Here is a 115,343-nt window from a genome sequence, read left to right as displayed (position 1 = left end):
CCGATCTCGGCGTTCTTGGCCGACTCGTTGGCCTTCGCGCGCTGGACGTCGTCCCACGAGGGGTAGTTGGCGGCGTAGGCGGCAGGGATGCGTGGGGCGGCAGCGACGCCGGCAGCGGCGACGCCGATGATGCCGAGGGCGATGGCGCCGCGTCGGCTGACCATGTTCGGCCAGAGGGCGCGGCGTTCACGCTCCGTGGGAGCGCAGTCGCACTCCTCTTCCGGAGCGCGGGTCTCCTGGTCGATCACCCGGCCTCCTCTCACGCCATCGGGGCGAATTCGTCGGGTTCGGTCATCGGGGTGCGGCGTCGTGTCGGCGGGCACAACTCGTTCCACACTAACAACATCGTTCACAGATGCAACATGTCTGCTCCGCTGGCGTCCGAGAAGCCGTACCATTCTGCGACCGCCGGCGTCGCCGCACGGTGAGCGCGCGGGCGGGTCGCGACATCCGTCGTGCGCGCGATTAGGAGTTCGGCGTCGAATCTCTTATGCTTGAGCGTCGGCAAGCGTGAGCACCGAGTCCGTCAGGATGAGGTTCACCCCGGCCCCATCGTTTAGCGGCCTAGGACGCCGCCCTTTCACGGCGGTAGCACGGGTTCGAATCCCGTTGGGGTCACACTTTCCGATACAATTTCACAAGCATGGCCCTGTAGCGCAGCTGGTTAGCGTGCCGCCCTGTCACGGCGGAGGTCGCGGGTTCAAGTCCCGTCAGGGTCGCTCCAAGCGACGGGCCCTTTCCGAAGGGCCCTTCGTGTCGGACGCGGCAAATGCTTCGGCTGGCCGCGCGGCTCTGTAGCTCAGTTGGTAGAGCGCACGACTGAAAATCGTGAGGTCACGGGATCGACGCCCGTCGGAGCCACTGAAACCCTCGCGTGGCTTCTACACGCGGGGGTTTCTTCGTCTCTGGTCCACCCGCCGGCGCAGGATCTGTCGAGAAGCGCCACGTCTAACGGCCGGTGACCGTGATCGTCCCACCGTCGAGCGTGCCGGCGAAGCGGTAGTCGCCCCAGCGGATCGACTGCGACTGCTCGTGGGCCACCGCATCCCAGTCCCACCCGACGACGGGACGCGGATCGCCGCACTGCGGCGGGTACGAGTCCATCACGGTCGTGCAGAACGCAGTGCCGTGTCCGTCGTCGAGCACCATTCCCTCGAACGTGCGCGGTACCGGGCCGATGAGCGCGATGAAGAACGCCAGCACGGCGAGGACGACCGCGAGCGGCGTCATCGTGAACCGCTCCCGCCTCGAGCGCGACATCCCATTCGTCACGACGCTGAGCGCGAGGAGGCCGAAGACGACCCACATCGCCGCGGCCGAAACGGCACCCGGCAGGAGGTCGATCATGCCGCTCCGATCGAGCGCGACGAGCGCCATGACGGCGTACACGAGAATCGACACCGCCGAGCCGATTCGGTAGCGGGTCGGCAGCGTTCCGGGATGCTGGCCGCCCCACGCGAAGCTCCCCCACGGCGCACCGAGTGCGAGCGCGAACTGGAAGACGGCGAGCGCGCCGAGGAGCACGACGAACACGATCGCAAGGGCCACGATCCGGAGCCTATCCAGTTCCGGCGTCAGCTCCCGGCCAGCTGCGCCACCATCGGCAGGTCGGGCTCGGCCCACTCCAGCGCATGCAATTCGGTCAGGCGCACCCATTCGAGCCGGTCGTGATCGGTGCTCGTAGTCGGTCGCGGACCGATGACCGTCGCTCGGAGGCAGGTGAGACGGACGCCGCGACCCCGTACCTCGGTCGTGTCGGTGCGCAGCTCACGGTCGATACGGATGCCGATGCCCAGCTCCTCGTGGATCTCGCGCACGAGCGCCTCGGCCGGCGACTCCCCCGGCTCGACCTTTCCGCCGGGGAACTCCCATCGGCCGGCGTCGGCCTTCCCCTCGCGGCGGCGGCACGCGAGCACCCGGTCACCGTCGACGATGACCGCCGCGACGACGTCGAGTGGGTCCATGGGGGCATGGTGTCACACGTATCACCGCGGCGACGTCACACTCTTCCCCACAGATGCGGAAGCATGTAGAGTGACACGCACGAGGCGGTGGGACGTCTCACGGACCCGTGGGGGCACGGGTTCGATTCTGGGGAAAGAACGGGGCGACTGCGACGTCGCCCGGACATTGCTGGGGAGATAATGTCTGCTGGGGACGTGCTTGAGCACGTGCGCGTTTGCGCGTGCATCCGATGACGGCGATCGACGTCGGGCCAACGCCCGTCACGCTGCCGCGCATCCGCCCCGCGTCGACGCTCGACGACGGCCTGCAGGCTGCGGCGGCCCCGCGGCTGCAGCCGTCGTTGGAGCGGCGGCACCTCTGGGAACGCGCCTATCGCCGCCGTCTTCGCACGACTGACGCCCTTTCGGTGCTCGCCGCGACTGGAGTCGCAGCGTTGGCAGAAGTCGCCTTCGACATGCCGTCGGCGAGTGAACCGTGGGCGCTCGTGCGCTCCTCGCTTCTCACTGTCGGCACTTGGCTCGCGTTGCTGGCGCTTTTCAGCACACGCTCGACGAACATCCTCGGTTCGGGTGCAACCGAGTACAAGCGGGTCGCGCACGCCACGGGGCTCGCCTTCGGCATCGTCGCGATGACGTTCATCCTGTTCCAGTGGCACGGCGTGCGTATGCAGCTCCTCGTCGCACTCCCCCTCGGACTTTTCGTCATGCTCTTGGGACGTTGCATTTGGCGTCGCTGGCTCATCAACCAGCGAGCTCTGGGCCGCTACGCCGCGCGGACGATCGTCACAGGCACACGTGCAGACGTCGAGTACGTCATCCGTCAGCTCCTGCAAGACGCACACCATGCCTTCTCTATCGTCGGAGCGACCGTCACCGACAGCGCACGAGGCGGGATCGTCGTCGACGGCCGCGTCTACCCCGTTGTCGGCACGCCCGATGACGTCGCCACCCGCGCCCGCGAGCTCGGCGCCGATTCGGTCGTCGTCGCCAGCCAGCTCGACGGCGAGCCGCAGTATGTCAAGCGCCTCAGCTGGCAGCTGGAAGGCACTGCTTCGGAGCTCATTCTGTCGAGCCGGCTCGCCGACGTCGCGGGCCCGCGGATCTCTCTCCGCCCGATCGACGGGATGCCTCTCATCCACGTGAAGATTCCGGAGTTCGAAGGCGGCAAGCACCTCCTCAAGCGCACGATGGACATCGCCGTCGCCGCCCTCGCTCTGGTCCCGATCTTCCTGGTGGGGCTGCCCATCGCGCTTCTGATCAAGCTCGAAGATCGCGGTCCGGTCTTCTTCCGTCAGACCCGTGTCGGTCGCGACGGTGCCCAGTTCGAGATCCTGAAGTTCCGCACCATGGTGGTCGACGCGGAGGCACGGTTGGCGGCTTTGCAGACCGAGAACGAGGGCGCTGGGCCGCTGTTCAAGCTCAAGCGTGACCCACGAGTGACCCGCATCGGGACTGTGCTGCGCAAGTTCTCACTCGATGAGCTGCCCCAATTCTGGAACGTTCTCGTCGGCGATATGAGCGTCGTCGGCCCGCGACCGCCCCTGCCGAACGAGGTCACGGCGTACGACGGCACGGTGTTCCGCCGTCTCTACATCAAGCCCGGTATCACCGGTCTCTGGCAGGTGAGTGGACGCAGCGACTTGTCGTGGGACGAAAGTGTGCGCCTCGACCTGCGATACGTCGAGAACTGGTCGGTCATGTCGGATCTCATGATCATGTGGCGCACCGCGCGCGTCATGGTCGACCCGAAAGGGGCGTACTGAGCGGCGGGCCCGATGTGGTCTCCCGTAGCGATGTTCATCAGACCTCGGAGAGTGGGGACTCTCCGTAGAGGCCGGATCCGCGGTCGCACTCCCCAAACCAGCACGTTTCTGCCCGCTGTGGGGCCGTGCCGATGTCGCGACCGCGGGTCCTTAGGCCTGCAGACCGCACCTGTGATCCAGCAGAACGCAATATATTCATCCCAGGCGCGTCCGCTAGCTAGCGATGAGCCGGACTTCGGAGGGGGCGAAGTGGCGTGACGACCGTACGGATTCTGGGAACCCACGGCGTGCCTGCGGCATACGGCGGGTTCGAGACGGCTGCCGAGAACGTGGCACGGTATCTGCGCGACCGCGGTTGGCGGGTCGTGGTCTACTGTCAGCTCGAAGGGGAGGGCCCGATCGAGACTGACGAATGGCGGGGACTCGAGCGGGTGCTGATCCGTGAACCGAAGGAAGGGTGGCGAGGGACCGCTGCCTTCGATCTCGCCTCCATCCGCCACGCCATGGCACAGCACGAGGAGGGCGACGTCTGGCTCACCTTCGGCTACAACACCGGGGTCTACAACGTCGTCCCACGTCTGCGCGGCATCCCGAACGTCATCAACATGGACGGCATGGAGTGGACCCGGCGCCGCTGGGGCGTCGTGAAGCAAGGCATTCTCCTCGCGAATGAGAGGCTCGCCGGGATGGTCGGAAACGTGCTCATCGCCGACCACCCCGTGATCGCCACCTACCTCCGTCGCCACTTCGGCCGCCACCGTGTTCAGACGATCACCTACGGAGCGCACGAGGTCGGCGACGTGCCGACCTCCGCCATCGAGCAGTTGGGGCTCGAGCCGCACCGCTACGGCATCGTGGTGTGCCGGCCGATCCCCGAGAACTCCGTGCTCGAGATCGTCCGCGCCTGGAGCGCACGCCGACGCGGGATGCCGCTGGTGGTCGTCGGTCCCTTCGGAACCGACGACGAGTACCACCGGCAGGTACGGGCAGCAGCATCCGACGAAGTCATCTTTCCCGGTGCGATCTTCGAACCCGAGCGCATCCAGGCGCTGCGCCGTCACAGCGGGATCTATCTGCACGGACACACGGTGGGCGGGACGAACCCGTCATTGGTCGAAGCGATGGCCGCCGGCAATCCCGTGGTCGCCCACGACAACGCGTACAACACCTGGGTCGCCGGCCCGGAGAACGCCTACTTCTCGGACGCGTCGGACCTGTCCGACCTCCTCGACGACCTCCTCGATGACGCCGATCGCCGATCACGGATGGGAAACGCATCTCTCGCGCGCTTCCGTGAGGAGTTTACGTGGGAGAAGATCGGTCGCGAGTACGAGATCGCACTGCTGACCGCGCTGTCGCGCACGAATGCCGAATCTGTCATGGGGGAGACCAGATGATTGACGTCGCCGTTGTGGGCCTGGGCAAGATGGGGCTGTCCCATCTCTCGATGATCAACGCGCATCCGGATGTGCGCTTGGTCGGAGTGTGCGATTCCACGGGCTATCTGCTCGACGTGCTGGCAAAGTACACCGGAATGCGCACGTACAAGGACCTCGGGAAGATGCTGGATGAGGCGAAGCCGCAGGCCGTCATCATCGCCACTCCGACCCACCTTCACGCCGGCATGATCCGCCAGGCGCTCGAGCGAGGGGTGAGCGTGTTCTGCGAGAAGCCTCTCGTGATCGATCCGGCGGAGGGGACCGAGCTCACCGAGCTGGCCGCCGCCCGCGGAGCAGTGACTCAGGTGGGGTACCACAACCGATTCGTCGGCGCGTTCCAGGAGGCGAAGCGGCTCCTCGACGCAGGCGCAATCGGCACCGTCGCGACCGCCCTCGCCGAGGCCTACGGCCCGGTCGTCCTCAAGCCGTCCGGCCACACGTGGCGCAGCCAGCGTGCCACCGGCGGAGGCTGTCTCTACGACTACGCCGCGCATCCGCTGAACCTGCTGACGTGGTACCTCGGGGCGCCCACCTCGGTCAGCGGCAGTCAGCTCACGAGCATCTTCTCGGCTCAGATCGATGACGCCGTCGCCTCGACGCTGCACTACCCCAGCGGCACCGCGCAGATCGTGGCGAACTGGTCGGACGAATCCCAGCGAAAGATGACCACGAAGATCTCCCTTTGGGGCGAGCACGGCAAGATCTACGCCGACCGTCAGGAGATCCAGGTCTACCTGCGCGACACCGCGCCTCTCCCATCCGGCTACCGTGCGGGATGGAACGTCCGGTACACGACCGAGCTTACGGAGGCCCCGTGGTTCTATCTGCGCGGGGAGGAGTACAGCGCTCAGCTCGACGCGTTCGTGAAGCGCGTGGCGGCCGGCGAGAGCGAAGGGCAGAACGACTTCCGCTCCGCGTCCGCCACCGACCAGGTGATCGCCATGATCAGCAAGGACGCGGCACGCGAGGAATCCCGACTGCGGAGCCCGGAGGCCGACTCTGCCCCCGTTCCGGCAATGGCCCAGCCGACGCGGCGGTTCGGCATCCGCCGTCTGATGAAGGGGGGTGTGCGATGAGCGACGTTGCGACGACGAAGATGGACCGGCTTCTCTTCGGAGACAACCAGTTCTTCGGCGTGAATCACATGTCGGAGGAGAAGGCGCGCGCTCAGCAGATGCGCTTCCAGGACCTCGACGCCATCATGCAGGTGCTCGATGACGCGTACGAGGCAGGCGTCACGACGTTCATGTGCACCACACACGACCGCATCGCGCAGGTCGTCGACCGCGTCCGCACGGACCCTGAGAGGACCGAGAGGATGTCTTTCTTCCCCTGCATGCCGTACGCGCACAAGTACGCGAACGCCATCACCGACGACGGTTTCCTGGGTGCGATCCGCCGGTTCCTGCCCGAGGAAGGGCTCCTCGACAGCATCGCCCGCGGGACGAGCTCCCTCGCCCGCAAGGACATCGAGGGGGTGTCGACGCTGCTCATCGACGCGGAGATGAAGATGTTCGCGGGCGTACAGACGCCGGTGATCTGGCTGCAGAACGTCGTCGTCGATCTGCTCTCGGGGCTCGGCTTCACCGACGCCTTCCGCATCTTCGCCGACCACGTCCGCAATCGCTACCAGGCCGAACCGGGCTTCATCACGATGAACCTTCCCCGCACCCTCGACGACCTCGACCGTGCCGGCATCGAGAACCCTATCGTCTGCTCGAACATCAACAAGCTCGGCTTCCGGATGTCGGGCGGAATCGACGGGTACCGCGCCGCAATGGACAAACGACCGTTCCGGGCGGTGGCAATGTCGGTGCTCGCCAGCGGCGCGATTCCGGCGCGGGAGGCCATCGAGTGGGTCTGCGGCCTACCGAATCTCGAGTCCATCGTGTTCGGCGCATCCAGCCGCGCGAACATCCAGTCGACAGTGCGTCTGGTGGACGAGTACTGGCAGGGCGACTGACGTGCGGCGTCGGAGCAGGCGTGACCCCAACACGGTGCTCGTCGTCAACCCCGGGGCGGATCTCTACGGTTCCGACCGGATGGCGGTTGAGACGGTACGTGCACTGGTGGCGGGCGGCCGAAGAGTCATCGTGGCGGTCCCCGCAGACGGCCCGCTCGTCCCACTCCTCGAAGCGGCGGGTGCGCAGGTCGTCATGTGCCCGACACCCATTGTGCGCAAGGGTCTCCTCAGTCTCAGAGGCCTACTAGGGCTCTTCGCGGCCACCATCACCGCCATCGGACCTAATCTCGGTGTGCTTCGGCGTTCGGCTGCAACGACCGTTGTCGTGAACACGCTGACCCCACCTCTCTGGCTGCCGCTCAGCCGGCTCACCGGTCACACGACGATCTGTCACGTGCACGAAGGCGAGGCGTCGGTCTCCGGTCTGCTCCGGCGCGCGCTCTATCTGCCGCTCCTCTTCAGCAATCGCATCATCATCAACAGCCGCTTCAGCCTGGGCGTGCTCCGGTCAGCGGCGCCCTGGCTCGTCAAGCGCACAATTGTCATCTACAACGCCGTTGCCGCGCCCACCTCTGTCGTCCCACCTCGGTCAGAACTCCACGGCACCGCGCGTCTCCTCTTCGTGGGGCGACTGTCGCATCGCAAGGGTCCCCACGTCGCGCTCGAAGCGCTGCGCCTGCTGCTCGACCGCGGGCACGACGTCAGCCTCGCTCTTCTCGGGGCCGTCTTTCCCGGCAATGAGGAATACGCCGAGTACCTGGAACACCTCGTGGCGTCGAGCGGGCTGAAGTCGCACACTCAGTTCCTCGGGTTCCGCCCATCGGTCTGGGAGGACCTCTCCCGCAGCGATATCGTCCTCATCCCGTCGACCGTGGACGAGCCTTTCGGAAACACCGCGGTCGAGGCGGCCCTGGCGGCGCGTCCCTCAGTCGTCAGTGCGGTCGGCGGTCTTCCGGAAGCGTGCGAGCACTCAACGAGCAGCATTCTGGTTCCTCCCGGCGATGCGTCCGCGCTCGCCGACGCGGTCCAAACAATCGTCGCGGACTGGTCCGGCTACACCGCACGGGCTGTCTCTGATTCGAAGAGCGTGGCCGCCGCCTTCTCGCCCGTCCGTTACGGCGACGAGATGCTCGACGCAATGCGTCCGGCCCGGTTCCCGCACGCCTGACGGCCTCAGCCGAGGACCTCTGCAACCCCGGAGACCATCAATCCCCGAGCTCCGCGACTCACCGCGGTGGCCCGCGCGGTCTTTGTGCTCAGGACATGTGCGACGACCGGTCTGCCGTCTTCCACGAACGCCGCCCAGTGTTCGGGGGAGGCCTTCCAGTCAAGACCGAGCATGGTCCAGTACCCCTGCGTTCGGCTGAAGAGGTCCGGGGTCGCATCGAGATCGCGGCCGAAATAGAAGCCCCACGACTGCATGCCATGCTTCCGAGCGAGCTTCGCCCACGCCAGATTGGTCGCGTCGCTCTTCGCAACGAACACGTCAGCGACGGCTGACACACGTCCCGACATCGTCGACATGAGCTCACCGTAGTAGCGCGGGTTCACCGCCTTAGGGTCAACCCAGAGCGCGTGCGATGAGGCGTAGCGATCGATCAGATCGATGAGACGCCAGTACGGGCGCGCCGGCTGATCCGGGTGACCTTGTGGGGGCGAAATGCGGTACTGCTTCACCTCATTCCAGGTGTGTTCGGCCACAACGAATCCCGTCGTCGCGGACGTTCGATCAAGCGTCTTGTCGTGGACACCACACCACACCCCGTCCGCAGTGCGGGCGACGGACATCTCGAGCGCATCGACTCCGACCTCGGTTGCCCTCTCATAGGCGTATGCCGACATTTCGGGCCAGTCTGCAGAGCCACCGCGATGGGCGACAGTGAAGGGCGTGCTCGACAACATCGCCTCGACCTTGGATGGCCGTGGCCACAACCAGCCGGCGAGGGGAACACCGACTGCGATCGCCGCCGCTGCTGCCCCTCCTGAGGCGAGCAGGGTGCGCCGCGAGAAGCGTCGCTCGCCGTGCTTCTCCGCAGCGTGATCTTCGTCCGACATGGTCACGGCCTCCCTTCGGGATTATGCAGGCTTTGCCGGAGAGCTGACCCTGCGAGGCCCGCCCGGGCGGACGAGGTCTCCTCACCCGTTCCCGTCGGGCCGGGCATCGGCGGGGAGTCGGCTCCGTACGACTCGCGCCGGACTTCCAACTGCGATGCTGAAGTCGGGGATGTCCTTCGTCACGACGCTCCCGGCGCCGACGACGACGCCCTTGCCGATCGTCACACCGGAGGCGATGATCGTGCCGCTGCCGATCCAGCAGTCGTCACCGATACGAACGATTCCGCGGGCGACTCCCTGTGACTTGATAGTGGCGTCGGTCGCCGCGAACACGTGATTCTCGGAGTAGATCTTCACACCCGGACCGCACAAGACATCGGCTCCGATGCTGATCTCCCCCGAGCACCCGATGAAGCATCCCGTCGCGAAGCTGGAGCGATCTCCGACACTCAACCCGATGCCCACTTCTCCGCCGTAGTAGGACGACGGACGGATACACGTTCCGGGCCCGATGGAGACATCGGAACCGAACCGGATCCCGTCTCGCGAGAGCCCTTGCAACTCGACGCCGTCCTCGAGGACGAGACGTCCGGCGTGGGAGATCCACTTCGCATTGGTGATCCGCACCCGGCGTCCGATGAAGAGCATGCCGCCGGAACGACGGAAGAACGGCTTCCGGAGGAGCCCACGGAGGCCCATCGGCGCGACCCGCAGGAGAAGCCCGACTTGCGCCCTGAGCGAGTCGCGATCACTGAGACCGGTGAAGCTACGCATGTGCCTCTCCTTCTCCCCGGAGAGACCCGTACCAACGAATGAGGGATGCGCCCAAGAGCAGAGCGTTGACCGCGAACAGGATGGTGTAGAGCCACATGAATCCGGCGTGCCACCACAGTGTCAGGAGGACCAGCATCAGCAGACCATAGTCAGCGGGAAGGACGGCGAGCGAGTAAAAGGGCGACATCCGAGCCGCACTCTCCCGTTGCGACCACTGGCGCGGTCCGGCGCCGTCACTACGGCGAACGAGGTCGGTGAGGATGACACCGAAGAAGAAGATCGTCGAGACGAATCCGAAGCCCAGCGGCACGAGGAGCCACGGAGCCGAGACATCGTAGAAGCGTGCCCAGCAGATTGCGACAGCCAGGTGGATGCTTGACATCTTCATCGCATCCACCATGTGGTCGAGCCACTCGCCGCGCGGACTTCCACCCCCGCGGAGTCGCGCGAGTTGGCCATCTGCAGAATCGAGGGCGTAGCCGAGGACCAGAAGTCCAACGACGAGCACGGCGCTCCCCGCACTCGGCGGCACGAGGGCGACGCAAGCGATCGCCGTGAATGTGCACAGCGCACTGATCGACGTGACCCCGTTCGGTGTCATGTGAAGCTCATGGGCCGCAGCAGCAAAGATGCGGCCCAGTGGTCGGTTCACGAAACGGGAGTACGCCGGCGCGCCTGACGAGGACTTCTGCGCGGACCGCAGGGCGACGATCGATTCACGGTAGGTCATCGGAGACCGGCTTTCGAGTTGAGACCAGAGGATTCGATGGCAGCGCGGAAGACGGCCACGTGCGCCGCGGCGGCGGCGGGCCACGTGCGAAGCGAGAGATCTGGCGGAATGGCGGGGACTCCGCTCTCCAGAGCTGCCGTGAGCGCCGCCGGGTCAAGATCGCCTCTGTATCTCCGGATCCATTCGGGCCCGACTTCCCGCGCGATCGCATTGGTGATGTCGTTGCTCGGAGCGAGGACGGGACGCCCGAGGGAGAGCGCGAGCAGCAGGGCACCGGAGTTGTGCATGCGCGGGTAGGGAAGGACGACGAGGCTCGCGCTCGTGACGAGCTCGACGAGGCGTTGATCGGCAACGTAGCCCAGCTCGAGTCGCACCCGAGGATCGCGTGCCGCCGCAGCCGAGAGGCGCGCGCGGAGCCCGGCGTCGGGGGCTGCACCCGCCACGGTCAGGCGGGCATCGGAGCGAGGCACCTCGGTGAAAACATCGATGAGGCCCTCAATGCCCTTGTACGGTCGCACCTGCCCGACCACGACAGCCTGGAGAGGCGTGGGCGTCGACGGGGGGAATCGCCGGTAGACATCGATGTAGTGTCCGTGAGGAATCTCCACGGCCGTGGCCCCGTCCGGTACGGGAGTCTGCGGGTTGAGCGTCACCCAGACCGTGGTCAGACGGTCCCACCGCCGCAGAAGACGGCGTTCAATCCAGCCGCCGCGTTCATGAGGCTCCACGTTGTGGGCCGTGCGGACCACCGGGATCCGTGCCAGCCGCAATCGCATCTGGAACGCCCACGTTGCAAGCCGTTTGCCGGCGGTCTTGAGCGGGGAGGAGCCGCGGGAGAGCAGCTCGGGCCAGTGGACGTGAAACACGTCGTAGCGACCCATGAGCGCTAGCCGCCAGCTGAAGAGCTCGACCTGCACGTGAGGGCGTAGCGAGTCGACGAGCTGCAGCAGATAAGGATTCGTCGTCGGACGCAATTGCGGGAGGGACTCCATCACGACGATGGAGCCGCCGTCGTGCGCGCGCGCCGCTCCGCTCATTGCCGGTGCATCGCCCATGTCCCCCACGACCCCGCTCCGTTGAGAGTGTTCCCGCCGCCCCTGAGGCGCCCCGAACCAGCCTATCGCGCGGCTCCGGCGCACGTCTGGAAGGATGAACGCATGGGGCAGGATTCTGGGGCCGGCTCCGCGGCGACGCGGATGCTCGGGATTGTCATCGTCAATTACGGGTCGAGCGCTCTGATCGCCGACAACCTGACCGTGCTTTCTGCACTGCGGCGGCCTCACATCATCGTGATCGTCGACAACTTCTCCACCCTGGACGAGCGACAGCGCATCGCTGCGCTGACCTCGATGCAAGGCTGGGAACTGCTCACCCCTGAAGCCAACCTTGGCTTCGGTGCAGGTGCCAACCTCGGGGCCGAAGCCGCACGCCGGAGGGGATCGCGCGACCTGCTGATTCTCAATCCCGACGCGACCATCGATGAGGCGAACCTCGAGCGTCTCGCTTCGGCAGCGGAAGCTGATCGCTTGGCGGCATACGCGCCGACCATCCGGCGTCCCGACGGCCGCGTGTGGTTCGAGGGGATGTGGCTCGATGACACCGACGGCACTATGCGCCGTGCTGCCACTCCCCCGGAATCCGGTCACGTGTGGCTCACCGGCGCCTGTCTCTGGGTTCCCGTCGAGGCCTGGGATCGCGTCGACGGCTTCGACGAGTCGTACTTCCTGTACTGGGAGGACGTCGACTTCTCCCGACGCCTGCTGGACGCGGGCTGTGCGCTTCATGTCGTCACCGAGGCGACGGCTGTCCATGATGTCGGTGGCACCCAGAGCTCGCACGGAGGCGCGAAGTCAGCCACGTATTACTTCTATTCGATCCGGAACCGCTCGCTGTACGCGGCGCAACATCTGAGCGTCGCAGACGTTCGTCGATGGCGTCGCAACGATCTTCGTGTGGCGTGGCAGATCGTGATGCGGGGTGGGCGTCGGCAATTCCTTCGGCCGTTCGCTCCTCTCGCGGCGTATGTGCGAGGCTTGCGCGCGGCACGGCGCATCTCGTCCGAGAGTCTCGCCAAGCGCACGGTGCGGGTTTATGTCAGCGCACGCACCGCACACCTGGAACGGGACGCCGACCGTCCCGACGTCACGCTCCTCTACGGACAACGCCGGTACGACTTCGTCGCCGGGGCAGGGGGCAATCTCGACGTCCGCGCCGTTTCGGCATTCGGAGTGTTCTCGCACCTCGTCCGAACGCCAGCCGCGGTCGTGGAGATCAACGAGCCGCTCTTCCTGCGTGCGGTCGTCCGCTCTGTCGCTGCCACGCTGGCGGTCGGTGTGCGGCGACTTTTCGGAGGCGGCCGGACGACCGTCGTCTCATACGCCATCGAGAACCTCGACCCGCGCGCGTCTGGCCGACGGATGTCTCTCTTGAGCCGTGTGAAGACCTGGCTCCGGCTCATGCTCGCCCACGTGGTCTGGCGACGCATCGACCGGCTCGCATTCGGGACTCCGGGAGCCGAGGACCTCTACACAAGGGTGTTCGGACCTCCTCGGACGCAGGTCACCGCGCTCATCCCCGCGCTGCCACGTGGCACAGGCTCGCCCGCACCGCGCTCGACCACCCCAACGGTCGTCTTCCTCGGCGCCTTCATTGAACGTAAGGGTTATCGCGACGTCCTCGAAGCCTGGCCGCTCGTCAGCGCGTCGGTCCCCACAGCCAGGCTCATCATGATGGGGAAGGGGCCCGGTGAGCAGGAGGTCGTCGCCGCCGCATCCGAATCCCTCGAGGTCACCGTCGATCCCTCTCGCGAGCGGATCTTCTCCGAGTTGTCGGCCGCAACCGTGCTCGTCCTCCCCTCTCGTCGTCAAGGCACGTGGCGCGAGCAGGTGGGGTTGCCCATCGTCGAGGGCTTAGAAGCCGGCTGCGAGATCGTCACCACGACCGAGACCGGCCTAGCGGCGTGGCTCATCGAACATGGGCACCGTGTAGTGGCGTCAAGCAGCTCGGCGGCGGAATTGGCCGATGCGATCACGGGTGCTCTCGTCAACGCTCGTCCCCAGGAGGAGATCTTGGCCGACCTCCCCGATGAGGACGGGCGCCTGCACGCCGAGCGGTGGCTCGCGGAAACCGGGCGTCAGCCCGCTGAGCGGCGACGGCGAAGGTCTCGGATCACGTAGATGTAATACGGGATCACCTGGCAGATGACGACCGCGACAACGGTGCCGGCGACAGTACCGGCGGCGCCCCAAATCGGTATCCACCAAACGGAGAGCCCCACGGACACGGGGATCATCAATACGGTTGGAATCACCTGGAACTTGAGGCCGCGCTCGTCCGTCATGTACATCCCGGCCGGGTATTTCGCTGCCTGAGCAGCGACGAAGACCGTGAAGGCGACGATGAGGCCGAGCGGAAGCACGATCGCCCCATTTGAGACGAACTGGGTGAGCACCGGGCTCGCCACCGCAACGACCCCCGCGATCGCGAGCCCACCCAGTAGGAACCACACGGTTGCACGGTGCGGGGCGACGATCTCCCCATCGGTCCGGGCGCGCGCGAAGATCGGCCATAGAGCAACGCCCGCTGCGGACACCGTCTGCAAGGCGATCGCAAACAGCTGTGACGCCAGGTTGTACTGCGCTAGATCTTGGCTGCTCGCCAGTTGGCTCACCAGGATCCGGTCGGTCTGCATAGCGATGGGTAGCGCGACCATCTGCACGAGCATGGGCCACGCCAGATTTAGCACGCGCACGTTGGGGGCGCGGCGAAGCCGGGGGACGTCCCGGATCGCGGTGCGAAGATTCGGGGACAGCCCGCGCGCAGACAGAGCGAGGCAGAGAATCGAGACGAGGGCACTCGCAAGGTACGAGAAGATCGCGATGTAGTCGCCCACCGGGAGGCTGAAGACGACGCACGCCCCGACGGTGAGGAACATGAATGGGGCCGCGGCAGCCTGCGTCGCGACCTGTGTCGATGCCTTGCCCAGGCCGACCAGAATGCGCTGCCCGACGGAAAGCGGGATGGCGAGTCCGAAGATCACGAGGCACAGAGTGGCGGCGAGCTCCCCCGGTCCGGGCGTCAGCGAGTCGCCGAGGATCAGCCGCCAGGCGCCGAACACGTAGAGGAGGATGCCGACAAGGCCGATCACAGCACCCGAAACCAGAAGGATTCGGAATGCGCTCGCGATTGCGCGGGCGACGTATGGGTCGCGACGCGGGTCTTTCGACTGCGCAACGGCGTTGATGACCACAGCGGCGAGGCCGAGGTCCGCGAACGGCAGCAGATTGGGGAGCGTCGTGAGGAGCCCATACTGCGCGAATGCGTCGACACCGAAATGCGTGACGATGAGGCGGCTGGTGACGATACCGATGAGGCCGGAGACGCCCATCACGACGATCTTCATCGCGGCGGTGGAGCCCACGGAGCGCCATGGCCGCCCCGCCCTCACCATGCACGCCCGCCGACCGCGGAAGCATGAGCTGAGGACGGATTACCAGGATCTCGGCGTGCCGCGATCTCCGGGAGGAGGAGTGCAACGCAGAGGGCGACCGTGAAGAACGTGGTTCCGAGTGGGCTGAAGAACGTGTCCCAGACTGTGCGTACACCAAGGAACAGTGCGACGCCAACCGCGGTGCCGGAGGCGACGGAAGACGCCATCCCATAGACGGCATAGCACACAATGGCGACTGCCAAGAGGCCACCGAGAACTCCGCCGAGCAGCCACAGGTCGCCGATCACCGAGTGGACCTCGAACTTGCTCCCGAACATGTACCGGTCGACATAGCCATTATGCTCCGGGTTGTATCCCAGCGCGGCCATGCCCTCCTTGGCCGTGAAGATATCGCTGTACGAAGGCAACGTCCCCGTGCCGAAACCCCACGGGTTGGACCGCAAGAGCGCGACCGTTGCCCCGAGCTCCGGGCGCCCGCCAGTGATCACGCTTCCAGAGGTCTCGATCTGCACCTGAGTGCGTGCCTGGATCTCTTCGCCGAGGATGCCCTCGAGAATGGCGCCCTGCAGGGCGAAGAACCCTCCCACCGCGATCGCTGCGATCTGGATGATCACCATTCCCGCCTTCGTCCTCCGGCTGCGACCGGGTTGGCGCCGAGTGAGCAGGAGTGCCGTGGCAATGAGCAGCGTGGCCGCGAGCGAGCGAGAATCAGCGATACCAGAACATGCGGCGAGCAACAGCATCGCGGCGAACTGCCGTGGCACGCTGCGAGTGACGAAGGGGACGCTCAGTGCGATCAGGATGATCGGCACTGAGAGCGAGAATTTCCAAGGATTCGCCGGGTTGATGCCGACCACGGCAAGGCTCGCGAGACCGCCGACGCCGTAGCTGAGCGCCACCTTGGACAGGCCGATGACGGTCCGCGCCCAGAGAAGTGTGACGATGCAGAGGCCGATCCCCAGAATCCGGAACGACTCCTGGATCATCGTCGTGTTGCTGATCGTGTGGTCGCCGATGCTTGCCTGCGTGAGGAGTCCACCCGCGACTGCCGCCGCAACTGCGAGGGAGAACAGAAGGACGCCGCCTCGGTATCGCCGGAGCACAGGAAGCGTGATCGGGAGGAAGAGGAGGGCGACAAGGGAGCCGAGGTGGTAATCGTCGTTCACGAAGTAGCGCACAGCCAGCAGCGCGCTGAGTCCGTAAGCCAAGGCTTCTTCGGTTCCGCGGCCCGCTCGCTCGCGCCGTCGCAAGGCCGAGGCGAGCTCCCCACCACCCGGCAGCAGGGTCATTTCGCGGAGGTGGTCTTGCTGTCGGCACCGGACGTCGCGTCGCTGTCCGTCGACTCAGTGCCGTGAGCCTCTCCGTCGGAGGTGGAGTCGGTGTCGGTCACCGAATCATGTCGGTCCGGCGTCGATTCGATGTCTCGCCGCTCGTCCTCGTTCATCGGCTCACCGGCGCGACTCTCAGTCTCCATACCACCGGCGTCCCCGGCCAGGAACGGATCCTCAGCGTTGGCTGCATGCCGCCTCGATCTGCGTCCCGATCTGAGACCGTTGGACCGCTGGCCGGAGCGCGGAGAAGCGGCTGTGTACTCATAACGCGTGGCACCGCGCCGCGGGCGCCGGTTCAGGACAACACCGAGCACCTGCGGACCCGACCGCTCCAGAGCTGAAAGGGCACGAGCGAAGTGCCGGCGGCTGGTGCGGCCCCAGCGAGCGACCAGAAGAGCACCGCTCGCCGCATGGGAAAGCCAGATCGAGTCCGAAACGCTGAGGACCGGGCCGGTGTCGATGATGACGAGGTCGAACTCGCCTTCACTCGTCGAAATCAGGGACTGCATCGCTTCGCTGCTGAGCAATTGTGACGGGTTGGGCGGGATGGGGCCCGATGGCAGCACCGCAAGACCGGGAACACCCCATGGCTCGATCGCATCGGACCGCTCGACGTCGCCGAGAAGGACCCCCGTCAGACCGATCGCGTCCTCGAGGCCCGTGTACCGGGCGATGGATGGGCGCCGCAGGTCCGCGTCAATCAATAGAACCCGCTTGCCTGACTCTGCTACGACGACGGCAAGTGCAAGTGCCAGCGAGCTCTTGCCCTCGCGTTGGTCCGGCGACGTGACGACCACCGAACGCAGGCCCCCGTCGATTCGCAAGAAATTCAGGTTGGCGGCCAGCGCCCGCACCGACTCGGCCTCCACGCTCAAAGGGTCCCGCAACAGGGATTGGACGAGCAGTGTCGACCGCCTGCTCTCGAGCACCTGGCCGAGCAGGGGGGCCTCGGTCAGCTGGGCGACGTCACGTGGCCCGCTCACGTGATCGCCGAACAACCGACGGGCGACAGCGTACAGAGCACCAACTACCAGACCGGCGAGGATGCCGAGCGCAATCGAGAGTCGCGTGTTGGGCGCGAAAGGCGAGCCCGGTAGACTCGCCCCCTGAATCGTCGTGACCGTCACGGCGGGCTTGCCGTCTGCGCTGTGCGGGGAGACCTTCGGGATCTCCGTAGCGAGGCTGTCCATCACGGCATCTGTGATCTCCTTGGCCGTCTGGGGGTCACCTCGCACGACAGAGACCTGGATAATCGCCGTGGCCAGCGGGCTCGACGCTTCCACGATCCCACTCATCTGTGACGGCGTCGTATCGAGCCCCAGCTCGTCGATGACGGGCTGGAGAACGACCTCCGAGGTCGCCAAGACGACGTACGACGGAATCGTGGCCTGAATGAATGTGGACCCCTGGGTCAATTCGGAAGTCGAATCGCCTCGATCGCTGGTCACAAGCACGCTCCCCGTGGAGCGGTACTGCTCCGGCGAGAAGTGCGCCACCATGAACCCCGCGATCCCGCCGACGACCGCCAACACGACGATCGTGATCCAGCGCCGCCGTAGCGCGTAGGCGTATTCGATGAGCGTCATTCGTGTCCCCCAGTGCCTTCTCGGCACCCACGATCGTCGTGGTACTGGTACAGTCTAGACGTCGCGGGGGAGGACACCACGTGATCTCTGGGGAACCTGCATACAGCGTACTTGTGCTCTGTCATGCGAACATTTGCCGCTCGCCGCTAGCGGCGTACTTCCTGTCGAAGCGTCTCGCACCGTTGGGCTGGCACGTGGAGAGCCGCGGCATCCATGCACGGGATGGCATGCCGATGTGCCGGCGTTCCGCCCGCAGTGTTCTCCTCGACGGTGGCAGCGAGTATGTGGAACAGTTCTCTTCGCGCCGCATCGAACCAGGCGAGCTCGACGCTGCACTTCTGCTCACAGCATCCGGTGCCGAGAAGTCCGAACTTGCGCTCATCCACCCGGCCACCCGACGCAAGGCGTTCACACTCGGTGAGGCAGCTTATCTCGCGGAGATCGCTCGTTCCTCCGGGAGCGCACGAGAGCTCGCCGAGGAGTGGGATGAGCTGCGCCGCGGCGGTGCGATGACAGGAGCTTCCGCCCTCGCTCTCAATATCGGAGACGCACACCTCCGGCGCAGGACCCGACATTCACCCGTCGTCACAGCGGTCCTTGACTGGACCGCACGAATCGCGGCCTCCGTAGACGCCACACGAATGGTCTGATCGACCGGCTTCCGGCATCGCACAAGGCGGTGCCGGAAGCCTTGGCGTTGAGCTGTCGCGCAGCTCTCAGCGACTCAAATCGTTGGATCCACAACGACGAAGTCGTCGTACAGGATCGCAAAGGGCACGTTCGAGACGCTGCCGCCGAGATACGACGACACACCGACTGCGCCAGCCGTCTGTAATGCCGCCGTAGAATCCGAGGTCGTCAGTTGCCATGCGCTCGGTTCGGTGGAGCCTGCCTTCCAGACCTTCGCCTTCAGCGCCGTCGAATTGCTGCCGACAGCCTGAATGCGAACGACGACCGAGTCACCGGCTGTGACCGTGAGACCGGAGACGTTGACGGCGACCAGCGTCGTCGACGTGCGCTGGATCTGCAGTTGAACGCTTCCGCTCGTAGAGACGACGATTCGAGCGCGATAGTCGGCACTTCCGACTCGCCGCGCGACGATCGAGGCGTATGCGCTCGAACCAGTGGGGAGCTCCGGGAGTGTCACCGTGCTCTGGACGTCGGTGTCCGCCAGCGACAGCGAGGAAAGGAACGCGGAACGAGTCGCGCCGGCCGTCATGCTCATCACGCCGTTATCGCCATCCGCCGAGAAGAACGCGGCACCCCCGGTTCCGGAAACGGTCCACGCACCACCAACCTCGGCGGTGCCCCAGCCGTTGCTCACCGTGCGGGCGAAGTCGTCGGACGCGAGCTTGCCATCAGCGGGCGGCGTCGTTGGATCGGTGACTGTCACGCTGTGGGTAATCGTGTCGGTGAGGTTGCCGTCATCCGTGACGGTGAGCCTCACTGTGTATGTCCCCGCCGCGGTATATGCATGCGACGTAGTCTTCCCGCTGCCGGTCTTTCCATCTCCGAAGTCCCACGCGTAGTCGACGATCGTCCCATCCGAGTCCGTCGACGTGCCGCCGTTCACATCCACCGTCAGGTCCGACACCGATGAGGTGAAAGCGGCTGTCGGTGCCACGTTCGCCGGCGGCGGCGTCGAGCCGCCGGTTGAACGGGCGGTGAAGTTATCGAATGCCACGACGTATGGAGCGTTCGATACCGCACTCGAGACCAGTCCGCTGAGCCCCGGATATCCCTTGTCCTGCAGGCCCGTGGTGGAGTCCGTTCGGGTCACCAGCCACGCGCTCGGCTCCGCTTGTCCCTTCAGCCACGCCTTGGCGTTCAGCGTGGTGGGCGACGTCCCCACCGCCTCGACCCGGACGATCAGCGTTTCCCCACCGCTGATGACGATATCCGGGTTGCCAGTCACCAGGTTCGCGCTCGACGTGCGCAGTTGGAGCGAGACCACCCCAGAGGAGTTGATCACGACCTGTGCGCGATAATCGAGCGACCCGATCCGGCGGGCGATCAGCGATGTGTATGCGCTGCCACCCACGGGCCGTTGCGCGAACGTCATCTCGGCTTGGACGTCGATGTCATCGGTGGTGACTCCGCCGAGGTATGCGTTGCGCGTTGCTCCAGCTGGCTCGCTCATTCGCGCCTGGGAACCGTTCACCGAGTAGTCGCTGGCCGGACCGCTCACGCTCCACGCGCCGCCCTTGTCTGCCGTTCCGAATCCTCCCGACACGGTGCGCTGGAATGCGTCGGACCCGTACACGGTGCCGGCCGCCGGCGCTGTCACCGTCACCTGGTGCTCAGCAACGTCTGTTGCCCCCTGGTCGTCCGTGACTGTCAGAGTCACGGTGTAGGTACCAGCCGAAGCGTAAGAGTGGCTTGTCGTCACGCCAGTGCCGTGAGCGGAGTTATCTCCCCAGTTCCAGTCATACGAGCTGATGGTGCCATCCGCATCACCGGATGCCCCAGCGTCGACGGAGGCTTTCAGGTCAGTGTTCGACACCGTGAAGGACGCCGTCGGCGGCTGGTTCACGGGGACTGCCGGAATGGTGATCGTGTGCTCGACGGAGTCCGTCGCCCCGTCATCGTCTGTGACCGTGAGACGCACCGTGTAGTCGCCGGCAGCGGCGTAGGTGTGCGTCGCCGTCACACCGCTCCCGTCTGCAGTCTGATCACCCCAGGACCAGGCATAGCTGTCCACCGTTCCGTCGGGGTCGGCGGAAGCAGCGCCGTCGACCGAGACCTTCAGCGGTGTCGTGGTCGAGGTGAACGAGGCGGTCGGCGCCACGTTGGCGACCGTGGTCACCGTCGAACTGCTTGTGCCGGTTCCATTGCGGTTGTCCGTGACAGTGAGCGTGATCGTGTGGTCACCGCCCGTCGCATACGAGTGGGTCGCGGTGACGCCCGAGCCGTGCGCCGTGCCGTCGCCCCAGTTCCAGTCGTAGCTGGCGATCGAGCCGTCCGAATCGGCCGATGCCGACGCGTCCACGTTCACCTTCAGCTTGCTGACGGTCGAGGTGAACGATGCGTTGGGAAGCTGGTTCGGGGCCTGACCGGTCGAGCCGAGGCTGTAGTGGTTGGCGACCGTCGACGCCGTCAACTCGACGGGATACACCGCGACCTCGTCGATCACGCCGTCGAACTCGTAGCTGCTCGCGCCGCCCCATGTGACGTCACCGCCGACATGCCAGTAACCGCTGTAGTTCTGGGCGCCGCTCTGTGTGCTGCTGCCCACCAGCTCTCCGTCGACGTACAGCCGCTGGCCGTCCGCCGCCTGAGAGGCTACGACCTGATGCCACTGACCGTCGTTGAACGACGAGGTCGTCGTCACCGTTGCCTCAGATCCGACCCATGTCCCGAAGACGAGCGTCCCATCATCGCGCATGTAGATGTGCCGGTCGTAGCTCGTCGAGTTCCCATTCGGGCTGTTGCCGAAGCCGATGATCTTGCCACCGTTGGTACTCGTCGTGTTGAACCACGCCTCGAGCGTGTACGTCGTCGGATTGGTCACCGACTCCTGACTAATGACCTGGCCGCCCGAGAATGCCGCTGCAGTGTCCGAGACGCCCTCGAGAGCGCCGGGTGCCCCCTTCGTGATGGACCCGAAGTACTTGCCGGGGAACTCCGAACCCGAGGAGTCTGCAGCCGTGTTCCCTGTCGTGTCGCCGAGTCGCCAGTACAACGACGGCTCATCTGCGTACACAGCGGCGCCGTACGAGTCCGCCGGCGGCGTCGCCCCCGTGAATGTGCGACCCGATGCCACGTAGTGGGCCACGACCTGCTGCCTCGTCAGCGGCGCGGCGTACACAGCAGGCTCATCGATGTCACCCGCGAACCAGTTGCTGCCGTTCCACGAGCTGTCTCCGCCGATGCGCCAGTATCCGTTGTAGGACTGAGCCGACGTCACGTCGGTGCGCTGTGCCACGCGCTGCCCGTCGATGTACAGGATCATGCCGGCGGAGCTCAGACCCGCCGCCATCTGGTGCCACTGACCGTCGTTGTAGGTCTTCGCGGAGGTGACGATCTGCGACGATCCCGGGTACACGCCGAACGAGATCGTTCCGTTCGGGTTCATGTACACGTGGCGGTCGTAGTTGTTCGACGTTCCGGACGAGGCGTTTCCGAACCCGATGATCTTGCCGCCCGAAGTCGACGTGGTGCGGAACCAGGCCTCGAGACCAAACGTTTGCGGGCCCTGGATCAACCGTGTCGTGGAGGCGAACCCACTCGAGGTGCCGTTGAACGTCGAGGCAGCTGCGCCGACACCGACAAGCGCGCCAGCCGTGCCACGGGTCACTCCGGAGTTCAGGGTGAGGTCGGACGCGCCAGCCCAGTCGTAGCTCACGGTCGCGCCGCTGTCATTCAGAGGCCAGTAATCGAGAGGCTGGTCTTCGAGGATCGTGTTCGAGTAGTCGGTCACGACCCCGGTCCCATCAGCGGTGGCTGTGATGGTGTTGCTCCATGCCACGTTGCCGTTCGGGTCGTTCACACGCACCCGGTACGTGTGCGTCGATCCTACGTCGAGGCCAGAGTCAGTGAAGCTCAGACCAGGCAGCCCCCAGTCAGGCGACTTCGAGATCGCCGTGACGGTGTAGATCGGCGCACTGTTCTTGCCGTCGCGAATCAACTGGTACGTGAGGTTCTCGTTGTCCCTGTCGTAATTGAGCGGCCAGCTCACACGGATCTTGCCAGCTGCAATCGCGACAGCGGACGGCACATATGAGCCACCGGACATCCTGGGACCGTCGGTTCCCGGAGCGATCGACGACACCGCAAACCGCGCGAGTCCGCCCTGGATCTTGTTGTTGACACGGTGGAACTCACCACCATAGACGACGTACTGGCTGTTGCCGGCCACGCTCCAGGTCGCCTGTCCAGCGCCGCTCACCGTGCCCGTGTCGAAGTCGGGGAACCAGTGAGTGAGCCGCGGAGCGGGATTTCCACCCCAGTCGTAGTAGCCGAGGTTGAGGCCGTACGGCGTGATCCGTTCGACGGACTTCGTGAACGCCATGGCGTGGCGCACAGTCCAAGGGTCACTCTGCGGGAAGCCGCCCACGATGCTGCCGCAGTAGTGAGCATGACCAGCCTCGTAGACGAGGTCTCCGACCGGCGCCACGCTGTAGGTGTCGCCGTGGCAGTCCTCGACCCAGGTCAGGTTCCCGGTTGCCCAGTCGGCACGGAAAACGCCCTCGAGGTTTCCGCCCGATCCGAAGACATAACCCGAGCCGTACACCGAGTCGCCGTCGCCACTGAGGGCAAGAATCGCGGCTTGGGAGCCGCCATTGCGAACGATTCCGTTCGCCGCGAACGGAAGCAGCGAGCCGTCGGCTGCACTGACCATGCCCATGCCGTAGCCGGGATTGCTGGACCCGTTCAGCGTGGTGAATGCGCCTCCGATCACGACTTTCGTTCCGTCCGGCGACGCCTTGACGGCCTGGCCGCTGCCGTTGCCCAGCACCGGCGCCCAACTGAGGAGTGTCCCATTGGGCTCTGCAGCGGCGGCGCCCGTGCGCACATTGCCGTTGACCCTTCCAAAGGCTCCGACGAAGAAGACAGCGGTGTTGGTGACGGAGATGCCGCGTACTGCCGCGTTCACGTCCGGTGCGAAGTTCGTCAGTGCGCCGCTCGCGATGTCGAAGGATGCGATGCGGTTCCGGGTTTGCCCGTTGACCGATGTGAACTCACCGCCGATATAGAGCGTCTTTCCGTCCGGCGAGCCGACGACGGCGCGAATCTGGCCGTTGATGGAAGGGGCGAAGGACGTCATGACGCCCGTCGTGACGTTGTAGGCGATCAGATTCGTACGAGTGACCTGCTGGGTGCCCTCGGCAGCTCCAGCGGGTCGCGCCGTCGAGAACGAGCCACCGGCGTAGACGGTGTTGCCGATGATCGTCTGCTGCCAGACGATCCCATCAATCTGCGCGGTCGGGAGTGAGTCGCTCGTCACGGTGGCGGGAGTGCCGTTTGTGGGCGACGTATCGGCCTGGGCCGCAGTTGGCATAGCGATCACCAAGATGGCCGCAGCCAGCGTCGCCAAGGCGGTGATGATCTTTCCCTTGGTTGCGGCGGTGCGCGAACCGAATGTGTGATCGACCACAGAGACTCCCCAGTATCTCTTCGACGAGAGGCCCCTTAGCCTCCGCCGCTTTCCCCAGTTAGGTCACTTCTTCGGCACGTCTCCCACGAACACGATCGCTGGCTTTCCCGTCACCAGATCGAGTCCGACGTGTACCGAACCGTCGCTGCCATCGGGTATCGAGAAGGCAGCGACGGCTTGTACCGTTTCCCCAGGCTGAATGCTAGCAGGAAACTCGCGCGTTCCGTTACCACTTAATTCCGCACCTGGTGCTCTCGACTTTCCGAACGCCGCACTGAGCCGCGCTCCATCGATCCGGGCGACCTTGTCGGTGGTGTTCGTGACCTTCACGGTCACCCGGATCGCCGGGCCGCCGGCCTCACCCGGAAGGCTGCTCGCTTTCGCTTCGAACCGTGCGAGGGAAGTGACCTTCGTCTCAAGGCCCGAGAGGTTGACCGCATCATCGATGGGTGCCCTAGTCGGGGTGACCTTAGGCATAGCCGCGGTAGAGCCAGGCGTGGGCGTGGGCCACACCGATGGCGTCGCCGGTACCGGAGTGCGTGTCGGAACACCCACAGCCGAGTCGGCGCTCGGTCGGTAACCGAACACCAGCCAGACCACCGCGACGACGATCACCGCGAATGCGATCACCACGGTCCAGACGATGCGCGACCTTTGACGCGCCACGGAATCGCCCACGAGATCCCTCCCCTATCAGCGGCGGTGCGGGTCCCCTCCGCACCCGCCGATGAGGAGAGTCTACTTCCCGCGGGTGACGGCGACGGAAGCCCCAGTCGACTCCCAGACATTTGAAGTCATCTGGGGAACGCTGTTAAGCGAAGCGACCACCGCGCACTTCTTCACACGCTGGTTCGAACCGAACTTGTTGTCGCGTACGACCGACTCCTTGATTCCCGTCGATCCCGGAGCTGCGTAGATGTTGACGGTGCACCCACCGCCATCGAGGCGGTTGTTCGCAATCGTCAGACGCGACACCTTGCCGAGACCTTCCGTCACCTGAACGGCGGCATTGAAGGCACCGCTGATCCGGTTACCGGTGATCCGGATGTCGCTTCCACCTTGGATCTGGATCGAGTCGTCGTGGCTGGGCGTGTTTCCCTGGGTCGGGTCGACGAGGTAATGCAGGTTCTTCTCCAGCACCGACCCGGTGACGCTCACGTTGCTGCCTGTGATGCGAATCGCGTCGACTACGTTGTGCACGTGCACCCGGGTGGCGGTGAAGTGATCGCCCATAATGCCGTTGAGGTAGGGACTCGCCGAGCGAGCGTAGATCTCGGAGTCACGGATGGTGAATGGGTTGTGGTTGTTGAAATTGCTCACGATGGCCACCGCTGACTTCGTTGCGCGACCAGTGATGACGGAGTTCTCGATGACGACGCCGGGAGCGTTGACGCGGACGAACCCTCGGATGTCGAGACCACTGACGACGGTATTCGGCTTGTTGATGACCAGGTCGCCCTCGTGGACCTTCAGCTTGGTGCCCGCCGGCACGCCGACCGAACCAGTGGTCGACGGCGGCGCCGTGACGGCGGCAGTCGGCTTGGTGACGGAGACCTTGGCCGATGACGTGCTCTTGCCGCTCGCATACACCCACGCGTCGGCGACGGCGGCCTTGGTGAGCCGTGCCGACGAGGAATCGGTGGCCGAGATGGCGTACTGCTTGCCAGCCGCGTTACGAATCACGCCTTTCAGGCTCACCGTCGAAGACCCGGAAACGGTCAGGTCCGCAACGAGAGGCGATGCCGCTGCCGCAGTGAATCCGACCGTCTTGGGGCCGACGAGGTTGATGATGGCGCCCGAGTTCGACCGACGCTTGATGGTGGCAGTGATCGCACCGGTGGACAACACGTTGGCCTGCAGGAGGTAGTACCCGGAGCCTGCGACACGAGCGCGCACTCCGACATAGGTGCTGCCGGGGGACTTCGGCATTGCCGCGAGCGAGAACGCGGCAGCGGGGTGGTCGCTGACCGCGCCGCCCAAGCTCACCGGTTTGCCCTGGCCCGGTGCAACGGACACCGTGGTCGAGGCAGCGGCGGCGACGGGCGTCACCGAAGAGGCGAGGCCGACGGCCGCTGTGAGAGCGGAGATGGCTGCTGCTGTGGAGAGAAGGAGGATGGGTCGACGAAAGAAGCGACGTGAATTCATAGGGCTGGTAAGGTCCGATTCATACTGGGGGCACGCGGCGGCTCATGGGATCGATCGGGTAATCGAGGCGCGCTCGCAACTGGTCAGTCCATCTTGCATGGCGCTTCGACCTCTCTGCCGGGTCAAGCACAGAGAATGAGTGAAGAATAATGTCGCCGCGAAGAATGAGGAAGCGATAATGTCGGGCCTCGTGGAGCGGATCTCACTGGCGGTCGCCATCCCGACCTTTCGGCGCACGGAGCGACTGAGCCGATTACTCCCCCTCGTCGCCGACCACATCCGTGGGGTGGAGGAGGCGAAGCTCGTCGCGAGCGGACGCATCATCGTGGTCGACAACGACCCGGAACGCAGCGCGGAGCCGATCGTGGGTCAGTTCACGGTGGGCGTGCCGGTCGTATACGTATCCCAGACGGTGCCTGGAATCCCGGCAGTTCGGAACGCTGCGCTTGATGCGGCAGCCGACGCACGTCTGCTCGTCTTCATCGATGATGACGAAACGCCACGCGACGGATGGCTCCGTCACCTGATCGCCACCTGGTCGGGACACGGCCGCCCCACGGGGGTCTCGGGGTTGGTCGTTTCACATTTCCCCGATGACGTGGACCCGTGGATCCTCGCGAGTGGCGTGTTCCGACGCCCCGAACGACCCACGGGCACCCGGATGGACGTGGTGGCGACTGGCAACCTCCTCCTCGACCTTGAGGCCGTGCGGCGCTTCGGCACTCGATTCGATGAGTCGATCGGGCTTGGGGGAGGGTCCGATACGAAATTCAGCACGGAGCTCTCCCGGGAGGGGGGGACGTTCGTTTGGTGTAACGAATCCGTCGCCGACGATCCGGTGGAATCCAGCCGCCTCACTCGGGAATGGGTCCTGCGACGGGCGTACAGTCATGGAAACGTGGCCATTCGCGTCCATGTGGCTGAGGGACGTACCACTGTCGCTCGGCTTCTTCGTCGGGTTCGAGGGATAGTCGCGGGTGTCGGCCGCGCCGTTGTAGGGGCCGCATGGGCGGCGTGGGGCAGGGGAACCCACCAGCTCAGGTGGGCGGCCCGCGGGGACCGTATGATGCGTCGCGGAACCGGAATGGTCAGCGGCGCGTTCGGTCGTGAGTTCCATGCGTACGCGCACGATAGGACCAGCGCAGCGAGACCAGCGAGCGCAGGCGAGGCTCGATAGATGAAGGAACTGGGGGAGCTCATGGGTGAGGATTCACGGCAGCACGTCGTCGTCGTCGGACAGGGTTATGTCGGACTGCCCGTCGCGATGCGCGCGGCGGAGGTGGGATACCGTGTGGTGGGAATCGACTTGGATGGCCGCCGCGTGAGCGCGCTGAGCGCGGGCGTGTCGCATGTCGAAGACATCGGCGACGAACGACTTAGGGCCGTGCTCGAAGACGGCCGCTACACCGTGACGAGCGATTACGCCCTCGCCGATGGGTTCGACATCGCAGTCGTGTCGGTTCCGACACCGCTCAGAGAGACCCTTCCAGACCTTTCCTTCATCGAGAGCGCAGCCGAATCGCTTGGCGCTCACCTGAAGAGGGGCGCGCTCGTCATCCTCGAGTCGACGACGTATCCGGGCACGACCGAGGAGTTGTTCGTCCCCATCCTCGAAGCGCACTCGGGACTCGAAGCGGGTACAGACTTCTTCGTCGGCTACAGTCCGGAGCGAATCGACCCAGGCAACCCCCACTGGAACCTGCAGACGACACCCAAGGTCGTCTCTGGCATCGACGAGGAGTCACTACGGCGCGTGAGCGACTTCTTCTCGGCACTCGTGGACACCGTCGTCCCGGTCTCTTCCCCGAAAGAGGCCGAGATGACGAAGCTTCTCGAGAACACGTTCCGACATGTGAACATCGCTCTTGTCAACGAGCTTGCAGTCTTCGCCCACCAGCTTGGAGTGAACATCTGGGAGTCGATCGACGCGGCCGCTACCAAGCCGTTCGGCTTCATGAGGTTCACGCCCGGTCCCGGCGTCGGCGGGCACTGTCTTCCGGTCGACCCAAGCTATCTGTCCTGGCAGGTGCGGCGGCAGCTGGGGAAGACGTTCCGCTTCGTCGAGCTCGCCAACGACGTGAACGAGAACATGCCGTTCTACGTGCTCCAGCGACTTCAAGACATGCTGAACGGCGCGTCGAAGGCCCTGCGCGGAAGCCACATTCTGCTTCTGGGGCTGTCGTACAAGCGGGACACAGGAGACGTGCGGGAGAGCCCGTCACTCCATCTCGCCGAACTGTTGCGGCAACACGGAGCGGTCGTCTGCGCCGTAGACAGCCACGTTCCAGAGCACCTCTGGCCGGAAGGAGTTGAGCGCGTCGAACTGGACGCCGCGACGCTTGCCGAAACGGATGTCGCCGCCCTGCTGGTCGACCACAGCGACATTGACTACGCCCTGGTCGAGCGTTCCGACGTACCGATCCTGGACACGAAGAACCGCGTCGAGGGTCGGCTCGCTCAGACTCTCTGATCAATTCCGCCGCAGAGCCTCGTGCCGGCGGCGTCGAGAGGCTACACTGGCGACCGTGCACCGGCGTGGGGCCGTGCACGACTGGGGTTGGCGCTGGGGAGCGTCACGTGAGTTCTGGGGCTCATATGGCATTTCGTGTGGGGTATGCGGCTGGTGCATTCGACCTGTTCCACGTCGGGCATCTGAATATCCTTCGTCATGCGAAGGAACAGTGCGATTTCCTGATCGCCGGGGTCGTCAGTGACGAGATGCTGCGCGAGGTCAAGGGCATCCAGGCCGTGATTCCGACGCAGGAGCGTGCCGAGATCGTGCGGCACATCAGTTTCGTGGACGACGTGTACGTCGAGTCCGTGCCCGACAAGCTCGATGTCTGGAAGGAGCTTCACTTCACGCACTTCTTCAAGGGTGACGACTGGCGTGGCACCGAGAAGGGTCTTCGGCTGGAGCGCGATTTCGCTGCCGTCGGCGTCGAAGTCGTCTACTTCCCGTACACGGCACATACGTCCAGCAGCAAGCTACGAGCGGCTCTCGACGCCTTGACGATACCGGTGAGCGCTGTCTCGAACGCCTGAGCGCCGCTACAGCTCCCCCGGCGACACCGCCTGCGTATCGAGTTCGTCCACGATCTCCTGCCCGACCGACTTCTCGCCCGCGCGCCGGGGCGCGTACACCACGAGCGAGTGGAACATGAACCGCACCACGAACGCGACGGCCAGCGTGATCGCCGCCGCGATCACGCTGGAGATGTGCCAGGTGTTCACGAGCAGCGCGATCACCGGGATGCGAACCAGCGCCTCGACGTTGTTGAACGCGAACGACTTCGCGAAACGCGACCACACCCCCGACGCATCCGCTCGCATGTCCTGGAAGACGAACCGCTCCTGCAGCAAGAAGTTCCCCACGATCGTCACCTCGGCGCCGATGATCGCCGCCGGGATGTAATGCATCCCGGCCTTCGTGAGCGCCCACATGATCAGCAGGTTCGCCACGGCGCCGAGCCCGCCGATCACCGCGAACAGCGACATCTTGCCGAACCGCAGCGCCGTGAGCTGCACGATGAAGTTCACGCCCTGGCGGAACGACGCCTTCGACTCACCGGCGTGCCGATCGGCGAACCGGAACGGGATCTCTGCGACGCGCATCGGTCCGCGAGCGAGCATCTCGAGCAGGATCTTGAACCCACGCGGCTTCAGGTTCTGTAGGTCTGCCGCACGCCGGTCGATCAGGAAGAACCCCGTCATGGGATCGGAGATCTCCCGCAGCCGGATCGGGAACATCGCCTTCGTCAGCAGCGTCGACACGCGCGAGATCAACACGCGCGTCCGATCGGCGAGGCCCTGCGCCGACCCCTCACCCAGGTAGCGGGATGCCACGACGAGATCCACATCACCGGCCGAGTACCGCGCGACGAGCGCCGGGATATCCGCGGGCGGGTGCTGCAGGTCCCCGTCCATCACGATGCACACGTCGGACTGCGCCGCCTGCATACCCTCGACGACGGCGCCGCCCAGGCCTCCGGTCGCCTTCTCGCGATGGATCAGACGGACCGGAAGAGGAGCGGATGCGGCGGCGACCTCGCGCACGACGTCGGGCGTGGCATCCGTGCTGTCGTCGACGAAGATGATCTCCGCATCGACGTCCGCCACCGCCGCCGCGGTGCGACGCACGAGCTCGGCCACATTGGGGGCCTCGTTGTACGTCGGGACGATGATCGACAGCTGCATGGTCTTCCGGTTCGGTTGCCGCATCTGGCGCGGTCCGACCATCGTCCCATGGCCGGCTGGACATCACCCGGCCTGTGGACAAGTGCATAGGCGATCCTGAACATCGCCGTAGGCTGCGGCGACGCATGATGGTCCCCTAGTGTTCTAGGCATGCGAATATCCGTTATCGGATGTGGCTACCTGGGGGCCGTGCATGCCGCGGCGATGGCCACATTGGGGCATGAAGTCGTCGGCGTCGACGTGGATCCGGTGAAGCTCGCCGCACTCCGGCGCGGCGAGGCGCCGTTCTTCGAACCGGGTCTCCCCGAGCTCCTCGTCGACGCCGGATCTACCGGGCGCCTGACCTTCACCGACGACATCTCAGCAGTGCGGGGCGCACGGGTGCACTTCATCGCCGTCGGCACGCCCCAGCGCAAAGGCTCCAACGCCGCGGATCTCCGTTTCGTGGACGCGGCCATCGACCAGCTGCTGCCGCAGCTGTCGGACGGCGACGTCGTCGTCGGGAAGTCAACCGTGCCCGTCGGCACCGCCGCGCGCTTGGCGGCGAAGGTGTCTCAGACGGGAGCTGTGCTCGCGTGGAACCCCGAGTTCCTGCGCGAGGGGTTCGCGGTGAAGGACTCCCTCACCCCCGACCGCATCGTGTTCGGGCTGCCTCCCGAACCCGCCGCCGCGGCCGTCGCCGAAGCGGCGCTTCGCGAGGTGTACGCCGCGGCGATCGTCGACGAGACGCCCCTCGTGCTCACCGACTACGCGACGGCGGAGCTCGTCAAGGTCTCGGCGAACGCGTTCCTCGCGACGAAGATCTCCTTCATCAATGCGATGGCCGAGATCGCCGAGGCGACCGGCGCCGATGTCACGCAGCTCGCCGACGCCATCGGGTTCGACGGGAGGATCGGCCGGCGCTTCCTCGGTGCCGGCGTCGGATTCGGCGGCGGGTGCCTGCCCAAAGACATCCGAGGGTTCATGGCGCGCGCGGAGGAGCTGGGGCGCGGAGAGGCGGTCGCATTCCTCAAGGAGGTCGACGCCATCAACCTCCGCCGCCGCAACAAGGTGGTCGAGCACGTCGTCGACCTGCTCGGCCACGAGCCGTACGGGAAGCGGGTCGCCGTCCTGGGACTCGCGTTCAAGCCCCACTCCGACGACGTGCGCGACTCGCCCGCTCTGGATGTCGCCGTGCGACTGAAGGGTCTGGGCGCGGAGGTACGGGCGACCGACCCCCAAGCCATCGAGAACGCCCGTGCCGTGCATCCCCAGCTCGACTATCGTTCCTCGTTCGAGGACACCGTGACCGATGCCGACGTGATCGTCCTCGTGACCGAGTGGGATCAGTACCGCTACCTCGACCCGGATGTGGTGGCGCCGCTCGTCGCGGGCCGCAATGTCGTCGACGGCCGGAACAGCTACGACCCGGCACGGTGGCGCGCCGCCGGATGGACCTATCGCGGCCTCGGCCGGCCGTGACGCGGGCCCGCACAGCGCCACCCCAGTCGGAGGCTGGGAGAATGGGAGCATGACGACTTCCGACTCGACAATCAAGATGTTCGGCGCCGACTGGTGCCGCGACTGCATCCGCACGAAGAAGCAGCTCGACGAGCTGGGCATCAGCTACGAGTACATCGACCTCGTAGCCGACCCGTCCGCTGCCGACGTCGCACGCGAGATCTCCGGTCGCACGAACATCCCGGTCGTGGTGTACCCGGATGCGTCGCACCAGGTCGAGCCGTCGAATGCCGACGTCGAGTCGAAGCTGCGGGAGCTCTCGCTCATCTGAGACCCGTCGCGGGCCCTTCGACTCGGCGCTTCGCTCATCGCTCAGGGACCTGGCGGGCTGGGCAGTCGCGCTGCGCGCGGCCTCGCTCAGGGACCTGGCAGGCGGGACCGTGGCGTTGCGCGCGGCCCTTCGACTCGTCGCTTCGCTCCTCGCTCAGGGACCTGGCGGGGTGGATCGCTCCTCGCTCAGGGACCTGGCGGCGCACGCCGTAAGGTAAGAGGCGTGGACGAAGCGGTCGAGCGCAACACCAGGACCATCGAAGACACGGTCGTCACCGACTTCGAAGACCGCATGACCTACAGCGGCTACCTGCAGCTGTCCACTCTGCTGGCCGCGCAGCATCCGCTCAGCGATCCCGAGCACCACGACGAACTGCTGTTCATCGTGCAGCACCAGACCACCGAGCTCTGGCTCAAGCTGATCCTGCACGAGCTCGGCGCCGCCTGCACCCTGCTGCGCGAGGACAAGCTGGCCCCTGCGCTGAAGTGCATCGCCCGCGTCAAGCACATCCAGAAGACCATCACCGACCAGTGGTCGGTGCTCGCCACCCTGACCCCCGCCGAGTACGCGCAGTTCCGCGGCATTCTCGGGAACGCCAGCGGCTTCCAGTCGGCGCAGTACCGCGCCGTCGAGTTCACGCTCGGCAACAAGCACGCCGGCATGCTGCGCGTCTTCGAGTCCGATCCCGCCAACCTCGCCCTCATCCGCGCGGCGCTCGAGGCCCCGAGCCTCTACGATGAGTTCCTGCGACTGCTCGCCCGCGCCGGCTACGCCATCCCCGCGTCCGTGCTCGAACGCGACGTCACGAAGGCCTGGGAGTACGCCCCCGAGCTCGTCCCCGTGTTCACCGAGATCTACGCCGACACCGCCGCCCACTGGGGCGCGTACGAGACGTGCGAGGAGCTCGTCGACCTGGAGGACAACTTCCAGCTCTGGCGCTTCCGCCACCTCAAGACGGTCGAGCGCATCATCGGCCACAAGCGCGGCACCGGCGGCTCCAGCGGCGTCTCCTTCCTCACACGCGCCCTCGACCTCACGTTCTTCCCCGAGCTGTACGCCGTGCGCACCGAGATCGGAGCCTGAGGATGCCGCATCCCGACACCGAGGCCCTGCAGCGACTCCTCGGACCCTCCGCCCACTTCCGCCGCCGCGGCGTCACGGGCGAGGCCGGCGTCGCCCTCGCGCCGTTCACCGACCACCACGTGCACCTGCACCTCATCGACGAGCACGCGCTGCCGGCGTCCGGCGTCGCCGCCGTGGTCGACCTGGGTGGCGACCCCGCCTACTTCGCCCGCTATCCGAAGCACGGCATTCCCCACGTGGAATACTCCGGCGCCTTCCTCACCGTGCCTGGCGGCTACCCCTCGTTCCGCAGCTGGGCGCCGCCGCAGATCGTCCGCATGGTGACCTCAGCCTCGCCCGCCCCCGGCGTCCGCGGGGGCGCGCGCACGGCCGTCGACGAGATGGCGGACGCCGGCGCATCCGTGATCAAGGTCGCCCTCAACAGCGACGCCGGTCCGGTCTTCGACGACGACACGCTCCACGTCATCGTCGCTGCGGCGCACGAGCGCGGCCTGCCGGTCGTCGCCCACGTCGAAGGCGAGGGGATGACGCACAAGGCGCTCGATGTCGGCATCGACGCGCTCGGCCACGCGCCCTTCACCGAGGCCCTCGACGACGAGACGATCTCGCGGGCCGTCGCGAACGGGCAGCGATGGATCTCGACGCTCGCCGTGCACGACGACCCGTCGATCGCCGTCGCGAACGTCTCCGCGTTCTCGGCAGCGGGCGGCGCCGTGCTCTACGGCACCGACCTCGGCAACGGCGATCGGCCGAGCCGCCTCCTCCTCGAGGAGCTGCAGCTGCTCCACAGCGCCGATGTGACCGGTCCCGCTCTGATCGCGGCGCTGACCGCACCGTGGCCACGGCATGAGACCGACGGAGCGGTCGCCACGTTCGTCCCCGGGGCGCCGCCGACGGATGCCGCGGGGATCCCGGAATGGCTGGGCACGGCGTGCGTCGTGCCGGCGGAGGAGCTGGTCGCGCATGACGCCTGAGTCGATTCTCGAGCCGACGATCGACGAGGCGCGGGCTGAGGCATCCGCCCTCGACGCCGCCGATCCCCTGCGCACACACCGTGATGCCTTCGTGGGAACGGACACGCCGCTCGTCTACTTCGACGGCAACTCGCTCGGACGCCCCCTGCGGGCGACGGTCGACTCCATGGCTGACTTCGTGCGCGACGAGTGGGGCGCGCGCCTCATCCGCGGCTGGGACGAGCGGTGGATGGATCAGCCGTTCGCGCTCGGCGACCGCATCGGCGCCGCCGTCATCGGCGCCGCGCCCGGGCAGACGATCGTCGGCGACTCGACCACGGTGCTGCTGTACAAGCTGCTGCGGGCGGCGTTCGACGCCGCTCACCGAGCCGACGCGGCACGCGTGGAGATCGTGGTCGACCGCGACAACTTCCCGACCGACCGCTACCTCGTCGAGGGCATCGCCGCCGAGCGCGGTGGGCGCGTGCGGTGGATCGACGTCGACGTCACCGCGGGCGTCACGGCCGACGCACTGCGCGACGCAGTGGGACCGCAGACCGCGGTCGTCCTGCTCAGCCACATCGCATACCGTTCCGGACATATGGCGGATGCGTCGGCCCTCACCGCGATCGCGCACGAGGCCGGCGCCCTCATCCTCTGGGACCTGTGCCACTCGGCGGGTTCGGCCGAGATCGCCGCCGACGCGTGGCGCTTCGACCTCGCTGTCGGGTGCACGTACAAGTACCTCAACGGCGGGCCCGGTTCGCCCGCGTTCGCCTACGTGGCGCGTCGGCACCAGGCGACGCTGACCCAGCCGATCCAGGGGTGGATGGGCGCTGCCGACGTGTTCGCGATGGGGCCGGAGTACGCGCCGGCCGACGGGATGCGCCGATTCCTCTCGGGCACTCCGCCGGTCACCGGGATGATCGCCCTGCGCGACATGCTCGACCTCATCGAGGAGGTCGGGGTTCGGGCGATCCGGGAGAAGTCCGTCGCCCTCACCGAGTTCACCATTCGGCTCGCCGACGCGTGGCTCGCCCCGCTCGGCGCCACGGTCGCGTCGCCCCGGGATGCGTCAGCACGAGGCGGCCACGTCACTCTGTCGCATCCGACCATGCGCGAGGTCACCGCACGGCTGTGGGAGCGCGACGTGATCCCCGACTACCGCGACCCCGGCGGACTTCGCATCGGCCTGTCGCCGCTGTCCACGTCGTTCGTCGAGGTGGTCGACGGCATGGCGGCGATCGCGGAGACGCTCCGCGCCGTCGGCTGAGCGGGGGACCCCAGCGGGGCCGCGGCGTGCTTCGGCGCGGTCGGGTGCGTCTCCGTCGGGGCGCGCTTCGGTGGGTTTGGGGCGCGGCTCTGCGTTTGGGGCGCGTGACGTTGGTCTGGGGCGCGGCTCTGCGTTTGGGGCGCGTGACTGCGGGACGATCGGCAGGAATCCGCCCCAAAGCGGGAATGCAGCCGTGGGGCGCCAATACACTGACCGGATGAGCAACGACGCTCCCGACGCCGCCTCGCCCGAAGACACCGCCTCTGCCGGATCTGCCGCAATCCCCAGCGGTTCCGGACCGACCGGCGGCGTGCACACCGGCGATGGTCACCCGCGCCCGCGGATGGGTACGTCGACCGACGACGAGGGGCTCCTCCGTTCGCAGGTCGAGGGCTCCGTCGACGGACGCCCCGCCGCGGCATCCGTCCCGGCACCGCGCCTGGGTGCCGGCGTGATCACCCGCTACGCCATCGGCTCGATCGGCACCGGCGGGTTCGCCACGCTGCCCGGTCTCGTCCTGACGTACTACCTCACCGATTCGCTCGGCGTCGCCGCCCTCGTCGCAGGCGTCGTGATCGCCGCGGCGAAGATCTGGGACGTCATCATCGACCCGGTCGTCGGCGCGCTGAGCGATCGGGATCGGGCGCGACACGGTTCGCGCCGGCGATTCATGCTGATCGGGGCATGCACGATTCCGGTGTTCTTCGCGCTGACATTCGCCGCTCCCCCGGCCATCGGTCCCGTGCTCGGGGCGCTGTGGGTGCTGATCGCGTTCCTGCTCACGGCGACGTCGTTCAGCCTGTTCCAGGTTCCCTACATCGCGCTCCCCGCCGAGCTCACGCCGGGGTACGACGAGCGGACGCGTCTGCTCACGTGGCGGGTCGTCGTGCTGACGCTGGCGATCCTGCTGTTCGGCGCGGGAGGGCCGGCGCTGCGCCGTGTCACCGGCGACCCGGTGACGGGGTACCTCCTCATGGGCATCGTGTCCGGGGTCGTGCTGGCGATCGGGATGCTCGTGGCCACGAGTGTCGCCCGCCGAGCCGCGGATCGAGCGGATGCCGTCTCGACTCGCGCCTCCGGCGCTCGCTCAACGACGGGGGAGGAGCCCGCAGGGATCCGGGCGCACTACGCGGCGGGGATCGCCGCCCTGCGTCGGAGCGCCCCGTTCCGCACGCTGCTGTCGGCGTACCTGCTGCAGGCTCTTGCGACGGGGCTCATGCTCGCCGGTGCCCAGTACGTCGCGACCTGGGTCATGCACTCCGAGGCGGCCGTCGAGCTGCTGTTCGTCGCGCTCATCGCCCCGGCGTTCGTCGCGGCGCCCGTCTGGGGGATCGTCGCCGCCCGCATCGGGAAGGAGCGCGCCTTCGCGATCGCGAGCGTCCTGTTCGCGGTGGCGGCACTGTCGCTGCTCGGCCTGCAGTGGAGCGCCGGCGACTGGGCGTACCTGCCCGTCGGCATCGCGGGCGTCGCGTACGCGGGAATGCAGTCGCTGCCGATGGCGATGCTCCCCGACGTCATCTCGCACGACGAGCGCGCCAACGGCCCCGGCCGGGCCGGCGCCTTCAGCGGCGTGTGGACGGCGGGCGAGACCATCGGCTTCGCACTGGGCGCGACCGTGCTGTCGATCGTCCTCGCGATCACCGGGTACATCTCGTCGACCGCAGCGACGCAGGTCGTGCAGCCGGATGCCGCGGTCACGGGCATCGTCGTGAGCTTCAGCGTGCTTCCTGCCGCTCTCATCGGCCTGAGCCTCGTCGCCCTCGCACGATACCGTCTCCGTCGCGCCGACATCGACGCGCTTCACCAGCACCGCCCCGACGGTACGGCGTCGCAGCCGGAGTGACACCGGGTTCCGCGGCTTAGACTGGCCGCAAACGCCCGAAGGAGAGCGTCGTGCCGACATCCGCGAAGAACACCCCGCCCGAGCCCGAGGCCGAAGCGGGCACCGCGCCCGAATCGGAAGCCGCGCCGAAGCAGGAAGCGACTACCGCATCGCAGGCCCTGCCCGACGGAGGCTCGATGCCACCGCGCGCCACCGACGCGATCACGCCCGACGAGCTCGCCGAGGGCGCGATGCCGCCCCGCGCGACGGATCCCCCGGACGCTCCCGATCGCACCAAGGCCGCGATGGCAGCCGGTGCCGCCAAGACCGGTGCGAAGAAGAGCGGCACGACGAAGAGCCGGACGACGAAGAGCGCGGCCGCGAAGAAGAAGGCCCTTCCCGACAGCACACGCGCCGACCTTGAAGAGGCGATCGCGGCCGTGCAGGCCGGCACGCGGTCGTGGAGCCACCTCACCCTCGACCAGCGCTCCCGGCTGCTCCAGCGCGTGCGCGTTGCGGTCGTGGCGTGCGCCGAGGAGTGGGCGCTGACCGCCGCGCGCTCGAAGGGCCTCGACGAGAACCACCCGCTGGTCGGCGAGGAGTGGCTCGCCGGACCCTACGCCGTGCTCGGCGCGATCGACGGCTACCTGAGCACCCTGGGTGCGCTCGCGAAGGGTGCGAGCCCGCTCGACGGGGTGAAGACGGATGTCGCTCCGGGCGGCCGACTGCGCGCCCATGCCTTCCCCGCCGCCCTGACGGATCACCTGCTGCTCTCGGGGTTCACCGGCGAGGTCTGGCTGCAGCCGGGAATCACCGAGGGTGAGGCGCGCGATGCCGCAGGACTCGGACAGCGACAGCCGACGGAGGAGGCCACCGTCGGACTCGTGCTGGGCGCCGGCAACATCAGCGCGATCCCCGTGCTCGACGTGCTCTACGAACTGCTCGCGGCGAACCGGTTGTCGGTCCTCAAGATCAACCCGACGCAGGACGCGCTCCTGCCCGTCTTCGAGCGCGCGCTCGCGCCGCTGATCGAACCCGGATTCCTCCGCATCGTGCGCGGCGGCGGCGACGTGGGCGAATGGCTCACCGCGAACGACGCCTTCCGTCACGTGCACGTCACCGGCTCCGCCACCACGTTCGACGCGATCGTCTGGGGCACCGGCGAGGAAGCGACACGACGACGAGCGGCGGACGACCCCAAGCTCACCACCCCGATCACCGCCGAGCTCGGCGGCGTCTCGCCGATCATCGTGGTACCCGGCCGCTGGACCACGGCGGACCTCGAATACCAGGCGTCGCACATCGCCACGATGCGCCTGCACAACAGCGGCCACAACTGCATCGCCGGTCAGGTCGTGATCATCAGCCGGGACTGGCCGCAGCGCGACGCGTTCCTCGCGGCACTCCGCGCCGCCTACGCCGCCGCCCCGCAGCGGCCGGTCTGGTACCCGAACAGCGAGCGCCGGCTCGAGAGCGCCGGTGCCGACTATCCCGAGACCTCCTGGAGCGCCGGTCACACCCGTGCCTTCGTCGACATCCCCCCGGGGACGGATGCGTCGGCCCTCGAGCGCACGGAGTACTTCGCGCCCGTGCTGGGCGTCGTCGAGCTCACGGGAACCGGCCAGGAGTTCCTCGACGCGGCGGTCGCGCATGCGAACGAGAAGCTCGCGGGCACGCTGGGCGCCAACGTGCTGATCGACCCCGACACGGAGCGCGCGATCGGCGGGGGGTTCGAGCGCGCCATCGCCGACCTGCACTACGGCGGCATCGCGATCAACGCGTGGACCGGGCTCGTCTTCGCCACGCCGATCCTCTCGTGGGGCGCCTACCCGGGCGACACGATCGAGCACATCACGAGCGGCATCGGCGTCGTGCACAACACGCTGCTGCTCGATCACGTCGAACGCTCCGTGATGCGGGGCCCCTTCCGGCCGTTCCCCCGCTCGCTCGGTCGCCGCACGCGGTTCTCGGTGCTGCCGAAACCGCCGTGGTTCGTCGATTCGCGCACCGGCACGGCGGTGTCGGAGGGCCTCACCCGCTGGCTCATGGACCACAGCGTTCCCGGTCTCGTGCGCACGCTCGCGAAGGCCCTGCGCTCGTGACCCGCGGCTCCCGGCGGAACTCCGACCTCGACGCCGATTACATCGTCGTCGGCGCCGGATCGGCCGGAGCCGCCCTGGCCGCGCGCCTCAGCGAGGATCCGGCGGTGTCGGTGATGCTGCTGGAAGCCGGCGGCCCCGACACGGCGCAGGAGCTGCACGTTCCCGCCGCGTTCTCCAAGCTCTTCCGCGGGCCGTACGACTGGAACTACGACACCGTGCCGCAGCCGTGCCTCGAGAACCGGACGATCTACTGGCCCCGTGGCAAGACGCTGGGCGGCTCCTCGTCGCTGAACGCGATGATGTGGGTCCGTGGTTTCGCCGCCGACTACGACGCGTGGGCGGATGTCGCGGGCTCGCAGTGGTCGTGGGATTCGCTCGTTCCCTACTTCCGACGGGTGGAGCGCACCGAGGACGCCGCCGACCCGTCCCAGGGCGTCGACGGCGCGCAGTGGGTCGAGCACCAGCGCGACCCGCGGCCCCACACCGCCGCCTTCCTCGAGGCGGCGCGCGAGGCGGGATACGAGGTGACGGCGCCCAACCTGCCGACCGGCCAGGGCTTCTCGCAGACGATGGTGACGCGCCGGCGCGGTGCGCGGGCCTCGACCGCCGACGCGTACCTTCGCCCGGCTCGCGGCCGGCGGAACCTCCGCGTCGTGACGAATGCGCTGGTCCGGCGGGTGACGTTCGCGGCGGATGCGGAGGGCGGTGCTCGTTTCGACTCGCTGCGCTCGCTGGGCGACCGGGGAGGGCGCTCACTCACCGAGCTGAAGGACGGCACGAGCGCTCCGCGCGCGACAGGGGAGGCCGCGCCAGGTGCGACAGGGGAGGCCGCGCCTCGCGCGACCGGAGTGTACGTCGAGATCGACGGAGTCACGCGGCACGCCCAGGCCCGACGGGAGGTCATCCTGTGCGGGGGCGCCGTGAACACCCCGCAGCTGCTGCAGCTGAGCGGCATCGGCCCGGCGGCGCACCTCCGCGAACACGGCATCGGCGTGGTCGTCGACGCGCCCGAGGTGGGCGCCAACCTGCAGGACCACCTCGTGTCGGGCCTCGCCCCGGGAGCCCGCGGGGGAACCCTGTACGGTGCCGAGCGGAAGGCCGAGCTCGCGCGCTACCTCGGCCGGCGCCGCGGCATGCTGACCTCCAACGTCGCCGAGGCCTACGGTTTCGTGCGCACCGACGCCGCCGATCGACTCGGTGCCCCCGACGACCTCCCCGACATCGAGATCATCTTCGCGACCGCGCCGTACGTCGGCGAGGGTCTCGTGCCCCTGCCGGCCGAGGGACTCACCGTCGGCGCGATCCTGCTGCAGCCGCGCAGCCGTGGCACCGTGCGCCTTGCGTCCGCCGATCCGACCGACAAGCCGCTCATCGACCCGGCCTATCTCACCGATCCGGCCGACGAGGAGACGCTGCTCGCCGGCCTCGCCGTGTGCGAGGAGCTCATCGCGATGCCGGCGCTGAGCGCGATGACCACAGACCGATGGGTGCAGCCAGTGGACGGCGAGCGCATGTCGCCCGACGAGCGCGACGAGCTGTCGCTGCACCGGTATTCGCACACGCTGTACCACCCGGTCGGCACCGCCCGAATGGGGCAGGATGACGCATCCGTCGTCGACCCGCAGCTGCGCGTACGCGGGGTGCGAGGCCTGCGGGTGGCGGATGCGTCGGTCATGCCGACGATCATCCGCGGGCACACGAACGCTCCTGCGATCGTGATCGGCGAGGTCGCCGCCGACCTCATCAGGCGCCGCTCGTAGGTCCCTGAGCGAGCGCAGCGAGTCGAAGGGCCACGGGTACCGGCCCTTCGACTCGGTCGCTGCGCTCCCTCGCTCAAGGACCTGAGCGGGGGAGATCGGGCCCTGCGCTCGCTCGCTCAGGACCTGCGGGACGGGGGGTCAACCGGCGAAGCGGTCGGTGGCGGCGCGCAGCGCGCGGGCGATTCCGGGCTCCGACGCCGAGTGCCCCGCATCCGGCACGACGACGAGATCGGCCTCGGGCCACGCCCGGTGCAGGTCCCATGCCGTCATCATCGGCGTGCACACGTCGTGGCGGCCCTGCACGATCACCGCCGGGATGCCGCGCAGCTTCCCCGCATCGGCGAGGAGCTGCCCCTCCCGGAACCAGCCGCCGTTGAGGAAGTAGTGGTTCTCGATGCGGGCGAAGGCCACCGCATGCCCCGGCTCCGTCGCCTTCTCCACGCGCTCAGGGTCGGGCACAGCGGTCACCGTCGCGGCCTCCCATCGCGTCCACGCGACGGCGGCGGGAACGTGCACGCCCGGGTCGGGGTCGCACAGCCTCCGGTGGTAGGCCTCGATCATCCGGGAGCGCTCGAGCACCGGGATCGGGGCGATGAACTCCTCCCACAGGTCGGGGTACAGCGCCGCCGCCCCGCCCTCGTAGAACCACTCGAGCTCGAGGCGGCGCAGCGTGAACACTCCGCGCAGCACCAGCTCGGTCACCGCCTCGGGGTGCGCCTGCGCGTAGGCGAGTGCGAGGGCGCTCCCCCACGAGCCGCCGAAGACCTGCCATCCGCCGATGCCGAGGTTCTTGCGCAGCAGCTCGAGATCCGCCACCAGGTGCCATGTCGTGTTGTACCGCAGCTCGGCGTCAGGGTCGGCCGCGTGCGGCGTCGACCGGCCGCATCCGCGCTGATCCATGAGCACGATGCGGTACTTCTCGGGATCGAAGAAGCGCCGGTTCCACGGCGACGTTCCGCCGCCGGGTCCGCCGTGCAGGAAGACCACCGGCTTCCCCTCCGGATTGCCGCTCTGCTCCCAGTACACCCGCTGGCCGTCGCCGACCAGCAGCATCCCGCTGTCATACGGCTCGATCGGCGGGTACAGGATGTCGTCGAGGTGCGCCGGTGCGCTCATAGGTCTCTCCCCGCCACGCCGAACGTGTCGCACGCGTCGGCGCCGCCCTCGTATCCGGCCGTGAACCAGCGGTCGCGCTGCGCGCTCGACCCGTGCGTCCACGTCTCGGGGTTCACCCGCTGCCCTGCCTCCTGCTGGATGTGGTCGTCGCCCACGGTGGCCGCGGCGTTCAGCGCATCCCGGATGTCGGCCTGCGTCGGCGGCTTCAGATAGGTGACGCCGGCGTCGTCCTTGAGGTCCGCCGCATGCGCCACCCAGGCGCCGGCGAAGCAGTCCGCCTGCAGCTCCGTGCGCACGCCGTTGCTCGTCGGCCCCGTGCCGTTGTTCGGGTACTTCTCCATGATGCCCAGGAGGTTCTGCACGTGGTGCCCGTACTCGTGCGCGACGACGTACATCTGCGCGAGCCGTCCGGCCGTCGCTCCGTACTGCTCGCGCAGGATCGTGAAGAACGAGGGGTCGATGTACACGGTCTCATCGGACGGGCAGTAGAACGGCCCGGTCGCGTTCGACGCGGTGCCGCACGGGCTCGCCGCCTGCCCGTCGACGATGATGAGATCGGGACGCGAATATCCCTTCACCTCGTTTGCCCAGAAGTCGTCGATGACGACGGATGCGGCGACCACGCGGCACATGTCGCTCCGGTTCGCATCCGCCCCCGTCTTGCACTCGGTGATGGCGGTGTCGCCGCCGGAGGGCTGCGCCTGCGTGCCGTCGCCGAGCAGCGCCGAGAAGTCACCGCCCGTCAGCAGGTTCAGCAGCAGCACCGCGATCACGCCAAGACCGGCGACACCACCGCCGGCCACCGCGACTCCCGCACCGCGGCGTCGAGCCTTGCTCCCCCCGACGTTCGCATTGTCGTTGAACGTCATGGGATCACGTTAGCGTGGCGGCTCTCCTTCAGCGAGAATCACCGCGGCCGATAGGCTCGCACAGTCCGGATGAGGCGTCCGTGGCATCGCCATGCACATGAGGAGGACCGATGGACCCGCTGCTCCTGGGGCTGCTCGTGGCCGTGGTCGGCATCATCCTCGTCGCCGTCGTCACGGCTCTCGCACAGCGTCTCGGCGTCGCGGGACCGCTGCTGCTGGTCGGGGTGGGGCTCGCGGTCGCCCTCATCCCCGCGGTGGAGATCCCGCCCATCCCGCCCGACGTGATCCTCGTGGGTGTGCTCCCGCCGCTGCTCTACTCGGCGGCGGTGAGCCTGCCGGCGATCGAGTTCCGACGCGACTTCGGGGCGATCTCGGGCCTTGCCGTGGTGCTCGTGGTCGTCAGCGCGATCGTGCTCGGAGTGTTCTTCTGGCTCGTCATCCCCGACCTGCCGCTTCCGCTGGGAATCGCTCTCGGCGCCATCCTGAGCCCCACCGACGCCGTGGCGACCGGCATCGCCAGGCGGCTCGGCATCGCCCCGCGCGTCGTCACGATGCTCGAGGGCGAGAGCCTGCTCAACGACGCGACGGCCCTCGTGCTGCTGCGCACGGCGATCGTCGCGATCGCGGGCAGCTTCTCGGCGTGGGGCGCGGTCGGGGCGTTCCTGTGGGCCGTGTTCTCGGCCGTGGTGGTCGGCGCCCTCGTCGGCTGGCTCGCCCTGCGGCTGCGCGCGTGGGTGTCGGGGTCGGCTGCGAACACCGCGATCAGCTTCACAGTGCCGTTCCTGGCCTATATCCCCACCGAGGAGCTCGGCGGGTCGGGACTCGTCGCCGCCGTCGTGGCGGGGATCGTGACCGGCCAGGGGGCACGCCGCCTGCTCACCGCGGAGCAGCGGCTGAGCGACACGCTCAACTGGCACACCGTCGAGCTCGTGCTCGAGGGCGCGGTGTTCCTCGTGATGGGGCTCGAGCTGCGTGCCATCGTGTCGGACAACATCGCCGAGTCGGGCGGCCTCTGGCACGGCACGTGGCTCGCGCTGTCGGCGCTCGCGATCGTCCTGGCTGTGCGCGCCGCGTACGTCTCGCTGCTCATCGTCGTGAACGGCCGGCGCACGAAGCGGCTGGACCGCGGCCGGCTCGAGCGGTTCAGCGATCGCCTCGACGCCGTCGCCGACGGCCGCGCGGCGCTGGCGCCGCCCACTGCTCGGGCGAATCCGGAACGCGCACGCCGGCGCGTCGGATCGATGCGGCTGCGGGTGCGCCAGGCGCTCGCCGATCTCGACTACTACGAGGGGTCGCGGCTGACCTGGAAGCACGGCACGGTCATCGTGTGGGCGGGGATGCGCGGTGTCGTCACGCTCGCCGCTGCGCAGACGCTCGAGCACGGCACGCAGCATCGCTCGCTGCTGATCTTCGTGGCGTTCCTCGTCGCCCTGATCAGCCTCATGCTGCAGGGGTTCACGCTGCCGGCGCTCGTCCGCGCGCTCGGCATCGGAGGAGCGGGCGACGAGACGGAGTCGAGCGCGGAGCGCACGACACTGAACGAGGAGCTGCGGCAGGCCGCCGCATCCGCCCTCGCCGACGACAAGCTGCGCCGCCGCGACGGAAGCACGTTCACGCCGGGTCTGATCGAGCGCGCGAGCAGCCGGATGAGCGCCCCGCCGCCGTCGAGCGACGACGGGTCGGCCACGGCGCGCGAGCTCATCGAGCTGCGCCTCGCGTCGATCACGGCGCAGCGTCGGCGGCTCGACGACCTCTCCCACGACGGCACCTTCAGCACCGCGGTGCTGCGCCATGCGCTCGCGGAGCTCGACGCCGACCAGCTGAGCCTGCAGCTGCGGCTCGACGACGTGTGACACTTCTCTGCGGGACAGGGGAGAATGAGGGGATGTACGACCAGACGAGCCCGCTGTCGCTCCCGCACGATGCGGCGGAGTGCCCGAAGTGCTTCGTCGAACTGCAGCGCGATCACGACTGGTGGCGGGCTCGCCCGGCGGGCTCGCGCCTCGTGGGCCTCGTGGTCGCGCGCGACGGGATGCCGTCGGTCAAGGAGCAGCGTGACGATCTGACGCGCTTCGGTGTGCCGATCGAGGGCTTCCGGCACCCGGCTCCGGAGACGCTCGAGTCGTGGGAGGAGCGCCTGGTGCGCCTGTTCGGCACGCTCGGGCGCGGGGACGTGCTGGTCGTGGCGAGCATCCACGCCCTGGGTCGCGACATCGATGAGGAGACCCGGACCGTCGCGGTGCTCCGCCAGCGCGGCGTGGTCGTGAAGGTCCTGAGCCACAACGGCCGGCACCTCTTCGACGCCGGGCGCTGACCCCTCCATCGCCAGGTGGGTCGCAGTTTCACATGAAGCTGCCGGGGTGACAGGGTCGGGCGTCGTCCGGGATCGCGCTTCGGACGGGACCTCGGGGAACCGGGGGGCAACCGAGGGACAACTCGGCCAACCGAGGGACAACTCGGCCAACCGAGGGACAACTCGGCCAACCGAGGGACAACTCGGGGAACCGAGGGACAACTCGGCGCGGGGGTCAGGACTCGTCGTCGGGGGAGGCGGCGGAGGCCTCCGCGTCGAGCAGGGGGAGGTCGTCGCGGGTCACGAGCCGCGCCGCGATCGCGTGCTCCACGAGCCGCACCCGACGGTTCGTCGCGTAGGAGCGCGCGCCGCCGCGCAGCCCCGGCACGCCGATGCGGTCGAGCTTGTCGCACACGTTGTCGAGCTTGCGGTTGAAGCGCGTGAGCGTCCAACCGAGACGCTGCGCGGCCTGCGCCGACGTCGGCAGCTCGCTCATCCCGGCGCCCTCGCGGCGCAGCACCGGCTCGGCGAGCGCCACGATCATCACCTTCTGGCTCTGCGTCAGCGGCACGTCGCCGATCGTCGACTGACCGACCTCGTCGTCGAAGCGCGTGGTCTCGCGGAACGTCGGCTCGGCGGCGTGCACCGTGAGCTCGTACGTCGTCGGTCCGGCGCTGAAGATCACCGACGTCGTCTCGAACACGAGCGGGAGCCGGGCCCCCGGAGCGAGCCATGCCTGCACCCGGCCGCCGGCATCCGTCACCGTCGCCGCCAGCCGCGTGCCGACGTTCGAGAGCAGCCAGAGCCCGTCGACGCACTCGATCGTGAGGAAGTGGCGGTGCAGGAAGAGGTTGTCCTCGATCGCGAGATCGCCCTCGCGCCCCACCGTGAACACGTCGCCGGAGCGCACCGGAAAGCGCTCCCCCGCGAACTCGACCGTGACCTGCTCCCCCACGGCTGTGGTTCCCGTCATTGCACACACCTCGTCGCTGCTTCCGAGCTTGCGCCGTCGGCCCGCAGGGTGCGCACCTCGATGCAGGTGCGTCCCGACGAGTCGGCGGGCTGCGTCACGGTCGGCTCCGTCGACTTCGTCGTCCTGCCCGGCTCGTCGGCCCGCGACACGTCGCGCCAGAGGAACACCGCACCGTCGGCCGGATCGGGGTTCTTCCACGTCCAGACAACGGATGCGCCATTCACGACCCCGGTCAGGTCGGTCGGCGCGGCGACCGTCGCCGGCAGTGCGTCCACGGGCTTCGGCGGAGCGCTCGACGCCGAGGCCTTCGGCTCGGGCTCACCCAGCAGCGCCGGGATCGCGAAGGCCGCCACCGCCACCACGGCGAGGATCACCACGCCCGCGGCGATGCCCGCCCAGAGCCCCACCGTGGCGCGCGGTCGCCCGGGGGGCGCCGCCTCTTCGCCGGGCGCGAGGACCGGCACCTCGGGCACATCACGGATGCGCGTGAGCGTGGAGTCCTGCTCCTGGGCGGCGACCGGCGCGGGCGCTCCCGGCAGGTCGCCGCGAAGAACGGTGTCGTCGGTCGGCGACGGAGCCGGCAGCGTCGGTGCCGGCACGGTGGGCGACGTGCCGCCGGCCGGCACGGTGGCCGCCGTACCGGATGCGGGGGCGGTGTACGTGCCGTCGGTGTACTGGGGATGCTGCGCCTTCACGTCGGCGGGCCGGGTGAGACCGGCCGCCGGAGCCGTCTGCGGGTCGATGCTCACGACGCCGCGCACGCGGGTCAGGCCATCGTCCTCATCGTCGTCGACGTCTTCCGGGGTGCCGTCGTCGAGGATGTCGATCGGGGTGACCGCCAGCGACAGCTCGATCTGCACCTTCTGCAGCGCGCGGGCGAACTCGAGCGCCGAGCCGAAGCGGGCGGCCGGGCTCTTCGCCATCGCGCGATCGAGCACGCGCTGCAGCGAGGGCGGCGCATCCGCCCGCCCGAGCGGGGGAAGCGGGGTCGTCTCGATGCGCTGGATGAGGTCGGCCGCCGTGTTGCGCTGGCCCTGCAGCTCGAACGGCGACCGCCCGGCCAGCAGCGTGTACACGGTGGCGCCCAGCGCGTACACGTCGGACCGCACGTCGCTCGACGGCACGTCGGCGAACGACTCCGGCGGCGACCACGGGATCGACAGTCCCGCCGACTCCGCGGCCGCGGACGTCGTCGAGGCGATGCCGAAGTCGGTCAGCGCGGGCCTGTTGTACTCGGTGACGAGGATGTTCGCGGGCTTGATGTCGCGGTGCAGCACGCCCGCCCGGTGCGCGGTCTCGACGGCGGCGGCGACCTGCACGCCGACGCGCAGCGACTCCGCGACCTGGAACGGCTCGCGCCGGTACCGCACCTGCAGGTTCGGCTTCGGGCAGTACTCCATCACGAGGTACGGGCGGCCGTCGCCGGCGACGCCGGCCTGGTAGATCGTGACGATCGTGGGATGCGTCGACAGCATCGCCATGACGTTCGCCTCGTCGGTGAACTCGTGCACCGAGCCCGACGACATGCGGTCGGTCAGCAGCACCTTCACCGCGACGCGTCGGCGTGGCAGCTGCTGCTCGTAGAGGTAGACGTCGGCGAACCCGCCCGACCCGAGCAGGTCGACGTACGTGAAACCCGGGAGATCCGGGGGCGCTGCGGGAGTCCGACGCGGGCTCACTCGATCTCCTCCACCGTGACGGTCACGCCGTCGCCGAGGTCGAGCACATCGCCGGGAACGACGACATTGCGCTCGCCGGGGTGCAGGCGCACCGGGTCGGCCCCGACGCGCCGCAGCGTCGTGCCGTTCGTCGTGTGCAGATCGGTCGCGAGGATGCTGTCGCCCTCGGCGCGCACCTCGAGGTGGCTGCGCGAGATGTCCTGCTCGGGGCTGTCGACCGCGATCAGGTGCGGAAGGTCGGTGCCGGTCACGCGGGTGGATCGCGGCCGGCGGCCGATCACGACGGTGCGGTCGAGCGCGACCACCTGTCCCGTCGACAGGCGCAGCCGGCCGGGGGCGGCAGGACGCGGCGGCGCGAGCGGCTCCGCGACGTCGTCGGGGTCGGCCGCCGCGGCGGGCGCTCCGCGCAGGGCACGCGCCTGGGCGAGCGAGATCGTCTCGCCGTCGTGATCTCCCCTCACACGCACGGAAGCCACTGTATCGGCCACGTCGGCCGGGTCGGGGACGGATGCCGCGGCCGGCACCGGCGACGGCGGGATCGGGGGAATCGCCCCGAGCGGCGAGGCCGAGGGGTCGGGCGCCGAGACGGAGGTGCCGTGCGCCGGGGTCTCGGCAGCGTCGCCGGGGACCGACGTCGTGACGTCGGGGATGAGCGTGACGACCGGCGGGAGCCACGTGTCGGCGCTGTCGTCCGCGGCTCCGGCGGCGGGAACGTCGGCTCCGGCGGCGGGCACGTCGGCGCGGGCCACGGTCGCATCGGCGGCAGTCGCATCGGCCGTGGCATCCGCGGCCGCATCCGTCGTCGCGTCGCCGCCCGACGCTTCCGAGACCGAAGTATCCCTCGCCGTCGACGCGGCGCCGGCCTCGGAGCCGGCGGCGGGAGCGGCATCCGTCCCCCACTCCACGAAGACCGCGTCGGCGCGCACGACGCCGTCGCGCAGCGGCAGCCGGGCCCCCGCGGGAGCGGCATCGGCGCCCGCCACGGCGATCTCGGTGGTCGACACGCCCGGGACGACCTGCTCCGACCACGTCGTGACGCCGGTGCCGGTGAGGGTCAGCGGCCCGCGCTCGCCCGTCGCCGTGACGGCGATGTCGCCGCGGACCGCGAGTCGCACGCCGTCCTCCTCGCGCACGGCGACGAGGAACGGCGGGATCGCGGTCAGCGACGTGCCGAACGCTCCGGCGAGGGCCTCGAGCACCGCGGCGAGCCCGCGCCCGGTCTCGACCTCGTGCCAGAGACGCGTGAGCAGGTCGGTGGCGACGTCGGCGTCGATCAGCACGACGGTGGCGCCGGTGGCGACGACGTGCGCGCGCCCCGGCGCATAGCGGAGTGCGACCATCAGCGTGCTCCTTCGCTCAGAGGTGTTCCTCGCGGGCGGGTGTCGACGTCCAGTTCATCATCTTCGTCGGGAAACACGGGCTGTGTGCCACGACCGTCGCGACGACGGCTGTCGTCGCCGACGCTGATCGCGTCGACCACGAGCACCGTGATGTTGTCGCGTCCGCCGTGCAGCACCGCCTCGTGCACGAGCCGGGTCGCCGCCGCCTGCGGGTGCGCCTCCTCGCGCAGGATCGCGTCGATGCGAGCGGTGTTCAGCTCGCTGCTGAGGCCGTCGGAGCAGATCAGGATGCGGTCGCCCTCCTCCGCGGGGATGAGCCAGTAGTCGGGGTCGCCGTCGCTGCCCGCGCCGATCGCGCGGGTGATGACATTGCGACGCGCATCCTTCGTCGCCTGCGCCTCGTCGAGCTCGCCGCGGTCGATGAGCTCCTGCACGACGGAGTGGTCGACGCTGATCTGCTCGAGCACCCCATCGCTCAGCCGGTACGTGCGGGAGTCGCCGACGTTGACCGCGAGCCAGTAGCCGTCGCCGTCGATGTCGGCGATCGCGACGCCGCTGAGCGTCGTGCCCGCGCTGGCTCCGGATCCGGTCGACAGCCCCTCGACGCGGCGCCGCGCACGGTCGAACGTGCTGCGCAGATCGTCGACCGACACGCTCGGCCGCCCGACGAGACGGGAGAACTCCTCGATCACGGCGGCGCTGGCGACCTCGCCGGCCTGATGCCCGCCCATCCCGTCGGCCACGAGGAACAGGGGGGATGCGGCGATGTGCGCGTCTTCATTGAGCTTGCGACGCAGTCCGATGTCGGTGGCAGCGCCGCACTGCACCGCGACCGGTGGGTGACGGGCGTCGTCGCGGCCGCTCACTCGCCCAGCTCCACTGTGGCGCTGCGATCGCCGAACTCGAGGCGGTCGCCGCTGCGCACAGGGGTGCGCTGCCCCGGCGTGAGCTGGGCGCGGCGGCCGTTGCGCACGAGCACGACGCCGTTCGTCGAGTGCTGGTCGACGACCCAGAGCCCGTCGGCGTCGGCGTCGAGCTCGAAGTGCGTCTTCGACAGCGAGAGCGTCTCGTCGCGGACGGCGACGGCCGTGGCGCCGTCTTCGCGCGACGGATTGCGGCCGAAGAGGGTACGGCCGTGCACGCCGGTGCGGGTGCCGTTGTCCCACACGAGCAGCGCCGCGGTGCGAGCGACCGGCTCGGGCGTGGGCTCTGCCGGCGCCGGGGCTTCGGGCGTGGGAGCGGCGGCGGCCGACGGCGTGGGCGCCGCGGCGGGAGCAGGAGCGGATGTCACGGACGTCGGCGCCCCTGAGACAGACGACACCGGCGCTGCGGCGCCGCGGATCATCGTCGCGCCGAGGGTCTGGCCATCCCCCGCGAAGGGCGAGCCGGCGAGCGACGTGTCGCCGGACGGCTCCGGCCTGAAGGGACCGGTCGGCGCTGGAGCGGCGGCCGACGGCGACGCTCCGGGAGACGCCGCATCCGGTGCCGGCTCACGGCGGGCGCCGATGCCGGGGACCTCCGAGATCACCCCGGTGCGGGCGATCGGCATCGCGGGGGCGACAGGGGCCATCGGGGCGAGCACCGGTGCCTCGGGAGCCGGTGCCGCCGGCGCGCCGGACGGCCGGTTCGGCGGAGGCACGGCCGGCGCCGCACCCGCCGCGGCGGCCGCGTGGCCGCGCGCCTCCGGGCCCGCGCCCACCGGGGCGGTCGCGTAGCCGAGCGTCGGCGCCGGCGGGCGCTCGGGCGCCGGGTACGAGAGGGCCGGGACCCCTGGCGCTGCCGGCGCAGCCTCGGCCGGGTCAGGGCCGACGACGATCGCGTGCGTCGCCATGTCATGCCAGCCCTGCCGATAGCGGCTCCCGTCGAACAGCGGACTGAAGTAGCCCACGACGATCGCCCCCGCCGCGCCCCACACGATGTTGCGCAGCAGCGCGCGCCAGAATCCGAGCGGAGCCCCGGTGTCGCGGTCGGCGACGCGCACCCCGGCCGCACGCTGGCCGATGGAACCCGCGCCGCCCTGCATCGCCGTGACGACAAGACCCCACGCGACCGCCGCGATCCAGACGACGAGCTGTGCGATGAGCGCCGCTGCGGCCGTGCCTGCCGGATCCGCCGGCCGCAGCGCCGCGACGACGATCACCGACATGACGATGCCGACGATCAGCAGCCCGGCGCACGCGATCGCCGCGTCGACGACCACCGCGACGACGCGTCGGCCGATCGTCGCGGGCTCGACGTGCACCCCGGCCGTCGCGCTCATCGGTGCTCCTCCCGCCCGGCCGGCGCATCCGTCCGGGCCGCCGTCGCCGCACCCGTCGGGCGCTCGGTCGGCTCCGTCTCGCGCGGTGCCGGCGCATCCGTCTTCTTCCGCACCGCCGCCCGGGGCCGTGGCAGCCAGCGCTCGAGAGGAGTGCCGGCGAGCAGCGAGCGGATGTTGATGCGCGCCTGCAGCCGGCGCCAGAAGCCGTGCGAGCGGTCGATCTCACCGACGATGCCGTCGACGTGACCCCAGAAGGCCGCGACGTCCTCCTCGCTGGGCTCGGCAGGCCCCCACACCTGCGCGTCGGCGTGCTGCGCGAGCACACCGACCGCGGGAGCGGCGAGCGTGGCGCTCATCGTCGCGGCGTCCTCGGAGCGCAGGGCGCCGGGGCGCAGCGGCGTGCCGTAGTCGAGCGCGCGATCGCGCAGCTCGTCCCAGCCGCCGCTGATGCGATCGGCCGGCCGTTCGGCGCCGATCCGCCGGCGTCGCCGGTTCGTCTTCAGTGCGCCGATCAGCACGAACGGGAACGCGACCACGGCCACGACTCCCGCGCCGATCCCGATGGCACCGAGGATCGCGAGCAGGATGCCGGCGGCAGGGTTCTTGTCGTCCTTCTTGCCGTGATCGGCCGGCACCGTGGGCGGCTCGTCGGCCGGCTGCTGCGCCGGGGGCGGCGGCTGCAGCACCTGGGGCTTCGGCTGCGACCGCGGCTTCGTGGCCTGATCGGTGGGCACGTGATCCTTCGGCGGCGTCGGATCGAAGCGCACCCATCCGACGCCCGTGAACGGCACCTCGACCCAGGCGTGCAGGTCGTCGCCGGTGGCGGCGAACGTCGAGGTCGAGACCGCGTCCTCTCCCGGGTAGAAGCCCATCACGACGCGGGCGGGGATGCCGAGCTCGCCGGCCATGAGCGCCATCGCGACGGCGTACTGCTCGTCGTCGCCGACCATCTGTTTCGACTGCAGCAGCGACGAGATGCGGGCCGCGCCGTGCCCGGCGAGCGACCGCACCTCGCCGTCGAGCCCGTGGCTGAAGAATCCGCCGTCGGCGAGGTACTTCTCGAGGGCCCGCACCTGCTCGATGGGGGTCTTCGCGTCGGCCGTCGCCTTCGAGGCGATCGCCGCCAGGTCGGCGGGGACGCCCTCCTGCTTGGGGATCTTCACCGGGGCGATCGGCGTCTTCGCGAGGCTCTTGTCGGTGGGCCGCGCGGGAACGACCGTCGTCATCGTGTACGTGTCGCCCTTGCGCAGCCCCGCCGAGACCAGCCCCGACGATGTCGCGTCGTTGTACAGCGCCGAGCGGCGCAGCTCGTCGGCGCGGCTGCCGTCGAACGTCACCGACTGCACGGCGCCGACCTCCGGCATCCACACCCCGTCCAGAGCGCCGATCTTCACGCTCACCTCGGCGGAGCGCCCCGTCGCCCCGGGTGACATGTTCGCGCGCATGGGCGAGAAGGCGCTCGACGAGCCGAACCCGGCGTCGGACACGTTGTACACGGTGCCGCTGTAGGCGTCCATCACGGCGAGGCGCACGCGGGCGTCCCTCGGCAGCGACGACACCGTGAAGAGCGTCGTCGTGCGGTCGTCGCGCACGTACTTGCGGAATGACTGCAGCGGGCTCGCGTAGTCGTGGATGTCGAACGGCGGGATCACGACATCGCGCACGACGTACCGCGGAGAGGCGGGGGCCGCCATCCCGCTCGTCACCGCGCCCGCGACGACGGCGAGGGCCACGATGCCCGCGCCCGCCGCGATGCGGCGGCGGGCGCCGGCATGGGTCGCCTGCCCCGTCTCGCCGAGCGAGACGACGGTCTGCCCCGGTTCCCACGCCTGGCGCACGGCGAGCCACGTGACCGCGACGACCGCGAAGACGATGCCCTGCACGACGGGAGCCGCCGCGTGAGACGTGCCCAGCGCGATCTGCACGACGAGCGCCGCACCGGCGGGGAGGAGCGCCCAGGCCGGATGACGCAGTCGCAGCGCGAGGCTGCCCGCCAGCACCGCTGCGACCAGCAGCAGGAGGAACGGCACGAGCCCGAGCCCGTCGGCGACCGCGACGGGGGCGACGGTCGTGACGAGCTCCTTCCACGACGTGATGACCCCGGCGGCGAGTCCGCGCAGCGAGTCGAGGCTCGGGATCACGCCGAGGATCGACTGCGCCGGCAGCGCGAGCGCCGATCCGAGCACGAAGTACACGCCGATCGTGACGGCGGCGACGGCGAGGATGCCCCAGCGCAGCCGCGCGCCGAATGCGGCGATCGCGAGCCCGAGCAGGAGGCCGCCGAGCGCGGGCAGCAGATACCCGGGGCCGGCGAACGTCGGCCAGAAGCCGATGACCGGCACGAGGAGCAGCAGGCCCACGGCGCCGAGGTCGAGCGCCCAGCGCCGGGCGGAGAGCGTCACGACAGCACCTTCCGCAGCGCCACCGGCAGCTCGTCGAGCGTGCCCACGGTGACGACGGATGCGTCGCCGATGCGCCGCATCGCCGGAGCGGCGCCCGTCGACACCTGCACGGCGAGCACCCGCGCGCCGTACGGCAGGCGCGCGCAGGCGAGGCGCAGGCGGGCGGCGTCGACGCTCGACCCGCACACGAGCACGGCGATGCTCGCGAGGGGCACCGCGGCGGCCACCGCGCCGGCCAGCTCTTCGAGGCGGCCGTCGCGCGGCTTCGACTGGTCGAGCGCCGCCAGGGCGTCGAGGAAGCGCTTGCCGCTGGCGGCGGGGAGGGTGCGGCCGGGGACGTGCACGTCGACGCGGCGGGAGTCGCGCAGCGCGCGCAGGCCGAGCGAGCCGGCCACCGAGATCCCGAGCTCGAACTCCTCGGCGGTGCGGTAGTCGGCCGACGCCGTCGACAGCCCGATCACGAAGTGCGAGCGCCGGGTCTCCTCGTACTGGCGCACCATGAGGTCGCCGGTCCGCGCGGTGGAACGCCAGTGCACGTGCCGCAGATCGTCGCCCGGCTGGTACTCGCGCAGCGCGTGGAACGAGACGTCGTCGGGCGACAGGTCGGTCGCGGGCATGCCCTCGAGGTCGCGCAGGAAGCCGAGCGTCTGCCCGTCGAACGCCACGGTCTTCGGGTGGACGTAGAGGTCCACGGGCTCATCGCGCCGCTGCACCCGCTCGAACAGCCCCAGCGGATCGCCGCGCACGACGCTGACCGGTCCGACCGGCAGCACGCCGCGCCGGCTCGTGGGGATCGCGAAGAGCTCTTCGACGCTCTGGCCGGGCGCGAGGCGCTGCACCACGAACACGCCGCGGCCGGCACCCACCGGCAACACGACGCGGGAGGGCAGGATGGCGCGGCCGCCCGGGTTCGCGAGCACGAGCGCGCCGACGGCCCGCTCCCCCACGACCACCCGGGTGCGGGTGAGGTCGAGGCTGACGTCGTAGGCGGTGCGGCCGATCAGCAGCAGCGCGCACACCGCGAGGATGACGGTGAGCACGACGGCGGCCACGACGAGCTCGTGCCAGCCGAGCACCTCGCCGACGATCCACAGCGCGACGGTGACCGCGATCAGCGCCCAGGTGATGGGCCGGACGACGCGCACCGTCGCTCGCGCCGCCGCGACGACGGCGCGGCCGGCGCGCACGGCGACGCCACGCCACGGCGAGTGGTCGTCGCTCGCCGTGCTGCTGATCGCGGATGCCGTCATCAGGCGACGGACCTCGCCTGCGGCGCGGGCACCGCGTCGAGCACGCGACCGATCACCGTCTCCGCCGTCACCCCCGTGAACTCCGCCTCGGGGTCGAGCACGAGACGGTGCGTCCAGACCGGCCCGACGAGGGCGCGGACGTCCTCGGGGATCACATAGTGGCGACCCTGTGCAGCGGCCCACACCTTCGCGATGCGCACCATCGCGAGCGAGCCGCGCACCGAGACCCCGACGCGGGTCGACGCATCCTCGCGCGTGGCCTCGGCCAGCTGCGCCGCGTACCGCAGCACCGCCGCCTCGACGTGCACCGTCGAGGCGAGATCGGCCATGTCGGCGACGGCCTTCGTCGTGATGATCGGGGCGAGGCGGGCAGCCGGGTTGCGCTCGGCCGAGCCGGCGAGGATGCGCTCCGCCACCGCGAGATCGGGGTACCCGATCGACGTCTTCACGAGGAAGCGGTCGAGCTGCGCCTCGGGGAGCTTGTACGTGCCGGCCTGCTCGATGGGGTTCTGCGTCGCGATCACGAGGAACGGGCGCCCGACGTCGTGCGGGGTGCCGTCGACCGTGACGCGCGACTCCTCCATCACCTCGAGCAGCGCCGACTGCGTCTTCGGGGAGGCGCGGTTGATCTCGTCGGCGAGCACGATCGACGCGAACACCGGACCGCGGTGGAACTCGAACGTGCGGGTGTTCTGGTCGTAGATCGTCACGCCGGTCACGTCGCTGGGGAGCAGGTCGGGCGTGAACTGGATGCGGCTCGACGTCCCCTGGACGGTGGCGGCGAGCGCCTTCGCGAGGCTCGTCTTGCCGGTGCCGGGGGCGTCCTCGAGGAGCACGTGGCCCTCGGCGAGCATCGCCGACAGGACGAGCGCGACCACCTCGCGCTTGCCCATCAGCGCCTGGTCGACGTTGTCGACGAGGCGGGCGAAGGTGCCCTGGAACCACGCCGCCTGTTCGGGGGTCATCGTCATCTGCAGTTTCCTCTTCTCCTCGGGTCAGCCCCACGCGACGTGCGGCGTCTCACCCCAGCCCTCGATGTTGATCCAGAACCTGTCGCTCGAGTTGCCGCCGTAATAGCACCTCAGGTCCACCGACCCGTTGGCGGGCACGTGGTAGCTATTGCGCCCCCAGGTGCCGCCGTACGAACCCGTGCCGTTGCAGCTCAGGTAGTAGTCGCCGGCCGGGAAGTTCTCGACGGTGAGCTTTCCGTAGTGGCAGTACGACGTCGAGCAACCGGGCTGGCCCTGTGCGGACCCGCCCTGGCTCGCCCGGGCGGTCGCCTTCGGCTTCGGAGCGTCGGCCGTCGTCGCCGCATCCGCGCCGGTGGAGCCCCAGCCGGCAGCGTTGTGCGCCTGCACCTCGATCCTGTGGCGCTCGGAGTAGCCGTACGACTTGCTGATCGAGTCGCTGTTCGACGCGTTGTGCCAGGCGCCGCCGTCGATGCGGTAGCGCGTCTGGTCGATCGCCCGGCCGTTGTTGCCGGGTGCCGTCCAGCGGAACGTGATCGTCTGGCCGCGGGCGGATGCGGTGACCGACGGCGTTCCGGGCACGCCGTACGGAACCGCCCCGGCGGACGCGGCGGACGGGTCGCCGTTGTACGTCGCACCATCCACCGTGGAGACCGCGCGGACCCGCACCTTGTACGTCGTGCCGTTGTCGAGGCCGGTTATCGTGTTCGACGTGCCGGTCCACGAGCCCTGCCACCCACCGCCGTTGAGGCTGTACTGGTAGTGCATCTCGCCGCTCGTCGCGCCGTTGCCGGCCGCGGCCGCATAGCTCACGGCGATGGTGCGGTCGCCCGGCGTCACGCTCGGGGTGCCCGGCGCATCGGGCGGTGCGACGCTGCGGCGCGGCGCCGAGACGGCGCTCCACGCACCCCATCCCGCCTTGTTCTGCGCACGCACCCGGAACGTGTAGTCGGTCGTCGAGTTCGCCACGCGGACGACCTGCGACGTCTGACCGCCCGGCACGGTGATGGTCTGCGCGGAGGGCCCTCCCTGCACCTGCAGCTCGTACGCCGAGACGGCATCCCCGTTGCCGCCGGCAGCGGTCCACGACACGCGCATCTGCGACTGCGGCTTCACCGGTTCGGCCATCGCGGTCGTCGGCTGTCCCGGCGCGTCGGGGCGCCCGGCGGGGATCTCGGTCGCCGACCACGCGCTCCAGCTCGACGGCTCCGGCGCCCGGTTCACCGCCTGGACGCGCACCTGGTAGGCGACGCCGTTCTCCAGCCCGTCCCAGGTCAGCGAGTTGCCGGTCACCTTCGTCTTCTGCGCCACGCCCGACGGCGGGGCGGGCGAGATCTCGAGGTTGAACGACTCGACCGGCGATCCCGGCGTCGGCGGCGTGGTCCACGCCACCTTGAGGCTCTTGTCGCCGAACTTCAGCGTGGGCGCCTGCGGGGTGTCGGGCCGGGCGTCGGGGCGCGCGGTCTCCGACGGCACCGATGCGGGCGAGTCGCCCACCCGGTTCGTCGCGACGACGGTGAAGTTGTACTCGACGTTGTTCGTCAGCCCGCCGAGGGTGCACGTGGTCGCCGCACACTGCTTCGAGTACCCGCCGCCGACGGCGGTGACGGTGTACCCGGTGATGGGTGCGCCGTTGTCGATCGGCGGGCTCCAGCTCAGCACGACCGTGCGATCCTGCACGCTCGAGACGGTGGGCTTGCCCGGCGCTGCGGGCACTCCCTGCACGGTGACGATGACGTGCCCCTCGACCTCGCGATCGCGGTCGCCGGTGGCGTCCTGGATCCGGTAGCGCACCGTCAGCCGTCCCACGAAGTCGGCGCCCGGGGTGACCTGCAGGTGGTCGCCGGCGACCTCGACGCGTCCGCCTCCCGCCTCGGTCACCGCAGTGGTGATGGTCAGCGGCTTGCCTTCGGCCTCGAACGGGTTGAAGTCGTTGTCGAGCACGTCGACGCGGATCGTCTTGCCCTGGTCGGCCTGGTCGATGACGTCGTCGTTCGCCGTGGGGAGAGTGCGGGTGGACGCCGTGACCGTGACGCGCACCGACCCCTCGACGGGCTTGGTGTGGCCGTCGGAGATCTGCAGGCGGATCGTCGCCGTCGTGCCCTTCGGGGTCGACGCATCCGCCGTCACTTTCAGCGTCTGCCCGTCGACCTGCGCGGTCAATCCGTTCGGCACGCCGCCGGCGAGGGCGTACGTCATTCCGGCGAGGTCGCCGGTGTCGGGGTCCTTCGTGAGCGCGCGCAGCGCGAGGGATGCCGCGTCCTCCCCGGGAGCGACCTTGAGCTGACCGTTCGTGAACGTCGGCTGCTCGTTGTCGGGCGGGCTCACGGTGATGGGCAGCACGAGCGTGGACTTGTGGCCGTGCGGATCGTCCGGCCCTGTGCCGTCGGTGACCTCGAACGTGATCGCGTCGGGCCCGTAGTAGCGCTTGGCGGACGTGTACACGAGGGTGTGCTGGTCCTTCACGAGGCTGTCGCCGTTGCCGTGGATGGCCGACACCTTCTCGGCCTCCGTGATCACGGCGCCCGCGCCCCGCGAGACGCGCACATGCTCGCTCAGGGGCAGCTCGATGGTCTCGCCGCTCTTCACGGTGATGCCCGTCGTGGTGATCAGAGCCGGCGGCAGCGAGTCGAGAGCCGGCACCCGGATGAACGCCGACGCCGTCAGGCCGTCCTGATCGGTCGCCGTGTAGGTCAGCAGCTGATCCTCGTCGCCGACGGCGATCGTCACCTTGCCGTCATCGCGCACCTGAGCGGTGTCGCCGGCGACCGTGACCGTGAGGTCCTGCACGGTGCCATCGGGATCCTCGTCGTTGCCGAGGACGTCGATCGTCGCCGAGCCCTTCTTGATGTCCTCCGGCTGCACCGTGTCGTCGCGGGCGACGGGGCGCAGCAGCGGCACATCCTTGCGCACCGAGATCTGCACGACCCCGACGGCACGAGCCCCGTTGGCATCCTGGATCGTGTACTGCAGCGACGTCTCCACCGGCGTCGCCGGCGCCGTCACGACGACCCGATCGCCGAGCACCTTCGCGTCGAGCCCCGGCACGTCGGGAAGGATGATGCCGCCGTCGACGAGGCCGATGCGGTCGCCCTCGGGGTCGGAGTCGTTCGTGAGCACGGGCACCGCGACAGAGCGGCCGGGTCGCATCACGACGTTGTCCTTCACGGCGTACGGCGCCTGGTTCTCGTCGGCGGCCGGAGCGATGCCGATGCGGATCGTCGCCGTGGCCTCCTTGCCCAGCCGGTCGCGCACCCGGTACGTGAACGAGTCCACGCCGACGTCGTCGCCGATGGCCTCGTAGTCGATGTAGTCGTCGCCGACCTCGACGATGCGGCCCTTCGTCGGTGCCGAGGCGAGACCGGCGAGGTCGACGGAGTCGCCGTCGGGGTCGATGCCATCGAGGGGCACCTGCACCCGCACCTGGGCGCCGCTGAGCACGCGCGCCGTGAGGTCCTTCGGGTTCGGCGCCTGGTTCGTCTTGGCGTCGACCGGCAGCACCTGGATCGTGACGTATCCGGCGTCCTTCTGACCGCTCGCGTCCACAGCCTCGTATGTCAGGTAGACGGTGCCGGGCTTGCCGCTGGCCTTGAAGCGCACGGTGTCCTGCGAGACGAAGGCCTTGCCGTCCTTCGCGTCGACGAGCGGCTCGACGAGGTCGGGCGCGACATGCAGGATGCCGCCGTTGGGGTCGGTGTCGTTCGCGAGGACGTCGATCGTCACGACGTCGCCGGCGCGCACGACGGCCTGATCGTCGGCGGCGACCGGCGGACGGATGGTCGAGGGCGCGGCGACCGGGATCACGACGACCTGGCCGTGCGCGCTGCGCGTGCCGTTCGAGATCGTGTAGTCGATCGTGATCTGCTGCGCGAGCGAGCCCTGATCGCTGACGCGCAGCGTCTCATGGTTCAGTACCGCGACCGAGACGCCGGAGCTCTCCGGGACGCTCACGGACTGCACGACGAGGATGCCGCCGTTCGGGTCGCTGTCGTTCGCGAGCACGTTCACGAGCGTGTCGCCGCCCGTGGGCAGGAGGGCGACGTCCTGCACCGCCACCGGAGGAGCGTCGACGTCGACGTCCTCCTCGACGTCGACCCGCACGATGCCCTGGGCCGTGGCGGTGCCGGCCGCAATGAGGTACTGCACGTAGTAGGTGCCGGGGTTCTGCGAGGTGAACGTGAACGTCTTCGCGGGAAAGTCGGGCCGGATGGTCGCGTCCGCCACGTCGTCGACGCGGGTCAGGCGCAGCTCCTGGCGTCCCGCGGAGAAGTCGTTGACGAGCGGCGAGACGGTGACGCTGTGGCCGGCGCGGACGACGACATGATCAGCGGTCGCGACGGGTTCGGTGGCCCCCCGCGGGCGCACCTCGAGCCGGAGGGTGCCTTCTGCGGTCTTCGTCCCGTCGGAGACGTGGATCTTGACCTCCTTGGTGCCCAGGGTGCCGGACAGCGCGCGATACGTGATGCGGCCGTCGGAGCTCACCTCGACCTCGTCGCCGGGGGCCGCATCCGCGCTCTTCAGGTAGAGGTTGTCGCCGTCGGGGTCGCGCCAGTCGGGCAGCACGTTGTACGTGAGCACGCCGCCGGCCTCGATCTCGAGCGACGTGACCCGCGTCTGCTTCGGCGCCTCGTTCTGGCTCCACGGGTGCACCTTCAGGCTCACGGTCGCCGAGGCGCGGCCCTTGCGCCCGTCGTCGACGGTGTATCGGAAGCCGTCGGTGCCGGCGGCGGCGTCGGGCACCGCGATCTGCAGTCCAGACCCGTTGTTGATGCTCTGCAGCTCGCCCAGGCGCGGGTCGCCGTCCGGAACCGTCACGGTGAGCACGTCGCCGTCGGCATCCGTGTCGTTCTCCAGCACGGGAAGGACGGTCGTGCGCCCGGGTCGCACGCCGTAGCTGTCGGGGTTCGCGATCGGCGGAGTGTTCGTCGCCGAACGCTCCGGCAGCGTCGACTGGATGGTCTCCTCGGTGACCTGCTCGTCGTTGTCCTCGGTCTCGCCCTTCGGCGGGGTGAGGTCGTCCCAGTTGTCGATCTGCTGCAGCGCGTCGCTCGCCATCCAGGCGGAGCCGCCGATGATGTCGTTGAGCACGACGACGTCGCGGTTCTGCCGGAACGTGAGCTGCGCCTTGGCAGGAAGACCCGGGATGTCGGCCGCGAGGTCGTCGCCGTCGCCGGTGCAGTCGCGGAGGAAGCGCCCGGATCCCGACCACGCGCTGTAGGCGCAGCCGTTCAGCCAGACGGGGGCCGCCGGCGTCCCCGAGCCGCCGGCCTTGCGCACGGTCGGCTCGGACCCGTCGAGCGGCGCCCGCACGAGAGACTCGGCCGTCGCCACCGTGACAGCGGGGTCGGCGGCCGACGGCTGCTGCAGCACGGCGTCGTCGTCATCGGAGATCTTGCGCTTCAGGCCCGACGGCGAGAGCAGCGTCCCGCCGTCGAGAACGACCGGCGTATCGCCGACGGCGGTGATCGACACCCTGTCGCCCTTGCCGAGGCCGTCGAGCTTCGCGGTGTCGGTCCCGGTCGGAGCACCCTGCGGGTCGACGTGCACGGTCGTGAGCGTGCCGGTGCGCGGGGAGACGGCGTACGCGGTGCCGTCGGTGCCGACGGTGGCCGCCGCGCCCGCGCCGAGCCGCGCGGTCGGCTTGGTGCTGGCGGCCTTGAAGCCGCCGGTCGCAGCCGCCGACAGGACCCAGAGGGAGCCCTTCGCCTGGTCGAGGATCGCGACGGTGTTCGCGCCGAGCACGACCTGCGCGTTCGCGGGGACGTTCGTGGTTCCGGAGAGGGCGACGGTGGCGGGGTCGATCGTGGAGATGGAATCGCCCGACTCGTCGTGCATCAGCACGGTGTCGCCGGCCTGCAGGATGTCGTACTCGTCGCTGCCCGTGCGCAGGCCTCCGTCGAGCACCCGGGATTCGTTGTTGAAGTGGCCGACCATGAGGGCCGACGCCTTCGTCACCCAGACGCTGCCGTCGTTGAGGTCGAGCTCAGTGGTCGGCTTGCCCTGGTAGACGAACGCGAGGGTCGTGATGGCGACGGCCCCGGCGGTGACGGCGCCCGCGGCGGCGAGGGTCCTCGGACGGGCACGCAGCCACGCTGAGATCCTCATCGTGCTTCGGCTCCCTCGGGGTCTCGAGCAGGGCGAACGGACGTCGGCGGCCGTCGGCCGACCTGATGAAGAATATGCGAGGTTTCTGAGAGAGGCGATGGGGACCTTTCCCCATCACCAGGCGACAGGCTCGGAGCTCCCGTATCCGTCGATCTCGAACCAGAAGTTCTGATGCCCCCCGGCCCCGCCGCCGTAGGCGCACGACGACTCCCACGTGCCCGACGGGTTCGACATGTCCACGGTGCGCGGGCTCCACTTCCTCCCCTGCAGCCCATCGCCGTTGCACCAAACCGTCGGGGCGGCCGGGCCGTCCCAGTTCTGCCAGTGGAGCACACCGGAATAGCAGTTGCTCGCGGTGCAGCCGGCGACGTCGTGCCGCGACCCCTTGGTGGCCCAGACGCGCGGTGCCGGCTTGGCGCCGGTGGTCGCGGATGCCTGAGCCTCCGGCCCCTCCTGCCCCAGGGAGTCGACGGCCTTCACGTGGATCGTGTGGGTCTCGCTGTACCCGTACGAGCCCGACAGGCTGCCGGAGGGGGCCCTCAAGACCCAGCCGCCGCCGTCGATCTTGACCTTCACTCCCGTGACGGGGCGGCCGTTCGCCGCCGGCGGGCTCCACGAATACGTGATTCCGGTTCCGCTGGCCGACGCTCCCGCGCCGGCGGTGCCCGGCATGCCGTACGGCGTCTTCGGGCTGGAGGCGGACGATGGGGCGCCGGCGTAGGCGGTCCCGTCGACCGTGGAGACGGCGCGCACGCGCACCGTGTACGCGGTGCCGTTGGTCAGGCCCGAGATCGTCCCGCTCGTCCCGGTCCAGCCTCCCGCCCAGCCGTCGCTGTTCAGCTGGTACTGGTAGCGGATCTCGCCGGAGGTCGCCCCGTTGCCCGCCGCCGGCGCGAACGACACGCTGAGGGAGCGGTCGCCCTCCTTGACGGTGGGGGTGCCGGGTGCGCCGGGCGCCACGACTCCGCGCCGCGCAGCCGACACGGCGCTCCACGCGCCCCAGCCGGCCTTGTTCCGGGCGCGGATCCGGTACGTGTAGTCACTCGTCGACGTGTCCACCGTCACCGCCTGCGAAGTGGCGCCGGCGGCGGGCTCCAGCGTCTTGACGGTCGAGGCGCCGCGCATGACCGCCAGCTCGTACCCCGACACGGCGTCGCCGTTGTCGGCCGGCGCGGTCCACGAGACCTTCATCTGCGCCTGCGAGCCGACGGGTTCGAGCATCGCCGTCGTGGGCCGGCCGGGGGCGCTGGGAGGCGCCGCCGGGATCTCGGTCGCCGACCATGCGCTCCAGCTCGACGGCTCCGGCGCCCGGTTCACCGCCTGCACCCGCACCTGGTACGCCACGCCGTTCTCCAGCCCGTCCCAGGTCAGCGAATTGCCGGTCACCTTCGTCTTCTGCGCCACACCCGACGGCGGGGCGGGCGAGATCTCGAGGGTGAACGACTCGACCGGCGATCCCGGCGTCGGCGGCGTGGTCCAGTCCACGCGCAGGCTGCGGTCTCCGTAGTCGAGAGTCGGCGGCTGCGGCGTGTCGGGGCGGGCGTCGGGGCGCGTCGCTTCCGACGGCGGCGACGTGGGGGAATCGCCCACCGCGTTGGTCGCCACGACCGTGAAACTGTACTCGACGTTGTTCGTGAGGCCGTCGAGGGTGCAGGTGGTCGCTGTGCACTGCTTCGAGTACCCGCCGCCGACGGCGCTCACGGTGTACCCGGTGATCGGCGCCCCGTTGTCCGCGGGCGGCGTCCACGACAGCACGACGGTGCGGTCCTGCACGCTCGAGACGGTCGGCGTGCCGGGAGCCGCGGGGACGCCCTGGACGGTGAGGATGATCCGGCCGTCGACCTCCCGGTCCACGTCGGCCGTCGCATCCTGGACCCGATAGCGGACGACCATGCGGCCGACGAACGCACTGTCGGGGGTCACCTGCACGTGGTCGCCCGCCACCTCGGCGACGCCGCGGCCGGTCTCGGTCACCGCGCCGATGAGCGTGAGCGGCGCGCCGTCGGCGGCGAACGGGTTGACGTCGTTGTCGAGGACGTCGACCCGCACCGTCTCACCCTGGTGCGCGGCGGCGACGATGTCGTCGTTCGCGGTGGCGAGCGGACGGGTGGATGCCGTGACGGTCACCGCGACGCTGCCGGTGACCGGTGCGGTGGTCCCGTCGGTGAGTTCGATGCTCACCGTGGCGGCCGTGCCCTTGGGGGTGGATGCGTCGGCCGTGACCTCGAGCCGCTGGCCGTCGACGCGGGCCGAGACGCCCCGGCGGAGATCGCCGACCACGCGGTACGTCACCCGGTCGATGTCGGCGGCGTCAGGGTCGGCGGTCAGCGCGCGCAGGTCGAGCGACGACGCCGGCTCGCCGGGTGCGACGGCGACGCGCCCGTTCGTGAACGTCGGCTGCTGGTTGTCGGGCGGGAGCACGGTGACCGGCAGCACAAGGGTCGCCTTGTTCCCGGCGGCGTCATCCGGTCCGGTTCCATCGGTCACCTCGAACGTGATCGCGTCGGGGCCGAAGTAGCCGTTCGCCGATGTGTACACGAGGGTGCGCTGGTCTTTCACGAGCGCGTCGCCGTTGCCATGCAGCGCCGAGGCCTTCCCCGCCTCGGTGATGACGGCACCCGAACCGCGCGCGACCCGCACGTGCTCGTCGAGCGGCAGCGCGATCGTCTCCCCGCTCCGGACGGTGACGCCCTTCGCGGTGATCAGCGTCGGCGGGAGGTCCCTGAGCGAGGGGACCCAGATGAACGCGGTGGCGTCCTGTGCGTCCTCATCGGTGACCGTGTACGGGATCAGGTGCGCCTTCTCGGCCACCCGGACGACGACCTTCCCACCCTCGACGGACGCGCCGTCGTCGTCGACCGCCAGCTTCAGCGCCGACACGGTGCCGTCGGGGTCCTCGTCGTTCTTGCGGACGTCCACGACCGCGCGCCCGTCTTCGACGTCGGCGGGCTGCACGCGGTCGTCGCGGGCGATCGGCCGCAGCAGCGGGACCTCGGCCTTCACCGAGACCTGCAGGACGCCGACGGCCTGTGCTCCGCGGGCATCCTGAATCGCGTACTGGAGGGATGTCTCGACAGGCCCGTCAGGCGCCGTGACCTCCACCCGGTCACCGACGACCTTCGCCGTCAGACCGGGCACGTCCGGCAGGGTCAGGCGGCCAGCGACCAGGCCGATCGCGTCGCCGTCGGGGTCGGAGTCGTTCGTCAGCACGGGCGCCGCGACGGTGCGCCCTGGTCGCATCGCCACCGCATCCTTCATGGCGTACGGCGCCTGGTTCGCCGCGCCGGCGGGGGCGATCCCCACGCGCGCCGTCGCCGTCGCCTCTCGACCGAGCCGGTCGCGCACCCGATACGTGAACGAGTCGACCCCGGCGAGCCCCGCATCGGCCTGGTAGTCGATGTCGGCGCCGGCCAGGGCGACGACCCGGCCCTTCCCCGGGGCCGAATCGAGGCCGAGAAGCTCGACGGAGTCGCCGTCGGGGTCGATGCCGTCCAGCGGCACATGGATCCGCACCTTCGCGCCCGACAGCACGCGGGCGGTCAGCTCCCGCGGCCGGGGCGCCTGGTTCGTCGCGGCGTCGACCGGCAGCACCTGGACGGTGACGTATCCGGCATCCTTCTGGCCCGTCGCGTCGACGGCCTCGTACGTGAGGTAGGCGGTGCCCGGTGTCGCCGACGCCTTGAACCGGACGGCGTCCTGGGAGACGAAGGCCACTCCGTCCTTCGGGTCGACGAGCGGCGGCACCAGATCGGGCGCCACGTGCAGCACGCCTGAGGCGGGGGCGCTGTCGTTGTCGAGCACAGGGATGGTGACGACGTCACCGGCCCGCACCACCGCGGTGTCGTCTTCGGCCGTCGGGGGGCGCAGGGTGGACGGGGCCGGCACGGGGATCACCACGACCTGCCCGGTCGCGCTGTGCGTGCCGTTCGAGATGGTGTAGGAGATCGTGATCTGCTCGTCGACGGCGTCACGGTCGACGACCCGCAGCGACTCGTGCCCGAGCACGGCGACCGAGACTCCCGCCTCCTCGGGGACCGAGACCGACTGCACGACGAGGATGCCGCCGGAAGGGTCGGAGTCGTTCGCCAGCACGTTCACCGTGGCGGCGCCGCCCGTCGGGAGCAGTGCGATGTCCTGCACGGCGACGGGCGGGCGGTCGTCGTCGCGATCGGGCTCCACGTCGACGCGCACGATGCCGTCCGCCGTGGCGGTCCCGGCCGCGATCAGGTACTGCACGTAGAACGTCCCCGCGGCCTCGGAGCGGAACGTGAAGCTCTTGTTCGCGAAGTCGGGCGTCACAGTGGCGTCGCCCGTCGCCTCGACGCGGGTCAGGCGCAGCTCCTGGTCGCCGGCGGCGAAGTCGTTGCCCAGGGGCGAGACGGTGACCGGGTGCCCGGCTCGCGCCACGACATGATCCGCCGTGGCGACCGGCTTCGTGGCGCCGCGGGGGCGCACGTCGAGGCGGATGGTGCCGTCGGATGTCTTGGTGCCGTCGGAGACGCGGATCGTGATCTCTCTGCTGCCGAGCGTCTCCGACAGCGCCCGGTACGTGAGGCGTCCGTCCGGGTTCACCTGGACCTCATCGCCGGGCGCCGCGTCGGCGCCGCTGAGATACAGGCTGTCGCCGTCGGGATCGCGCCAGTCGGGAAGCACGTTGTACGTCAGGACACCGCCGGTCTCCATCGTCAGCGCCGTCACGCGGGTCTGCTTCGGTGCCTCGTTCCGGCTCCACGGGTGCACCGTGACCGTCACCCGGGCGGTCGCCGTGCCCTTCCTGCCGTCATCGGCCTGATAGGAGAACGCATCCGTGCCCGACGCATCGTCGTCGACCGCGATCTGCAGCCCCGACCCGCTGTTGATCGGCTGCAGGGCGCCGAGGCGCGGATCGCCGCCGGGAACCGCGACGGTGAGCACATCGCCGTCGGCATCGGTGTCGTTCTCCAGCACCGGCAGCACCGTCGTGCGGCCCGGTCGCACCCCGTACTCGTCGGGGTTGGCGATGGGCTTGGTGTTCTGCGCCGTCCGTTTCGGCAGCGTCGACTGGATCGTCTCCTCGGTGACCTGCTGGTCGCGATCCTGAGCCTCGCCCTTCGGCGGCGTCAGGTCGTCCCAGTTGTCGGTCTGCTGGAGGCTGTCGCTCGCCATCCATGCGCTGCCGCCGAACATGTCGTTCAGCACGACGACGTCACGGTTCTGCCGGAACACCAGGCGCGCGTCGCTCGGCAGGCTCGGGATCTGCCGAGAGAGGTCGTCGGCCTCTCCCGCGCAGTCGCGCAGGAACGCTCCCGAGCCCGACCAGGCGGCGTACGTGCAGCCGTTCAGCCGGACCGGGGCGGCGGGAGCGCCGTCTGCCACCGCCCGGGAGGTCGGCGCCGAGCCGTCCAACGGCACCCGGACGAGCGCCGACGAGGTGGCGATCGTCACCGCCGCGTCCGCGGCCGACGGCTGCTGCAGGACCGCGTCCGTGCCGTCGATCTCGGCGTACAGTCCGGACGCCGTGCGGACGGTGCCGGCCGTGGCGTCCAGGACGACGGCGACCTCGCCCACGGCGGTGATCGACAGCCGTGCGTCCTCCGCGATGCCGTCGAGCGTCTGCCGCTGTGCGGGGAGCGGCGTGCCCTGTTCGTCCGTGTCGATCGTGATGAGCGACCGCGTCGACGGCGAGACGGCGTGCACGGTGCCGTCCCCGCCGACGGCGACGGCCGCTCCCGGCCCGAGCTTCGCCTGGGGAGTGGTGCTCGCGGCGTTGTACGAGGAGACCGCCGCCGCCGGGAGCACCCACAGCGACCCCTTGACGGTGTCGAGGATCGCGACGGTCGATCCGCCGAGGGCCACCGCGGCGGCCGCCGGGATGTCGGTCGTGCCGGTGACCGCGACGGTCGCGGCATCGACCGTCGAGACGGCGTGGGCGGCGTCGTCGCGCATGAGCACGGTGTCGCCCGACTGGAGGATGTCGTACTCGGCCGATGCGGTGCGCAGTCCGCCGTCGAGGACGCGGGACTGGTGGTTGAAGTGGCCCACCATCGACGCTGACTGCTTCGTCACCCACACGCTGCCGTCGTTGAGGTCGACCTGCGTGGTGGGCTTGCCCTGGTAGGCGAATGCGAGGGTCGTGATGGCGACGGCGGCTGCCGTCAGGACGCCGACTGCGGCAAGGGTCTTGGGACGCGCGTGGAGCGACCCAGCGATCCTCATGGTGTTGTCGGCTCCTCGAGGGTTTCGCGCGAGAGGACGGATGCGTCGACCGCCGGCCGACCTCAGCAGGATAGGGGAGGTTCCTGAATGGCGCGATGGGGACCTTTCCCCACCGCATCCACGCCGCGCGGTGTCCGGCGGCGGCCGTAGGCTGTGCACGATGAGCACCGTCAGCGTCGTCGTCCCCTCGTACAACGACGCCGACATGCTCCGCCACTGCCTCGCCGCGATCGCCGCTCAGACCCGCCCGCCCGACGAGGTGATCGTGGTCGACAACGGCTCGACCGATGACACGGCTGCCGTCGCCACGGCGGCGGGCGCCCGGGTGGTCGTGGAGCCTCGCCGCGGCGTGCTGCGGGCCACCGCGGCGGGTTTCGACGCTGCCCGCGGCGACATCATCGGCCGGCTCGACGCCGACTCGCGCCCGGCGCCCGACTGGACGCAGCGCCTCGTCGACCGCTTCGACGGCGACCCCGCGATCACGGCGCTCACGGGCGGTGGCCGCTTCTACGGCCGCGGCCTCTTCTGGCGATTCGTCGGCCGGTTCCTCTACATCGGCGGCTACCTCTGGTTCATGGGCATCCTCATGGGCCACGCTCCGCTGTTCGGATCGAATTTCGCGATCCGAGCGGCCGCATGGCGACGCATCCGCCCCCTCGTCCACCTCGACGACCCGCGCGTGCACGACGACCTCGACATCAGTTTCGTCCTGACCCCCGACATGATCGTCCGCTTCGACGGCGGCCTGCGGGTGGCGGTGTCGGCGCGACCGTTCGACACGTTCGCCGGGTTCCGCCGCCGCGCGGCGTGGGGGTTCCACGTCGTCGGCGTGAACCTCGCCGAGATCGGCTGGTCGCGCCGCATCCGCGACCGCGCTCGCGCACGCCTCGACCGCGCCGATGTCAGGTTTCGAAGAGGTCCCGCATCGCCTGGGTGACCTGATGCGGCGCCGTCTCGCACGGGCTGTGCCCGGTCGGCAGCACGACGAGCCGGGCGCCGAGCTCGCGGGCGAACGTCCGGTGCGCGTCGAGCGGCCAGACGTCGCCGGTGCCGATCACGACGAGGACCGGGATGCCGGTCGTCCGCACGGCCGCGGCGAGGTCCGGGGTCTGCTTCATGAGCGCGAGCATGTCGCCCACGCTCGAGCGGCGGGTGAGCGCGAACCGCGCCGTCACGAACGTCGCCCGGTCGCGCCGCGCGCGATGCACGTTGTGCCGGAGCGCCCAGACGAACAGCCGTCCGAGCGCATCGGCGCTGATCGCGCCGCTGTACGGGCCGAGCAGCTTGAATGCGCGCAGCGCCTGCCCGGCGACGGGCGGGGCGGACAGCAGCGTGAGGGACGCCACGAGCTCGGGATGCGCGACGGTCACCGCCTCCGCCACGGTGCCGGCGAACGAGTAGCCGAGGAGATGGGCCGGGGTCGGGCCGCTCTCCAGCGCTGCCACGAGGTCGTCGCAGAACAGCTCGAGCGTGTAGCGGCCACCGGGCGGCACGAGGTTCTCGGGGCCGGCGGCGTGGGACTCGTACTGCCCCGCCATGTCGAACGACTCCACGCGGTACCCGGCGTCGGCCAGCAGCGGCATCATGAGGACGAAGTCCTCCTTCGAGCCCGTCATCCCCGGCACGAGGACGACCCGCTGCCCGTCGGCCGGGCCCATCGTCACGCGGGCGAGCGCTCCGCTGGGCGCGGCGATCACGTCGCGCTCGGCGCCGGCCGGCAGCACACTCCAATCCCGCTCGGGCAGCATCGCATCGCGCACGGCGGCGTCGCGCATGCGGAACGCCGCGAGATCGTCATCGCTGTCGATGCTCACGGCCCGATCCTAGAGCCGGCCCGCGACGCCGCGCCGCTACGCCGGCACCGCCGCCGGGGCGAGCCGCCCGTCGTGCAGCTCGAGCACGCGATCGGCGCGCGCGAGCATCGCGGCGTCGTGCGTCGCGACGATCGCCGCCGTGCCCTTCTCGTGGATGAGCCGGGCGATGAGGTCCATGATCTGCGCGCCGGTCTCGGAGTCGAGCTGACCCGTCGGCTCGTCGGCGAGCAGCACGGACGGCGCGGCGACGATCGCGCGCGCGATCGCGACGCGCTGCTGCTGCCCTCCCGAGAGCTCACCGGGCCGCTGCGCCGCATGGTCGGCGAGGCCCACGGCGGCGAGCGCCTCGGCGACCCGCGCCGTGCGCTCCGCCGTCGGCGTGCGGCGGATGCGCAGCGGCACCTCCACGTTCTCGGCCGCGGAGAGGATGGGCACGAGACCGAAGCCCTGGAACACCGTCGCCACCTTCGTGCCGAGCATCGCCGAGCCGCCCTTGCCGTAGAGGTCGCGGCCGTCGATCTCGACCCGTCCCGCGGTCGGCGCATCCAGCCCGCCGAGCATCGTGAGCAGCGTCGTCTTGCCCGCACCCGAGCGCCCGCGGATCGCCACCAGCTCGCCGCCGGAGACCTCGAGGTCCACTCCGCGCACGGCAGCGACCTCCCCTGCCGCCGTGCGGTACACGCGGCTCAGCCCCGTCGCCTGCAGCCTGCTCATCGGTCCTCCTCGCCCGCGTCCCCGGTATCGGCGCCGCCGGCGCCCTCGCCCGCGTCCCCGGTACCGTCCCCGCCGGCGCCTGCGCCATGGTCCGGCTGTGTCGCCACGGGATGGACCGGCTTGCCGTGCCCCGCGCGCACCTCGATGCGATCGGGCTCGAGCGACAGCCGCACCCGGTTGCGCAGCTCGAGCGCCTCGACGTACTCGGCGGGAAGCTGCATCCGTCCGGCCCGGTCGAGGACGGCGTATTCCGCGGCGAGACGGACCTTCCGTCCCTGCTCGTCGGTGTGCGTCGTGCGCAGCGTCTCGGTCGCGGTGCGCCCGTCGCGGATGCGCACCGTGCGGTCGACATGCTCCGCGACCGTCGCGTCATGCGTCACGATGAGCGTCGTGACGCCGTGCTGCCTGTTCACGGTCTCCATGGCCGCCAGCACCTCGGCGCTCGTGGCCTCGTCGAGCTCGCCGGTCGGCTCGTCGGCCAGCAGCACCGACGGCTCGTTCGCCAGCGCCACGGCGATCGCCACCCGCTGCTTCTGCCCGCCCGACAGCTGTGCGGGTCGCTGCTCGGCCACGTCGGCGACCCCCAGCGTCTCGAGCAGCTCCTGCGCCCGGTCGGCGCGGCGCGCCCGCTCGACGACGCCGGCGACCGCGTGAACCATCGCGATGTTCTCCCGGGCGGTCAGACACGGCAGGAGGTTGCGGCCCGACTGCTGCCACACGAACGCCACGCAGCCGCGCCGGTAGTCGCGCCGCTCGCGTCCGCGCATCGCGACGAGGTCGTGCCCCGCGACGCGGGCCCGGCCGGCGCTCGGAGTGTCGATGCCCGAGAGGATGTTCAGCAGCGTCGACTTCCCCGAGCCGGACGCCCCGATGAGCGCGACCATCTCGCCGCGCCGCACCGTCAGGTCGAGCCCCTGCAGCGCCTGCACCTCGACGCCCTGGGCGGTGTAGATGCGCACGAGCGCTTCGCACTCGATGTCAGGCGCCTCGATCATGGCACCGTCTCCTTCCGATCACGTCTCGACCTCCTCGTCGATGCGTCGCAGCGCCGACACCGCCGTCACCCGTGCCGCCACCGCCGCTGCGACGCCCACCGCGAGTGCGGTGATCACGACGAACCCTCCCGCCACGACCCACGGCATCCATCCGGCGAACACGATCGGCGGCTGCACACGGCCGCCGACGAACCGGGTGAGATCGATCGTCGGCAGCAGCAGCGCCGGCAGCGCGTAGCCGGCGGCCAGGCCGACCGGCAGGGCGAGCAGGAGCGCCGGCCCCACCTCCCACATCACGAGGGGGAGCTCGCGCCCGCGCGGGTATCCCATCGCGGCGAGAAGCCCCAGGATGCGGCCCCGCTCGGGGCCGCCGCGGAGCAGGGTCATGGATGCGGCGACCACGAGCAGCACGATCACTGCCGCGAGCGCGGCGACGAGCGACCAGCGGATCGCCTGCAGCGCCGGGTCCGCGCTGATCCCGGCCGCCACCTGCGCGGGCACGAAGGATGCGGCGCCCGACCCGAGCATCGCCGTCGCCGCACGGGCGACCACCGTGGGATCCGCATCCGCGTCCAGCGCCACGAGCAGGGTGTGCGTGGCCTCGGGCACCGCAGTGAGCCGCTGCGCGTTCGCGCGGTCGACGATGATCCACCGCGCCGACGGACCGAACGGCACCGACTCCGCCGTGGCCTTCGCGTCGACGTCGACGTCGCGGATGGTGAGCACGCCCGACGGGATCTCGGCGGCCACCGCGTCGGACACGACCGCCGGCACGGCGTCGCCGGTGGTGTCGGAGAGATCGGCGGGCAGCGGCACGGCGTCGGCGATGCCCTTCTGCACGGCCGCGAGCTCGGCGGGATCGACGGCGTACACCGTGACGCTGATCCATCCGCGGTCGGCCTGAGCAGGCACCGTGACGTCGGAGTAGACGCCGGCGACCGTGTGCACGCCGGGCAGGTCGGCGATCCGCCGCTGTGCGGCCGCATCGATGAGCGGGGCCGTCAGCCGCAGGTCGGCTCCGGTCTGCGCACGCGCCGTCTGGTCGATGCCGCTCGTCAGGGTCGCGGTGGCGACGCCGGCGAACATCGCCGTCGCGGCGCACACGAGCGCGGCGAGCACGGGGATGAGCGGCAGCGCGCGTCCGCGACGCGCCTGCGCCGGCCCGAGCCGCGCCATCACTCCGCGACCGCCGGTCAGGAGCGCCTCGAGCGCGACGAGCACCGGCGGCACGAGCCGCAGCACGACGACGCATCCGATCGCGAACAGTGCGACGGGCACGGCCAGCAGCACGGGCGCCGTGCCGCCGTGTCCCACGCGGACCGGCTGCACGACGGCGAGCACGATCACCGCCGCCGCGACGCCGACGACCGCTCCCTCGAGGAGCAGCCGGCGCCGCCGGGTCGCGCGGTCGGCCACGCCGATGTCGCGGCGCGCGGAGTGACGAGCCGAGCCGAGCGCGGCGATCGGCACCGACACTGCCGGCGCGAGCGCGGCGAGCACCGGCACGAGGAGCGCGACGGGGCCGGCCCAGCCGAACATCGCCCGAGCGAGGAGCGCGCCGAGGACGGCGCCGAGGGCGCCGAGCACAAGCCCCTCGGCAGCCAGGAATCCGGCGAGCAGGGGGACGGATGCGCCCCGCGCGCGCAGTGTGCGCACCGACGCGACACGACGTGAGGCGAGCAGGCGGCCGGTCATCGCGATCGCAGCGAGCGCCACCGTGAGCGGCCCGATGGCGGCGAGGGTCACGACGGCGACCATCGCGTCGCCGCGCGCCGCCCCCGCGTCGAGACCCGTCGGCGCCGTGGAGCCGGGGGTGAGCATCGGCGCGTACGGCGTCTCCACCTGCACCGGGAACGGCTGCGCCTGCGCGGCGAGGCGCCGCAGCTGCGCCGCGAGGGTGGACGCCTGCGTCCCGCTGATCCGGTCGACGCGCAGCGGCAGCCAGGCGGTGGTCGACGCATCCCCGCCCCACGGTGCGATCGTCTTCAGCAGCGTCGGCGCGGCGTACACGGCGGCGAGCAGGATGGTGTCGCCCCCGCCGGTGCGCTCCTCGCCGACGTGCAGTCCGGTCGGCTCGTGGGTCCAGGCCGGATCGGCGGCGTCGTCCGGAACATAGACGCCGGAGACGACGACGGTGATCGGAAGCGACGGCAGCGCGATCGTACGGCGCTCCCCCACCGGCCAGTCCAGTGCGGCCGACGCCTCCTGCGAGATCATGACCTGCACGTCGTCGGTCGGCGCGGCGTCGGACGCTGCCTCGGGGAGGGCGCCCTCGACGACGTGGACGCGGCCGGTGACGCGGGGATCGAGCATCACCTGCACGCGGTTCATCGGCCGCGCACTCCGATCGGCAGGCACCGCCGGCTGCCCGTCGAGGGCCACCAACGCCTGCGGCTGCGCCAGCACCCCACGCAGGGGCTGCGGCTGCTCGCGGCGGATGCGCTCGAGCGTCGACGCGGCGGCGCCCCAGGTGGCGGCTTCCTCACCGAGGCCCGTGTCGCCGTGGGCGGCGTCGCTGGGGACGTCACCGACGATGACGGGGCCCCGCACCGTCCCGGTGGGGTCGAGGAGCTGCTGCGGCGAGGAGCCGAGGGCGGCTCGCACCGTGGCGGTGCGCGCGCCGTCGAGCAGGGCCGGAAGCGCCGCCCCGGCGAACGCGATGAGGGCGACGAGCACGAGGACGACGGCCGACACGAACGGGGCGGTGGACGCCGCGCGCAGTACGAGCCGGGCCCGCGACACCCCTCCTGCCGCGGGACGGACCGACCGAGTCACGGCGCCGCTCCCGACGACAGGGCGCCGACGACGACGGAGGCGAGCAGGGGCGGCGCGAGCCACGCCGACACGAGCAGCCCCGCGACGATGCCGCACACGAGGGCGAAGGCGCCGGCGGCGCCCAGCTCCCCGGCGGCGGTGGCGCGCATGCTGCGGCGGGTGAATCCGAACGCGCGCAGCGGGACGGTCTCGGCGCGCCGGGCGGCCACCACGCCGATCGCGACGGCGATGAATGCGCCGGCCGCGAGCAGCGCGCCGAGAACGGTGCCCCACACCGACAGCCGCAGCACCGGCTCGATCATCGCGGCGTTGCCGATCGACGCTGCGGTGACGACCTCCACGGGCCGATCGGCGATGCCCCGCAGGGCGAGGGATGCGGCGGGGATGTCGGCCGTGCGGATCCACAGCTGATCGGTCGCCGGCACCGAACCGCCGATCTGGAGCGCGCGCCCCACGAGCCCGACGGTGTCGAGCGCCGCCCCGGCATCGGCGCCGATGCCGGGGAGACCGTCGCGCACGGCGGCGACCCGGGCGGGAACGGGCGTCGCGATGGTGCCGATCCCGAGTGCGAACGCGTCGCCCGGATGCAGGGCGAGGCGATCCGCGAGGGCGCGCGTGACGACGACGGGCACCGGCTCGGAGACGTCGGAGACCGTCACGGCGCGTCCGCTGCGGCGGTCGCCGTCGAGCGCGATCGTCGCCGCCGTCTTCGTCCCGCCGGCGCCCGGGACCTCGGCGTGCACGACGACGCGATCGGCGGGGTCGGTCAGACGCGCCTCCACCGCTGCGAGCGATTCGCCGTCGCGCACGTCGGCGTGCATCGTGTGCGCCTTCTGATCGAGCGTCACGGCGCCGACGACCTGCTCGCGCGCGGCGCCGTCGCGGTCGACGAACCACAGCGCGACCCGCGCGGCCACCGTCGGCAGCACGGCGCCGCCGTCGGGCGCGGCGACCACCGTGACGTCGAGCGGCCCGGCAGGCAGCGCGAGCGGAGTGCCGCCGTCGAGCCGGCCCTGTCCGATCGCGGTCGCCCGTGCGAGCTCGGCGGCCGGCATGCCCACGAGCAGGGCCGAGTCGCGCCCGACCGTCAGCGTGGTGCCCAGCACCGCGAACGCCTGCGGCGCGAGGGATGCGGGCAGCTGCGTCGCAGCCATCCCGCCACGCGACGCGTCGATCGTCTGCGGCACGTCGTACACGCCGCGCACGTCGGCCCCGACCACCTGGGCGACGTCGGCCCGCACCACGGCGTCGCCGCGCGCGGCTGTCGCACCCGCGAACGCGATGCCCCCGGCCGCGAGCGCGATGCTCAGCACGCCGGCGACGACCACGGCGGTCTGCCGGGCGATGCGGCGCAGCGCAAGCACCGGCGGCAGGCTCGGGATGCGTCGCACCAGGCGTTCCGCGAGCGTCGCGGCGGGGCCCGCGAGCAGCGCCGCGAGAAGCGCGGCGGCGATGATCGCGAGTGCGGGGGCGGCTGCGGCCGCGACATCGGCTTCGCCGCCTCGCAGGAGGCCCGTGGTCAGCAGCTGTGCGGCGGCCAGCCCCGCGAGGATCGCGGCGAGCGCGAGTCCGCCCGCGACACCGGCGAGGGTGCGGCGGCTCACGTCGGCGCGAGCATCGGGGGCCGCCAGCGAGGTCAGCGACGTGACCGTCGTGACGAGGACGAAGGCTGCCAGAGCGGCGCCTGCCGCGACGCCGAGCGCCGTGGCGGGTCCGGCTCCGACGATCAGGCCCGCCGCCGCGCCGACCAGCGCCGCAGCGACGGTGACGACCCCGATCACGGCGGCGGTCTCGGCGACCACGGCGCCGGTCGCGGCTCCCCGTGCACGCAGCAGCTGCACCTCGTCGGCGCGCCGCCGGCCGAGCGCATGCGCGAGCACTCCGAGCACGAGCGCGCCGACGGCGATGGCGAGTGCGGTCGGCACGGCGACGATCCCCCGGGCGACGGCGGCTGAGCCCTCCGCGCGGGCCAGCGTCGCGTCCCAGCCACCGGTCGTTCGCACGCCGGCGCCGCTGTCGTTCACGTCGCCGACGACGCCGAGCACGTGCGCGATCCCGGCGCGGTAGGCCGGCACCTCCTCGACCGAGACCGGACCGTGTGCGCTGACCGCCCAGCGCGCCCGGGCGGCGTCACCGAGGGCCGATAGCGCGCCGGCGGTGACGAGGAAGGGGCCGGTCCCGGTCTCGGAGACCCCGGAAGAGATCGACGGATCGCCCGCCCACGCGGCGGCCGTCGCATCCTTCGGCGCCCAGACGCCCGAGACCCGCATCGCGTGCCCGTCGATCGTCAAGGTGTCGCCGGTGCGCAGGTCGGCGCGTGCGGCGGCGGGCGCCGCGACGGCGACGTCACCGTCGTGCGCGGGCCATGCTCCGTCCTGGAGCACTGCCCGCTGGGCGATGCCGGTGTCGGCGAGCAGGGCGAGCGGCCCGTGGTCGCTGGAGGCCGATGACGCCGTCGTGCGGGCGACGTCCACCGGCGCCGCACCGAATCCGGCGCGGAGGGCCTTGTCGATCGCAGCGTCGGCTGCGCCCGCCCCCGACCCGTCCTGCGTGGCGGGGGCGTCGATCACGATGCTGCGCTGCATCGGGTCGGCGTCGGCCACGAGGGCGGCGGTCCCCGCGTCGAGCATGCGGCCGACGACGGCGGCCGATGCGGCGAGCGCCCCGCCGAGCAGTGCCGTCACGACACCGAGCGCCACCAGTTGGCCCGCGCGCGCGACAGCACGGCGAGGCGCGAACTGCATGCGGGTCCCCTCCGTCGGGTGGCGTCCGTTCAGGCTATCCGCAGCGCCAGCAGTCCACCAGATGATCGTCGACCATGCCGGTCGACTGCATGAGGGCGTACAGCGTCGTCGGCCCCACGAAGCGGAAGCCGCGGCGGCGGAGCTCCACGCTCATCGCCGTCGACTCCGGCGTCACGGCCGGCACGTCGGCGAACCGCGTGGGGCGCGGGCCCGGCGTCGGGGCGAACGACCACAGCAGTTCGTCGAGCTCGCCGGGCCGCATGTCGGCGACGAGCCGGGCGTTGCCGATCGTGGCGACGATCTTCGCGCGATTGCGGATGATCCCGGCATCCGCCATGAGTCGCGTGATGTCGTCGTCGCGGTACGCTGCGACCGTCGCAGGGTCGAAGCCGGCGAACGCCTCGCGGAACCGCGGCCGCTTGCGCAGAATCGTGATCCAGCTGAGGCCCGACTGGAACCCCTCGAGCGCGAGCTTCTCGAACAGGGGCACGTCGCCGTGCAGCGGCGTGCCCCACTCCTCGTCGTGATAGCGCCGGTACTCGGCGTCATCGCCGACCCACCGGCAGCGGGCGCGGCCGTCGGGTCCGACGAGGAGATCAGCGCTCACAGTCACCCGGTCAGACTATCGGCGCCCTCCGACGCATCCCCTCCTGCCGCGCGTTCGGTCGACGCAGCTGGCGCATCCGTGGTCCCACCCGCCGTTCGCGTCGACCGCACACGCGGCCCACCCGGCGACCGACGGTACGGGCGCCGCCGTCGGATTACCACAGCCGGTGACAGTCGGCAACGGGATCGGCATCCGCGGCCGCAGTCCGTCGACTGGGACCATGATGCGGCGATCGACCCTCGCCCGGCTGCACGGGCTCTTCAACATCGGGGGCGGCGCGTGGCCCCTCGTGCACATGCGCAGCTTCGAGTCGGTCTTCGGCAGGAAGACCGACGTCTGGCTCGTGCGGACGGTGGCCGGCCTGCTGGTCGCGAACGGCATCACTCAACTGCGCGGTGCGCGCACGCGGGCCGGCCGCGAGCAGGCGCGGGCCACCGGCATCGGCACGGCGCTTACGCTGGGAAGCATCGACGCGATCTACGCGCCACGCGGGCGGATCAGCAGGCTCTACCTCGCCGACGCCGTGCTGGAAGCCGCCTGGCTGGTCCTCTGGGCCACCAGCCGTGACTGACGCGTGTCGCGCCCCGCTACTTCTTCTGCAGCTTGCGCAGCGTCTTCTCGCTGATCGGCGCCGCACCCGATGCGGCGAGGTCGGCGTAGTACGCGCGGGCCTCGTCCTGCCGCTTCCGCTCGGCGCCCGACGCGATCGGGGCTCGCACGTGCTCGGGGGCGAAGCCGAACGCGTCGACGAGATCCTGTGCGTGCGGGCGCAGGCGGGCGCAGAGCCGGTCGATGTAGCGGCTGACGGATGCCGCGCGCTGCGCGGACAGCCGGCCGTGGATGAGGTACCACGCGAGGTGCTTCTCCACGAGCCAGAGCCCGAACAGGTCGCGCACCCAGGTCAGCACCTGGCGCGTGCCGTCGTCGGTGATCCCCTCGACGGCCTCGGCGAAGGCCTCCCACTGCAGAAGCTCGCCGTGCGCGCGTGCGGTCTCGATCAGCTCCGACTGGTGCTCGTTGAACAGCGCGGCCGCCTCGGCCGGATCGAGCTTCGACGCCGGCCGCAGGGCGGTCGCGACATCCGTCACCATCTGCTCGACGCGTCCCGCCAGCAGCTCGTGCTGCTGCTCCGCGCGCAGCCCCAGCTCCACCGACCGTGCGGTGGAGCCGAAGTCGGCCACCGACTGGCCGAGCTGGCGGAGTCCCGCGCCGTGGAAGATGCGTCCAGCGGTGTGCCCGACGGCGTAGCGGGCGAGGGCCGCCGCATCCTTGTCCTTGAACTGGGTCGCGAAGTCGCTCAGCAGGCGCTTGCCGACCAGCTGCAGCAGGACGTTGTTGTCGCCCTCGAAGGTGGCGTACACGTCGAGGTCCTGGTGGAGGCCGACGAAGCGGTTCTCGGCCATGAAGCCGGCGCCGCCGCACGCCTCCCGGCACTCCTGGATCGTGTCGAGGGCGTTCCACGTCGACAGGGGCTTGAGCGCCGCTGCGAGGGTCTCGAGGTCTTCCCGCTCGGCGGGGGTGTCGGTCCGGCCGGAGAACACGCCGTCGAACTTCTGCAGCAGCTGATCGTGCGAGAAGAACTGCGCGTACGTCTGCGCGAGGCGCGGCAGCAGGCGGCGCTGGTGCTTGCCGTAGTCGAGCAGCACGACCTCGTCGGTGCCGGCGCCGGAGTCGAACTGACGGCGCTGGTTCGCGTACGTGATCGCGATGTACTCCGCGAGCGCGGCACCGGTGGTCGCGGCGCCGTCGAGCGAGACGCGGCCCTGCACGAGCGCGCCGAGCATCGTGAAGAAGCGGCGGCCGGGGCTCGGGATGTCGCTCGAGTAGGTGCCGTCGGCGGCGACGTCGCCGTAACGGTTGAGCAGGTTCTCGCGGGGGACGCGCACGTGGTCGAAGGCGAGCCGGCCGTTGTCGATGCCGTTGAGGCCGCCCTTGACGCCGTCGTCCTCGCTCGTGACGCCCGGCAGCATGGCGCCGTCCTCGTCGCGGATCGGCACGAAGAAGCAGTGCACGCCGTAGTTGACCCCGCCGGTGATCAGCTGGGCGAAGACCGTCGCGGCCCGACCGTGCAGTGCGGCGTTGCCGAGGTACTCCTTCGTCGCCGCACGGAACGGCGTGTTGATCACGAACTCCTCGGTGTCGGGATCGTACGTGGCGGTCGTGCCGATGGCGGCGACGTCGGAGCCGTGGCCGATCTCGGTCATCGCGAACGCACCGGGGAGGGTGAGGGTCCGCACGTCGTCGAGCCACTTCGCGTGGTGCTTCTCGGTGCCGAGCTGCTGGATCGCGGAGCCGAACAGGCCCCACTGCACGCCGGCCTTGATCTGCATGCTGGGGTCTGCCAGCACGAGCTCTTCGAACGAGGCGAGGTTTCCGCCGTTGTCGCCGCGGCCGCCGTACTCGGCGGGGTAGGCGCGGCCGGAGGCTCCCGCGTCGACGAACAGCTGCAGCTGGCCGAGCACGCGTTCGCGGTGCTCGGGCATGGGCTGCCCGTCGATGCGCCAGAACGCCGGGTCCTTGATCATCTCGCGCGACTGCCGGCGGGCGTCGGCCCACGTGCCCAGCAGCAGATCGGTGACCGCCGCCACGTCGATGCGGGGCTCGGATGCGTCGAGCCGCCGCGCTTCGTCGGGGGTGTGCGCGGCGGTGGGAGCACCGCCGGCCGGGGTGCGCCGGTGGGCGGAGGGCTTCTTCGTGCGAACGACGTCTGCCATGGTTCACCTTTCGCGGGGAATGACCACAACGGTAGGACTCCTCCAACGCTGCGCGAAACCGCTTGGATCCGCTCGACAATCGGGCCGGGCCGCGCGCCCCGGCCTCGTTGTCGCATTCGCACACCCATGCGGTCGGGCGGCTCGACGCCGGCCGAGGCGCCCGAGACCGGCGCTGAGCCCGAAGGGAGCTCGCACGGTGCCGTCGTCGAGGTCTCAGCCGTGCGTCACGCTCAGCCGTGCGTCACGGTCAGCCGTGCGTCGGAGGGCTGCGCCACGCCTCGAGAGCTACGCCGCCGCGATCACGGCGAGCACGGCGTCGCCGTAGGCCTCGCGCTTCTTGGCGCCGATTCCGGAGATCCCGTCCAGATCGGCCACCGAGGCGGGCCGGTGCTCGGCGAGCGCGCGCAGCGTCGCGTCGCCGAAGACGATGTACGCCGGCACGCCCTGCTCCCGGGCCTGCTCCGCCCGCCACGCGCGCAGCGCCTCGAACAGCTCGCGGTCGGCCGGATCGAGGGAGTCGGATGCCGAGGCCTTCCGCTCGCGCGAACTAGACCGGGAGCCGCCGCGGCCGAGGGCATCGCGGCGCAGCGGCACATCCGTCTCACCGCGCAGCACTCCGCCCGACGCCTCGCTCAGCGCGAGCGTGCCGTATTCGCCCTTCGCCACGAGCAGGCCGCGGGCGAGGAGCTGGCGCACCACGCTGCGCCAGTCCTGGTCGCTCAGGTCGGCGCCGATGCCGTACGTCGCCAGGCGGTCGTGTCCGAAGCGGACGACTCGCTCGGTGTTCGCTCCGCGCAGGATGTCGACGAGATGACCCGCACCGTATGCCTGGCCGCGTTCGCGCTGCAGCCGCACGATCGTCGACAGCAGCTTCTGCGCCGGGACGAGGCCATCCCACGTCTCGGGCGCCTGCAGGCACGTGTCGCAGTTTCCGCACGGCTGCGAGTCCTGGCCGAAGTAGCCGAGGAGGTTCTGGCGGCGGCATCCCACCGTCTCACACAGCGCGAGCATCGCGTCGAGGTGCTGGCCCAGCCGCATCTTGAAGGCGCGGTCGCCCTCCGACGCGTCGATGAGCCGGCGCTGCTGCACGACGTCGCCGAGGCCGTACGCCATCCAGGCGACCGAGGGCTCGCCGTCGCGGCCGGCGCGGCCGGTCTCCTGGTAGTAGCCCTCGACCGACTTGGGCAGGTCGATGTGGGCGACGAAGCGCACGTCGGGCTTGTCGATCCCCATCCCGAACGCGATCGTCGCGACCATGACGACGCCGTCGTCGCGCAGGAAACGCGACTGGTGCCGCGCGCGGACGGATGCGTCGAGCCCGGCGTGGTACGGCAGCGCGTCGATGCCCTGACCGCGGAGGTGCTCCGCCGTCTGCTCGACGCTCTTGCGGCTCAGGGCGTAGACGATGCCGGCGCTGCCGTCGGGCATCGAACGGATGAACTGCACGAGCTGTCGGCGCGGGTCGACCTTGGGCTCGATCCGGTACTGGATGTTGGGCCGGTCGAAGCTCGCGACGAAGTGCTTCGCGTCGGGCAGGCGGAGCCGGTCGGTGAGCTCGCGGTGCGTCGCCCGGGTGGCGGTGGCGGTGAGCGCCATGCGCGGCACACCGGGGAACCGTTCGCCCAGGTCGCCGAGGGCGAGGTAGTCGGGGCGGAAGTCGTGGCCCCACTGCGACACGCAGTGCGCCTCGTCGATCGCGATGACGCTGAGCGTGCCGCGCTGGAGGAGCGCGGTCGTCTGCGCGAGGTTGAGGCGCTCCGGCGCGACGTACAGCAGGTCGAGGTCGCCGGCGAGGTACGCCTGCTCGACCTCTGCGCGCTCCGGCGGAGTCTGCGTGGAGTTGAGGAACGCGGCACGGACGCCGTTCGCGCGCAACGCCTCGACCTGGTCGTGCATAAGCGCGATGAGCGGGCTGACCACGAGGCCGGTGCCCTCGCGGACGAGTGCGGGCACCTGGTAGGTGACCGATTTTCCGCCGCCGGTCGGCATGAGCACGACGGCGTCGCCGCCCGCGATGACCTGCTCGATGATCGCGGCCTGGTCGGCGCGGAACGCGTCGTAGCCGTACACCTCGTGCAGGACCGTGAGCGGATCGGTGCCGGGTTCCACGCGCCGGTCCACGGCCCCTGAGCGGGGCCGGGCGGAACCCGCCCGGGTCGAAGGGCCGGCCGCATTCGGTCCGGTCGTTTCGACTCGCTGCGCTCGCTCAACGACCTGGCGGGCGTCGTCCGGCGGCGGCATCCATCCGTCCTCCGGCGGAGCCCATTCGTCGGGAGGCGCGTCGGCGTCGCTCCAGACGACGTCTGCGTACGGGTCGCCGGCGGGGATGCTCACCCCCTCCACGTTAGCCGCGGCCGGCGACACCCGAGGCCGATCGCCCCGCTCTGTGGAGAACGCACGCGGGGTATCCTCGTGCACATGCAATGCCTGTGACCTCGTCTTCGTCATCATCGCGCCCTTCCGATAAGGGCGCTGAACCGGATGCGGCCGCATCCACGAAAGGCATGAGCATGTCGCACGACCTTCCCCTCCACGGCCAGACGGCCCTCGTCACCGGCGTCTCACGGCGCCGCGGCATCGGCTTCGCGATCGCCGCCGAGTTCGCGCGCCTCGGCGCGAGCGTGTTCGTCCACCACTACGCCCCGCACGACGACCGCCTGCCCTGGGGCGGCGACGACCTCGACGCGGTCCGCAGCGAACTGCGACGGATGCTGCAGCCCGACGCATCCCTCGGCGACATGAGCGCCGACCTGCGCGACACGTCGACCATCCCCTCGCTGGTCGCGGCGGCGAGCGACCTCACCGGGCGGCTCGATATCCTCATCTGCAACCATGCGCGCAGCGGCGGCGACGGTGGACTGCTCGATCAGACCGCCGAGAGCCTCGACGCCTTCTGGCAGACCAACACCCGCTCCACGCTGCTGCTCACCCGCGCGTTCGCCGCGCTGCGGACCGAAGCCGACGCACCGTCCGCACGACCCGGCGAGCGCCGCGGCCGGGCGGAGCCGTTCGCCGCGCCCACCGGGCACGTGTTCTGGATGACGTCGGGCCAGCAGGACCGCCCCATGCCGGGCGAGGTGGCGTACGCCACGAGCAAGGCCGCCCTCGCAGGCGTCACCAAGACCGTCGCCGCCGATCTGCTCGATCTCGGCATCGTGCTCAACACGATCGATCCGGGGCCGGTCAACACCGGCTACCTCGATCCCGAGACGACCGACCGTCCGCTCGAGGAACTCGAGGCCTGGATGCGGGCGACGCCGTTCGGCCGGTACGGCGCACCCGCCGACCCGGCGCGGCTCATCGGCTGGCTCGCCTCGCCCGCCGGCGCGTGGGTCGTGGGACAGGTGATCACCACCGACGGCGGTCTGTCGCTGGGCTGAGGCCGCGCACGCCGACCGTGGTGGCCGACGGCGGTTCCCAGACACGCGGGCCGCGGCGCGTTCAGCGCCGGCGAGGGCCGGGCGCGTGTCAGAAGCAGGCTGGATCGATCGACAAGCGGAGGACGGGGGCGCTCCGCCGCGGACGAGCCTGCTTCTGCGACGGATGGAGTGCGCGGCCGCCGGCCGCCGAGCCGTCGGGGGGCCCGATCGCACTCCCCCGGCCGGCCCAGGCCGCGCTGCGAGGGCTACAGCCGCACGACCTCCGTGACGTGCACGACAGCGGCCCCGGCCGCCGCCGACGCGGCGAGGTCGACCGTCGCGCGGATGCGCCAGTCATGATCGCCGGCCGGGTCGTCGATCGTCTGCTCGACTCGCCACTCGGTCGGGCCCTCGTCGATCGCGCACAGGCGCGGGGAGCGCGCGGCGCCATCGATGCCGATCGCGTCGTGCTCCGCGAAGTACTCGTCGAGCGCGGCCGGCCACGCAGCATCCGGATCCAGCTCGACGAGTTCGTCGTCGCGCTGCCGCGCCGCGAGCTGCACCCGCCGGAACAGCTCGTTGCGCACGAGCACCGTGAACGCCCGGTGATTCGCCACGACCGACGGCGGAGCCGGCGGGATCCCCACGCCCCCTCCAGACATCGCTGACGCGATGCCCGGAGCCTCCGGGCGCGTGGGCCCAACCTCACCCGACTCCGCCGACGGGTGCACGAGCTGCTCCCACTCGTCGACCAGGCTCGAGTCCACCTGGCGCACGAGCTCGCCGAGCCACACGATCACGTCCTCCAGCTCGGAGGTGCGTGCGTCGATCGGGACGGTCTGACGGATCGCGCGGTATGCGTCCGACAGGTACCGCAGCACGAGCCCCTCGCTGCGCGCCAGCTGGTACGACGAGACGAACTCGGCGAACGACATCGCCCGCTCGAACATGTCGCGCACGACCGATTTCGGCCGCAGCTCGAAGTCGCGCACCCACGGCTGGCTCGATGCGAACACCTCGTACGCCTGATGCAGCAGCTCGTCGAGCGGCTTCGGGTACGTGATCTCCTCGAGCGCCTCCATCCGCTGGTCGTAGTCGAGGCCCTCGGCCTTCATCGCCGCCACGGCCTCGCCCCGGGCGCGGAACTCCTGCTGGGCGAGGATCGCCCGCGGGTCGTCGAGTGTGGCCTCGATGACGCTCACGACGTCGAGGGCGTAGTGGCCCGACCCCGCGGCGCCCGGCGCGTCGGACGGGTCGAGCAGCTCGATCGCGGCGAGCGCGAACGGCGACAGCGGCTGGTTCAGCGCGAAGTTCGGCTGCAGGTCGACGGTAAGTCGGATGGCCGTGCCGCCGATGGGACGAACGGCGTCGCCCTCCCCCGTGGGAGAAGGGGATTCGGCCGAGGGAAGGAGATTCTGGGCGGATTCGACCTTCTCTCGGCCGAAAGTCCGTCCGTCGACGGCGGCGAGGGCACCAGTCCCGGCGGGCGGGCGGGATCCGGCAGAGCCGGTCACCTCCACGACCTCCGCGTCGCGCAGGGTGCGGAAGATCGCGAGGGCACGCCGAGCCAGTGCGTACTGCTGCGTGCGCGTCTGATGGTTGTCGAACACGAGCGAGCGCACGTTCCCGAACACGTCGCCCCCGCGGGCGATGACGTTGATGAGCATCGCGGCGGTCAGCTGCAGCTGAGGGGTGAGCGCCTCCGGCACGGCGGCGACGAGCCGTTCGAACGACCCCTCACCCCAGTTGACCGCGCCGGTCGGCGCCTTCTTGCGCACGATCTTCTTGCGCTTGGCGGGGTTGTCGGCGGCCTTCGCGAGCGCGAGGGCGTTCTCGATCTCCCACTCCGGCGCCATCACCACGACGTTCCCGTACGGGTCGTAGCCGGCTCGTCCCGCCCGCCCCGCGACCTGGTGGAACTCGCGCGCGGTCAGCTGACGCATCCGTGTCCCGTCGAACTTCGCGAGCTCGGTGATCACGACCGTGCGGATGGGGACGTTGATGCCGACGCCCAGCGTGTCGGTGCCGCAGATGACCCGCAGGAGCCCGCGCTGCGCGAGCGTCTCGACGAGCCGTCGGTAGCGCGGCAGCATGCCGGCATGATGGATGCCGATGCCCGCCCGCACGAGCCGGGACAGCGTCTTGCCGAACCCGGTCGAGAAGCGGAAGTCGCCGATCGCCTCCGCGATCCGGTCGCGCTGCTCGCGGGTCGCCACCTTCATGCTCGACAGCGACTGCGCCCGCTCCACGGCCGCCGCCTGCGAGAAGTGGACGATGTAGACGGGCACCTCCCCATCGCGCAGGAGCAGCTCGAGCACCTCGTGCACGGGTCGGCGCTCGTAGGAGAAGTGCAGCGGCACCGGGCGCTCGGCCCCGGTCACGACGGCGGTCGGCCGCTTCGTGCGCCGCTCCAGATCGTCGGCGATCGCGGCGACGTCGCCGAGGGTCGCCGACATGAGCAGGAACTGCGCTCGCGGCAGGAGGAGGAGCGGCACCTGCCACGCCCAGCCGCGGTCGGGGTCGCCGTAGAAGTGGAACTCGTCCATCACGACCTGGTCGATCCCCACGCCCCCTCCAGGCGCTGCTGGCGCATCGCCCGGAGCCTCCGGGCGCGCGGGCCCACGCGCATCGGCGCCCTGGCGCAGCGCCATGTTCGCGAGGATCTCGGCGGTGCAGCAGACGATCGGCGCATCCGGGTTCACGGAGGAGTCGCCCGTGACCATTCCCACGTTCTCGGCGCCGAAGACGTCGACCAGTGCGAAGAACTTCTCGCTCACGAGCGCCTTGATCGGCGCGGTGTAGAAGGAGCGCCGTCCCTCGGCGAGCGCCGACGCGTGGGCGGCGATCGCGACGAGCGACTTGCCGGTGCCGGTCGGGGTGGCGAGGATCACGTTCGCGCCCGAGACGAGCTCGATGATGGCCTCGTCCTGGGCCGGGTAGAGGGTCAGTCCGCGGCCGAGCGCCCACTCCACGAACCCCTCGTACACCGCGTCGGGGTCGGCGCCGGCGAGCGAATCAAGGAGCGGAGTGGTCATCACTCGAGTCTGCCCCACGCACCCGGTGCGACCGACCCTCGCGGAACACCAGCCCACGGGCCTACGTTGGAAGTGGCAACGAGAGGATGGCGCATGGCCGAGTCAGCACCCACCGTCGCCCGCGACGACGAGAACCACCGCTATGTGATCGAGGTCGACGGCGGGCTCGCCGGCTACACCCTGATCCGTCCCGACGCCGAGGGGCGACTCGTGATGCCCCACACCGTGATCATCCCGAGCTTCCGCGGTCGCGGACTCGCCGGAACGCTCGTCTCGTCGGCGCTCGCCGACATCGCGTCCCGCGGCGAGACCGTCGTGCCGGAATGCCAGGTGGTCGCGAAGTACCTGCGCGAGAACGAGGTCCCCGGCCTCGATGTGCAGTGGCCGAGGTCGGAGTGACCCGCCTCGACCAGACGGCGGAGCCGGCCGAGGTGGAGGCGGCCGCCGAGTGCGACGGCCCGCGGGCGGTCATGCTCGAGGCACGAGAGGTGCCGCTCGGCGGCATCCGTGCCATGCACGTGCGCCGCACCCTGCCTGCCCGCAGTCTCCCGATGATCGGCGCCTGGTGCTTCCTCGACCGGTTCGGGCCGCAGACCACGATGATGCGCGTCGAACCGCATCCGCACATCGGCCTGCAGACGGTGACGTGGCCGTTCGTCGGCACCGTGCGCCACCGCGACACGATCGGCAGCGACGTCGTCATCGCGCGCGGTCAGCTGAACCTCATGACGAGCGGCGCCGGCATCGCCCACTCGGAGTACTCGACGGGCGACGAGCCGATCGACCTCGACGCGCTGCAGCTGTGGGTCGCGCTGCCCGAGTCGCGCCGGCACGGGCCGCCCGCGTTCGAGCAGCACACGGCGCTCCCGGAGTTCACGCTCTCCGCCCTCGACAGCGGTCCGGATGCGTACGGCGTCGTCGTGATGGGACGCTTCGCCGGCATCACCTCGCCCGCCACGACGCACACCCCGATCGCCGGCGCCGAGCTGCGCCTGCCCGCCGGCGCGCGGGTGCGGCTGCCGCTCGAGCCCACGTGGGAGTACGGCCTGCTCGGTGTCGACGGCACCGTCACGGTGCACACCGGCACCATGGCGAAGGGACACAGCCGCACCGACGCGGTGGAGCACCCGAGTCCCGGCGGAACGGCCGCCGACGCCGTCGACGTCACCGACGAGCACCTTCTCTACCTCGGCATCGGACGCGACGGGGTCGAGGTGTCGAGCCCGACGGGCGCCACGCTGTTCGTGCTCGGCGGCGAACCGTTCGAAGACGAGATCGTGATGTGGTGGAACTTCGTCGGCCGCTCGCACGAGGAGATCGTCGCCGCGCGCGAGGAGTGGGAGGCCGACACCCCGCGGTTCGGCCACGTCGTCGGCCACGGCCCCGACGCCGTGCGCATCCCCGCCCCCGAGATGCCCGGGGTGCGGCTCACCCGCCGGCACCGGCGCCTCTGACCGACGTTAGGGTACCCTCACCCGACGGATAGACTGGACCGATGCCCGCACGCACCTCCGCCCTGTCGACGCGCGTGCTGCTGGTGTGCGCCGCGATCGGCGTGGCGACGGGGATCCTGGGCGGCATCGCGGGATGGGTGACGCCGGTCGTCGTCGCCACCGTGCCGATCGTCTACGGGTTCGTGCTCGGCGCGCACGTCATCCCGGGCATCATCGCGCAGGAGACGCTGCGCCTGCCCTGGGTCGCCCTCATGGCGCACGTTCTTGCGGCGCTCGTGGCGAGCGCCATGGCGCCGCAGTGGGCGGGCCGGTTCCTCGGCACGGCGGTGCTGTTCGGCGGCATCCAGGAGCTCGTCGCGGCCGTCACCCGCTACCGCGTCTGGCGCGCGTGGCGCTTCTTCATCTCGGCCGTGGTCATCGGCATCCTCGTCGCCGTCGTCGTCGCGTTCGTCGTGAACCTCGGCTCGATGCCGCTGTGGGCGCAGGTCGTGTATCTCGTCCTGGCCGTGCTCGGACCCGTCGTCTGGACCGCGGTCGCCCTCGTGATCGGCAGCCGTCTGCGGCAGGCGGGCATCGGTCGTCGCCCGCTGACGCGCTGATGACCGGCCCCCTGCTGCGCGTGCGCGATCTCGCGGTGCGCCACGAGGGCGAGGATGTCGCGGCCCCCGCAGCCGCCTCGTTCGAGGTGCGCCGGGGCGAGGTCGTGCTGCTTCTCGGTCCGAGCGGATCGGGCAAGTCGACGCTCACGCTCACCCTCAACGGGCTCATCCCGCACGACGTGCCGGCCGAGGTGACCGGCACGGTGACGGTCGACGGGAGGGATGCATCGACGACGCCGGTGTCGGTGCTGTCGACGCGGGTCGGCATGGTGTTCCAGGACCCGGACGCCCAGCTCGTCACCGGGACGGTGCTCGACGAGGTCGCGTTCGGCCCCGAGAACCTGCGGCTGCCCGTGGCCGAGGTGCTCGGCCGGGCCGAGACGGCGCTGCGCCGCGTCGGGCTGTGGAACCGGCGCAACGAGAACCCCGACGCGCTGTCGGGCGGGGGACGCCAGCGGCTCGCGATCGCCGCGGCCCTCGCCCTCGGGTCGCCGCTGCTCGTGCTCGACGAGCCGACGGCGAACCTCGATCCACGGGGCATCGACGAGGTGTACGCCGCGCTCGCCGAGGTGGTCGCGGCGGGCGACCGCGCGGTCGTCCTCGTCGAGCACAACCTCGACCAGGCGATCGGGCTCGTCGACCGAGTGGTGGTGCTGGATGCGTCGGGCACGACGATCGCCGACGGTCGGGCCGACGATGTCCTGCGCTCCCGTGCCGCCGAGCTGCACGCCCTCGGCGTGTGGCTTCCCACGTCGACGCTCGCTGCACTGCGGCTGCGGCGGGCCGGGTGGTCGATGGAGCCGCTGCCGCTGACGCCCGATGAGCTGCGCGCCGCCGTGGTGTCAGCCGGCCCTTCGACTCGCCTGCGGCTCGCTCAGGGACCTGACGAAGCGCCGGCCGGTGGCGGAAGGACTTTCGGCCGAGCGGAGGACATTTCGGCCGAGGATCTCCTCCGCTCGGCGGAATCCCCTCGTCTCGAGAGCGGGACGGACGCTGCGGCGGCCGGCACTTCGACTCGCCCGCGGCTCGCTCAGGGACCTGACGGCGAATCGCCCGTGGTCGCGGTGCGCGGGCTCACGCTGCGCCGCGGACGCACTGAGATCCTCCGCGACGTCGGCCTCGACATCCGTCGGGGCGAGTTCGTCGCCGTGGTCGGGGCGAACGGCGCGGGGAAGACGAGCCTCATGCACGCGATCGCCGGCGTCATCCGGCCGCCGCGCGGCACGGTGTCCCTCGAGGGACGCGACATCTCCCGGATGAGCCCGCGCGAGATCACCCGGCACATCGGATTCGTCTTCCAGAACCCCGAGCACCAGTTCGTGGCCCACACCGTGCGCGACGAACTCGCGTACGGCCTCGCCCACCTGCCGGACGAGGAGGCGCGGTCCCGCGTCGACGACGTGCTCGGCAGGTTCGGGCTGACGGATCGCGCCGAGGTGCATCCCTTCCTGCTCTCCGGCGGCCAGAAGCGGCGGCTCTCGGTCGGGGCGGCGCTCGTCACGGGAGCCCCGGTGCTCGCGCTCGACGAACCCACGTTCGGGCAGGACCGGGCCCGCGCCGACGAGCTGCTCGGCCTGCTGCAGCGCCTCAACGCGGACGGCACCACGGTGATCGTCGTGACCCACGACATGCAGCTCGTCACCGAGTACGCGACACGGACCATCGTCCTCGGCGGCGGAGCGGTCGTGGCCGACGGTGCGACCGCCGACGTGTTCGCCGACGCCGCACTGATCACCGGCGCCGGCCTTCGCCTTCCGCCGCTGCGCGCGGCGCTGCAGGGCCTCGGCGGCGCGTTCGCCGGCGTCACCCGCCTCGCCGACCTGCCGACGACGGGACCGGTCGGATGAGCACGGCGTCCCTTCCCATCGATCCGTATGCCGAGGCATCCGTCGTCTCGCCCGTGCGGTTCCTGCACGCGCTGAACCCGCTCGCGAAGCTCGCGGCGCCCGTGCCGGCGATGGTGCTGCTCGTGTTCGTGCGCGACATCGCCACACCGGTCGCGTTCCTCGTGCTCGCCTACGCGCTCATGCTCGTCGGGGCGCGGATGACAGTACGGCTCGCGCTCACGCTCTTCGTGCTGGTCCCGGTGCTCGGCGCGGTCATGGGGCTCGGCTTCTCGCTGTGGACCGACCCGGCCGTCGTCGACCATGCGCACGCGGTGATGCGCGTCGGCGACTGGACGCTGTGGACGGGTGCCCTCCAGGTGGGGTTCGCGACGGGGCTGCGCCTCGCGGCGATCATCGCGCTCGCGCTCGTCGCGGGTGCCACCACGACCGGACCCGACTTCGCGCGCTCGCTCGTGCAGCAGCTGCGCGTGCCGTACCGGGTCGGCTACACGGCGATCGCGGCGTTCCGCTTCGTGCCCCGGTTCCGACAGGAGCTGCGCATCATCCGCCAGGCGCACCGCGTGCGCGCCGCCGGACGCCGCTCCCCCGGCATGCTCGGGTACGTGGTGCCGCTGCTCGCGGGCGCGATCCGTCATGCGGAGCGCGTCGCGCTGGCGATGGATGCCCGCGCCTTCGGCGCGTACCCCCACCGCACCGAGCGGCATCGGGTGCCGTTCCGCGTCCGGGATGCCGTGTACCTCGTCCTGTTCCTCGCCGTGTCGACGGCGGTGTTCTGGGTCTTCTTCCCCTCCGGCTCAGGTCCCTGAGCGAGGCCGCGCGGAGCGCGACCGAGTCGAAGGGGCCGGCGCCGGCTCGCCGGTCGGGGACGGGTGTGCCCGCGTCATCGTGCAGCGCGCAGCCCTCGGCTCGTCGTGTGGACGGCGCCGAGCCCGATCCGCCGGCCGCCGGGCAGCGACCGGGCTGCGGCCGTGTCAGGATTCAGCGGGAAGTGGCACGCCACCCGATGCACGGTGCTCGGCACGATGCCACCGCCGTCCTGCGCGCTGCCTCCCCCGATGCGGAGGACAGGCTCGACCCGCGCGCAGATCTCCTGCGCCGCGGGGCACCGGGTGCGGAACCGGCAGCCGCTCGGCGGATCCATCGCCGACGGCAGCTCTCCACGCACGCCGAGCTTCGCCTTGGCCCGCTCGATGCCTGGGTCGGCGACCGGGATCGTGTCGATGAGGCCTCGCGTGTAGTGGTGCTGGGGCGTGGCGTACACCTCGGCAGCGGGACCGATCTCGACGATCTTGCCGAGGTACATGACGGCGATGACGTCGGAGAGGTAGCGCACCACCGAGAGGTCGTGGCTGATGAAGAGATAGGTCAGCTCGCGCTCGCGCTGGAGCTGCTTCATGAGGTTCAGCACCTGCGCCTGGATGGACACGTCGAGCGCCGACACCGGTTCGTCGGCCACGATGAGCGCGGGCTGCAGAGCGAGGGCCCGGGCGAGGCCGATGCGCTGTCGCTGTCCGCCGGAGAACTCGTGCGGGTACCGCTCCGCGGCGCGCGCCGGCAGTCCGACGTCCTCCAGCAGCTCGTCGACGCGGCGGTCGCGGTCGCGCGTCGTGCCGACGTGCTGGATCTCCAGCGGTTCGCGCAGGATGCCGCGCACGCGCATCCGCGGATCGAGCGAGGCATACGAGTCCTGGAACATGAACTGCACGTTGCTCCGGTCCTCGCGGGCGTCGCGACCGCGCCGGTGTGCGATGGGACGCCCACGGAAGAGGATCTCGCCCGCCGTCGGCAGTTCGAGCCCCACCACCAGGCGCCCGAGGGTCGTCTTGCCGCATCCCGATTCGCCGACGAGGCCGAGCGTGTGCCCCCGCGCCAGCTCGAAGCTCACGTCGGCGACGGCGCTGACCGCACCGACCTGACGGCGCAGCAGCGCGCCCCGCGTCACCGGGAAGTCCTTGACGAGCCCGTTCAGCCGCAGCAGCGGCGCTCCGTCGTCGGGGATGAAGCGCGTCGGCGCGACCCATTCCCGGTCGTCGCTGGTCGCCGGCGCGGCCGGCTCCGGTCGGGCCCTCCCGGGCGCCGCGGGATCGGGCCGGGCGCTCCCGGTCGCGGGCGCAGCCGGTTCCCCGCCCTCCCCCGGCGCGACCGACATCACCTCGCCGGGCGTCGGCATCGACTCGAGCCGGGGCACGAAGCACGCGAACTCGTGCGGGCCGTCGTCAGCCGGCACCGGCTCGAGCAGCGGCACCTGAGTGCGGCACTGCTCCACGGCGAACCGGCAGCGCGGGGCGAACCGGCACGCGGGCGGCGGATCCACGAGATCGGGGGGAAGGCCGGGGATCGAGTACAGCTTCTCGCCGGTGCCCGCGACGCGCTCGGGCAGCGCCTCGAACAGCGCCTCCGTGTAGCGGTGTCGTGGCTCGTGGAACAGCGTGACGGTGCCGGCGCTCTCGACGACCTTGCCGGCGTACATCACGACGACGCGGTCTGCGCGGCCCGCGATCACGCCCAGATCGTGTGTGACGAGGATCACCGCCATGCCGAACTCGGCGCGCAACGAGTCGATGAGCTCGAGGATCTGCTTCTGCACCGTCACGTCGAGGGCCGTCGTGGGCTCGTCGGCGATCAGGAGCTTCGGCCGGCAGATGAGCGCCATGGCGATCATCACGCGCTGCCGCTGCCCGCCCGACAGCTGATGCGGGTAGCTGCGCATCCGCTGGTCGGGGTTCGGGATGCCGACGAGTCCGAGCATGTCGCGCACCCGCGTGCGGGCCTCGGCACGCGAGAGACCGCGGTGCAGGAGCAGCGGCTCGGCCACCTGCTCCTCGATCGTCTGCACGGGATTCAGGCTCGTCATCGGGTCTTGGAAGATCATGCCGATGTCGCCGCCGCGGATGGCCTGCATGCGCGACTCGGGCAGCGTGACGAGGTCCTGACCGTCGAAGCGCACGTGGCCACCGACGATGTGGCCGCCGGGAGGCAGCAGACGCTCGATCGACATCGCGGTCATGGTCTTGCCGCATCCCGATTCGCCGACGATCCCCACCGTCTCGCCGGCATCGACCGTGAACGAGACATCGTCGAGCGCGTGCACGGTGCTCTTGCTGAGCCGGATGTCGCAGCTCAGCCCCTCGACCTCGAGAAGCGCCATCGTCCCTCCCTCACCGCCGCTGCAGTCGCACTTCGACGGCGTCGCGCAAGCCGTCGCCGACGAGGTTCACCGCGACCACGACGATGATGATGGCGAACCCGGCCGGGTAGATGAGCCACCAGTAATCAAGGAACACATACTGGGTGCCGTCGCTCAGCATCCCGCCCCAGTCCGTCGCGGGCGGCGAGATGCCCAGGCCGAGGTAGCCGAGGTAGGCGACCAGCAGGATCGCATCGGCGACCTGGAACGTCGCATTGACGATCACGGTGCCCACGACGTTCGGCATGATGTGGCGTGTCACCGACCGCCACGACGACCCGCCCATCACCCGAACCGCCTGCACGTATTCGCGCACGCGCAGCGTGAGCGACTCGCCCCGCACGAGCCGGGCGGGCACGAGCCATGCCGTCAGCCCGATCACGAAGATCATCACGGGCAGCGACGGGCGCACGATCGTGACGAGGAAGAGGAGCAGGAACAGGATCGGGATCGCGAGGATCGCGTCGACGATCCGCATCATGACGCCGTCGACGACGCCGCCGAAGAACCCGGCGATCGCTCCCCACACGGTGCCCACCACGGTCGCGATCGCCGCGGCGGCGAAGCCGACGATGAGCGAGGTCTGCCCGCCGACCATGAGCCGGCCGAGCACGTCGTATCCCGAGCCGTCGGTGCCGAGCGGATGGGCCGCTCCGGGCGCGAGGTTCGCAGCGGTGAGGTCCACCGTGACCTGGTCGGTGCGGTACAGCAGCGGACCGACGAAGCAGAACAGCACGGCGAGCACGACGACGACGAGTCCTGCGACTGCCAGCCGGTTCTGCACGAACACCTCGAAGCCGAGCCGCAGCAGGCTCTTCGGCTTGCCATGCAGGACGCCGGGGACCGCGGGACCCGCGGCGGCCGCGGCATCCCCCGCCGGCTCCAGCGGCGTGGCCGAACCGACCTGCACGCTCACAGCGTCACCCGCGGGTCGACGGCCGCCAGCGACACATCGGCGAGGAGATTGCCGATCACCGTGGCGAACGCGGTGATGATGACGACGCCGATCTCGACCGGATAGTCGGACTGCTGCGCCGCCTGCCAGAACAGCAGCCCCATGCCGGGGAAGTTGAAGATCGACTCGGTGATGAGGGCGCCGGCGAACAGGGCGGGCAGCGAGAGGCCGAGCAGCGTGATGATCGGGATGAGCGCGTTGCGCAGCACATGCCGCCACAGCACCCGCGACGATGGGGCGCCCTTCGCACGCGCGGTGCGCACGTAGTCCTGGCTGACGTTGTCGAGCACCGAGGAGCGCATGTAGCGGGAGAAACCCGCGATGCCCAGGAGCGCGAGGGTGACGATCGGCAGGATCATCGCGTCGAACTGCTGGAAGATCGGTCCCACCCCGTCGGACTGCGGCGCCTCGGGCGGCAGCCAGCCGAGCCGCGACGAGAAGATCTCGATCATGATGAGCCCGAGGAAGAACGTCGGGGCGGCGTAGAACACGAACGAGAACCCCGTCGCGATGTAGTCGAACGGGCCGTTGCGCCGCACCGCCTGCCAGATGCCGATGGGGATCGCGACGATCACGGTGAGCACGAGCGACAGCACCGCGAGGATGATCGTCTTCGGCAGTCGCTCGGCGAGCAGCGACGCGACCGACTGGTTCAGCACGTACGAGAAGCCGAAGTCGCCGCGCACCCATCCGCCCACGGTGGTGAAGTACTGCACGATGAGCGGCTGGTCGAGCCCGTTCGCGGTGTTGAACTGGGCGATCTGCAGCGGGGTGGCGCGCGGCCCGAGGATCGCCCGGGCCGGCCCGCCCGGCAGCGAGTGCAGCAGCAGGAAGACGATGACCGTCACCACGAAGACGACGAGCACGGCCTGTAGGAGGCGGCGGACGATGTATCCGATCATCGCTGACCTCCCTCGGCCGTGCCCGTCACATGGTGCTGATCAGTAGTGCCAGTCCTCCGGCTTGATGGAGCCGTAGGGGTTGTTGTCGGTGTAGCCCTTCAGCCCGTTCGCGACCTCGGTGAGCGAGTAGGTGTAGTTGGGCTGGTAGATGACCGGCACGTTCTTGGCCATGTAGTCCTCGTACGCCTGCATCACCGCCGTGCCGCTCTGCGTGTTCGTGGCGGCGATCAGCTTGTCGAGCGTGGGGCTCGAGTAGCTGCCGGAGTTCGATCCGGCGCCGGTGGCGAACAGCAGCTCGCCGGTCGGGTAGTAGTCGGGCGCGTACACCCAGCCGCCGCCCCAGTTGCCCATCTCCCACGTGCAGCTCTTGCCGCTGCAGGGCACCGCCGTGGCGGTGACGGAGTTGAACGGCTCGGGCTTGAGGTTCAGGGTGATTCCGACCTGTGCGGCGTTCGACTTGAGCGAGGCCATCGCGGTGTCGATCGTCGCGTTGCCGCTGGCATACGGCAGCGAGAACGTCAGCGCCTGGCCGGCTGCGATGCCCGCACCGCAGTCGCCCGTCGCGGTGCCGGGCTTCTCACACGTGGTCGTGCCCTTCGGCTCGACCTTCCAGCCGTTGTCGGCGAGATACTTCGTCGCGTTGGCGATGCTGAACGGGTACGGGTTCTGCTTCTCGGTCTGCGACACCAGCGGGCTGTCGGGGAACAGCGGCACCGGTCCGGTGGTCTCCACGCCGTAGTTCTTCGCGGTCGACGAGATGATGCCCTTCTGGTCGACGACCGACTGCAGCGCCTGACGGAAGTACAGCTGCTTGAAGATCGGCCCCACGGTGGGGTTGTTGTAGTTGATCGGGAAGTAGTTGAACCCGTACAGGAACCACGGCAGCAGCTGGTAGTCGTCGCTCAGCGGGTTCGGACCGGCGGCGTTCGGGGCGCTCGAGGCGGGCTTCGCCTTCGCGATGTCCTGAGTGGGGATGTAGCCCACGTCGATCGTGCTCCCGCCGCGCAGGACGTTGAACTCCGCGGTGTCGGTCGTGAACGGGACCATCTTGAACTGCTTGACCTGCGCCTTCTGCGGGCCCGAGTAGTCGCTGTTGGGCACGAACGTGACGTGGCCGTCGGAGTTGAAGCTCGACAGCTTCCACGGTCCGTCGACGACCGACCAGATCTTGCTCGACGCGTACGTCGGCAGGTCCTTCGACTGGGCGGTGAGGTAGGCGAACACGGCCTTGCATCCGCTCACGTCGGTGGCGCAGTCGCCCTTCGCGGTGGCCGACGTCATGTCCCAGGCCATCGGCATCGGCGTGATCTGGCTCAGTTGGTTCATGAGGAACCACTGCTGGCTGTAGGCCTTGTCGGTGGTGAGCACGACAGTCGTGTCGTTCTCGGCCTTCGCGCTGACGATGTTGTCGGGGAACTGCCCCGGGCTGTATCCCGCGTAGTCGGCCTTCTCGGCCTTGTCCATGTTGATCCAGAACAGCACGTCCTGCGCGGTGAGCTTCTCGCCGTTGGACCAGCTGTACGGCTTGAGCGTGATCGTCACGGTCTTGCCGCCGTTGCTGTAGGTCGGCTCGTTGGCGAGGCTCAGCGAATCGTCGACGCCGGTCTTGCCGTTGTCGCCGTACCAGTACAGGGTGCGGTACATCATGAGCTGCATCTCGGAGTTCGTGACGCTGAAGTCGGCGATGGGCGAGAACGGCCAGATCCAGTTCGGCACCGTCGCGGGCGGCAATGCCCACGAGATGGTGTCGGATGACTTGCCGGGCGCGTGCGCGTTCGGGGCGCCGCTCGGGCTGGCCGATCCTGCGCTGCATCCCATCAGCGAGACGGATGCGGCGGCGATGAGCACTCCTGGGATCAGGAGCCGGCGCCACGCGCCGGAGGAGTGGACTTTCATGCTGAGCCTCCCGGCTTGAGCTCGCGTGGCGATCTTCCGGATGTGGCAGCGGTGCGCGCGGGCCTTTCCTTCACTCAGTAAGCACTCCGCAAGGACAAAGAGAGCCCAGACCGCGCTGAGTGTTCCTTCTGTGAGCGTTCAGAACCCGACGAATGCTCCGGCAGATCTCCGCCGGAGCTCCGGGCGGCGCCTCAGTCCGAAGCCGCGATCACGGCGACGGCGCGAGCCAGCTCGTCGCCGGTCGGGATCGCGTCGGGGCTCATGAGCCACAGGATGCCGAGGCTCTGCACGAGGACATAGTCCAGCTTCGCCACGGTCTCGACGTCAGCATCATCGAGGCCGGGCCGGGCCGCGCGCAGGTGCTCGGCGATCCCCGCGTACCCCTCGCCCGTGGCGAGCGCGAGCTGGCGGCTCGCCTCGCCGTCGCGCAGCACCCGGACGGCGTTCTCCAGGCTTGCGAGGAGCGTCTCGCGATTCGCGCGGAACACCTCCGGCATCCGGTTCCACAGCGCAGCGAACCCGGCGAGCAGCGGCTGCCCGGCCGATTCGGCCACGATCTCCTCCATCGCGTCGCCGATCCCACTGCCGAGCGACTGCATGAGGGCCTCGGTGATCAGCTGCTCCTTGGATCCGAAGTGGTAGCCGATCGCGGCGAGGCTCACGCCGGCCGCCGTCGCGATCTCGCGGGCGGTGGCCTTCGCCACCCCCTGCTCCAGGATCACGCGTCGTGCACCGGCGAGGAGATCTTCGCGGTTTCCCATGCCGGAAGCCTAGCAAAAGAATCAGACGGACGTGCTAGACAAACGTCCGACTCGTCTGTTAAACAGATGTATCAGACAAACGTCTTACTCGATCGGAGCACTCATGACCAGCCTCAGCACCTCTCCCCACGTCCTCGTCTCCGGCGCCGGCATCGCCGGGCTGACCCTGGCGCTTCAGCTCGTGCGCCACCGGGTGCCCGTCGTCCTCGTCGAGCGGGCGGCCGCTCCGCGCGCCGGCGGGCAGGCCGTCGATCTGCGGGGCGCGAGCCGCGAGGTCGCAGAGCGCATGGGCCTCATGCCCGGCATCGAGCCTCGTCGCCTGCACGAGGAGGGACTGGCCTATGTGGACGCCCACGGTCGCGTCTTCGGGCGGATGTCGATGGCCGCGTTCGACGGCAAGGGCGCTGTGGCCGAGATCGAGATCGCCCGTGGCGATCTCAGCGACGTCCTGATGGCGGAGCTGACCCGCGCTTCCGAGGCGGAGCCCGGCCTGCTCGACCTGCACTTCGGCGATCGGCTCGTCTCGCTCGTGCAGGATCCCGACGGAGTCGACGTCGAGTTCGAGAACGGCGATCCCGAGCGATTCGACGTCGTCGTCGGCGCCGACGGCGTGCACTCGGCGACCCGCCGGCTGGCGTTCGGGCCGGAGGAGCAGTACACGACGAGCCTCGGCGGCTACGCCGCGTTCTTCACGATGCCGACTCCCGCCGACGTCGAGCCCGGATGGTTTGCGATGCGGTTCGTCCCCGGCGCGACGTTCGCCATCCGTCCCGACCTCGACCCTGCGACGGCGAAGGCCATGCTCACGCTGCGCGTGGACCGAGACCGGTCGCTGCGCGGCGACCGTGCTGCGCAGGAGGCGCTCATCCGCCGACTGCTCGACGGCGCGGGATGGCGCGCTCCGGAGATCCTCGACGCCATGGGCACGGCGACGGACTTCTACTTCGACGAGCTCGTGCGGGTCGACATGCCGAGCGTCACGAAGGGCCGCGTCGCCCTGCTGGGCGACGCGGCATCCTGCGGGTCGCCGATGACGGGGATGGGCACCGCCACAGCGCTCATCGGCGCCTACCTGCTGGCCGAGCGCATCGCGGGTGGCGCATCCGACCCGCAGTCGGCGCTGGCTCAGTACGCCGACGACATCGCGCCGTTCGCCGAGCGGGGAAAGAAGATCCCCGGCGGCGGCATCCGGCGGATGGTTCCGGCGACGCGTCTCGAGGCGGCGATGTCGCGCGCCATGACCCGGGTGATGCTGTCACGCCCGCTGCGTCCGCTGGTGCGCCGCATGTTCACGCAGGCCGACGACGACCTCGCGCTGCCCGCACCCGTTCCTGTCTCCGTCGGATGAGGCATCGCAGCCTGACGAGCATCGCAGCGCTCGTGGTCCCCGGCGGTCCGCCACGTGAACAGCGTTGATGCACGGCGTAGAAGAGGGAGAGAACAGGATGCCGCGACCCGCACGATCGCGGGTCGCGGCATCCGTCATCGCCTGAGCCGGCTACTTGCGGCCGGTCACCTGACGCGCGACGATCTCGCGCATGACCTCGTTGGTGCCGCCGTAGATGCGGTGCACGCGGGCGTCGGTCCACGCGCGCGCGATCGGGTACTCGAGCATGTAGCCGTATCCGCCGTGCAGCTGCACTCCCTGGTCAAGCAGCTCCCACTCGCGCTCGGTCGCCCAGAACTTGACCTTCGCCGCCTCTTCGGGCGTGAGCTTGCGGTCCTTGTAGAGCAGCATCGCGCGGTCGACGTAGGCCCACATGACGTCCACGGTCGTCGCCATGTCGGCGAGCGCGAAGCGCGTGTTCTGGAAGTCGGCGACGGGCTGGCCGAATGCATCCCGGCTCAGCGTGTAGTCGAGCGTCCACTTCAGGGCGGCCTCGCCCGCCGCGGCGGCCGCGACACCGATCGAGAGGCGCTCGAGCGGCAGGTTCATCATGAGCTGGATGAAGCCCTTGCCCTCGACCCCGCCGATCAGGTTCTCGTCGGGGACGAAAACGTCGGTGAAGCTCAGCTCAGCGGTGTCCCAGCCGTGGAATCCGACCTTGTTGAGCTTCTTGCCGTGCTCGAAGCCCTCCATGCCGTCTTCGATGAGCACCAGGCTGAACGCGTCGGGGCGGTTGCCTTCGCCGGTCTTGACGAAGGTGACCACGACATCGGCGGTCTTGCCGCTCGAGATGAACGTCTTCGCGCCGTTGACCAGGTAGCCGCCGTCGACCTTCTTGGCCGTGGTCTTGATGCCCCGCAGGTCGGACCCGGCGCCGGGCTCGGTCATCGCGAGGGCGCCGAGCACCTCGCCGGTGGCCATCTTCGGCAGCCACTTCTGCTTCTGTTCGTCAGTGCCCATGTGCACGAGATACGGCACGGCGAGGTCGTCCTGGATGCCGAACGCGCCGGCGAGGGATCCGTTGCCCGACTGGATCGTCTCCTCGAGCACGATCGCACGGAAGCGGTAGTCCTGCAGCATTCCGGCGCCGCCGAACTCCTCGGGGACCGACAGTCCGATGATGCCGGCCTCACCGGCCGCGAGCATCGTCTCGCGGTCGATCTCGCCGTCGGCATCCCACTTCTCGCGCTTCTCGTTCGTGGCGTAGCGCTTGATGAACTCCTTGACGACGTCGCGGAACGCTTCGTGGTCCTCGTCGTAGATCTCCCGTTCCATGGCGGGCGAACCTCTCTCCTCATCGAGCGGACGGCACGGTGTGACGCCGCCGCACGGTCGATCCTACGCGGCATCGAGTGTCACTCGATATGGCATTCAGTACCGGCCACAACGAAACACGGCGCCGCCCTGCGCGCTCTGCGCGTGATCGACAATCGGCGGAGCGAGGGCCGCTCAGTGGGCGTAATCGGGCGCCGCGGGAAGGCCGAGGAACTCCTCGAGCGTGTGGAAGCCGCCCGCGTGGTACACCCTCGCCAGATCGGTGCCGATATAGCGCAGGTGCCACGGCTCGGGCGAGTAGCCCGTCACGTCCGTCTGGCCCTTCTCGTAGCGGACGACCCATCCGTACTGCCACGCGTGCGCGACGATCCAGTCGCCCTGCGGCGTGCCGGCGAGCTCGTCGAGGGTGCCGCACTGTCCTCCGTCGCACGCCACGACGTCGGTGGCGAGCCCCGTCTGGTGCTCGCTGTAGCCAGGCCGGGCGCTGACGAGGTCGGCGCCCTTCGTCCCCCGCTCGGTGACCTGCACGCCGTAGTTCGAGTGCTGCGTCTTGTAGGAGCGGTATCCGCTGTTCATCGCGATCTCGCCGACGCCGGCGTGCTTCGCCGCCGCGACGAGCCTGCTGAGGGCGGCGGATGCGTCGGACCGCAGCCCGGCGCCGTCGAGGCTGCGCACCCCGGCGGGCTTGCTGCGCCGCGCGGGGGCGTAGTCGATCGGGTCGAGAGCCTGCTTCTTGTCGACGACAGCCCACACATGAGCGGGATCATCGGTCGCCACGCACGGAGCCTGCCCGGTGGCGACGGCCGTGCGGAACTTCTCCGCTCCGCCGGCTGCCCGGATGGCGGCATTGTCGTCTCGTGCGGCGAGAGCGGTGGTGAACGCCGGAAGGTCACAGAGTTCGACGGATGCCGGCGCCACCCGCATCGAGAATTCCCCGTCCGTCCCGCCGGTGACGGTCGGCGACTGGGCGGCCACGCCGTCGGGGCCGACCACGACTGCACGCAGCGGCAGTTCGGCGGCTCGCGTCGGTGCGACCTGCACGGCGGCGCTGGTGCTCTTCGGTGCGGAGTCGCCGGTGAACGCGAGCGTGGCGCTCGTGCTGCCGACCGCGAGCGCGAGGACGGATGCGGCTGCCATCGTGATGCGGGCCCCGACCCGCGACGGCTCGACCCGTCGGGCGTGACGTGGGGCGAGCCGCGGGCCGCCCTCCCGCGTGATGAGGGGGATGACGGGCGGAACGATCAGCGGTGGCAGATGCGTGGGACCGCTCCCCGCGGGCGGAGGCGGAGCCTTGAAGATCGGCGGATGAGCGGTCGGACCGGTGTGCGAATCGGAACCCGCCGCGGCTTCCCGCTCCCGTGCCTCGCGCAGGGCACGCCGGGTCAGCGGCGCATGCGCGATCGAGGAATCGTGCGGGTCGGGAACCGTCACCCGCCCTATTATTCACCTGTCCAGCTGTGGGGACCAGGGGAGACACGCCTGTCGAACTTTGTTCGACTCTACCTTGACACTAATTCGCAGCTCTGTTCCCATCGTGGTATGCGGTGGCAGGGACAGGAGCTCGGCGTGGCGGATGCCGCGGCCCTGCCGGGCCTCGAGCACATCGACGGCCTCGTGAGATCGGTGACGACCCCGGAGTTCGCCGGCGTCACGTTCCACGAGGTGATGGCGAAGAGCGCGTTGAACCACGTGCCCGGCGGTTCGTCCATGCCCTTCGACTGGACGGTGAACCCGTATCGGGGCTGCAGCCATGCATGTTCATACTGCTTCGCTCGGGGAACGCACGAGTATCTCGATCTCGACGCGGGGCACGACTTCGACTCGCAGATCGTCGTGAAGGTCAACGTCGCTGACGTGCTGGGTCGGGAACTCGCGCGCGGGACGTGGAAGAAAGAGCCGGTGATGCTCGGCACCAACACCGATCCTTACCAGCGGGCCGAGGGCCGCTACCGGCTGATGCCCGGCATCATCGATGCCCTCACGCAATCGCGCACACCGTTCTCGATCCTGACGAAGGGATCGCTGCTGCGCCGCGACCTCCCGCAGCTGACGGAGGCGGCGACGCGCGTGCCGGTCACGCTCGCGATGTCGATCGCCGTGTTCGACGAGGCTCTCCAGCACGCCGTCGAGCCAGGCACGCCGACGACCGAGGCGCGCCTGCAGACGGTGCGGGCGGCGACGGATGCCGGCTTCGCCGTGACGGTGTTCCTCATGCCGATCCTCCCGCATCTCACCGACTCGATCCCGCTGCTCGACTCCGCTCTCGCGCGCATCAGGGCCGCCGGCGCGGTCCGCGTGGTGTTCGGCGCGCTGCACCTGCGCCCTGGCGTCAAGCCGTGGTTCATGCAATGGCTCCGGCGGGAGCATCCAGAACTGGTCTCGTCGTACCTGGGGCTCTACCCCGGCGCGGCCGTCTACGCGCCGCAGGGCTACCGGACGTGGCTGAACAAGCGCGTACGCCCCTTGCTGCGTGCGCACGGACTCGACGGCCGAGCCGAGGAGGACGAACCGCGAGGCGCGCGACGCTTACCGGCGCCCCCGCGCTCCCCGATCGTCGTCACCGCTCGAGGGCGCGCTGCGGCGGTCTCGGAGCCGGTGCGGGGAGCGGAGCGCCTGTTCTGATGGGCTCCGATTCGCCGGCGTCAGACGTCAGCGTTCCCACGGCCCCCAGGTCGTGCCGGGCACCTGGTTGCGGGTCCACCACTTCGCCGTGTAGGTGATGCCCCGATAGGTGACGACATCGCCCTTCTTGTAGACGCGGTCCGCCGCCCAGTCCTGGACGACCGACGGGTCGACGCCGCACGCCGTGTAGGTGCTCCAGGGACCCGTCGCCGAGTCGCCCGGCACCTCGCCCTTCGCATACCACCGCGCCTCGAACACGTGCCCGTCGAGGTAGACGAGGTCGCCCGCCCGGTACGTCTCCTGCGCGTTCCAGGCCGACGCAGACGCCCGGGGCGTGTCGGGACACGACACTGCCGGCGAGCCGGCAACCGGCCCGTGCGCGCCGGCGCGCAGCACCGTGGTCGCCGCTGCCGGCAGATCCCCGCGCACGTCCTGTCCGAGATCCCAGTAGTCGATCCCGCCGAGACCGAGCCCCGTCGCCCACTTCGCCTTCTCCGCCACGGCGAAGGGGTCGTCGAACGACCAGAACTCCTTCGCCTTCGGGTCGAAGCCCCACGTCGCGTTGAAGTCGCCGGCGGCGGTGTAGTCGTGGTGGATCTCGAGCGCGCGCGCCTTCAACGCATCCCATGACAGCTGCCCGATGCCGGTGCCCGACGCCCAGGGCTGGGCCGTGGCATCCTTCCACCCCTGCCCGTACTCCGGGATCCCGAGGTTCAACTGTGCCGGATCGACGCCCTCCTGCGTGTACGACGCGACGATCGTGTCGAGACCGAGACCCCAGTTGTCCGCCGGGTCGCCGTAGATGTTGCCCTGGTATCCGGTCGTGTCCGCCCACGAGCCCCAGAGGTCGTACCCCTGCAGGTTGCCGTAGTCGAGGTAGCGGAACAGCTCCGGCGCGCTCCATCCACCGGCGCTGATCACCGTCGGGCTCGCGGGCAGGAACGCCGACAGCTCATAGGAGCGCCCGGTCTGGGCGGACAGCGCATCGAGCTGCGTGCGCAGCTCCTTCACGAACGCGAGGAAGTTCGCCGCGTCGTGCACCTCGTCGACGGTGTTGCCGACCTCCTGCGCCCAGTCGGGCGCACCCGGCCACTCCCAGTCGAGGTCGAATCCGTCGAAGATGCCGGCGGCGGCACCGGTTCCCCCGCGGCCGGCGATCGCGGGCAGGTTGCCCTTGATGTAGAGGTCGATGCAGCTCGAGGCCAGGGCCGCCCGGCTCTCGGCCGACGACACCGCCTTCGAGAACGACTTCGACCACGACCAGCCGCCGAGGGAGATGTTGACCTTGAGGTCGGGGTACAGCCGCTTCAGCTCCCGCAGCTGATTGAAGTTGCCGGCCAGCTTCTGCTTCTTCGTGTCGGCGACACCGAGCACGGAGTCCGCCGCGGCGTACGACCGCACGAAGTCGCTGGCGGCGTCACCCGCGGCGTCCGTCTGCCCCGCGGCGGGAGCGGTCTGGTCGGAGATGAAGCACGTGTACGGCTTGACCCCGTCGAGACCCTGGGCTCCGCTCTTGCGCGCGGAGTCGAGAGCCTCCTGCGACCCGGCGATGTTGCCGAAGGCGTAGTTCAGGTGCGTGATGTTCTTCGCCGCCGGGGTGTCGACGAACAGACGCTTCAGCGTCGCCTTCGCGCCGCCGGTCGCCTGCCAGCCGCCGTAGTAGCCCACGCTGCGGTAGCCGTTGATCGTGGTGGTGGGGGCGTGGTCGGATGCGGCGGTGGGAGCGAGCTCGGCGGCGGACGCCGGCGCCGCGAGGCCGCCGAGAGCCAGCATCGAGACGACGGCCGCCACGATGACGGGCTTTCGGGATGACACGGGCGCAAACTCCTTCGGTCGCACGCACGCTCGGTGGGGGTGCCGAGCTCGACGCGGGCGCCGGGTTTACGCCATGCGTCTTTACAAACGCCTCGGCGTCATCATGGCAGACGATCGCCGTTGTGGGAAGGCCCGCTCCTCACCGCCAGGCCGGGTCAGTCGGCCAGGATCGGGTCGATCTGACGCCCGGCGACCTCCTCGAGCACATCGTCGCCGGGACGCACATCGATGAACGGCGCATCGATCTCGGCGCGCTCGAGCAGCTCCGCCATGCGACGACGGCGCATGCGCGGGATGAGCGTCACGACGGTGCCCTCCCGGCCCGCCCGCCCCGTACGGCCCGCGCGGTGCAGGTACGTCTTGTACTCCGTCGGCGCGTCGGCCTGGATCACCAGGTCGATGTCGTCGACGTGGATGCCACGGGCCGCGACGTCCGTCGCGACGAGCACGCTCGCCTTCCCGTCGGTCAGACGCTGCAGGTTGCGGGAACGCCGTGCCTGGTTCAGGTCGCCGTGCAGCGCGACGGCGCGCACGCCGGCGTCTTCGAACTGCTCGACGAGCATCTCCGCGAACGCGCGGGTGCGCGTGAACACCAGCGTCTTGCCGTCACGGTCGACGAGCGAGCGGAGGATCTCCGGCTTGTCGCGGTGGTCGATCACCAGGACCCGGTGGTCGATCGAGCTCGACTCCTGGTCCTCGCCGGCGACCTCGTACACGGCCGGGTCGACGAGGAACTCGTCGACGAGCGCGGCGACCTCGCGGTCGAGGGTGGCGGAGAACAGCAGCTTCTGGGCGCCGTCGGCGACGAGGCGCAGGATGCGCTGCATCGGCTCGAGGAACCCGAGCTCCGACATGTGGTCGGCCTCGTCGAGCACCGCGATGCGCACCTCGGAGAGGTCGAGCTTGCCCTGGTCGACAAGGTCTTCGATACGCCCGGGCGTGCCGACGATGATGTCGACGCCCTTGCGCAGCGCGCCGACCTGACGCGCCTGCGGCACCCCGCCGTAGATCTGCGTCGTGAACAGGCCGACGCTGCGAGCAATGGGCTGCACCGTGCGGTCGATCTGCAGTGCGAGCTCACGGGTCGGAGCCAGGATGAGGGCCTTCGGCGCACGCCCGAACTCCCGCTTCTGGCCGGCCTGACTGCGCAGGATCGACTCCACGAGCGGCGCGCCGAACGCGATCGTCTTGCCCGAACCGGTGCGGCCCCGGGCAAGGACGTCGGTCCCGTTCAGGATCGGTGCGATCGTGGCGGCCTGGATCGGGAAGGGGTGCTCGGCGCCCAGTTCGGAGAGCACGCGCACGATGTTTTGACCGAGGCCGAGTTCTTCGAAGGATGCCGCGGCCGCGACATCCGCCTGCACTGCCTCGGCCTGGAGGCGCTCGTGCACGACGTCGATGTGGTCCTCGTGTTGGGCGTCGCGCGCGGGGCGGTCGTCGCGGCGGGGGCGGTCGTCGCGGCGCGGCCGGTCGTCCCGGCGCGGACGGTCGTCACGGAACGTCGGACGCTCGTCCCGGCGCGGCCGGTCGTCGCGGCGGGGGCGGTCGTCACGGAACGTCGGACGCTCGTCCCGGCGCGGCCGGTCGTCACGGAACGTCGGACGCTCGCTGTGTCGCGCCGGACGGTCCTCGAAGCGCCGCTCGCCGTCGCGACGTGTCGAGCGATCCTCGAATCGAAGCTGCGGACGGTCGCCGAAGCGCTGCTCCCGCTGGGGGCGGTCGCTGTATCGACGGTCGTCGTCCCGGCGCGGGCGGTCGTCGAAACGACGCTGTTCCTGCGCACTGGCGTGTTGCGGCCGGTCGCCGTACCGGCGGTCGTCACTGCGCTGCGGGCGGTCGCTGTATCGGCGCTCACCATCGCGCTGCGGACGGTCGCTGTACCGGCGCTCACCATCGCGCTGCGGCCGGTCGCCGTATCGGCGCTCACCCTCGCGCTGCGGCCGGTCGTCGAAGCGGCGACGGTCGGCACCGGCGCGGATCGCCCGCGCCTCGTCACGGCCCGCGCGCTCCTGTGCGCCCCAGCGGGCCTTCTGCGGTGCGGCGGTCTCGGCGGCGCGGTATCCACGGTGATGCGGGCTGCGGCTGCCGGGCTTTCCCGCCGACGACTCGCCGGGCCGACGCTTCGACCCGCTCGCGTACCGGGGGTCGAAATTCTGCGCCGGGCGCCCGCCGGCGGGCTTCTTATTCTTGGGCATGGGATGTCCTTCTGGGTTCTCTCGCACGAGAACAGCGCCCGAGCGCGCACGCTCGAGCATCCCGGGAACAACGTCGGCCGGGGCCATTCATGTGATGGTCATGTGCGCCGAGCGGCGCTCACCATCGGCCCCTTGGACTCACAAACCCATCCGCCTGTGAGGCGGTGTCCAGAGCCGACGGGCCCACATTACCGGCGTCACCTGGGAACTCTCCTGGGCGGCGTGTCGCGGGGACTCCCCTTTTTCAGGAGAACCGTCATATCATCATCACGACGGGATGCCGTCGAGAGAACTGGGGGCTGGGCTGTCTGTATCCGGCGTCGCATAGGTACCGGGGGCTGGGGAGCCGGGGGTCCGGGACACATGGGTCGCCCCGAACACCTGGTTGAAAACGATGGCTCTGATCGCACTGCCACCGCCGGCACCCTTCGTCGGCACCCTACGTCTGTCCGTGATCGACGCGCTGCGCGCGCTCCGCCCGACAGGCGCCTTTGTGGGCGCCCTGCTCACCAGCAGGACGATGGCTTTCCTCGCGATCGGGATGCTGGGCAGTGGCACGCTGGCCTCCATCCTCACCACCACCGACGTCGGCTGGTGGCACATCGCGTTCAGCGAGCTCGGCACGTTCGCCGACTTCTCCGGCCGCGCCTTCAACGTGACGATGACCGCGGCCGGGTTGATGACCGTCGCGCTCTCACGGTTCCTGCGCCGCGATCTGCACGCCCTCCAGACCCTGCGCGGTGTGAAGCGTTCCGCCCTGCTGAGCACATTCCTGGCTTCAGCCGGGCTGCACCTCGCAGTGGTCGGCCTCATCCCGGTCAACACCAACACGTTCCTGCACGAGCGTGCCGCCGACGGCATCATGTTCTCCTCGCTCGGCATGCTGATCGTCGTCGCCACGCGGCGGCGGCACCACTCGCCCGCGATGCGGCGCGTGACCCTCACCGTCGGAGTGGTGCTCTCGTCGGCCATCGCGCTGTACGTGTGCAAGCTGATCTCGCTCGCCGCGCTGGAGTTCGTCGCCTTCGTGTTCGTCTTCGGCTGGATCACGCTGTACTCGGCTCAGCTGCACGCGATGCTCGGCCGCGCGCGCCACGCGGCGTCTCAGTCGGCGCGTCGGGAACGGCGCTCGGCGCGGCTCTGCTGCACGGGCGCCGCGGCGGGGACGCCGCCGAGGAATGCGTTCGGCTCACCGTCCGCGACGGCGGCACGCGGGGGGCGCGCATCCGCCCTCTCCTCCACGGGCTCGGCCGCATCCGTGCCGTCGTGGGCATCGACCTCGACGGCCTCCGCCGTCTGGCGACCGGTGCCTCGGCTCTCCCGTCGCGCCGTGCGTCGCTCGCGCGCGCCCTCGACGAGGTTGTACAGCGTCGGCAGCACCAGCAGCGTCAGCACGGTGGACGAGATCAAGCCGCCGATGACCACGATCGCCAGCGGCTGGGAGATGAACCCGCCATGGCCGGTGATCCCGAGCGCCATGGGCGTGAGCGCGAAGATCGTCGCCAGCGCCGTCATGAGGATCGGGCGGAGCCTGCGCGAACCGCCCGCCATCACGGCATCGTGGGCGGAGAGCCCCTTCTCGCGGTACTGGTTGACGAGGTCGACCAGCACGATCGCGTTCGTGACCACGATCCCGATCAGCATCAGCACGCCGATCAGCGAGGCGACGCCGAGCGGCACCCCGGTGGCCAGCTGCAGCAGGATCGCACCGGTCGCCGCGAAGGGCACCGAGATCAGCAGCAGCAGCGGCTGGCGCAGCGAACGGAACGTCGCGACCATCACGATGTAGACGATGAGGATGGCGGCGAGCATCGCGAGCCCGAGCTGCGAGAACGCCGTCGTCTGCTGCGAGAGCACGCCGCCGATCGAGGCCGACGCCGCCTCGGGAAGGTCGACCTTCTCGAGCGCGGTGCTGATCGTCGCCGACGCGGTGGTGAGGTCGTCGGTCGACGGCGAGACCGTCACGGTCGACGTGCGCACACCGCGCTGCGTCGAGATCGAGGTCGGCCCGGTCGCCTGGTCCACCGTCGCGACGCTGTCGAGGCGGACCGGTCCGGTCGCCGTGGGCACGTCCATCGCCTTGAGGGCGTCGAGCGAATCGGGCACATCGGAGGCCGCCAGGTACACGGTGACGTTCGTGTCGTCGATCTCCACCGTGCCGATCGACTGCGCGCGCATCGTGTTGGAGACGAGCCCGCCGACCGCGACCTCGCTGAGCCCGAGCTTCGCGGCCTTGTCGCGGTCGACGGCGACCGAGATGTACGGCAGCGACGCCGACAGGTTCGTCGTCACCTGGCCGATGCCCTCCTTGCCCTTGACCGCGTCGACCACCGCGTCGGTCGCGTCCTGCAGCGTCTTGCCGTCGGGCGCCGTGACGTCGATCTCGACATCGCTCGACCCGAATCCGCCTCCGGCCGTCGAGATCGTGAGTGTCCCGACGTCGTCCAGGTCGGCCACCGCATCCTGCACCGCCGCGCGCACCTGCTCCTGGTCGGCGTCGGCATCCGTCGTGATCGAGTACGTCACGCCGCTGCCGCCGCCCGAGAACGCGTCGCGCAGCGACGAGCCGCTCGACCCGATCGAGACCTGTACGGTCTCGATGCCCGGAACATCCTTCAGCGCCGCCTCGACCTTCTCGGCCGCCGCGTCCTCGGTGTCGAGGGATGCCACGGGCCCGAGGTCCTGCGTCATCGTGAAGGTGTTCTGGCCCGAGTCGCCGAGGAAGTTCGTCTTCATGTGCGGCGCGAGGGCGACGGTGCCGCCCAGCACGAGGATCGCCAGCAGCACGGTGACCCAGGAGTGCTTGAGCGTCCACCGCAGGATCGGCAGATATCCCTTCTGCAGACGGGACGGCGGCGCGTCGGGCGCCTCGGGGTCGATGACCTCGCCGTCGGCCCCGCGCAGCGCCTTGCCGGGCCTGAGGAACCAGTACGCGAGCACCGGGACGATCGTCAGCGCCACCAGGAGCGAGGCGACCATCGCGATCGTCACGGTGAGCGCGAAGGGCCGGAAGAGCTCCCCGGTCATGTCGCCGACGAACGCGATCGGCAGGAACACCGCGACGGTCGTGATGGTCGACGCCGACACCGCCATCGCCACCTCCCGCACGGCGCGTGTGATGGCGGGGAGCTTGTCGGCCCCCTCGACGTAGTGGCGTTTGATGTTCTCGATCACCACGATCGAATCGTCGACGACGCGCCCGATCGCGATCGTCAGGGCGCCGAGGGTGAGGATGTTCAGCGAGTAGCCGAAGGCCTGGATCCCGATGAACGTGACGAGCACGCTCGTCGGGATGGAGATCGCCGTGACGAGCGTCGAGCGCACCGAGAGCAGGAAGATCAGGATGACGATCACCGCGAACACGAGGCCCAGCAGGCCCTCCTGGGCGAGCGAGTCGATCGACTGCTGGATGTAGGGCGCCTGGTCGAACACGACGGTGAAGGTCGCTCCGTCAAGCTTGTGCTCGAGGTCGGGCAGCGCCTTCTGCACCGCGGTCGACACGTCGACGGTGTTCGCCGCGGGCAGCTTCGTGATCGCGAGGGTCAGGGCGTCGTTGCCGTCGACGCGCGAGATCGTGGTGACCGGGTCCTGTCCCAGCGTGACGTCGGCGACATCGGCGATCGTGGTCGCGCCGGCAGCGGCCTGCGCGGGCGAGGTCGGAACGAGCGGGAGGTTGCGGATCTGATCGACCGACTCGAGCTTGGAGCCGGTCTGCACCGTCAGCGTCTTCCCGCCCTCGGTGATGTCGCCGCCGGGGAACAGCATGCCGTTCTGGGCGAGAGCATCCTTGATCGCCTGCGCTGTGAAGCCGCTCTTCGCGAGCTTGGCGTCGTCGGGAGTGATCGTCACGCGCTGCCCGCGACCGCCGACGATCTGCGCCGCATTGACGCCGTCGATGTCCTGCAGCTCGGGGACGATCGTCGACTGCAGCCGGGCCTGCGTCTTCTCCTCGTCGTCGTAGCCGGTCACCGCGAGCTGGATGACGGGGAAGTCGTCGATCGACGCGGAGATGACATTCGGCTCGACGCCGGAGGGCAGCGTGCTCTTGATGCGGCTGATGGCGAGGTCGATCTTCTGCTCGGCCGTGGCGAGGTTCGTGCCGTACGTGAACTGCGCCTGCACGACCGACGAGTTCGTCGTGCTCGTGGCGCTCGTCTGCTCGAGGCCGGGAACGCCCTGGATGGCCTGCTCCACCGGGGTCGAGACGTCGTTCGCGACGACCTCGGGGGACGCGCCCGGGTAGTTCGACACCACGACGAGCTGGGGGAACTCGATCGACGGGATGAGCTCCTGCTTGAGGTTCACGAGGGCGAGCGATCCGAAGACCGCGGCCACGATGGTCACGAGGGCGATGAGGGCGCGGTTGCGCAGGCTGAGGACGGCGAGCTGTGACACGAGGGGCCTTCGAACGAGGATGCGACACGGCGCGGCCCGCGGCCGCACTCCCCGGTCAGTATTCCACGCCGGGTTATGTGCGAGCGGGGAGCAGCGCCCTCACTCGAGGAGCCGTCGGAGCGCTGCTTCGGATGATCCGTCGAGGTCGAGCAGGCGCCCGTCCCGGTAGCGGGTGAACACGCGCGGGTCGATGTAGCTGCCACGGGCGACGGCGATGGTGTCGCCGAGGGCGTCGGCCGCCGCCTGCACGGCGATCCGTTCCGCCTGACGGCGCTCGCGCTCGGTGCCGGCGGGACCGATCTGCGCGAGGGCCTCGGCGGCGACCACGGTGCCGCGGAGGGTGCGGAAGTCCTTCGCGGTGAAGGCGCCTCCGGTCAAGGTGCGCAGGTGCAGGTTGACGTCGCGCGCGTGCAGCGGGATGCGTCGCCGCCCGCTGAAGTAGGAGAACAGCGGCGCCCGCGCCCGGCCCTTGGCGAGCTCCGCCAGCACGACGGCGAGGTCGGGGTCCTCGACCTCCACCACCGTCGGCTTGCCGCCCTTCGCGGTGAAGGAGAGGGTGACGGTGGTTCCCTCCACCTGCGCGTCGCGGCGCTGCAGCGTGGTCAGCCCGCGGCTGCCGTGCGCGACGAAGTACTCCTCGGACCCGATGCGCAGCGCACCCACGTCGAGGAGGCGGAGGGCAGCGGCCAGCACGCGCTCGCGGTCGAGGCCCTCACGGCGCAGGCCCCGCGTCACCTGTCCGCGGAGGACCGGCAGCACCTCGGCGAGCGCGAGTGCCCGGACGAACTTCGCCCGGCTGCGGCGCTCGATCCAGTCAGGGTGGTAGACGTACTGGCGCCGGCCGGCGCCATCCGTCCCCACTGCCTGGATGTGGGCGCGCGCATCGGCGCTGATCCAGACATCGGTCCACGCAGGCGGGATGACGAGGCTCTCGATGCGCGCGAGCTGGCGTCGATCGGGTCCGCGTCCGCGGTCGTCGATGAAGCGGAATCCGCTCCCCGCGCGCTGACGCCGGAAGCCGGGATCGGAGTACGGGCGGGCCCGCCGTGGACGCGGCATCGTCACACGCTATTGGCTGGCGATCACTCGTGCGAGGGCTTGACACGGGTTCGGGCCGTCTGCGCATGGGTCGGTCGGGCCGGCGCCGCGCGGCTCCTTCGATCCGCGCCTGCGCGCTGCTACCAGCCGCGCGTCGGCGTCGTCAACCCCTTGCTGTGCGCGGCGGTCGCTGAGAGTGTGTGATGACGCGGGAAAACCCGCCCGGACAAGGAGATTCCTCCATGAATATCGCCCTGATCATCATCATCATCATCGCGATCATCGTCGCCATCTTCAGTGGCCTGAACGCTGCGCTGAACTGGCTGCTGTGGGTCGCCATCATCGTGGGCATCATCGCCCTGATCGCGTTCCTGTTCCGCTTGATCAGCGGACGCAACCGCACCTGATCCCCAAGCGGCGCCCGCCTCGGGTGCGGGCGCCGCAGGTGCGACTGCGGTGCGGGGCCTCTCCGGGGGGCGAGAGCCTCGCACCGCCTTGGTGCGCGTGCGCGACGTCTGCCGCGTCACGCGCATCATCCGTCTTCCTCCTCGTCTTCCAGCGCGAGCCGGAAGACGTTCGAGGTCGCCCAGGTGCCCTTCGGATACTCGAAGGGCTCTGTGCCCAGCAGCACGAACCCGGTCCGTCGGCAGATGGCGTTCGACGGCTCGTTGTCCCCGCGCGGGTACGCGTACATCGCCGCCCACTCCCCCGCGGAGCGTGCGTTCTCGATGAGTGCGCGCAGCGCCGCCGTCGCGTAACCCCGCCCCTGGTAGGCGCTTTCGATCGACCAGCCGGCTTCGCAGGTGCGCTCCCCGCGGTGCTTGTCCTGCCAGTACCCGATGGAGCCGACCCCTTCGGGATGCTCGGCCGTCGTGACGCGGAACATGTGCGCCTCGCCGCTCGCGTTCAGCCGCAGGTAGCGGGCGTGGCGCTCACGGAGGGCCGCGTCGGTCTCGGGTCCGCCGAGGTGGACCGCCATCGCGGGGGTGTTCGCGCGCTGCAGCGTCGCGAGGTCGTCGTCATCCCACGGGCGCAGCCGGATGTCGTCCATGCTGCGAGTCCACCACGAGCCTGCGACATCCGCGATTCGTCCCGCCGGTCGGCCCGGGCATAGCCTTGAGCGCATGCCCGTCGCGCCCGATCCCGCCGTCTCCACGAAGCGCGACAACCGGTTGCGCGCGGCGATTCTGCTGGCAGGCGTCCTGCTCCTGGCGGCGAACCTCCGCGCCGGCATCACGGCCGTCGGCCCGGTGCTCGGTGACATCCGCGCCGATCTCGGCTTCGGCGGAGCCGCGGCATCCTTCCTCATCGCGCTACCCCTGATCGGCTTCGCCGTCGTCTCGCCGATCGCACCGGCGATCGCCCGGCGCATCGGGCTGGAGTGGGCGCTCGGCGGATCGCTGCTGCTGCTGGCCGTCGCGATCGTCCTGCGCTCAGTGCCCGTGCCCGGGGCGATCTGGGTGGGAACCGCCCTGCTCGGCGTCGCGATCGCCGTGCTGAACGTGTTGCTGCCGGCGCTCATCAAGCGCGAGTATCCGCAGCGGGTCGGCCCG

Annotated in this window: 79 protein-coding genes, 3 tRNA genes and 1 pseudogene (2 of these 83 running past the window's edge); 36 read left to right on the top strand and 47 right to left on the bottom strand. The window is 70.1% G+C overall.

What is annotated here, in order from left to right; genetic code table 11:
• On the bottom strand, positions 1-245 hold the 5' portion of the coding sequence (locus AC3RX1_RS10810) for a peptidoglycan DD-metalloendopeptidase family protein (protein ID WP_491501386.1). It extends 1,162 nt beyond the left edge of the window; the window shows 245 of its 1,407 coding nt (coding positions 1-245); the start codon lies at positions 243-245; the stop codon falls past the left edge of the window.
• Between the two features lie 300 nt (positions 246-545).
• On the opposite strand from AC3RX1_RS10810, the gene AC3RX1_RS10805 reads away from it, so the two are divergent.
• The 3 genes from AC3RX1_RS10805 to AC3RX1_RS10795 all read left to right on the top strand — a co-directional run bounded on the left by AC3RX1_RS10805 (position 546) and on the right by AC3RX1_RS10795 (position 861).
• Positions 546-618 (top strand) — tRNA-Glu (locus AC3RX1_RS10805).
• A 27-nt stretch (positions 619-645) separates the two neighbouring features.
• A tRNA-Asp gene (locus AC3RX1_RS10800) sits at positions 646-719 on the top strand.
• Between the two features lie 69 nt (positions 720-788).
• Positions 789-861 (top strand) — tRNA-Phe (locus AC3RX1_RS10795).
• Between the two features lie 87 nt (positions 862-948).
• Here AC3RX1_RS10795 and AC3RX1_RS10790 read toward each other — a convergent pair.
• Both AC3RX1_RS10790 and AC3RX1_RS10785 read right to left on the bottom strand, forming a co-directional pair.
• Complete coding sequence (locus tag AC3RX1_RS10790; protein ID WP_491501239.1) at positions 949-1,548, bottom strand: hypothetical protein; 600 nt, start codon at positions 1,546-1,548, stop codon at positions 949-951.
• Between the two features lie 26 nt (positions 1,549-1,574).
• Positions 1,575-1,964, bottom strand: coding sequence for a (deoxy)nucleoside triphosphate pyrophosphohydrolase (locus AC3RX1_RS10785; RefSeq protein WP_491501238.1), 390 nt, complete (start codon positions 1,962-1,964; stop codon positions 1,575-1,577).
• A 230-nt stretch (positions 1,965-2,194) separates the two neighbouring features.
• On the opposite strand from AC3RX1_RS10785, the gene AC3RX1_RS10780 reads away from it, so the two are divergent.
• From AC3RX1_RS10780 to AC3RX1_RS10760, 5 genes are all read left to right on the top strand, one after another.
• A complete protein-coding gene (locus AC3RX1_RS10780) occupies positions 2,195-3,727 on the top strand; it encodes a sugar transferase (protein ID WP_491501237.1) in 1,533 nt (510 codons plus the stop codon).
• Positions 3,728-3,981: 254 nt separating this feature from the next.
• A complete protein-coding gene (locus AC3RX1_RS10775) occupies positions 3,982-5,124 on the top strand; it encodes a DUF1972 domain-containing protein (RefSeq protein ID WP_491501236.1) in 1,143 nt (380 codons plus the stop codon).
• Positions 5,121-6,242, top strand: a complete 1,122-nt coding sequence (locus tag AC3RX1_RS10770) for a Gfo/Idh/MocA family protein (protein WP_491501235.1) — start codon at positions 5,121-5,123, stop codon at positions 6,240-6,242. Before AC3RX1_RS10775 ends, AC3RX1_RS10770 begins: the two co-directional genes overlap by 4 nt.
• The gene (locus AC3RX1_RS10765; protein ID WP_491501234.1) at positions 6,239-7,129 is read left to right on the top strand and encodes a hypothetical protein; all 891 of its coding nucleotides are present in this window, start codon (positions 6,239-6,241) and stop codon (positions 7,127-7,129) included. The genes AC3RX1_RS10770 and AC3RX1_RS10765 overlap by 4 nt, the downstream gene beginning before the upstream one ends.
• A gap of 34 nt (positions 7,130-7,163) precedes the next feature.
• The gene (locus AC3RX1_RS10760; RefSeq protein WP_491501233.1) at positions 7,164-8,297 is read left to right on the top strand and encodes a glycosyltransferase family 4 protein; all 1,134 of its coding nucleotides are present in this window, start codon (positions 7,164-7,166) and stop codon (positions 8,295-8,297) included.
• Positions 8,298-8,302: 5 nt separating this feature from the next.
• On the opposite strand, the gene AC3RX1_RS10755 is transcribed toward AC3RX1_RS10760, so the two are convergent.
• From AC3RX1_RS10755 to AC3RX1_RS10740, 4 genes are all read right to left on the bottom strand, one after another.
• Positions 8,303-9,184: a glycerophosphodiester phosphodiesterase family protein gene (locus tag AC3RX1_RS10755; protein ID WP_491501385.1), complete on the bottom strand. Its 882-nt coding sequence runs from the start codon at positions 9,182-9,184 to the stop codon at positions 8,303-8,305.
• Positions 9,185-9,265: 81 nt separating this feature from the next.
• Entirely contained in the window at positions 9,266-9,958 is a 693-nt protein-coding gene (locus AC3RX1_RS10750) for an acyltransferase (protein WP_491501232.1), read from the bottom strand.
• A complete protein-coding gene (locus AC3RX1_RS10745) occupies positions 9,951-10,559 on the bottom strand; it encodes a CDP-alcohol phosphatidyltransferase family protein (protein WP_491501231.1) in 609 nt (202 codons plus the stop codon). Before AC3RX1_RS10745 ends, AC3RX1_RS10750 begins: the two co-directional genes overlap by 8 nt.
• Before the next feature lie 125 nt (positions 10,560-10,684).
• On the bottom strand, positions 10,685-11,743 hold the full coding sequence (locus tag AC3RX1_RS10740) for a glycosyltransferase (RefSeq protein ID WP_498239364.1): 1,059 nt from the start codon (positions 11,741-11,743) through the stop codon (positions 10,685-10,687).
• 102 nt (positions 11,744-11,845) lie between these two features.
• On the opposite strand from AC3RX1_RS10740, the gene AC3RX1_RS10735 reads away from it, so the two are divergent.
• Positions 11,846-13,864 carry a glycosyltransferase gene (locus AC3RX1_RS10735; RefSeq protein WP_491501229.1) on the top strand — a complete coding sequence of 673 codons (2,019 nt, stop codon included), beginning with the start codon at positions 11,846-11,848 and terminating at the stop codon, positions 13,862-13,864.
• Here AC3RX1_RS10735 and AC3RX1_RS10730 read toward each other — a convergent pair.
• From AC3RX1_RS10730 to AC3RX1_RS10720, 3 genes are read right to left on the bottom strand one after another with little or no spacing between them, the layout of a single operon-like run.
• The gene (locus AC3RX1_RS10730; RefSeq protein ID WP_491501228.1) at positions 13,822-15,090 is read right to left on the bottom strand and encodes a lipopolysaccharide biosynthesis protein; all 1,269 of its coding nucleotides are present in this window, start codon (positions 15,088-15,090) and stop codon (positions 13,822-13,824) included. The two genes, AC3RX1_RS10735 and AC3RX1_RS10730, sit on opposite strands and share 43 nt — an antisense overlap.
• Before the next feature lie 41 nt (positions 15,091-15,131).
• Entirely contained in the window at positions 15,132-16,427 is a 1,296-nt protein-coding gene (locus AC3RX1_RS10725) for a hypothetical protein (RefSeq protein ID WP_491501227.1), read from the bottom strand.
• Positions 16,424-18,055 (bottom strand): tyrosine-protein kinase domain-containing protein, encoded by a 1,632-nt coding sequence (locus AC3RX1_RS10720; RefSeq protein WP_491501226.1) that lies wholly within the window; start codon positions 18,053-18,055, stop codon positions 16,424-16,426. Before AC3RX1_RS10720 ends, AC3RX1_RS10725 begins: the two co-directional genes overlap by 4 nt.
• A 2-nt stretch (positions 18,056-18,057) precedes the next feature.
• On the opposite strand from AC3RX1_RS10720, the gene AC3RX1_RS10715 reads away from it, so the two are divergent.
• Positions 18,058-18,705 (top strand): arsenate reductase/protein-tyrosine-phosphatase family protein, encoded by a 648-nt coding sequence (locus AC3RX1_RS10715; protein WP_491501225.1) that lies wholly within the window; start codon positions 18,058-18,060, stop codon positions 18,703-18,705.
• A 74-nt stretch (positions 18,706-18,779) separates the two neighbouring features.
• Here the strand turns inward: AC3RX1_RS10715 and AC3RX1_RS10710 are convergent, their stop codons facing one another.
• The 3 genes from AC3RX1_RS10710 to AC3RX1_RS10700 form a co-directional block, all read right to left on the bottom strand.
• Positions 18,780-24,152 carry a PKD domain-containing protein gene (locus AC3RX1_RS10710; protein WP_491501224.1) on the bottom strand — a complete coding sequence of 1,791 codons (5,373 nt, stop codon included), beginning with the start codon at positions 24,150-24,152 and terminating at the stop codon, positions 18,780-18,782.
• A 63-nt stretch (positions 24,153-24,215) separates the two neighbouring features.
• Entirely contained in the window at positions 24,216-24,830 is a 615-nt protein-coding gene (locus tag AC3RX1_RS10705; RefSeq protein ID WP_491501223.1) for a hypothetical protein, read from the bottom strand.
• 60 nt (positions 24,831-24,890) lie between these two features.
• Positions 24,891-26,297 carry a right-handed parallel beta-helix repeat-containing protein gene (locus AC3RX1_RS10700; RefSeq protein WP_491501222.1) on the bottom strand — a complete coding sequence of 469 codons (1,407 nt, stop codon included), beginning with the start codon at positions 26,295-26,297 and terminating at the stop codon, positions 24,891-24,893.
• Between the two features lie 139 nt (positions 26,298-26,436).
• On the opposite strand from AC3RX1_RS10700, the gene AC3RX1_RS10695 reads away from it, so the two are divergent.
• From AC3RX1_RS10695 to AC3RX1_RS10685, 3 genes are all read left to right on the top strand, one after another.
• Positions 26,437-27,474 (top strand): glycosyltransferase family 2 protein, encoded by a 1,038-nt coding sequence (locus AC3RX1_RS10695; RefSeq protein ID WP_491501221.1) that lies wholly within the window; start codon positions 26,437-26,439, stop codon positions 27,472-27,474.
• The gene (locus tag AC3RX1_RS10690; RefSeq protein WP_491501220.1) at positions 27,475-28,767 is read left to right on the top strand and encodes a nucleotide sugar dehydrogenase; all 1,293 of its coding nucleotides are present in this window, start codon (positions 27,475-27,477) and stop codon (positions 28,765-28,767) included.
• Positions 28,768-28,892: 125 nt separating this feature from the next.
• Positions 28,893-29,339 (top strand): FAD synthase family protein, encoded by a 447-nt coding sequence (locus AC3RX1_RS10685; protein WP_491501219.1) that lies wholly within the window; start codon positions 28,893-28,895, stop codon positions 29,337-29,339.
• Positions 29,340-29,345: 6 nt separating this feature from the next.
• Here the strand turns inward: AC3RX1_RS10685 and AC3RX1_RS10680 are convergent, their stop codons facing one another.
• Positions 29,346-30,491 carry a glycosyltransferase gene (locus tag AC3RX1_RS10680; RefSeq protein ID WP_491501384.1) on the bottom strand — a complete coding sequence of 382 codons (1,146 nt, stop codon included), beginning with the start codon at positions 30,489-30,491 and terminating at the stop codon, positions 29,346-29,348.
• 150 nt (positions 30,492-30,641) lie between these two features.
• Between AC3RX1_RS10680 and AC3RX1_RS10675 the strand changes: the two genes are divergently transcribed.
• The 8 genes from AC3RX1_RS10675 to AC3RX1_RS10640 all read left to right on the top strand — a co-directional run bounded on the left by AC3RX1_RS10675 (position 30,642) and on the right by AC3RX1_RS10640 (position 41,255).
• Positions 30,642-31,952 (top strand): UDP-glucose dehydrogenase family protein, encoded by a 1,311-nt coding sequence (locus tag AC3RX1_RS10675; protein ID WP_491501218.1) that lies wholly within the window; start codon positions 30,642-30,644, stop codon positions 31,950-31,952.
• A 49-nt stretch (positions 31,953-32,001) separates the two neighbouring features.
• Positions 32,002-32,262 carry a glutaredoxin domain-containing protein gene (locus tag AC3RX1_RS10670; RefSeq protein WP_491501217.1) on the top strand — a complete coding sequence of 87 codons (261 nt, stop codon included), beginning with the start codon at positions 32,002-32,004 and terminating at the stop codon, positions 32,260-32,262.
• A 222-nt stretch (positions 32,263-32,484) separates the two neighbouring features.
• Positions 32,485-33,345 (top strand): tryptophan 2,3-dioxygenase, encoded by an 861-nt coding sequence (kynA, locus tag AC3RX1_RS10665; protein WP_491501216.1) that lies wholly within the window; start codon positions 32,485-32,487, stop codon positions 33,343-33,345.
• A gap of 2 nt (positions 33,346-33,347) precedes the next feature.
• Complete coding sequence (locus AC3RX1_RS10660) at positions 33,348-34,319, top strand: hypothetical protein (RefSeq protein WP_491501215.1); 972 nt, start codon at positions 33,348-33,350, stop codon at positions 34,317-34,319.
• Entirely contained in the window at positions 34,309-35,571 is a 1,263-nt protein-coding gene (locus AC3RX1_RS10655) for a kynureninase (protein WP_491501214.1), read from the top strand. Before AC3RX1_RS10660 ends, AC3RX1_RS10655 begins: the two co-directional genes overlap by 11 nt.
• 217 nt (positions 35,572-35,788) lie before the next feature.
• Positions 35,789-37,414, top strand: coding sequence for an MFS transporter (locus AC3RX1_RS10650; RefSeq protein ID WP_491501213.1), 1,626 nt, complete (start codon positions 35,789-35,791; stop codon positions 37,412-37,414).
• 50 nt (positions 37,415-37,464) lie between these two features.
• Positions 37,465-39,495 carry an aldehyde dehydrogenase family protein gene (locus AC3RX1_RS10645; RefSeq protein ID WP_491501212.1) on the top strand — a complete coding sequence of 677 codons (2,031 nt, stop codon included), beginning with the start codon at positions 37,465-37,467 and terminating at the stop codon, positions 39,493-39,495.
• A complete protein-coding gene (locus AC3RX1_RS10640) occupies positions 39,492-41,255 on the top strand; it encodes a GMC family oxidoreductase (protein WP_491501211.1) in 1,764 nt (587 codons plus the stop codon). Before AC3RX1_RS10645 ends, AC3RX1_RS10640 begins: the two co-directional genes overlap by 4 nt.
• 138 nt (positions 41,256-41,393) lie before the next feature.
• Here the strand turns inward: AC3RX1_RS10640 and pip are convergent, their stop codons facing one another.
• Together pip and ypfJ are read right to left on the bottom strand one after the other, a co-directional pair.
• On the bottom strand, positions 41,394-42,371 hold the full coding sequence (gene pip, locus AC3RX1_RS10635) for a prolyl aminopeptidase (RefSeq protein ID WP_491501210.1): 978 nt from the start codon (positions 42,369-42,371) through the stop codon (positions 41,394-41,396).
• Entirely contained in the window at positions 42,368-43,240 is an 873-nt protein-coding gene (gene ypfJ, locus AC3RX1_RS10630) for a KPN_02809 family neutral zinc metallopeptidase (protein WP_491501209.1), read from the bottom strand. The genes pip and ypfJ overlap by 4 nt, the downstream gene beginning before the upstream one ends.
• 110 nt (positions 43,241-43,350) lie before the next feature.
• Between ypfJ and AC3RX1_RS10625 the strand changes: the two genes are divergently transcribed.
• Together AC3RX1_RS10625 and AC3RX1_RS10620 are read left to right on the top strand one after the other, a co-directional pair.
• A complete protein-coding gene (locus AC3RX1_RS10625) occupies positions 43,351-45,093 on the top strand; it encodes a cation:proton antiporter (RefSeq protein WP_491501208.1) in 1,743 nt (580 codons plus the stop codon).
• 32 nt (positions 45,094-45,125) lie between these two features.
• Positions 45,126-45,554 carry a recombinase family protein gene (locus tag AC3RX1_RS10620; RefSeq protein WP_491501207.1) on the top strand — a complete coding sequence of 143 codons (429 nt, stop codon included), beginning with the start codon at positions 45,126-45,128 and terminating at the stop codon, positions 45,552-45,554.
• Between the two features lie 214 nt (positions 45,555-45,768).
• On the opposite strand, the gene AC3RX1_RS10615 is transcribed toward AC3RX1_RS10620, so the two are convergent.
• From AC3RX1_RS10615 to AC3RX1_RS10570, 10 genes are all read right to left on the bottom strand, one after another.
• Positions 45,769-46,506 (bottom strand): hypothetical protein, encoded by a 738-nt coding sequence (locus AC3RX1_RS10615; protein ID WP_491501206.1) that lies wholly within the window; start codon positions 46,504-46,506, stop codon positions 45,769-45,771.
• Positions 46,503-48,185 (bottom strand): serine/threonine-protein kinase, encoded by a 1,683-nt coding sequence (locus tag AC3RX1_RS10610; protein WP_491501205.1) that lies wholly within the window; start codon positions 48,183-48,185, stop codon positions 46,503-46,505. Before AC3RX1_RS10610 ends, AC3RX1_RS10615 begins: the two co-directional genes overlap by 4 nt.
• Positions 48,182-49,525, bottom strand: coding sequence for an FHA domain-containing protein (locus tag AC3RX1_RS10605; RefSeq protein WP_491501204.1), 1,344 nt, complete (start codon positions 49,523-49,525; stop codon positions 48,182-48,184). The genes AC3RX1_RS10610 and AC3RX1_RS10605 overlap by 4 nt, the downstream gene beginning before the upstream one ends.
• Positions 49,525-50,391 carry a PP2C family protein-serine/threonine phosphatase gene (locus AC3RX1_RS10600; protein ID WP_491501203.1) on the bottom strand — a complete coding sequence of 289 codons (867 nt, stop codon included), beginning with the start codon at positions 50,389-50,391 and terminating at the stop codon, positions 49,525-49,527. The genes AC3RX1_RS10605 and AC3RX1_RS10600 overlap by 1 nt, the downstream gene beginning before the upstream one ends.
• Positions 50,388-51,785, bottom strand: a complete 1,398-nt coding sequence (locus AC3RX1_RS10595) for an RDD family protein (RefSeq protein WP_491501202.1) — start codon at positions 51,783-51,785, stop codon at positions 50,388-50,390. Before AC3RX1_RS10595 ends, AC3RX1_RS10600 begins: the two co-directional genes overlap by 4 nt.
• Positions 51,782-54,187 (bottom strand): transglutaminase-like domain-containing protein, encoded by a 2,406-nt coding sequence (locus AC3RX1_RS10590; RefSeq protein WP_491501201.1) that lies wholly within the window; start codon positions 54,185-54,187, stop codon positions 51,782-51,784. The genes AC3RX1_RS10595 and AC3RX1_RS10590 overlap by 4 nt, the downstream gene beginning before the upstream one ends.
• Positions 54,184-55,437, bottom strand: coding sequence for a DUF58 domain-containing protein (locus tag AC3RX1_RS10585; RefSeq protein WP_491501200.1), 1,254 nt, complete (start codon positions 55,435-55,437; stop codon positions 54,184-54,186). Before AC3RX1_RS10585 ends, AC3RX1_RS10590 begins: the two co-directional genes overlap by 4 nt.
• Positions 55,437-56,408 (bottom strand): AAA family ATPase, encoded by a 972-nt coding sequence (locus tag AC3RX1_RS10580; RefSeq protein WP_491501199.1) that lies wholly within the window; start codon positions 56,406-56,408, stop codon positions 55,437-55,439. Before AC3RX1_RS10580 ends, AC3RX1_RS10585 begins: the two co-directional genes overlap by 1 nt.
• 24 nt (positions 56,409-56,432) lie before the next feature.
• Positions 56,433-62,510 carry an Ig-like domain-containing protein gene (locus tag AC3RX1_RS10575; protein WP_491501198.1) on the bottom strand — a complete coding sequence of 2,026 codons (6,078 nt, stop codon included), beginning with the start codon at positions 62,508-62,510 and terminating at the stop codon, positions 56,433-56,435.
• 114 nt (positions 62,511-62,624) lie between these two features.
• Entirely contained in the window at positions 62,625-68,705 is a 6,081-nt protein-coding gene (locus tag AC3RX1_RS10570) for an Ig-like domain-containing protein (RefSeq protein WP_491501197.1), read from the bottom strand.
• A gap of 160 nt (positions 68,706-68,865) precedes the next feature.
• On the opposite strand from AC3RX1_RS10570, the gene AC3RX1_RS10565 reads away from it, so the two are divergent.
• A complete protein-coding gene (locus tag AC3RX1_RS10565) occupies positions 68,866-69,642 on the top strand; it encodes a glycosyltransferase family A protein (protein WP_491501196.1) in 777 nt (258 codons plus the stop codon).
• On the opposite strand, the gene AC3RX1_RS10560 is transcribed toward AC3RX1_RS10565, so the two are convergent.
• From AC3RX1_RS10560 to AC3RX1_RS10535, 6 genes are read right to left on the bottom strand one after another with little or no spacing between them, the layout of a single operon-like run.
• Positions 69,608-70,519, bottom strand: a complete 912-nt coding sequence (locus tag AC3RX1_RS10560; protein ID WP_491501195.1) for an alpha/beta fold hydrolase — start codon at positions 70,517-70,519, stop codon at positions 69,608-69,610. The genes AC3RX1_RS10565 and AC3RX1_RS10560 overlap by 35 nt on opposite strands.
• 36 nt (positions 70,520-70,555) lie before the next feature.
• Entirely contained in the window at positions 70,556-71,233 is a 678-nt protein-coding gene (locus AC3RX1_RS10555; RefSeq protein WP_491501194.1) for an ABC transporter ATP-binding protein, read from the bottom strand.
• On the bottom strand, positions 71,230-72,228 hold the full coding sequence (locus AC3RX1_RS10550; RefSeq protein ID WP_491501193.1) for an ABC transporter ATP-binding protein: 999 nt from the start codon (positions 72,226-72,228) through the stop codon (positions 71,230-71,232). The genes AC3RX1_RS10555 and AC3RX1_RS10550 overlap by 4 nt, the downstream gene beginning before the upstream one ends.
• Before the next feature lie 18 nt (positions 72,229-72,246).
• Positions 72,247-75,003 carry a hypothetical protein gene (locus AC3RX1_RS10545; RefSeq protein WP_491501192.1) on the bottom strand — a complete coding sequence of 919 codons (2,757 nt, stop codon included), beginning with the start codon at positions 75,001-75,003 and terminating at the stop codon, positions 72,247-72,249.
• On the bottom strand, positions 75,000-77,747 hold the full coding sequence (locus AC3RX1_RS10540) for an FtsX-like permease family protein (RefSeq protein WP_491501191.1): 2,748 nt from the start codon (positions 77,745-77,747) through the stop codon (positions 75,000-75,002). The genes AC3RX1_RS10545 and AC3RX1_RS10540 overlap by 4 nt, the downstream gene beginning before the upstream one ends.
• 34 nt (positions 77,748-77,781) lie before the next feature.
• On the bottom strand, positions 77,782-78,360 hold the full coding sequence (locus tag AC3RX1_RS10535; protein WP_491501190.1) for a DNA-3-methyladenine glycosylase I: 579 nt from the start codon (positions 78,358-78,360) through the stop codon (positions 77,782-77,784).
• Positions 78,361-78,574: 214 nt separating this feature from the next.
• On the opposite strand from AC3RX1_RS10535, the gene AC3RX1_RS10530 reads away from it, so the two are divergent.
• Positions 78,575-78,925 carry a hypothetical protein gene (locus AC3RX1_RS10530; protein WP_491501189.1) on the top strand — a complete coding sequence of 117 codons (351 nt, stop codon included), beginning with the start codon at positions 78,575-78,577 and terminating at the stop codon, positions 78,923-78,925.
• Positions 78,926-78,941: 16 nt separating this feature from the next.
• On the opposite strand, the gene AC3RX1_RS10525 is transcribed toward AC3RX1_RS10530, so the two are convergent.
• Entirely contained in the window at positions 78,942-81,068 is a 2,127-nt protein-coding gene (locus AC3RX1_RS10525) for an acyl-CoA dehydrogenase family protein (protein WP_491501188.1), read from the bottom strand.
• Positions 81,069-81,353: 285 nt separating this feature from the next.
• A complete protein-coding gene (recQ, locus tag AC3RX1_RS10520; RefSeq protein ID WP_491501383.1) occupies positions 81,354-83,309 on the bottom strand; it encodes a DNA helicase RecQ in 1,956 nt (651 codons plus the stop codon).
• A gap of 263 nt (positions 83,310-83,572) precedes the next feature.
• On the opposite strand from recQ, the gene AC3RX1_RS10515 reads away from it, so the two are divergent.
• Entirely contained in the window at positions 83,573-84,448 is an 876-nt protein-coding gene (locus tag AC3RX1_RS10515; protein ID WP_491501187.1) for an SDR family oxidoreductase, read from the top strand.
• 245 nt (positions 84,449-84,693) lie between these two features.
• Here AC3RX1_RS10515 and AC3RX1_RS10510 read toward each other — a convergent pair whose 3' ends face one another.
• On the bottom strand, positions 84,694-87,462 hold the full coding sequence (locus AC3RX1_RS10510) for a DEAD/DEAH box helicase (protein WP_491501186.1): 2,769 nt from the start codon (positions 87,460-87,462) through the stop codon (positions 84,694-84,696).
• A gap of 93 nt (positions 87,463-87,555) precedes the next feature.
• On the opposite strand from AC3RX1_RS10510, the gene AC3RX1_RS10505 reads away from it, so the two are divergent.
• From AC3RX1_RS10505 to AC3RX1_RS10485, 5 genes are read left to right on the top strand one after another with little or no spacing between them, the layout of a single operon-like run.
• Positions 87,556-87,861, top strand: coding sequence for a GNAT family N-acetyltransferase (locus AC3RX1_RS10505; RefSeq protein ID WP_491501185.1), 306 nt, complete (start codon positions 87,556-87,558; stop codon positions 87,859-87,861).
• Complete coding sequence (locus tag AC3RX1_RS10500; RefSeq protein WP_491501184.1) at positions 87,858-88,916, top strand: pirin family protein; 1,059 nt, start codon at positions 87,858-87,860, stop codon at positions 88,914-88,916. The genes AC3RX1_RS10505 and AC3RX1_RS10500 overlap by 4 nt, the downstream gene beginning before the upstream one ends.
• Before the next feature lie 41 nt (positions 88,917-88,957).
• On the top strand, positions 88,958-89,515 hold the full coding sequence (locus AC3RX1_RS10495) for an ECF transporter S component (RefSeq protein ID WP_491501183.1): 558 nt from the start codon (positions 88,958-88,960) through the stop codon (positions 89,513-89,515).
• Positions 89,515-91,362 (top strand): ABC transporter ATP-binding protein, encoded by a 1,848-nt coding sequence (locus AC3RX1_RS10490; protein ID WP_491501182.1) that lies wholly within the window; start codon positions 89,515-89,517, stop codon positions 91,360-91,362. The genes AC3RX1_RS10495 and AC3RX1_RS10490 overlap by 1 nt, the downstream gene beginning before the upstream one ends.
• Positions 91,359-92,168 carry an energy-coupling factor transporter transmembrane component T family protein gene (locus AC3RX1_RS10485; RefSeq protein ID WP_491501181.1) on the top strand — a complete coding sequence of 270 codons (810 nt, stop codon included), beginning with the start codon at positions 91,359-91,361 and terminating at the stop codon, positions 92,166-92,168. The genes AC3RX1_RS10490 and AC3RX1_RS10485 overlap by 4 nt, the downstream gene beginning before the upstream one ends.
• 74 nt (positions 92,169-92,242) lie before the next feature.
• Here the strand turns inward: AC3RX1_RS10485 and AC3RX1_RS10480 are convergent, their stop codons facing one another.
• The 5 genes from AC3RX1_RS10480 to AC3RX1_RS10460 form a co-directional block, all read right to left on the bottom strand.
• Complete coding sequence (locus AC3RX1_RS10480; RefSeq protein ID WP_491501180.1) at positions 92,243-94,510, bottom strand: ABC transporter ATP-binding protein; 2,268 nt, start codon at positions 94,508-94,510, stop codon at positions 92,243-92,245.
• Between the two features lie 10 nt (positions 94,511-94,520).
• Positions 94,521-95,465 carry an ABC transporter permease gene (locus tag AC3RX1_RS10475; RefSeq protein WP_491501179.1) on the bottom strand — a complete coding sequence of 315 codons (945 nt, stop codon included), beginning with the start codon at positions 95,463-95,465 and terminating at the stop codon, positions 94,521-94,523.
• Positions 95,462-96,406, bottom strand: coding sequence for an ABC transporter permease (locus tag AC3RX1_RS10470; RefSeq protein WP_491501178.1), 945 nt, complete (start codon positions 96,404-96,406; stop codon positions 95,462-95,464). Before AC3RX1_RS10470 ends, AC3RX1_RS10475 begins: the two co-directional genes overlap by 4 nt.
• 39 nt (positions 96,407-96,445) lie before the next feature.
• Positions 96,446-98,302 carry an ABC transporter substrate-binding protein gene (locus AC3RX1_RS10465; protein ID WP_491501177.1) on the bottom strand — a complete coding sequence of 619 codons (1,857 nt, stop codon included), beginning with the start codon at positions 98,300-98,302 and terminating at the stop codon, positions 96,446-96,448.
• Positions 98,303-98,493: 191 nt separating this feature from the next.
• Complete coding sequence (locus tag AC3RX1_RS10460) at positions 98,494-99,063, bottom strand: TetR/AcrR family transcriptional regulator (protein WP_491501176.1); 570 nt, start codon at positions 99,061-99,063, stop codon at positions 98,494-98,496.
• A 103-nt stretch (positions 99,064-99,166) separates the two neighbouring features.
• On the opposite strand from AC3RX1_RS10460, the gene AC3RX1_RS10455 reads away from it, so the two are divergent.
• Positions 99,167-100,411, top strand: coding sequence for an FAD-dependent monooxygenase (locus tag AC3RX1_RS10455; RefSeq protein ID WP_491501175.1), 1,245 nt, complete (start codon positions 99,167-99,169; stop codon positions 100,409-100,411).
• Between the two features lie 150 nt (positions 100,412-100,561).
• On the opposite strand, the gene AC3RX1_RS10450 is transcribed toward AC3RX1_RS10455, so the two are convergent.
• Together AC3RX1_RS10450 and AC3RX1_RS10445 are read right to left on the bottom strand one after the other, a co-directional pair.
• A complete protein-coding gene (locus AC3RX1_RS10450) occupies positions 100,562-101,725 on the bottom strand; it encodes an acyl-CoA dehydrogenase family protein (RefSeq protein ID WP_491501174.1) in 1,164 nt (387 codons plus the stop codon).
• Positions 101,726-101,899: 174 nt separating this feature from the next.
• Positions 101,900-103,156 (bottom strand): M15 family metallopeptidase, encoded by a 1,257-nt coding sequence (locus tag AC3RX1_RS10445; protein WP_491501173.1) that lies wholly within the window; start codon positions 103,154-103,156, stop codon positions 101,900-101,902.
• A gap of 108 nt (positions 103,157-103,264) precedes the next feature.
• Here AC3RX1_RS10445 and AC3RX1_RS10440 point away from each other — a divergent pair, with 108 nt between their 5' ends.
• Entirely contained in the window at positions 103,265-104,347 is a 1,083-nt protein-coding gene (locus AC3RX1_RS10440; RefSeq protein WP_491501172.1) for an Rv2578c family radical SAM protein, read from the top strand.
• A gap of 27 nt (positions 104,348-104,374) precedes the next feature.
• Here the strand turns inward: AC3RX1_RS10440 and AC3RX1_RS10435 are convergent, their stop codons facing one another.
• Together AC3RX1_RS10435 and AC3RX1_RS10430 are read right to left on the bottom strand one after the other, a co-directional pair.
• A complete protein-coding gene (locus AC3RX1_RS10435; RefSeq protein ID WP_491501171.1) occupies positions 104,375-106,162 on the bottom strand; it encodes a glycosyl hydrolase family 18 protein in 1,788 nt (595 codons plus the stop codon).
• Positions 106,163-106,317: 155 nt separating this feature from the next.
• The gene (locus tag AC3RX1_RS10430) at positions 106,318-108,357 is read right to left on the bottom strand and encodes a DEAD/DEAH box helicase (RefSeq protein WP_491501170.1); all 2,040 of its coding nucleotides are present in this window, start codon (positions 108,355-108,357) and stop codon (positions 106,318-106,320) included.
• A 394-nt stretch (positions 108,358-108,751) separates the two neighbouring features.
• On the opposite strand from AC3RX1_RS10430, the pseudogene AC3RX1_RS10425 reads away from it, so the two are divergent.
• A pseudogene (locus tag AC3RX1_RS10425) lies at positions 108,752-109,357 on the top strand (DUF998 domain-containing protein); the annotation flags it as partial.
• Positions 109,358-109,461: 104 nt separating this feature from the next.
• Here the strand turns inward: AC3RX1_RS10425 and AC3RX1_RS10420 are convergent.
• Both AC3RX1_RS10420 and AC3RX1_RS10415 read right to left on the bottom strand, forming a co-directional pair.
• Positions 109,462-112,752, bottom strand: a complete 3,291-nt coding sequence (locus AC3RX1_RS10420; RefSeq protein WP_491501169.1) for an efflux RND transporter permease subunit — start codon at positions 112,750-112,752, stop codon at positions 109,462-109,464.
• A gap of 99 nt (positions 112,753-112,851) precedes the next feature.
• Entirely contained in the window at positions 112,852-113,811 is a 960-nt protein-coding gene (locus AC3RX1_RS10415; protein ID WP_491501168.1) for a DNA topoisomerase IB, read from the bottom strand.
• Between the two features lie 221 nt (positions 113,812-114,032).
• Here AC3RX1_RS10415 and AC3RX1_RS10410 point away from each other — a divergent pair, with 221 nt between their 5' ends.
• Positions 114,033-114,197 carry a hypothetical protein gene (locus AC3RX1_RS10410; RefSeq protein ID WP_491501167.1) on the top strand — a complete coding sequence of 55 codons (165 nt, stop codon included), beginning with the start codon at positions 114,033-114,035 and terminating at the stop codon, positions 114,195-114,197.
• Positions 114,198-114,322: 125 nt separating this feature from the next.
• On the opposite strand, the gene AC3RX1_RS10405 is transcribed toward AC3RX1_RS10410, so the two are convergent.
• Positions 114,323-114,841: a GNAT family N-acetyltransferase gene (locus AC3RX1_RS10405; protein WP_491501166.1), complete on the bottom strand. Its 519-nt coding sequence runs from the start codon at positions 114,839-114,841 to the stop codon at positions 114,323-114,325.
• A gap of 73 nt (positions 114,842-114,914) precedes the next feature.
• Between AC3RX1_RS10405 and AC3RX1_RS10400 the strand changes: the two genes are divergently transcribed.
• Positions 114,915-115,343 carry the beginning of a CynX/NimT family MFS transporter gene (locus AC3RX1_RS10400; protein WP_491501165.1) on the top strand. The gene runs 816 nt beyond the window's last position, so only the first 429 of its 1,245 coding nucleotides appear in the window; it begins with the start codon at positions 114,915-114,917; its stop codon lies off the right edge, out of view.

The organism is Microbacterium altimontanum, from assembly GCF_058349865.2.
This window is presented reverse-complemented; position numbering and strand designations above follow the sequence as displayed.

What these genes read in the sequence shown, in the direction of transcription:
- AC3RX1_RS10565 (WP_491501196.1), top strand. Translation starts at nt 68,866, where the DNA reads ATGAGCACCGTCAGCGTCGTCGTCCCCTCGTACAACGACGCCGACATG.
- AC3RX1_RS10740 (WP_498239364.1), bottom strand. Translation starts at nt 11,743, where the DNA reads ATGGGCGATGCACCGGCAATGAGCGGAGCGGCGCGCGCGCACGACGGC.
- AC3RX1_RS10615 (WP_491501206.1), bottom strand. Translation starts at nt 46,506, where the DNA reads ATGACGGGAACCACAGCCGTGGGGGAGCAGGTCACGGTCGAGTTCGCG.
- AC3RX1_RS10450 (WP_491501174.1), bottom strand. Translation starts at nt 101,725, where the DNA reads ATGGAACGGGAGATCTACGACGAGGACCACGAAGCGTTCCGCGACGTC.
- AC3RX1_RS10495 (WP_491501183.1), top strand. Translation starts at nt 88,958, where the DNA reads ATGCCCGCACGCACCTCCGCCCTGTCGACGCGCGTGCTGCTGGTGTGC.
- AC3RX1_RS10670 (WP_491501217.1), top strand. Translation starts at nt 32,002, where the DNA reads ATGACGACTTCCGACTCGACAATCAAGATGTTCGGCGCCGACTGGTGC.
- AC3RX1_RS10700 (WP_491501222.1), bottom strand. Translation starts at nt 26,297, where the DNA reads ATGAATTCACGTCGCTTCTTTCGTCGACCCATCCTCCTTCTCTCCACA.
- AC3RX1_RS10755 (WP_491501385.1), bottom strand. Translation starts at nt 9,184, where the DNA reads ATGTCGGACGAAGATCACGCTGCGGAGAAGCACGGCGAGCGACGCTTC.
- AC3RX1_RS10720 (WP_491501226.1), bottom strand. Translation starts at nt 18,055, where the DNA reads ATGACGCTCATCGAATACGCCTACGCGCTACGGCGGCGCTGGATCACG.
- AC3RX1_RS10730 (WP_491501228.1), bottom strand. Translation starts at nt 15,090, where the DNA reads ATGAAGATCGTCGTGATGGGCGTCTCCGGCCTCATCGGTATCGTCACC.
- AC3RX1_RS10540 (WP_491501191.1), bottom strand. Translation starts at nt 77,747, where the DNA reads ATGCAGTTCGCGCCTCGCCGTGCTGTCGCGCGCGCGGGCCAACTGGTG.
- AC3RX1_RS10660 (WP_491501215.1), top strand. Translation starts at nt 33,348, where the DNA reads ATGCCGCATCCCGACACCGAGGCCCTGCAGCGACTCCTCGGACCCTCC.
- AC3RX1_RS10505 (WP_491501185.1), top strand. Translation starts at nt 87,556, where the DNA reads ATGGCCGAGTCAGCACCCACCGTCGCCCGCGACGACGAGAACCACCGC.
- AC3RX1_RS10460 (WP_491501176.1), bottom strand. Translation starts at nt 99,063, where the DNA reads ATGGGAAACCGCGAAGATCTCCTCGCCGGTGCACGACGCGTGATCCTG.
- AC3RX1_RS10530 (WP_491501189.1), top strand. Translation starts at nt 78,575, where the DNA reads ATGATGCGGCGATCGACCCTCGCCCGGCTGCACGGGCTCTTCAACATC.
- AC3RX1_RS10685 (WP_491501219.1), top strand. Translation starts at nt 28,893, where the DNA reads ATGGCATTTCGTGTGGGGTATGCGGCTGGTGCATTCGACCTGTTCCAC.
- ypfJ (WP_491501209.1), bottom strand. Translation starts at nt 43,240, where the DNA reads ATGACGTTCAACGACAATGCGAACGTCGGGGGGAGCAAGGCTCGACGC.
- AC3RX1_RS10490 (WP_491501182.1), top strand. Translation starts at nt 89,515, where the DNA reads ATGACCGGCCCCCTGCTGCGCGTGCGCGATCTCGCGGTGCGCCACGAG.
- pip (WP_491501210.1), bottom strand. Translation starts at nt 42,371, where the DNA reads ATGAGCGCACCGGCGCACCTCGACGACATCCTGTACCCGCCGATCGAG.
- AC3RX1_RS10405 (WP_491501166.1), bottom strand. Translation starts at nt 114,841, where the DNA reads ATGGACGACATCCGGCTGCGCCCGTGGGATGACGACGACCTCGCGACG.
- AC3RX1_RS10655 (WP_491501214.1), top strand. Translation starts at nt 34,309, where the DNA reads ATGACGCCTGAGTCGATTCTCGAGCCGACGATCGACGAGGCGCGGGCT.
- AC3RX1_RS10510 (WP_491501186.1), bottom strand. Translation starts at nt 87,462, where the DNA reads ATGACCACTCCGCTCCTTGATTCGCTCGCCGGCGCCGACCCCGACGCG.
- AC3RX1_RS10485 (WP_491501181.1), top strand. Translation starts at nt 91,359, where the DNA reads ATGAGCACGGCGTCCCTTCCCATCGATCCGTATGCCGAGGCATCCGTC.
- AC3RX1_RS10745 (WP_491501231.1), bottom strand. Translation starts at nt 10,559, where the DNA reads ATGACACCGAACGGGGTCACGTCGATCAGTGCGCTGTGCACATTCACG.
- AC3RX1_RS10440 (WP_491501172.1), top strand. Translation starts at nt 103,265, where the DNA reads ATGCGGTGGCAGGGACAGGAGCTCGGCGTGGCGGATGCCGCGGCCCTG.
- AC3RX1_RS10580 (WP_491501199.1), bottom strand. Translation starts at nt 56,408, where the DNA reads ATGACGATGACCCCCGAACAGGCGGCGTGGTTCCAGGGCACCTTCGCC.
- AC3RX1_RS10570 (WP_491501197.1), bottom strand. Translation starts at nt 68,705, where the DNA reads ATGAGGATCGCTGGGTCGCTCCACGCGCGTCCCAAGACCCTTGCCGCA.
- AC3RX1_RS10650 (WP_491501213.1), top strand. Translation starts at nt 35,789, where the DNA reads ATGAGCAACGACGCTCCCGACGCCGCCTCGCCCGAAGACACCGCCTCT.
- AC3RX1_RS10785 (WP_491501238.1), bottom strand. Translation starts at nt 1,964, where the DNA reads ATGGACCCACTCGACGTCGTCGCGGCGGTCATCGTCGACGGTGACCGG.
- AC3RX1_RS10410 (WP_491501167.1), top strand. Translation starts at nt 114,033, where the DNA reads ATGAATATCGCCCTGATCATCATCATCATCATCGCGATCATCGTCGCC.
- AC3RX1_RS10735 (WP_491501229.1), top strand. Translation starts at nt 11,846, where the DNA reads ATGGGGCAGGATTCTGGGGCCGGCTCCGCGGCGACGCGGATGCTCGGG.
- AC3RX1_RS10620 (WP_491501207.1), top strand. Translation starts at nt 45,126, where the DNA reads ATGTACGACCAGACGAGCCCGCTGTCGCTCCCGCACGATGCGGCGGAG.
- AC3RX1_RS10725 (WP_491501227.1), bottom strand. Translation starts at nt 16,427, where the DNA reads ATGACCCTGCTGCCGGGTGGTGGGGAGCTCGCCTCGGCCTTGCGACGG.
- AC3RX1_RS10605 (WP_491501204.1), bottom strand. Translation starts at nt 49,525, where the DNA reads ATGGTCGCACTCCGCTATGCGCCGGGGCGCGCGCACGTCGTCGCCACC.
- AC3RX1_RS10765 (WP_491501234.1), top strand. Translation starts at nt 6,239, where the DNA reads ATGAGCGACGTTGCGACGACGAAGATGGACCGGCTTCTCTTCGGAGAC.
- AC3RX1_RS10770 (WP_491501235.1), top strand. Translation starts at nt 5,121, where the DNA reads ATGATTGACGTCGCCGTTGTGGGCCTGGGCAAGATGGGGCTGTCCCAT.
- AC3RX1_RS10690 (WP_491501220.1), top strand. Translation starts at nt 27,475, where the DNA reads ATGAAGGAACTGGGGGAGCTCATGGGTGAGGATTCACGGCAGCACGTC.
- AC3RX1_RS10415 (WP_491501168.1), bottom strand. Translation starts at nt 113,811, where the DNA reads ATGCCGCGTCCACGGCGGGCCCGCCCGTACTCCGATCCCGGCTTCCGG.
- AC3RX1_RS10555 (WP_491501194.1), bottom strand. Translation starts at nt 71,233, where the DNA reads ATGAGCAGGCTGCAGGCGACGGGGCTGAGCCGCGTGTACCGCACGGCG.
- AC3RX1_RS10430 (WP_491501170.1), bottom strand. Translation starts at nt 108,357, where the DNA reads ATGCCCAAGAATAAGAAGCCCGCCGGCGGGCGCCCGGCGCAGAATTTC.
- AC3RX1_RS10780 (WP_491501237.1), top strand. Translation starts at nt 2,195, where the DNA reads ATGACGGCGATCGACGTCGGGCCAACGCCCGTCACGCTGCCGCGCATC.
- recQ (WP_491501383.1), bottom strand. Translation starts at nt 83,309, where the DNA reads ATGCCGCCGCCGGACGACGCCCGCCAGGTCGTTGAGCGAGCGCAGCGA.
- AC3RX1_RS10680 (WP_491501384.1), bottom strand. Translation starts at nt 30,491, where the DNA reads ATGCAGCTGTCGATCATCGTCCCGACGTACAACGAGGCCCCCAATGTG.
- AC3RX1_RS10470 (WP_491501178.1), bottom strand. Translation starts at nt 96,406, where the DNA reads ATGATCGGATACATCGTCCGCCGCCTCCTACAGGCCGTGCTCGTCGTC.
- AC3RX1_RS10550 (WP_491501193.1), bottom strand. Translation starts at nt 72,228, where the DNA reads ATGATCGAGGCGCCTGACATCGAGTGCGAAGCGCTCGTGCGCATCTAC.
- AC3RX1_RS10515 (WP_491501187.1), top strand. Translation starts at nt 83,573, where the DNA reads ATGAGCATGTCGCACGACCTTCCCCTCCACGGCCAGACGGCCCTCGTC.
- AC3RX1_RS10585 (WP_491501200.1), bottom strand. Translation starts at nt 55,437, where the DNA reads ATGACGGCATCCGCGATCAGCAGCACGGCGAGCGACGACCACTCGCCG.
- AC3RX1_RS10455 (WP_491501175.1), top strand. Translation starts at nt 99,167, where the DNA reads ATGACCAGCCTCAGCACCTCTCCCCACGTCCTCGTCTCCGGCGCCGGC.
- AC3RX1_RS10480 (WP_491501180.1), bottom strand. Translation starts at nt 94,510, where the DNA reads ATGGCGCTTCTCGAGGTCGAGGGGCTGAGCTGCGACATCCGGCTCAGC.
- AC3RX1_RS10575 (WP_491501198.1), bottom strand. Translation starts at nt 62,510, where the DNA reads ATGAGGATCTCAGCGTGGCTGCGTGCCCGTCCGAGGACCCTCGCCGCC.
- AC3RX1_RS10595 (WP_491501202.1), bottom strand. Translation starts at nt 51,785, where the DNA reads ATGAGCGCGACGGCCGGGGTGCACGTCGAGCCCGCGACGATCGGCCGA.
- AC3RX1_RS10465 (WP_491501177.1), bottom strand. Translation starts at nt 98,302, where the DNA reads ATGAAAGTCCACTCCTCCGGCGCGTGGCGCCGGCTCCTGATCCCAGGA.
- AC3RX1_RS10625 (WP_491501208.1), top strand. Translation starts at nt 43,351, where the DNA reads ATGGACCCGCTGCTCCTGGGGCTGCTCGTGGCCGTGGTCGGCATCATC.
- AC3RX1_RS10525 (WP_491501188.1), bottom strand. Translation starts at nt 81,068, where the DNA reads ATGGCAGACGTCGTTCGCACGAAGAAGCCCTCCGCCCACCGGCGCACC.
- AC3RX1_RS10750 (WP_491501232.1), bottom strand. Translation starts at nt 9,958, where the DNA reads ATGCGTAGCTTCACCGGTCTCAGTGATCGCGACTCGCTCAGGGCGCAA.
- AC3RX1_RS10675 (WP_491501218.1), top strand. Translation starts at nt 30,642, where the DNA reads ATGCGAATATCCGTTATCGGATGTGGCTACCTGGGGGCCGTGCATGCC.